This window comes from Planctomycetota bacterium, from assembly GCA_035384565.1.
Taxonomy (GTDB): Bacteria; Planctomycetota; PUPC01; order DSUN01; family DSUN01; genus DAOOIT01.
The window spans coordinates 86,528-201,870 of record DAOOIT010000002.1 but is presented as its reverse complement, the minus strand read 5'-3'; the positions used below and the strand labels follow the sequence as shown (position 1 = coordinate 201,870).

92 protein-coding genes (1 of these 92 cut by a window edge) are annotated in these 115,343 nt (G+C 69.0%); 16 read left to right on the top strand and 76 right to left on the bottom strand.

Annotated features, from left to right (window positions below):
* The 15 genes from PLE19_01560 to PLE19_01490 all read right to left on the bottom strand — a co-directional run.
* Nucleotides 1-782, bottom strand: the 5' portion of a protein-coding gene (locus PLE19_01560; GenBank protein HPD13606.1) for a polysaccharide deacetylase family protein. The gene continues 7 nt to the left of window position 1, outside the view; only the first 782 of its 789 coding nucleotides appear in the window; the start codon lies at nucleotides 780-782; its stop codon lies off the left edge, out of view.
* 58 nt (nucleotides 783-840) lie between these two features.
* Complete coding sequence (locus tag PLE19_01555; protein HPD13605.1) at nucleotides 841-2,019, bottom strand: glycosyltransferase; 1,179 nt, start codon at nucleotides 2,017-2,019, stop codon at nucleotides 841-843.
* Between the two features lie 32 nt (nucleotides 2,020-2,051).
* Entirely contained in the window at nucleotides 2,052-3,023 is a 972-nt protein-coding gene (locus tag PLE19_01550) for a GDP-mannose 4,6-dehydratase (protein ID HPD13604.1), read from the bottom strand.
* A gap of 13 nt (nucleotides 3,024-3,036) precedes the next feature.
* Nucleotides 3,037-4,536, bottom strand: coding sequence for an O-antigen ligase family protein (locus PLE19_01545; GenBank protein ID HPD13603.1), 1,500 nt, complete (start codon nucleotides 4,534-4,536; stop codon nucleotides 3,037-3,039).
* Nucleotides 4,537-4,542: 6 nt separating this feature from the next.
* Entirely contained in the window at nucleotides 4,543-5,295 is a 753-nt protein-coding gene (locus tag PLE19_01540) for a glycosyltransferase family 2 protein (GenBank protein HPD13602.1), read from the bottom strand.
* A gap of 6 nt (nucleotides 5,296-5,301) precedes the next feature.
* Nucleotides 5,302-6,840: a DUF2723 domain-containing protein gene (locus tag PLE19_01535; protein HPD13601.1), complete on the bottom strand. Its 1,539-nt coding sequence runs from the start codon at nucleotides 6,838-6,840 to the stop codon at nucleotides 5,302-5,304.
* On the bottom strand, nucleotides 6,827-7,906 hold the full coding sequence (locus PLE19_01530; protein ID HPD13600.1) for a DUF362 domain-containing protein: 1,080 nt from the start codon (nucleotides 7,904-7,906) through the stop codon (nucleotides 6,827-6,829). Before PLE19_01530 ends, PLE19_01535 begins: the two co-directional genes overlap by 14 nt.
* Nucleotides 7,903-8,838: a decaprenyl-phosphate phosphoribosyltransferase gene (locus PLE19_01525; GenBank protein HPD13599.1), complete on the bottom strand. Its 936-nt coding sequence runs from the start codon at nucleotides 8,836-8,838 to the stop codon at nucleotides 7,903-7,905. The genes PLE19_01530 and PLE19_01525 overlap by 4 nt, the downstream gene beginning before the upstream one ends.
* Nucleotides 8,839-9,124: 286 nt before the next feature.
* Complete coding sequence (locus tag PLE19_01520; protein ID HPD13598.1) at nucleotides 9,125-10,111, bottom strand: class I SAM-dependent methyltransferase; 987 nt, start codon at nucleotides 10,109-10,111, stop codon at nucleotides 9,125-9,127.
* Nucleotides 10,095-11,585, bottom strand: a complete 1,491-nt coding sequence (locus PLE19_01515; GenBank protein ID HPD13597.1) for an oligosaccharide flippase family protein — start codon at nucleotides 11,583-11,585, stop codon at nucleotides 10,095-10,097. Before PLE19_01515 ends, PLE19_01520 begins: the two co-directional genes overlap by 17 nt.
* A gap of 12 nt (nucleotides 11,586-11,597) precedes the next feature.
* A complete protein-coding gene (locus tag PLE19_01510; protein ID HPD13596.1) occupies nucleotides 11,598-12,542 on the bottom strand; it encodes a DUF2334 domain-containing protein in 945 nt (314 codons plus the stop codon).
* Entirely contained in the window at nucleotides 12,535-13,662 is a 1,128-nt protein-coding gene (locus PLE19_01505) for a glycosyltransferase family 4 protein (protein ID HPD13595.1), read from the bottom strand. Before PLE19_01505 ends, PLE19_01510 begins: the two co-directional genes overlap by 8 nt.
* Before the next feature lie 102 nt (nucleotides 13,663-13,764).
* Complete coding sequence (locus tag PLE19_01500) at nucleotides 13,765-14,952, bottom strand: GNAT family N-acetyltransferase (protein HPD13594.1); 1,188 nt, start codon at nucleotides 14,950-14,952, stop codon at nucleotides 13,765-13,767.
* Between the two features lie 16 nt (nucleotides 14,953-14,968).
* A complete protein-coding gene (locus tag PLE19_01495) occupies nucleotides 14,969-16,540 on the bottom strand; it encodes a glycosyltransferase family 39 protein (GenBank protein ID HPD13593.1) in 1,572 nt (523 codons plus the stop codon).
* Between the two features lie 31 nt (nucleotides 16,541-16,571).
* On the bottom strand, nucleotides 16,572-17,237 hold the full coding sequence (locus PLE19_01490) for a methyltransferase domain-containing protein (protein ID HPD13592.1): 666 nt from the start codon (nucleotides 17,235-17,237) through the stop codon (nucleotides 16,572-16,574).
* Between the two features lie 383 nt (nucleotides 17,238-17,620).
* On the opposite strand from PLE19_01490, the gene PLE19_01485 reads away from it, so the two are divergent.
* From PLE19_01485 to PLE19_01470, 4 genes are read left to right on the top strand one after another with little or no spacing between them, the layout of a single operon-like run.
* Nucleotides 17,621-18,607, top strand: a complete 987-nt coding sequence (locus PLE19_01485; GenBank protein ID HPD13591.1) for a methyltransferase domain-containing protein — start codon at nucleotides 17,621-17,623, stop codon at nucleotides 18,605-18,607.
* On the top strand, nucleotides 18,608-20,161 hold the full coding sequence (locus tag PLE19_01480; protein ID HPD13590.1) for a hypothetical protein: 1,554 nt from the start codon (nucleotides 18,608-18,610) through the stop codon (nucleotides 20,159-20,161).
* Nucleotides 20,158-20,916: a methyltransferase domain-containing protein gene (locus tag PLE19_01475; GenBank protein ID HPD13589.1), complete on the top strand. Its 759-nt coding sequence runs from the start codon at nucleotides 20,158-20,160 to the stop codon at nucleotides 20,914-20,916. Before PLE19_01480 ends, PLE19_01475 begins: the two co-directional genes overlap by 4 nt.
* Nucleotides 20,913-21,674, top strand: a complete 762-nt coding sequence (locus tag PLE19_01470; protein ID HPD13588.1) for a glycosyltransferase — start codon at nucleotides 20,913-20,915, stop codon at nucleotides 21,672-21,674. Before PLE19_01475 ends, PLE19_01470 begins: the two co-directional genes overlap by 4 nt.
* A 12-nt stretch (nucleotides 21,675-21,686) precedes the next feature.
* Here the strand turns inward: PLE19_01470 and PLE19_01465 are convergent, their stop codons facing one another.
* The 28 genes from PLE19_01465 to PLE19_01330 all read right to left on the bottom strand — a co-directional run bounded on the left by PLE19_01465 (nucleotide 21,687) and on the right by PLE19_01330 (nucleotide 55,987).
* Nucleotides 21,687-23,360, bottom strand: a complete 1,674-nt coding sequence (locus tag PLE19_01465) for a hypothetical protein (protein ID HPD13587.1) — start codon at nucleotides 23,358-23,360, stop codon at nucleotides 21,687-21,689.
* Complete coding sequence (locus tag PLE19_01460) at nucleotides 23,360-24,247, bottom strand: DUF3473 domain-containing protein (GenBank protein HPD13586.1); 888 nt, start codon at nucleotides 24,245-24,247, stop codon at nucleotides 23,360-23,362. Before PLE19_01460 ends, PLE19_01465 begins: the two co-directional genes overlap by 1 nt.
* The gene (locus PLE19_01455) at nucleotides 24,244-25,011 is read right to left on the bottom strand and encodes a glycosyltransferase family 2 protein (GenBank protein HPD13585.1); all 768 of its coding nucleotides are present in this window, start codon (nucleotides 25,009-25,011) and stop codon (nucleotides 24,244-24,246) included. The genes PLE19_01460 and PLE19_01455 overlap by 4 nt, the downstream gene beginning before the upstream one ends.
* Nucleotides 25,008-26,345, bottom strand: coding sequence for an FAD-dependent oxidoreductase (locus PLE19_01450; protein ID HPD13584.1), 1,338 nt, complete (start codon nucleotides 26,343-26,345; stop codon nucleotides 25,008-25,010). The genes PLE19_01455 and PLE19_01450 overlap by 4 nt, the downstream gene beginning before the upstream one ends.
* 4 nt (nucleotides 26,346-26,349) lie before the next feature.
* Nucleotides 26,350-27,105, bottom strand: coding sequence for a glycosyltransferase family 2 protein (locus PLE19_01445; protein ID HPD13583.1), 756 nt, complete (start codon nucleotides 27,103-27,105; stop codon nucleotides 26,350-26,352).
* Nucleotides 27,098-28,288 carry a glycosyltransferase gene (locus PLE19_01440; protein HPD13582.1) on the bottom strand — a complete coding sequence of 397 codons (1,191 nt, stop codon included), beginning with the start codon at nucleotides 28,286-28,288 and terminating at the stop codon, nucleotides 27,098-27,100. The genes PLE19_01445 and PLE19_01440 overlap by 8 nt, the downstream gene beginning before the upstream one ends.
* Nucleotides 28,289-28,294: 6 nt before the next feature.
* Nucleotides 28,295-30,247 (bottom strand): glycosyltransferase family 39 protein, encoded by a 1,953-nt coding sequence (locus tag PLE19_01435; protein ID HPD13581.1) that lies wholly within the window; start codon nucleotides 30,245-30,247, stop codon nucleotides 28,295-28,297.
* A gap of 17 nt (nucleotides 30,248-30,264) precedes the next feature.
* The gene (locus PLE19_01430; protein HPD13580.1) at nucleotides 30,265-30,993 is read right to left on the bottom strand and encodes a glycosyltransferase family 2 protein; all 729 of its coding nucleotides are present in this window, start codon (nucleotides 30,991-30,993) and stop codon (nucleotides 30,265-30,267) included.
* Nucleotides 30,994-31,029: 36 nt separating this feature from the next.
* Nucleotides 31,030-33,147, bottom strand: a complete 2,118-nt coding sequence (locus PLE19_01425; GenBank protein HPD13579.1) for a glycosyltransferase family 39 protein — start codon at nucleotides 33,145-33,147, stop codon at nucleotides 31,030-31,032.
* A gap of 128 nt (nucleotides 33,148-33,275) precedes the next feature.
* The gene (locus tag PLE19_01420; GenBank protein ID HPD13578.1) at nucleotides 33,276-34,307 is read right to left on the bottom strand and encodes a lysylphosphatidylglycerol synthase transmembrane domain-containing protein; all 1,032 of its coding nucleotides are present in this window, start codon (nucleotides 34,305-34,307) and stop codon (nucleotides 33,276-33,278) included.
* Nucleotides 34,308-34,337: 30 nt separating this feature from the next.
* On the bottom strand, nucleotides 34,338-34,928 hold the full coding sequence (locus PLE19_01415; protein ID HPD13577.1) for a methyltransferase domain-containing protein: 591 nt from the start codon (nucleotides 34,926-34,928) through the stop codon (nucleotides 34,338-34,340).
* Nucleotides 34,929-35,079: 151 nt separating this feature from the next.
* The gene (asnB, locus tag PLE19_01410; protein HPD13576.1) at nucleotides 35,080-37,035 is read right to left on the bottom strand and encodes an asparagine synthase (glutamine-hydrolyzing); all 1,956 of its coding nucleotides are present in this window, start codon (nucleotides 37,033-37,035) and stop codon (nucleotides 35,080-35,082) included.
* A gap of 52 nt (nucleotides 37,036-37,087) precedes the next feature.
* Nucleotides 37,088-38,191 carry a methyltransferase domain-containing protein gene (locus PLE19_01405; protein ID HPD13575.1) on the bottom strand — a complete coding sequence of 368 codons (1,104 nt, stop codon included), beginning with the start codon at nucleotides 38,189-38,191 and terminating at the stop codon, nucleotides 37,088-37,090.
* Nucleotides 38,172-38,786 carry a hypothetical protein gene (locus tag PLE19_01400; GenBank protein HPD13574.1) on the bottom strand — a complete coding sequence of 205 codons (615 nt, stop codon included), beginning with the start codon at nucleotides 38,784-38,786 and terminating at the stop codon, nucleotides 38,172-38,174. Before PLE19_01400 ends, PLE19_01405 begins: the two co-directional genes overlap by 20 nt.
* An 18-nt stretch (nucleotides 38,787-38,804) precedes the next feature.
* Complete coding sequence (gene wecB / locus PLE19_01395) at nucleotides 38,805-39,956, bottom strand: UDP-N-acetylglucosamine 2-epimerase (non-hydrolyzing) (GenBank protein ID HPD13573.1); 1,152 nt, start codon at nucleotides 39,954-39,956, stop codon at nucleotides 38,805-38,807.
* Nucleotides 39,953-41,017 carry a hypothetical protein gene (locus PLE19_01390; protein ID HPD13572.1) on the bottom strand — a complete coding sequence of 355 codons (1,065 nt, stop codon included), beginning with the start codon at nucleotides 41,015-41,017 and terminating at the stop codon, nucleotides 39,953-39,955. The genes wecB and PLE19_01390 overlap by 4 nt, the downstream gene beginning before the upstream one ends.
* Before the next feature lie 7 nt (nucleotides 41,018-41,024).
* Nucleotides 41,025-42,038 (bottom strand): glycosyltransferase family 2 protein, encoded by a 1,014-nt coding sequence (locus PLE19_01385; protein ID HPD13571.1) that lies wholly within the window; start codon nucleotides 42,036-42,038, stop codon nucleotides 41,025-41,027.
* A 37-nt stretch (nucleotides 42,039-42,075) separates the two neighbouring features.
* A complete protein-coding gene (locus PLE19_01380; protein HPD13570.1) occupies nucleotides 42,076-42,282 on the bottom strand; it encodes a hypothetical protein in 207 nt (68 codons plus the stop codon).
* A gap of 15 nt (nucleotides 42,283-42,297) precedes the next feature.
* Nucleotides 42,298-44,172 (bottom strand): PQQ-binding-like beta-propeller repeat protein, encoded by a 1,875-nt coding sequence (locus PLE19_01375; GenBank protein ID HPD13569.1) that lies wholly within the window; start codon nucleotides 44,170-44,172, stop codon nucleotides 42,298-42,300.
* Nucleotides 44,173-44,267: 95 nt separating this feature from the next.
* Entirely contained in the window at nucleotides 44,268-46,898 is a 2,631-nt protein-coding gene (locus tag PLE19_01370; protein HPD13568.1) for a hypothetical protein, read from the bottom strand.
* Between the two features lie 60 nt (nucleotides 46,899-46,958).
* Nucleotides 46,959-48,275: a nucleotide sugar dehydrogenase gene (locus PLE19_01365; protein HPD13567.1), complete on the bottom strand. Its 1,317-nt coding sequence runs from the start codon at nucleotides 48,273-48,275 to the stop codon at nucleotides 46,959-46,961.
* A gap of 36 nt (nucleotides 48,276-48,311) precedes the next feature.
* The gene (locus PLE19_01360) at nucleotides 48,312-49,106 is read right to left on the bottom strand and encodes a CpsD/CapB family tyrosine-protein kinase (GenBank protein HPD13566.1); all 795 of its coding nucleotides are present in this window, start codon (nucleotides 49,104-49,106) and stop codon (nucleotides 48,312-48,314) included.
* Nucleotides 49,107-49,137: 31 nt separating this feature from the next.
* Entirely contained in the window at nucleotides 49,138-50,151 is a 1,014-nt protein-coding gene (locus PLE19_01355) for an AAA family ATPase (GenBank protein ID HPD13565.1), read from the bottom strand.
* 30 nt (nucleotides 50,152-50,181) lie between these two features.
* Nucleotides 50,182-51,819: a Wzz/FepE/Etk N-terminal domain-containing protein gene (locus PLE19_01350; protein ID HPD13564.1), complete on the bottom strand. Its 1,638-nt coding sequence runs from the start codon at nucleotides 51,817-51,819 to the stop codon at nucleotides 50,182-50,184.
* Between the two features lie 74 nt (nucleotides 51,820-51,893).
* Nucleotides 51,894-52,685: a polysaccharide biosynthesis/export family protein gene (locus PLE19_01345; protein HPD13563.1), complete on the bottom strand. Its 792-nt coding sequence runs from the start codon at nucleotides 52,683-52,685 to the stop codon at nucleotides 51,894-51,896.
* A gap of 72 nt (nucleotides 52,686-52,757) precedes the next feature.
* Complete coding sequence (locus PLE19_01340) at nucleotides 52,758-52,958, bottom strand: MerR family DNA-binding transcriptional regulator (GenBank protein HPD13562.1); 201 nt, start codon at nucleotides 52,956-52,958, stop codon at nucleotides 52,758-52,760.
* A 1,753-nt stretch (nucleotides 52,959-54,711) separates the two neighbouring features.
* On the bottom strand, nucleotides 54,712-55,665 hold the full coding sequence (locus PLE19_01335) for a helix-turn-helix domain-containing protein (GenBank protein HPD13561.1): 954 nt from the start codon (nucleotides 55,663-55,665) through the stop codon (nucleotides 54,712-54,714).
* 94 nt (nucleotides 55,666-55,759) lie between these two features.
* Nucleotides 55,760-55,987 (bottom strand): MerR family transcriptional regulator, encoded by a 228-nt coding sequence (locus PLE19_01330; GenBank protein HPD13560.1) that lies wholly within the window; start codon nucleotides 55,985-55,987, stop codon nucleotides 55,760-55,762.
* Nucleotides 55,988-56,953: 966 nt separating this feature from the next.
* Between PLE19_01330 and PLE19_01325 the strand changes: the two genes are divergently transcribed.
* Both PLE19_01325 and PLE19_01320 read left to right on the top strand, forming a co-directional pair.
* Nucleotides 56,954-57,397, top strand: a complete 444-nt coding sequence (locus PLE19_01325) for a hypothetical protein (GenBank protein HPD13559.1) — start codon at nucleotides 56,954-56,956, stop codon at nucleotides 57,395-57,397.
* A 12-nt stretch (nucleotides 57,398-57,409) separates the two neighbouring features.
* A complete protein-coding gene (locus PLE19_01320) occupies nucleotides 57,410-58,783 on the top strand; it encodes a sigma-54 dependent transcriptional regulator (protein HPD13558.1) in 1,374 nt (457 codons plus the stop codon).
* 82 nt (nucleotides 58,784-58,865) lie between these two features.
* Here PLE19_01320 and PLE19_01315 read toward each other — a convergent pair whose 3' ends face one another.
* From PLE19_01315 to PLE19_01275, 9 genes are all read right to left on the bottom strand, one after another.
* Nucleotides 58,866-60,443 (bottom strand): PEP-CTERM sorting domain-containing protein, encoded by a 1,578-nt coding sequence (locus PLE19_01315; GenBank protein ID HPD13557.1) that lies wholly within the window; start codon nucleotides 60,441-60,443, stop codon nucleotides 58,866-58,868.
* A 340-nt stretch (nucleotides 60,444-60,783) separates the two neighbouring features.
* A complete protein-coding gene (locus tag PLE19_01310; protein ID HPD13556.1) occupies nucleotides 60,784-61,755 on the bottom strand; it encodes an ABC transporter permease in 972 nt (323 codons plus the stop codon).
* A gap of 298 nt (nucleotides 61,756-62,053) precedes the next feature.
* Nucleotides 62,054-63,595, bottom strand: coding sequence for a sugar ABC transporter ATP-binding protein (locus PLE19_01305; protein ID HPD13555.1), 1,542 nt, complete (start codon nucleotides 63,593-63,595; stop codon nucleotides 62,054-62,056).
* Between the two features lie 229 nt (nucleotides 63,596-63,824).
* Entirely contained in the window at nucleotides 63,825-64,832 is a 1,008-nt protein-coding gene (locus PLE19_01300) for a substrate-binding domain-containing protein (GenBank protein ID HPD13554.1), read from the bottom strand.
* 75 nt (nucleotides 64,833-64,907) lie between these two features.
* Nucleotides 64,908-65,669, bottom strand: a complete 762-nt coding sequence (locus PLE19_01295) for a sugar phosphate isomerase/epimerase family protein (GenBank protein ID HPD13553.1) — start codon at nucleotides 65,667-65,669, stop codon at nucleotides 64,908-64,910.
* Nucleotides 65,670-65,763: 94 nt separating this feature from the next.
* Nucleotides 65,764-66,339, bottom strand: a complete 576-nt coding sequence (locus tag PLE19_01290) for a hypothetical protein (protein ID HPD13552.1) — start codon at nucleotides 66,337-66,339, stop codon at nucleotides 65,764-65,766.
* Between the two features lie 66 nt (nucleotides 66,340-66,405).
* Nucleotides 66,406-66,714 (bottom strand): hypothetical protein, encoded by a 309-nt coding sequence (locus PLE19_01285; GenBank protein HPD13551.1) that lies wholly within the window; start codon nucleotides 66,712-66,714, stop codon nucleotides 66,406-66,408.
* A 28-nt stretch (nucleotides 66,715-66,742) separates the two neighbouring features.
* Nucleotides 66,743-67,795, bottom strand: coding sequence for a diguanylate cyclase (locus PLE19_01280; protein ID HPD13550.1), 1,053 nt, complete (start codon nucleotides 67,793-67,795; stop codon nucleotides 66,743-66,745).
* Nucleotides 67,796-68,027: 232 nt separating this feature from the next.
* Nucleotides 68,028-71,207, bottom strand: coding sequence for a beta-galactosidase trimerization domain-containing protein (locus PLE19_01275; GenBank protein HPD13549.1), 3,180 nt, complete (start codon nucleotides 71,205-71,207; stop codon nucleotides 68,028-68,030).
* Nucleotides 71,208-71,366: 159 nt separating this feature from the next.
* Here PLE19_01275 and PLE19_01270 point away from each other — a divergent pair, with 159 nt between their 5' ends.
* The 3 genes from PLE19_01270 to PLE19_01260 all read left to right on the top strand — a co-directional run bounded on the left by PLE19_01270 (nucleotide 71,367) and on the right by PLE19_01260 (nucleotide 74,638).
* Nucleotides 71,367-71,561, top strand: a complete 195-nt coding sequence (locus PLE19_01270) for a hypothetical protein (protein ID HPD13548.1) — start codon at nucleotides 71,367-71,369, stop codon at nucleotides 71,559-71,561.
* Between the two features lie 9 nt (nucleotides 71,562-71,570).
* Nucleotides 71,571-73,844, top strand: coding sequence for a glycoside hydrolase family 127 protein (locus PLE19_01265; GenBank protein ID HPD13547.1), 2,274 nt, complete (start codon nucleotides 71,571-71,573; stop codon nucleotides 73,842-73,844).
* Between the two features lie 386 nt (nucleotides 73,845-74,230).
* The gene (locus tag PLE19_01260) at nucleotides 74,231-74,638 is read left to right on the top strand and encodes a PIN domain-containing protein (GenBank protein ID HPD13546.1); all 408 of its coding nucleotides are present in this window, start codon (nucleotides 74,231-74,233) and stop codon (nucleotides 74,636-74,638) included.
* 93 nt (nucleotides 74,639-74,731) lie between these two features.
* On the opposite strand, the gene PLE19_01255 is transcribed toward PLE19_01260, so the two are convergent.
* Nucleotides 74,732-74,884, bottom strand: a complete 153-nt coding sequence (locus PLE19_01255; protein HPD13545.1) for a hypothetical protein — start codon at nucleotides 74,882-74,884, stop codon at nucleotides 74,732-74,734.
* Between the two features lie 267 nt (nucleotides 74,885-75,151).
* Between PLE19_01255 and PLE19_01250 the strand changes: the two genes are divergently transcribed.
* The gene (locus PLE19_01250) at nucleotides 75,152-76,213 is read left to right on the top strand and encodes a hypothetical protein (GenBank protein HPD13544.1); all 1,062 of its coding nucleotides are present in this window, start codon (nucleotides 75,152-75,154) and stop codon (nucleotides 76,211-76,213) included.
* 107 nt (nucleotides 76,214-76,320) lie between these two features.
* Here the strand turns inward: PLE19_01250 and PLE19_01245 are convergent, their stop codons facing one another.
* The 6 genes from PLE19_01245 to PLE19_01220 form a co-directional block, all read right to left on the bottom strand.
* Nucleotides 76,321-77,268, bottom strand: coding sequence for a ChaN family lipoprotein (locus PLE19_01245; GenBank protein HPD13543.1), 948 nt, complete (start codon nucleotides 77,266-77,268; stop codon nucleotides 76,321-76,323).
* A 113-nt stretch (nucleotides 77,269-77,381) separates the two neighbouring features.
* Nucleotides 77,382-77,807 (bottom strand): PIN domain-containing protein, encoded by a 426-nt coding sequence (locus PLE19_01240; GenBank protein ID HPD13542.1) that lies wholly within the window; start codon nucleotides 77,805-77,807, stop codon nucleotides 77,382-77,384.
* Nucleotides 77,804-78,034 (bottom strand): DUF6364 family protein, encoded by a 231-nt coding sequence (locus PLE19_01235; protein ID HPD13541.1) that lies wholly within the window; start codon nucleotides 78,032-78,034, stop codon nucleotides 77,804-77,806. Before PLE19_01235 ends, PLE19_01240 begins: the two co-directional genes overlap by 4 nt.
* Nucleotides 78,035-78,098: 64 nt before the next feature.
* Nucleotides 78,099-79,052: a sugar phosphate isomerase/epimerase family protein gene (locus tag PLE19_01230; protein ID HPD13540.1), complete on the bottom strand. Its 954-nt coding sequence runs from the start codon at nucleotides 79,050-79,052 to the stop codon at nucleotides 78,099-78,101.
* 103 nt (nucleotides 79,053-79,155) lie between these two features.
* Nucleotides 79,156-80,136, bottom strand: a complete 981-nt coding sequence (locus PLE19_01225; GenBank protein HPD13539.1) for a TIM barrel protein — start codon at nucleotides 80,134-80,136, stop codon at nucleotides 79,156-79,158.
* Nucleotides 80,137-80,366: 230 nt separating this feature from the next.
* Entirely contained in the window at nucleotides 80,367-81,629 is a 1,263-nt protein-coding gene (locus tag PLE19_01220; protein HPD13538.1) for a DUF1189 family protein, read from the bottom strand.
* Nucleotides 81,630-81,793: 164 nt separating this feature from the next.
* Here PLE19_01220 and PLE19_01215 point away from each other — a divergent pair, with 164 nt between their 5' ends.
* Nucleotides 81,794-82,075 carry a nucleotidyltransferase domain-containing protein gene (locus PLE19_01215; protein ID HPD13537.1) on the top strand — a complete coding sequence of 94 codons (282 nt, stop codon included), beginning with the start codon at nucleotides 81,794-81,796 and terminating at the stop codon, nucleotides 82,073-82,075.
* Nucleotides 82,065-82,523, top strand: a complete 459-nt coding sequence (locus tag PLE19_01210; GenBank protein ID HPD13536.1) for a hypothetical protein — start codon at nucleotides 82,065-82,067, stop codon at nucleotides 82,521-82,523. The genes PLE19_01215 and PLE19_01210 overlap by 11 nt, the downstream gene beginning before the upstream one ends.
* A gap of 28 nt (nucleotides 82,524-82,551) precedes the next feature.
* Here PLE19_01210 and PLE19_01205 read toward each other — a convergent pair whose 3' ends face one another.
* From PLE19_01205 to PLE19_01180, 6 genes are all read right to left on the bottom strand, one after another.
* Nucleotides 82,552-83,109, bottom strand: coding sequence for a hypothetical protein (locus PLE19_01205; GenBank protein HPD13535.1), 558 nt, complete (start codon nucleotides 83,107-83,109; stop codon nucleotides 82,552-82,554).
* A gap of 72 nt (nucleotides 83,110-83,181) precedes the next feature.
* Nucleotides 83,182-84,786, bottom strand: coding sequence for a hypothetical protein (locus PLE19_01200; GenBank protein ID HPD13534.1), 1,605 nt, complete (start codon nucleotides 84,784-84,786; stop codon nucleotides 83,182-83,184).
* A 16-nt stretch (nucleotides 84,787-84,802) separates the two neighbouring features.
* Nucleotides 84,803-86,101 carry a helicase gene (locus tag PLE19_01195; GenBank protein HPD13533.1) on the bottom strand — a complete coding sequence of 433 codons (1,299 nt, stop codon included), beginning with the start codon at nucleotides 86,099-86,101 and terminating at the stop codon, nucleotides 84,803-84,805.
* Nucleotides 86,098-86,712 carry a four helix bundle suffix domain-containing protein gene (locus tag PLE19_01190; GenBank protein HPD13532.1) on the bottom strand — a complete coding sequence of 205 codons (615 nt, stop codon included), beginning with the start codon at nucleotides 86,710-86,712 and terminating at the stop codon, nucleotides 86,098-86,100. The genes PLE19_01195 and PLE19_01190 overlap by 4 nt, the downstream gene beginning before the upstream one ends.
* A 98-nt stretch (nucleotides 86,713-86,810) precedes the next feature.
* Nucleotides 86,811-88,661 carry an N-6 DNA methylase gene (locus tag PLE19_01185; protein HPD13531.1) on the bottom strand — a complete coding sequence of 617 codons (1,851 nt, stop codon included), beginning with the start codon at nucleotides 88,659-88,661 and terminating at the stop codon, nucleotides 86,811-86,813.
* 33 nt (nucleotides 88,662-88,694) lie between these two features.
* The gene (locus tag PLE19_01180) at nucleotides 88,695-90,188 is read right to left on the bottom strand and encodes a hypothetical protein (protein HPD13530.1); all 1,494 of its coding nucleotides are present in this window, start codon (nucleotides 90,186-90,188) and stop codon (nucleotides 88,695-88,697) included.
* Between the two features lie 173 nt (nucleotides 90,189-90,361).
* On the opposite strand from PLE19_01180, the gene PLE19_01175 reads away from it, so the two are divergent.
* Together PLE19_01175 and PLE19_01170 are read left to right on the top strand one after the other, a co-directional pair.
* On the top strand, nucleotides 90,362-90,982 hold the full coding sequence (locus PLE19_01175; protein HPD13529.1) for a hypothetical protein: 621 nt from the start codon (nucleotides 90,362-90,364) through the stop codon (nucleotides 90,980-90,982).
* A 17-nt stretch (nucleotides 90,983-90,999) separates the two neighbouring features.
* Entirely contained in the window at nucleotides 91,000-92,517 is a 1,518-nt protein-coding gene (locus tag PLE19_01170; protein HPD13528.1) for a hypothetical protein, read from the top strand.
* Nucleotides 92,518-92,553: 36 nt separating this feature from the next.
* On the opposite strand, the gene PLE19_01165 is transcribed toward PLE19_01170, so the two are convergent.
* Entirely contained in the window at nucleotides 92,554-92,988 is a 435-nt protein-coding gene (locus tag PLE19_01165; protein ID HPD13527.1) for a cytochrome c3 family protein, read from the bottom strand.
* 406 nt (nucleotides 92,989-93,394) lie between these two features.
* On the opposite strand from PLE19_01165, the gene PLE19_01160 reads away from it, so the two are divergent.
* Nucleotides 93,395-94,237, top strand: a complete 843-nt coding sequence (locus PLE19_01160; protein HPD13526.1) for a prolyl oligopeptidase family serine peptidase — start codon at nucleotides 93,395-93,397, stop codon at nucleotides 94,235-94,237.
* A 212-nt stretch (nucleotides 94,238-94,449) separates the two neighbouring features.
* Here the strand turns inward: PLE19_01160 and PLE19_01155 are convergent, their stop codons facing one another.
* Both PLE19_01155 and PLE19_01150 read right to left on the bottom strand, forming a co-directional pair.
* On the bottom strand, nucleotides 94,450-97,056 hold the full coding sequence (locus PLE19_01155) for a hypothetical protein (GenBank protein ID HPD13525.1): 2,607 nt from the start codon (nucleotides 97,054-97,056) through the stop codon (nucleotides 94,450-94,452).
* 11 nt (nucleotides 97,057-97,067) lie between these two features.
* A complete protein-coding gene (locus PLE19_01150; protein HPD13524.1) occupies nucleotides 97,068-98,381 on the bottom strand; it encodes an MFS transporter in 1,314 nt (437 codons plus the stop codon).
* A 154-nt stretch (nucleotides 98,382-98,535) separates the two neighbouring features.
* Between PLE19_01150 and PLE19_01145 the strand changes: the two genes are divergently transcribed.
* Nucleotides 98,536-100,098: a DoxX family protein gene (locus tag PLE19_01145; GenBank protein ID HPD13523.1), complete on the top strand. Its 1,563-nt coding sequence runs from the start codon at nucleotides 98,536-98,538 to the stop codon at nucleotides 100,096-100,098.
* A gap of 1,380 nt (nucleotides 100,099-101,478) precedes the next feature.
* Here PLE19_01145 and PLE19_01140 read toward each other — a convergent pair.
* The 8 genes from PLE19_01140 to PLE19_01105 all read right to left on the bottom strand — a co-directional run.
* Nucleotides 101,479-102,888, bottom strand: a complete 1,410-nt coding sequence (locus PLE19_01140; GenBank protein ID HPD13522.1) for a DUF6298 domain-containing protein — start codon at nucleotides 102,886-102,888, stop codon at nucleotides 101,479-101,481.
* Nucleotides 102,889-103,005: 117 nt separating this feature from the next.
* The gene (locus tag PLE19_01135; GenBank protein ID HPD13521.1) at nucleotides 103,006-105,315 is read right to left on the bottom strand and encodes an LEPR-XLL domain-containing protein; all 2,310 of its coding nucleotides are present in this window, start codon (nucleotides 105,313-105,315) and stop codon (nucleotides 103,006-103,008) included.
* A gap of 14 nt (nucleotides 105,316-105,329) precedes the next feature.
* Nucleotides 105,330-108,254: a PQQ-binding-like beta-propeller repeat protein gene (locus PLE19_01130; GenBank protein ID HPD13520.1), complete on the bottom strand. Its 2,925-nt coding sequence runs from the start codon at nucleotides 108,252-108,254 to the stop codon at nucleotides 105,330-105,332.
* Nucleotides 108,255-108,427: 173 nt separating this feature from the next.
* Nucleotides 108,428-109,468, bottom strand: a complete 1,041-nt coding sequence (locus PLE19_01125; GenBank protein HPD13519.1) for a glycosidase — start codon at nucleotides 109,466-109,468, stop codon at nucleotides 108,428-108,430.
* A gap of 5 nt (nucleotides 109,469-109,473) precedes the next feature.
* Entirely contained in the window at nucleotides 109,474-110,748 is a 1,275-nt protein-coding gene (locus PLE19_01120) for an SGNH/GDSL hydrolase family protein (protein ID HPD13518.1), read from the bottom strand.
* 205 nt (nucleotides 110,749-110,953) lie between these two features.
* Nucleotides 110,954-111,478, bottom strand: a complete 525-nt coding sequence (locus PLE19_01115; protein ID HPD13517.1) for a DUF1854 domain-containing protein — start codon at nucleotides 111,476-111,478, stop codon at nucleotides 110,954-110,956.
* A gap of 47 nt (nucleotides 111,479-111,525) precedes the next feature.
* Nucleotides 111,526-113,904, bottom strand: coding sequence for an ABC transporter ATP-binding protein (locus tag PLE19_01110; protein HPD13516.1), 2,379 nt, complete (start codon nucleotides 113,902-113,904; stop codon nucleotides 111,526-111,528).
* Nucleotides 113,905-114,051: 147 nt separating this feature from the next.
* Nucleotides 114,052-115,343 (bottom strand): PKD domain-containing protein (locus tag PLE19_01105; GenBank protein HPD13515.1); only part of this gene is annotated, 1,292 nt, incomplete at its 5' end.

Sequence of the window (115,343 nt, the reverse complement as noted above, 5' to 3'; positions counted from 1 at the left end):
CTCCCCAGGACCAAGCGGCGCATGGCCTCGTAAGCTCGCAGGCCGAGCACTCGACGGACGGCATTGCGCATTGCCTGACTCGCGCGGAGACGTCGCCAGGCGTGGCTCGCTGGATTGACGAGTTGGCAGAAGAGGCCGAAGCCACAGGAGCGCTTGAGGACGATGCGCCGCAGGGCGAAGAGGTCGGTCGAGCGGCGGTTGCGCCCGATGACGCCCTGGAGCGCGGCGCGATAGCCGACTTCGCGGGCCAACGGCCCGAAGTGCCGGCTGTCGTAGCCGGTAGGCGATGCCACGAAGTCCACGGCTCGGCCCAGGCCCGCCTCGAGCACGCGCTTGGACTCCGCCAGCTCGTGGCGCAGGGCCTCGCGCGTGAGGGCCGACGGGTTGGGGTGGGTGAGCGAGTGCGAACCGGCCTCCATGCCGGCGTCGCACAAGGCGCGCAGTTGCGCCCAGGCGAGCCACTCGCCCGTACCCACGCGGCCCGCGGTGACGAAGAAGGCGGCCTGCTGCCGGCGCTCGACGAGCGCGGGCAGGGCCAGCTCGGCGTTGCTGCGGTGGCCGTCGTCGAAGGTGAGCACGACGGGCCGCTCGGGCAGGCCGCTTTCGCCCCCGTGCCAGCGCACGAGGTCGGCCATCGAGAGCGTGCTGAAACCCTCGGCGGCCAGGTGGTCGAGCTGGCGGCGGAACTCCTCGAGGGTGAAGACGTAGAGCCGAGCGGGCGGCGGCCAGCGGTGCAGTTCCTCGGCCCGCTCGACCAGGGCATGCCAGGTGAGAACGGTCACCTCATCGCGGACTGCGGATTGCGGATCGCGGATTGAGGACTGGGCTCCGCTATCGCGCTCAGGGATGCCGGATGAGTTCTTCGTAGATGGCCTCATAGGCGTTCACCATGCGGTCGAGCGAGAATTCGGCCTCGACGCGGCGGCGGGCGGCCTGGCCCCAGGCGCGGCGGCGCGCGGGGTCGGCGAGCAGGCTCGCCAGCGCCCCGCCCATTGCTTCGGGGTCGCCGACGGGCACGAGGCAGGCCGTTTCGCCCTCGACCGCGACCTCGGGGTTGCCGCCCGTGTCGGTGACCACGGCGGGCAGGCCCGTGGCCATGGCCTCGAGCAGGGCCACGGAGATGCCCTCGGTCCGCGACGAGAGAGCGAAGACGTCGAAGAGGCGCAGCAGCCGCGGCACATCGGTGCGCGCGCCGGCGAAGCGCACGGAGCCCGCGATGCCCAGTTCGTGCGTCAGAGCCTCCAGGGCTGGCCGCTCCGGCCCGTCGCCGACGAGGATGAGCATGACGGCGGCTGTTGTGGGCGGCGTGTCCTCGCGCCGCGTATCGCGGGATGGGGACATCCCGCCCACCACGCGCCGAGCAGACGCAACCGCGCGGAGGAGGCACGGATAGTCTTTCACCGGGCGCAGATTGCCCACCGAGCCGACGACGAGGGCGCCCTCGGGCACGCCCAACTCGGCGCGCCGCGCCGGCTCGGGCGGGCCGGGGCTGAAGGCTGCCATGTCTACGCCGTTGTGCACGACCCGCGGATGGCGGGGGCACAGGCCGAACCCTTCGGCCGCGGCGCGCTGGAGCCAGTGGCCGACGAAGACCACGCGGTCGAGCCATCGCCCCAGACGCGGGAGGAGCGTGGCCGAGCGCTTCTGGCGGAAGATGCCCAGCCCGTGCACGGTGAGAATCGCCGGCACGCGGGCCAGGCGGCCCGCCAGCAGGCCGTAGGTGGCCGACTGAAGGTCGTGGGCGTGTACGAGGGCGATCCCCTCGCGCCGCAAGAGTCGCCGCAGGCGGAGGAGGAGGCCGAGGTCGAAGGCCCGCCGCTTGGGCACGATGTGGACCGCGCGCCGTGCGGCGCTGAGTTCCTCGGCGAATGCCTCCTGGCGGAAGCAGGCCACGGCGGGGTCGAAGCGGCCGCGGTCGAGCCGCACGGCCAGCTCGACGAGCAGCCGCTCGGCGCCGCCGCGGAGCAGCGCGTCGGCGAATTGCAGCACGGGACGGGCACGCGGTTGCGCTCTGGCCATTCTGCGATCCGCACTCCGCAGTCCGCACGCCCTCACCGGTCACCGTGAGCCGCGATGTGGTCGCGCACGCTGGCGATGATGCGTTCGATGGACAGCGAGGGCTCGAACCCCAGGAACTCGCGGAGCTTGCTGATGTCGGGCACGCGCCGCAGCATGTCGCGGAAGCCCGGGGCATAGGCCTCGTCGTAGGGCACGTGGGCGATGGCGGCCCGAGGGTTGACCACGCGCTGCACGCGCTCCGCGAGCTCGTTGATGGTGAGCTCCGCGTCGCTGCCGACGTTGAAGACCTGCCCCACGGCGCGCTCGTCGGCCGCGAGGCCCATCAGGGCGCGCACCGTGTCGCTCACGTGGCAGAAGGCGCGCGTCTGCGTGCCGTCGCCGTAGACCGTGATCGGCCCTCCGGCCAGGGCCTGGGAGACGAAGCGGGGGATGACCATGCCATAACGCCCCGTTTGCCGCGGCCCCACGGTGTTGAACAGGCGGGCGATGACGACGGGCAGCCCGCGCTCGCGGTGGTAGGCGAGCGCGAGGAATTCGTCGAGCGCCTTCGAGCAGGCGTAGCTCCACCGCCCCTGGGTGGGCGGGCCGAGCACGAGGTCGTCGTCCTCGCGGAAACGGGCGCTCATGGTGCTGCCGTAGACCTCGGAGGTGGAGGCGAGGAGCACCTTGCGCTTCTTCTTGGCCGCATGGTGCAACACGGTCTCGGTGCCGCGGACATTGGTCTCGATGGTGCGCACGGGGCTTTCGACGACGAGGAACACGCCTACGGCCGCGGCGAGGTGGAACACCACGTCGGCCTCGTCCACCAGCTCGGCCACCAGCGGGCCGTTCATCACAGAGTCGATGCAGTAGTGGAAGCGGGATTCGGCCTTCAGCGGCTCGATGTTGGCCGCGCGGCCGGTCGAGAGGTCGTCCACCACGTAGACCTCGCCGCCGGCGGCCAGGAGCGCCTCGGCCAGGTGGGAGCCGATGAAGCCGGCGCCGCCTGTCACCAGGTACCGCACGCGGAGACCTCCTCTAGGGGAAGAGCACCTCGGTGGCGGCCGGGCGGAGGGCGAGCCCCGGGGCTTCCACCTCGGCGGGCGCCGGCACGTCGTCGAAGATGACAGACGTTGCCTCGGTGACCCGGCGGGCCGCCGAGATGAGCGCCACGGTGCCGTAGATGTTGATGGTCCACATCGCCGGCTGCCCCAGGCTGAAGGCGGCCCAGGCCAGGAAGCCCATGAACGCGCCGGCGCCCACCACCGCCACATCGGTGAGCTCGGGCGCCTCGCGCGCCAGGGCCACCGCGCGTCGGGCATCGCGCAGCGCGCCGAGCACGATGAAGCCATAGAACATGATGAAGCCGAGCGCCCCCTCCTCGGTGAGGATCAGCAGGGGCACGCTGTGCATGGTGTAGGACCAGCCCCGGAAGTCCTCATCGCTCACCCACTCGCGGTACCGCAGGAAGAACTGCCGCGGCCCGATGCCGAAGATCGGGTTCGCCCCCAGAATGCGCATGGCCGTGCGCATCTGCTCCTTGCGCATGTCGATGGACGTGTCTACCTCGCCGGTCGGCAGCTTGTGGGTCCACACGCTCTCGAGGCGCGCCGAGACCCGCTCGGTCTGGTGGTAGACGGCGAAGAGCACCAGCGGCGCGGCCAGCACGAGGACAACCACCTTGCGCCGGTAGTACCAGGCCAGCATCGCCAGCCCCAGGCCCGCGCCCAGATAGGCCGAGCGCGACATGCAACGCAGAGACACGAGAACGAAGAACGGGATCAGGACGAACAGGGCGAGGCGAACCACCGAACGGAACTGCCCGGTGGCGACGGCAGCGGCCAGAAGCGTGCAGACGAGGACGCCGATGAGCGCCGGGCGATAGGAAGCCAGAGAGACCGAATCCCAGGTGAAGGCGAAGAACACCAGTAGCAGGGCCGCCGCCGCGACGCGAACCTGCTCCTCGAGGCGAGCAGCAATCAGCGCGCCGACGAGCGGCAGGGTGATGACGAGCTGAAGGCCGAAGTCGTGCTGGGCCGAGAACCAGTAGGGCCGCGCATACACCAGCGAGCCCACGTGCACCTTCTCCCACGCCAGGAACATCAGATGGCTCGTGGCCGCGACCAGGGCCACTGCCGTGATGACCATGCGCTGCGGCGTGTCGGTGAGCCGCGAGAGCAGGAAGTACAGCACCATCGCCTTGAAGTACAGGTCAATGTACTTGTGGTCCCATACACTCACGCCGTTGACGCCCGCCGACAGCAGCATGGCCAGGAAGAAGCCCACGATTCCCCAGTCCACCCATCCCCGAGGGGCGAACTCGCCGAGGCGGTCGCCGCGCGTCGCCAAGACGCCGACGACCGTGGTGATGTACAGCACCTCGTAGAAGTGCACGTCGTTGAAGAACCCGTATGTCTCGACGATGAGCACGTCCTTGAGGATGGCGTGGATCATGATGGCCACGGCGCCGAAGAACGGGCGGCGCAGGGTGAGGAACACGCACACCACCAGCCAGAGGATGAGTGCAACCGAACGCATCGCCCGTCAACTCCTCGGGGCCTCGGCGTACGCGCCGCGCCACGCCCGCAGCCGGATGCGCAAGAGGTCCAGGAACATCCGCACGGGGTCGCGCAGCGGGCGCACCCGCGAGTCGTGCGAGTCGAGCCAGCGGACCGGCACCTCGACAATATGATAGCCTAACTTGCGTGCGATGAAAAGCACCTCGACGTCAAAGGCGAAGCCCTCGAGCGTCTGGCGGGGGAACACCTCGCGGGCCGCGGCGGCCCGGAAGGCCTTGAATCCGCACTGGGTGTCGCGGATGCCGCGCATCACGAGCAGCCGCACCAGGTTGCGGAACACCCAGCCCATGACCCGCCGCATCCAGGGCTGCGGCAGCTCGAGCCGCGACTCGCGCAGGGCGCGGGAGCCGATCGCCACGTCGGCGGCCCCTGCGGCGATCGGCGCGAGCAGCTTGGGCGCTTCGCTGAACGGGGTGGATTCGTCGGCGTCGCTGAAGAGGATCACCTCGCCGCGCGCCTCGAGCACGCCGCGGCGCACGGAGTAGCCCTTGCCGCGGTTGCGGCCGTTGCGCAGCAGCCGCACCGCGGGTTGCGACGCTGCGTAACGGGCCGTGAGGGCCGCCGTGTCGTCCGTGCTACCGTCGTCCACCACAATCACCTCGCCCGGCGTGCGGCTCTGCGCCAGGAATGCCGTGGCGGCCTCGATCGCGGCCTCGATGTCCGCGCTCTCGTTGTAGGCGGGGATGACGATGGATAGCTGCGGCCGGATGGGCTCCACGCCTCGCTACTCCTTCCCAACGCGGCGCGAGAGCACCCGCTCGAGCGTGTGGAGTGCGCCGGGCAGTGTCTCGCGCATCTCGAAGCGCCTGGTCAGGCCCTCGCGCGCGGCGGTCTCGTCGCGCCGCAGATAGGCATACACGGGGGCGCCGCCCGCGAGCAGCGCCCGCAAGCGCTCGCCGCCGGGGCCGAAGCCGGCCTCCAGGCGCACCCCGACGCCCGCGCCCTCGACCTCTCGGAGAAAGCGAAGAGTCCCATAGGGGCCGTAGTTCGCCACAACTGTCGCTCCCTGCTCTGCGCAACCCAGCGCGCCCAGGCCGTCGAGATGGCCGAGGCGCGCAAACTCGCCCCGCCAGGGGCTCCGCGGGGTCACGTGCCGCAGCGGGCCCGCGGGGGACAACGCCAATGCGGCATAGGGCGGGCCGAGCACGAGCGCCGCGGCCGCGGCCAGGGCCACCGCGCGCCATCGAGCCACACTCACGCGCGCCCACGCGAGGTCCAGCCCCACCCCCATCAGCAGAGCCTCAACCGCGTGGCACGGCAGGCGGTAGACATCGTAGTGGTGCCAGTGCCGCAGCGTGGCGGCGAAGTTCATCTGCGCCAGATAGCCCAGGCCCACGAGGAGCAGGACGTCCCAGCGCCGGCGCCCCAGGGCGATCGCCCCCGCGAACGCCAGCAGGGCGCCCACCGGCGACAGCTCGGCAATGGCCCGCGTCGCGTGCAGCGCTAGTTGCGCCGGGTAATCGGCTGCGGCCACGCCGGTGAAGAACTGCCGCCAGTCGGACGGCGAACCCGACGCGGTCAGCAGCGCCGCCAGCCGCGTGCCCAGGCTCTCGCCTCCCGAGGCGGGAGCCGTGGTGACCAGGTAGTAGAGGTCGTACGTCAGCCATATCGCGCACCCTGCCGCCGCAGCGGCCACGCCCACCAGGCCCCCCACGAGCGCGCGGCGCCAGCCTTGGCGGCGCAGGTGGAGCACCGCGAAGAGGCCCACGGCGGGCAGGTAGAGGGCCAGGCTCGGGTGGCCGCCCATGCCTAGCCCGTACACGAATGCCGCGGCGCCCAGGAGCCGCAGCCCGCCACGCTGAGCCCACAGGTCGAGCAGCAGCATCACCCCGAGCGCCGCCGCCACCGCGACGATGTAGGGGTTGGCGTGCAGCGCCTGGCTCCAGAACAGCGGCGAAAAGCCCAGCAGCCAGGCCGCCAGCACGGCCACGGCGCGCGCGACGCCCCACCGCCGCAGGAGGGCGTAGCCGAGGGCCAGGCTCCCGGCCGCGGCCAGCGCGGCCACCGCGTGGGCCCGCCACGCCAGCGTGCCGAGCGGCAGGCACGTAGTCACCGCTTTGCCCAGCAGGGCCATCAGCGGATAGCCCGGCGGCTGAGCCAGCCCCAGACGGTACGCCTGGGTCGCGAGGACGGCCGAGTCGCCATCGAGCACGTGCCGTGCCGCGGTCGCCAGATACACGGCCAGCGGCACCCCGCCGGCGGCCAGGGGGCCGAGCCAATCGCGAGCGGGGCCGTTGCGCCGAGGGCGGTCAGTATCGCTCAAAGAGCTGCCCCCATTCGGTCTTGAGGGCCTCGCGCACACGCCGCCGCCCCACGAAGGGATACCAGTAGAAGTCGTGGTACAGGATCGAGGCGGCATAGGACCAGGGGACGAGGAATGTGCGGAGCAAGAGCCTTTCAAGGAACTTCAGCGGCCCCCAGTAGATGAGCTTCTGCCCGCGGCTGGCGAAGGTGTTCTGGTTGCCGTGGAAGCCGAAGTTCACGCCCGAGATGTCCTCGCCCGCGACCTCGATCTCGCGCGGGTCGCCGCAGCCGAGGCCGTCCTCGTGCGCCAGGCGGATGAAGTCCAGCTTCAGCGGGTCGAAGCCCATCATCTTCGCCGCAATCGCGTCAATGGCGACCTGGTCGGCGCTCGCGAGGATGTAGCCCTTTACGTGCGGCACCATGCAGCGGGGGCCGGGGCCGTCGCCAGCGAACGTGCCGTCCATCACGGCGAAGAGGCCCGAATGGATCTCCTTCTGAATCAGCAAGAGGTCCACCAGCGTCTCGTGGATGCGGCTATGGGTCCAGTGGCGGCGCTCGCTCAGCAGGCCGCCGAAGGCGTTCTTCATCGCGCCCGTCATCGTGGTGAAGACGTGCGTCTTCAGGGTCGGCAGGTGCACGATGTTGCTGCCGATGAAGCGCTGGGGGATTCTCACGCCGTCGGGAAAGATCTCGTGGAGCACGCGCAGCCGGCCCCTCGGCTCGTAGCGGACCCATTTCTCGCCCCTCTCGTAGAGGTGGACGTTGCGGACGCCATACCTCTCGAGCACGGGCTTGTGCCTGTTGGCCACCTCGCCCTTTCGCGCGCTGACGACCACCGTGCGGTTGTGGGCGCCGTAGAGGCTCTCGGCGGGATACCCCGAGGCCACGAGCCCGCGAATCACCCCCTCGAGCTGCCACGGCGTAGTCGAGCAGGCGGGGTAGAAGCGGTGCCACGAGATGTTGATCTTGAGCGCCGTCTCGCGGCCCTTGGGCAGATGGGCCTCGAGGTCCGCCAGCCGCATCAGGCGCGCATAGTCGTCGAGCACGGACTCGGGCGTGGTTTTGAGGACGGCGACCTTGCTCATGGCATGCCCCCCTGCCCTCCCCAGCGCCAGATGATCCAGGCGCTGGCAACGGCGTAGAGGAAGACCGTGAGGAGCAGCGGCTTGTCGGTGAGCAGGTGGCGTGCCGGGCTGCCGCCCTCGCGCTTCGAGTAGACGAGATAGAGATAGCGGAAAATGCCGTAGAGAACGAAGGGGAGCGTGTACTTGAGGTTGTCGGTGCCGAACTTCGCCACGGTTTCCCGATCGATCGTGTAGAGGGCGTAGGCCATCAGCGTCGAGGCGGTGACGACCGCGATCATCTGGTCCAGCATCTGCGGGCTGTAGCCGGCCAGGCTCAGGCGGTGGTTCACGGCGTCGGCCACCTCGACCAGCTCGTGCCGCCGCTTCGCGAGGGCCAGGAACAGCGCGAGCAGCGCCGCGCAGATCAGCAGCCAGTGCGAGAACTCGACCTCGATTGCCAGCGCCCCCGCTCCCGCGCGCAGCACGAAGCTCGCCGCGATGCACAACACGTCGAGGATCACCACGTGCTTCAGCGCCAGCGAGTAGGCGACCTGGAGCGCGAGATAGGCCGCCACCGCCAGCCCGAACCCCACGCCGAGGGCGAAGCCCCCGGCGACGGCGCCCGCGGCCAGGAGCCCCGACGCCAACAGCGCCACCCGCGCCGGCAGCGCACCGCTCGCCACGGGGCGCCGCCGCTTCAGCGGGTGCGCCCGGTCGCGCTCCGCGTCGCACACGTCGTTCAGCAGGTAGCTCGCGCTCGACGCGGCACAGAAGAGCGCGAACGCCGCCACGCTCAGCAGAATGAACCGCTCGGCCCCTGGGCCCAGGAACCTCTTGGCAAACAACAGCGCCGCGAAGACCAGCAGATTCTTCGTCCACTGATGCGGCCGCAGCGCCGCCGCCAGCGCCAGCCACAGCCCACCCCGCGCAGCCACCAATGCCTCAGTGCTCATGCCCTGATTCTACCACAAGTGCCCATGGCTTTCACGGCCCGTCTGTGCTGCGAGCCCGAGCCTCGTCTGTATCACCGCCCCGCGTGATACAGCTAGGCGCTTCGGCGATCCGGCTGCGTCCGGGGCCGTTCCCGCCTTGCTGTATCACTTTCCCCCACACGGGGGTGATACAGCTAGGCGGCATGTTGCCCAAGCTCAACATGGCGTGCCAGGCGTCCAAGCCCATTCCAACGGAAGTGTCGCTCCGATATACACTTACGGTTGAGTCCTTCGGCGCCGGAACCCTTCACTCCCTGGCCCTCCCGATCACCCAAACGGAGTCGCCCCATCCCACGGCCCGCGCTGTCAGCCCCGTCAGGCCGACGACCAGCCACGACACCGCGCGCGCCCCGCACCGCGGCAGGCCCCGGAGGAATGATGTCCGTCGGCCGCCGGCCGCCGGCCGACGACCCGCTGCGGACGGCCCCCCGCCGACGGCCCCCTGCCGGTGCCGCCCCGCAAGCACATCCATGATCGAGTTCTCCAGCTTCCCCGCGGCATAGGCCACGGGGATGTGCTCGGAGCGCTCGCGGACAACCTCGAAGCCCGCCTCGGCCAGCGCCCGCCGCAGCGTGCGCCGCGAGAACTCGACCAGGTGCCCGGGAGGCGTCGGGTGCCCCCAGGCGCCCAGCGTGAGGGCGAAGAGGCCGTAGGTCACCCGCGGCACCAGGCCGCCCACATCGGGCGTCGTCACCACCAGCAGCCCGCCCGGCCGCAGCAGCCGGCGACACTCGGCCAACAGCGCTCGCGGGTCGCCCACGTGCTCCAGCACGTCGAAGAGCGTCACCGCATCGAAGCTTGCGTCGCCGAACCCTTGCCCCGACAGGTCGCCGGGGCGGACGTCGAGTCCCCTCGCCCGGGCCTCCTCGACGGCTCGGCGGTTCACCTCCACGCCCGTCGCCTGCCAGCCGCTCGCCCGCGCCGCCTCGATGAAATAGCCCTTCGAGCAGCCGACATCGAGCAGGCGCCCGCGCGCCGGCGCCAGCGCCTCGATCTCGCGCAGCCGCCGCGCGAAGGTGCGGCGGCGCTCGGCCTCGTTCACCTCCGTGTGGTACTCGCCCGAGGAATAGAGGGCCTCGAGCGCCTCGCGCGGCGGCTGGGGCCACACGTGCACGAGGCCGCAGCCGCGGCAGCGCACCACATCGCAGCCGTTCTTCGTCACCAGGAGCCGCCGCTCCGAGCCCGCGCACAACGGGCAGCCGGCAGCCTTCGCATGCTCACGGGGCCAGGCCATCGGGTCGTGCCCTTCTGCCGCGGAGCGCGTCCCGCAGGAGGCCGATCATCTCCCGAAACAGCGCCCGCTCCCAGAGGAAGATTGTCGCGCCATAGCTCAGCGCGCCCAGGCCCGCCACGGCGAGCAGCGGCGCCCAGCCCACCAGCCCCCAGGCCCGATGGGCGCCCAAGAGCCCCGCGCTCACCACCGTGGCCATCACCAGGGCCGCCTTCAGCGCGGGCATCACCACCCCCGCCAGATCCGCCAGCGAACACTGCAACACCCGCCGGAGCACGAGGGCGTTGCAGCCCAGCGTCACGAGGCGCGCGAGCAGCAGCGAAAACGCCGCTCCCACTGCGCCCCTCCACACCACGAACGGCACCACCGTGGCCATCACCACCCCCAGGTTCACCACGCCGAGCCACAGGTTGTAGCGGGGCTTTCCCACGGCGACGTAGAGCTGCCCGGTCGTCGTGTCAATCGCCCGCACGATGTAGAAGAGCCCGAGCACGTGGAAGATCGGCACGCTCGGCAGCCAGCGCAGCGGAAACGCCAGCGGCACGGCCTCGCTCGCCACCAGCACCAGCCCGGCCAGCAGCGCCGTGGAGAAGAGGGCCGAGAGCCGCACGATGCGGCAGTAGCTCTCGCGCAGCCGCGGCACATCGTCCTGCACCTTCGCGTAGACCGAGATCGCCACGCTGCCGAAAATCGTCTCGCTGATCTCGCCCAGCCGCGACACCCAGGTGGAGGCGAAGTGGTAGAGGCCCAGCGCGCCCACCGACAGCAGTTCCACAAGCGTCTGCCGCCCGACGGTCTCGTACAGCACCATCACCACGGTGGCGGCCCAGAGGTACTTGTTGAAGTGCAGCAGCTCCCGGGCCACCGTGCGGTCGAACCGCAGCCGCGGGCGCAGCGGGCTGATGGCCCACCCCAGGAGCGCGCGCAGGCCCTCGCGCGCCAGGCCGGCGATCGCCAGCGCCCAGTGGCGCTGCCCGTGCGGAATCGCCCAGGCCAGCCCGATGGCCAGCCCCGTGCCCATCACGGCGCTCGCCGTCTCCACCACGAACAGCCGCCGGAAGTGGAAGCCCCGGTAGAAGGCGCCCTCGGTAACGGTCGCCGCGGGGCGCAGGAAGAACAGCAGGCCCAACGCCCACAGCAACGCGGGGTCGAGCGCATAGACCTTCGTGAACGGCGCCACCACGGCCAGAACCAGGTAGCTCAGCGCCGCGGCGCCCAGGAGCAGGATGAACCCCGTGTCCACCGCCTCCTGCACGCGGTCGCGGCGCTGGATGATCGCGTAGTGCATGCCCAGGCTGGTGGCCGCGCGGATGAGGCTGATCACCACCATCGCCGCGTCGAGCAGGCCGTAGTCGTTCTTGTCCAGCAGCCAGGCCAGCGCGAACGCGCCCACCACCTGCACCGCCTGGGTGGTGTAGATGGTGAAGACGCGCCACTTCGCGCCGCTGATCGCCGCTTGTCGCAGATTGTCGGCCATGGCGCCCAAGCCTCAGGAGGTCCCAAACCATCGGGCCAGCCGCGCCGCGCCCCGCGCCCCGCGCGCGTGCCAGCCGGGCCGGGCCAGGGCCAGCGGCGTCCAGCGTCCTCGCGCCCATCGGCCCGCCACGGGCACGCGCCGGAGGCCCAGGAGCAGTCGCCACACCTCCCGCGCCTCGTCCACCCGTCCGTCCAGCAGCGGCTCCCGGTACGTGCGCGCGGCCTGAGTCATTGTCAGGAACCCGACGCCCGGCCGCCCCTGGCACCACGCGAGCAGGGCCTCGAATTGCGCCAGGCTCAGCTTGCCATAGGTCCGGGCCAGCGGGTGCGCGCTCTCGGCGAAGCTGAACTCGTGGCACGTGCAGACCACGATGGCCGGCCCGGGGTGTCGCGCCAGCCCGCGAATCGCGCGGCGCACCTGCGGCAGGCCGCACGTGTGGGGCAAGGCGACGACGGCGGGCTCGACCCGCGGCTCGACGAGGCTGGCCGAGAGCACCTCGAAGCCCGCCTCGGCCAGCGCCGCGCCCGTGGCCGCGTCCGCCGCGTTCCAGGGCGGGATGAAGCTGGTCGCCGGCACGCCCAGCCACTCGTCGAGCCGCGCCTTGCCGGCCCGCAACCGCTCGGCCTGCTGCGCCGCCGGAAGGCCCGCAAACTCCGAGTCCCGATTGCCCACGCGCGCGAGGGCCTCGTGCGTGTAGCCGTGCAGCGCCGCCTCCGCGCAGCCAGTCCGCACGCCCTCGCGAAGGGCGCCGAGCTTCGCCGCATCGTCGCCCAGCGCCCAGCGGCCCTCCAGGAGCGGCACCACGCCCAGCGTCAGCGGCACGCCCCGCCGAACGGCCGCGTCGAGCAGCCGGCGCTCGATGTCGTCCTTGCTCCTGTCGCGCTCGCCGCGGCTCGCGCTGTAGTCGTCGTAGCGGAGCACGACGACGATTCGGCTGTCGGCCATCGCATCACGCACGGGCCGCCCCTCCGGCGACGAGGGCCTCGAACTCCGCGATTCGCTTCGGCCAGGCGTACCGCTCGACGGACGGTTGCGCGGCCCGGCTCAGGCGGTCGAGCAGCGCCTCGTCGCCGAGCACGCGGCAGATGGCCTCGGCCAGCGCCGCGGGGTCGCGTGGCGGCACCAGCGCGCCGTTCACCCCATCGGCCACCGTCTCGTTCAGGCCGGGGATGTCGCTGCCGACGACGGGCGTGCCGCAGGCCAGGGCCTCCACCGGCGCCAGCGGGTGCCCCTCGGCGAGCGAGGGCACGACCAACAGGTCGGCCTCCGCGTAGAGGCCCGGGAGCGCCTCGCGCGGCACCTGCCCGGCGAACTCCACGTGCCCCGCCACGCCGAGCCGCCGGGCCAGCTCGTGGAATTCGCCCCCCTCCCCTTCCACGCCGCCGACGAGGCGTGCGCACACGCCGGGGAAGCGCTCGACGACCCGCGGCAGGGCCTCCAGGAAGTATCGCAGGCCCTTCTCGGGCGAGAAGCGCCCGACGTAGAGGAGCTGCCGCCCGGCGCGCCGATGCGCGCCACGCTTCCCGGTGTCCCACGCGGCCAGGTCCACGCAGTTCGGCGCAAGCCACAGGCGCTCGGGCGGCACGCCCCGCGCGCGCAGGCCGTCGTAGATCTCGCGGCTGATGCAGGCGATCCGCGGGGCGTGCCGCGCGCAGAAGTGCACGGCGTACTGGTAGACCCACGTCACGGTGCGCGGGTAGAGGCCCCGCTTGCCCGGGCTGTAGACCCAGCCCTGGAAGGCCATGAGGGCGGGAACGCCCAGGCGGCGGCAGGCGTGCCACGCGCCGAAGTAGGCCGTCGAATCGGTCGAGAGCAGCACGTCGGGCCGCGGCTCGTGACGCGCGAGCGCGCGCCGCAGGCGCCAGGCGAAGGCCAAGCCGCCCTCGTCGAAGGCCCTCCAGCGCCCGAGCCGCACGGGCACATAGGCTCGAGTGGGGGTGCTGGCCGCCGCATCAACGTCCCCCGCGAACACGGCCACCGCGTGCCCAGCCGCCTCGAGGTGATGGGCCCACTCGCGCACCACGGTAGGCACGGCGCCCGCACGATGGAAGAAGCGGTTCACGAGGGCCACTCTCATGCGATGCACCCCGGTGCCACTGCGCGGCGGATGGCTGGATGAGCGGGAAGACGGATGGGTGTCAGGCCGCCTCGTGTTTCGCCCAGACATCCATTCATCCGATTATCCTCCCTCATCCGGTGGCAAACGCCTCTCTCGCAACCACTCCTGCGCCTTGCGCTTGAGCTTGAGGACGGGAGCGGGGGTGAGGGCGCGGCCGCGGTTGCGCGCGCGCTCGGCCAGCCGCCGCAGGCCCAGGTGCAGCCGCGCGCGGGCCGCGGGCCGCCCGAACGTGAGCTGCACGCACTCGCTCGCCGCGGCGCCCCACCTCTGCTTGTACGGCGCGGCGCCGGCCAGGAAGTCGTAGGCCCGCGCGCCGCCCGCGATGCTCTGGCGAATGACGTGCGCCTTGAGCGCCGTGCCCACGTTCTGGTCCGAGCACGCGAGGTCGTAGGCCTGCTGGAGGAAGTAGACGCGGCCCAAGTGCTCGAAGCTGAACTCGTGCGCGACAAAGCGCCCGCCCAGCCGCAGCGACCAGAGGCGCAGCCAGCCGCGACGCAGGAACGCCTCGCCCATGTCGCGGTAGAAGCCGCGGCGGGCGGCGTCGGCGAAGGCGCCCGGCTTGCCCGCGGCCCGCCAGCGGCGTTGGTGCAGGGCGAAGAGCGACTCCAGCCGCTCGGGCAGCGCCGCCGCGTCCGCGCACATTTCGAAGGCCGCGGCATCATCCGCCCCGAATCGGCGCTCCAGCGAGCGCAGCTTGCTGCGGAAGCGGGGCTGAAGCGTGGCGAGGTACTGCTCCCAGGCGCCCGGCAGGCGAATGGCGAGGCAGGGCACGCTCTTCGATTCCACGAGCCAGCCGCGCTCCGCGGCGAGACGGCGCAGCGGCGCCAGGTTCGGCGAGGCCGCGGGCATCAGGTGGAGGTGCAACAGGTCCCAGCCGCGCTCGTCGCGTTCGATTGCGTCGAGGAACGCGGGCAGCACGTCGGCCTCGCGGCCCGGTGCGATGGCGAAGTCGAGGTACTCGGAGTCGCCCGAGCGGTCGCCGACGACGCCGAGGCGCCGCAGCGAGCCGAGGCGGTGCGCGGCCGCCACGCGGCTGCGGTAGAGCGGGGCCAGGCCCACGAGCGTGTCGCCCTCGCGGGCCGCGAGGATGGCCAACTCGTCGCCCTTGGCGGCGAAGTGCCGCCACCAGGGCACCAGCCACTCCCAGGTGAGGAAGACGGTGGCGCTCGCCGCTCGCTCGACCAGCGGGTCCCACTCGGGCTCGAGCCGCTGCCAGTCTGCCTCGGTGGTGATGGCCCGCACGCGCATGAGAGCCCCGCCCGTGTCAGGGTGCCGTCTTGCGGCGGAAGACTCGAAGCACGTAGGTATGCGGCTCGTCCACCTTCGCGCGCCATTCGGGCTGCTCGGTGAAGTGCGCCGCCAGGTGATCGGCCAGTTCGGGGAAGCCCTCGAGCTCGCGCTTCTCGGTAATCGCCACAATCACGAAACGCGGCGGATGCTGCTGGAGGCCGGCCATGATCTCGGCGCGCACCGCGTCCTGAAAGAGAAACGCCTTCGCCAGTGGAACCTGGTAGCTGAAGTTGAAGAGGTACTTCGTGGACGCCGGCCGCCCGGCCAGCGCGTAGATCTGCGGGCGGCCGCCGAAGAGGAAAATGTGGTCGGACGGCGCGGTCTTCGCAGCCAGATCGCGCGCCAGGCGCGCGACAACCTGGTTCGGCTGTTTGGGGTCCACTGCGAGCCGGTACTCGCCGGCGCCGCGCTTGGCCGCGAACGCCAGGAGCGCGAGCAGGGCCATCCCCAGCCCCGCCGCCACGAGACGGCGGAGCCCCGGCGCGCGCCCCAACTGCCCGAGGGCGGCGAGCGCGACGGCCGACGCCGCCGCCAGCGGCGCCAGGGTGGGCAGGTAGTAGTAGTGCGCGAACTGCCCCGGCAGGAACAGCCCGAGGAACGCGGCCAGCACCCAGGCGAGCACGACCAGCCCGCCCCGCCGCTCGGCGGGCCGCCGCACGGCGAGGAGAATGCCGCCGGCCGCGGTGAGCCACAGGAAGGCGTGGTCGAAGAGCTTCGTCGTCACGAGCCGCCGCAACTGGTCGAGCAGCGCGCCCTTGCGGTGCTCGGTGGCGTAGAGCACGTTGTAGGTGTAGGTGCACTCCCAGAAGTCGGCGAACGCGCCGCGCAGGGCGAAGTAGCCGGCGAAGAGGGCCCACGGCAGCGCGGCCCCGGCCGCCATCAGGCCCGAGTGGGCGGCCACGCGCCCCCAGGCCTGCCGCCCGTGCGCGCGCAGGGCCTCCGCGGTCGCCCACGCCCAGGCGAGGAGGCCGATGGGGGCCGCAATCTGCTTGGCCGCCACCCCGAGGCCGAGCCACAGCCCGGCCAGCGCCGCGTGCCGATAGCGCCACGAGCGCACGTAGCTCGACGTCGCCAGGAGCCCGAGAGCGGCGAAGAGCGTGGTCAGGCGCTCGGGCTGGAACGCCTCGAGTTGCATGCCGGGCATGCCGGAGAAGAGCCCGAAGGCCGTCGCGGCAGCCACCCCTTGCCATGCGCCGAAGAGCCGCCGCACGAGGGCGAACAGGGCTAGGGCCGTCGCCGCGTCGCAGAGCATCGCGCCCACTCGCAGCGCGGGCGCCACGATGGCGGGGCCCGAGCCCGCCACGGCGAAGATGCCCCGATAGACCAGGTAGATCAGCGGCGGCTTGTGGTCCCACACGTCCCGGTAGGGCAGGCCCCCCGCGGCCCAACGCATCGCGCAGTAGGAGTACTCGCCGCAGTCCTGGTCCAGCGGAAACTGGAAGGCGGGAATTCGCAGCAGGAGGGTCAGGACGATGCCCGCGGCGAGCGCGAAGTAGACCCGCCGGCTGGGGGCCGAGGCTTCCTCGGGTGGTCGTGGCTCGGTCATCGCTGGCTTCCTGGAGCACGAGGCCTTGTTTTCACGAGGCCGCCTGGGCCTTCAACATCAGCGCGGCGTAGTGGCAGCCCCACACGTTCCGCAGGCGCCGGATGGCGAAGAGCCCGCGGGTGACGTCGCGGAGCATCTGCTTGGAGAAGCAATGAAGATGTCCCTCGCTGAAGCCCGGCTCGATGCCTGGGAACAGCAGCCGCATGAGGCCGACGGCCCTCAACGCTTTCTTGACGAGGAGCTTCGGGCGCTCGATGGGCACGGTCACGACGACCCGCGTGGCGGGCGTGGCGATGGTGTGGATGCCCTCGACCAGCCGCCGCGGTTCGGGCACGTGCTCGAGCACCTCGGCGCACACGATCACGTCGAACTCCCCGGGTCTGTACGGCAGCGGGTCATTGCCGTCGAAGTGGCCGAACTCGATGCCGGCCTCCCCGTGCTCGGCCGCGCGGGCGCGGGCGTCCGCGAGCGAGCGCTCTGAAATGTCCAGTCCCACCTTGCGCCGGCACCGGGGCAATGCCACCAGCACGTGGCCTGCCCCGCACCCGAGCTCGAGCACGGCGTCTCCCGGCGCCACCCCGGCCAGCCGCACGATGGCGGCGACGCGCGCATGCTCGATCCGCCCCGCGAGGCCGTGATATGGCGTCGGGTGCTTCAGGTACATCTCGTCGTTCCACCGCGCCATCTGCTCGTCCACGGCCGGGGCCTCCAACGCCGGCAATAGAATACCATCGCCGGCGCGCTCGCGCAAGGCAGCCGCTACGAGGGGGATGGCCCCCGGGCCTGGCCACCCGCGCCACGGAGGTCTCCGGTGGCTGCCCGTTCATCCCCTGTATCACCCTGTGAGAGCCGGAGCGAGCACGTATGGGCGGAAGGGCCGCAAAGCCGCCCGTATTGCCAAAGCGCCATACTTGCTCAACTGCGAGGGGGAGGGAATTGAGCAAGTATGGGGGGAAAGGCCGCGGTGCCCGGCGGGGGCGCAGGGGCGAGGAGCAGGGGCCATGCTCCTTGACAGGCACGCGCAGCATGTGGATGATTGGGCCATCGGCCTTCACGTGGAACCCGTTGCGAAGCCGACACATGGAATTCCTGGACCTCTTGCGCTGTCCGGCTTGCCGGGGCGCGCTGCGCGCCGGGCCCCAGGCGCTAGACTGCCCCGCCTGCTCGCGGCGGTTCGAGGTCGTTCACGGCATCCCCGACTTTCGGCCCGACTCGCCCGGCGCTCCGCGCCACGGCGAGTTCTGCCGAGAGGTCATCGCCCGCTGGCCCCGCACCTCGTACCGCGACCTGTGGCAGTTCTACCACGGGGACGAGTGCGACGCGCTGGGGCGTCTGTGGGACCGGCACGAGGCCGAGGCGCCGCGGCGCGGCGAGCGGCGGTGGGACACGATTGTCCGCCACGCGGCCGCGGCGGGCCGCGCAGTGGGCGCGGGCGGCACGGCCCTGGACATCGGCTGCGGCGTGGGCAGCGCGCTGTTCGGCCTGGCGCGGCGCTGTGCGCTGGCGGTGGGCATCGACATTCTGCTCACCGACCTCCTGCTGGCGAAGAAGCGGTTCGCCGAGGCCGGCACCGGCAACGTGGCCTTCGTGTGCGGCTCCGCTCTCGAGCTGCCGCTGGCCGATTCCTGCTTCGACCTGCTCAACGCCACCGACGTGATCGAGCACGTGCAGGAACCGGCGCGGCTGCTGGCCGAGGCCCGCCGGGTGATGCGGCCGGGCGCGGTGCTCTTCTTCAATTCGCCGAACCGCTTCTCGCTGCTGACGCGCGAGCCTCACGTGAAGCTCTGGGGCGTGGGCTGGTTGCCGCGCCGCTGGATGGAGCCCTACGTGCGGTGGCGGCGGGGCAGAAGCTACCGCGGCAAGCACCTGCTGTCGCTCGCCGAATTGCGAGCCCTGATGCGCGCGGCGTTCGGGCGCTCGTTCGCCATTCGGGCGCTGCTCCCCCGGAGCAGGGCGGCGCGCGCGCTGTGCTGGCCGATGGAGGTCCTCGCCCGGCCCCTCCTGCCCCAGCACAATGTGACAGCCTGGGCAGTGGATGAAGCAGGAGAGAAGCGGGAGGGTGCTTAGGTGGCGCTGCGCGTGTTCTCCAAGGGTTTTCTGAGTCTCGAGCGGCTCTCTCGCGTCCCCGAGGGACCAAGGGCGCGCGTGGCTCTCCTCGTGCTCGGCTGCGTCCTCATCCCCGCGTGGCAGGGCGGGTTTTGGGCTGCACGCGATCGCCTCAGCGACCGCTATCGCCTCCAGGCCTCCACCGGGCTGCTCGCCCAGGACAAGTTTGTGTACTTCCTCTACTACCTCGGGCTTTTCCCCGTGGCAACAGAGAGGGAGGACCTGGCCTACAGCCGCGACGGTGCCCGGGAACTGATCGCTCGGCATGGCGACACGCTGCTGATGGAGTGGAAGAACAGCTACCGCTCGGGCAGCCTGGGCACCACGCTGCTCTACCTGCCCGATGCCCTCCTCAAGGGCGCGCCGCGCGAGCCCAGCGTGCGGCCCTGTAACGCCATGGCCTTGACGGCGGGGCTGGTCGCTCTCTTCGTGTCCTTCTGGTATGTGCGCCAGCCGATCCTCGGCCTCGTGCTGGCCGTGCTGCTGGGCTCGAACCCGTTTCAGTTGCACGAGGTCTATGCGCGGGAGAACACGTTCGGCTGGCCGATCACGGCGGCTGTGTGGCTCCTGGCGCTTCACGTGCCTCTTCTCGGCGAGCGCAGGGCGGCGCGTGGCTACCTGTGGGCCGTGCCGGTGGCGGCTGGGCTGCTGCTGGCCTCCGTCAAGCAGGTGCGCCCCGAGCCGCTCGTGCTCATCCTGTCGCCGCTCGGGTGTTATCTGCTGCTCGCGCAGGCGAGTTGGCTCGTGAGGGTGGGGCTGGTGCTCGTGCTGGTGGCCGCGTACGGCGTCGGCACGTGGGCCTGGGCGCATTTCTTCGATGCGAAGTTTGCCCAGGCTCAGCGCGTGGTCGCGGCAGCGGGCGGGCACCCCTATGTCGGGCCGCGCTCGCACAACCACCTGTTCTGGCACCCGATCTGGTGCGGCCTGGGCGACTTCGACTCGACCCACGGCTACAAGTGGGATGATCAGGCGGCGGCCGACTATGCCTTGCCCATCCTCGAGCGCGATTACGGCGTGAAGGTGCCCGCCACCGCAAGGACGCGCGTGCTCTTCGAGAATACGTACTGGGACAAGGCGGGACGCTACTACGTCATGCCCTACGAACTGCCGCACTATGAGGACGTGGTCCGCGACAAGGTTCTGGGCGACATCGCGCGCGACCCGCTGTGGTATCTGGGCATCCTCGCGCAGCGGGCCTGGCGAATCGTACGACAGACCACCCCGCCGCGGATCGCCATCGGAACTCTCGGCTTCGAGGTCCCGATGCATGGCCTCCTTACCGTGCCCGTACTCGCCTTGTTGGCGGCGCGGCGGTGTTGGATGATGCTCAAGCTCGTGGGCTTCGTGCTCCCGCTATCGCTTCCTGCGCTCCTGATTTTCTCGGGGCTGGGCCTGTGCCACTACTCGTGTTACCATCTCATCGTCACCGCGCTGATCGCGGCCTGGCTGATCGAGGCCGCCTTGCGGCGGCCGGCGCGCTCCCCTGCGCCGGCGCGGGAAGGGGCCGCGACATGAGCGGCAAGGCCACCCCCGAAGGCTGGCGGCGCGGCGACCCGGTGGCCATTCCCGGCAGCTATCAGTATGACGCGCTGGTCGCGGGGCCGGCCGTGCAGCGCTTCTGGCACCGGCGCAAGCTCGAGCTCGTGAGTGCCCTGGTCCTGCTGCGCGCCGGGATGCGCGCGCTCGATGTCGGCTGCGGCTCGGGCGTGGTGGCCCACTTCCTGGCCGGCCAGGGCGCGGAGGTGGACGCTGTGGACGCCAACGAGGGTGCCATTCGCTTCGCCCGCGCGCGGTTCGAGAGAGGCAACCTGCGGTTCCACCTGACCGCGGCGAACGAAATGGCCTTCGCCGACGGGAGCTTCGATCTGATCGTGTGCCTGGAGGTGATCGAGCACCTGCCAGCGGCCCAGGTGGCGGCCCTCCTGGGCCTTCTCGGCCGACTGCTGGCCGCCGAGGGGGCGCTGCTCGTCTCCACGCCCAACGGCGCGAGTCTGTGGCCGGTGATCGAGCGGCTGATGGACCTCTTCGGCCTGTCGCCGCCCATGCGTGGGGAGCAGCACATTACCCGGTTCACTCGCGGGCGGCTGGTGCAGGCCCTGGGGGCCGCGGGACTCGACGTGCGGCGTTCCGGGCGGTTCTGCGGTGTGGCGCCCTTCCTCGCGGGAGTCTCCTGGCGCCTCGCCGAGCGACTTGATACACTGGAACATCGTGTGGGACAGCCCCTCGGCAACCTCCTCTACGCCTTGGCAGGAAAGACTCCTCGACCGTGAGACTCTCGGTCGTCATCCCGGTCTTCAATGCTGCGCCGTTTCTGGAGGAGAGCCTGCGCGGGCTCCAGACCTATCTGGAGCAGCGCTGCCCCGACCACGAGATCGTCGCGGCCAATGACGGCAGCACTGACGGCTCGCTCGAGCTGCTCACGAGGCTCCAAGGCGGGCGGCTTCGGGTGGTATCTTGCCCCACGAACCGGGGCAAGTTCGCCGCCCTTCGGGACGGCATGGCCGCGGCGGCGGGGTCCTGCAAGGTCTTCACGGACGCCGATGTGCCGTTCGACCATTCGGCCCTGCCGTACATCGAGCGGCTCATCAATGATCGGGGGTTTCACCTCGTGGTGGGTGATCGGACGCTGCCCGACAGCGCGTACCACGAGAGCCAGCCCTGGACGCGGAGGCTCTCGACGAGCCTTTTCCGCCACGCGGTGCGGTTGCTGGTGACGGGCGGCATTCCCGACTCGCAGGCGGGCCTGAAGGGCTTTCGCGCAGAGGTGGCGGACGCGCTGTTCCCGCTGCTTGTCGAGACCTCGTTCGCCGGCGACATCGAGTTGCTCTACATCGCCCTCAAGTACAACCTGGCGATCCGGCGCATCCCGGTGCGCCTCCAGCGCCAGGGGCCCTCCACGGTGCGGCCATCGCGGCACGCCTGGGCCATGTTGCGCGCGCTCACGCGGCTGCGCGGCCGCTGGCGCCGCGGGCTCTACCACAGCGATGCGCTCGCGGCCCTGGCGGCCCAACGCTACTGGGAGGCGTGAGCCGCGCGCGGCTCAGGGCATCAGGGAGCGGTCCTTGCGCACGTAGAGCAGGTAGGGCCGAGTCTCCTCCATCCGCCACGGCTTCCCCTCGTAGCGCTCGCGCCCCTCGACGCGTTCGCGCATGAAGCGGAACCAGAGGCTCAGGGGCCCCTCCAGGTCAGGGGCCTCGGGCAGCGCATCCTCGGTGGTGACGAAGAAGACCGGCTCCGCGCGGATCAAGGCCCGGCAGATGTCCTCGAACACCCCCAGCCCGAAGTACTCCTTGACCACCCGCGAGGCGTTCAGGGGACGGTTGTAGAAGATCCGATGCGCGGCGGGACGGTCGGCGAGGACGTAGATCTGCGGCCCCGCGCCCCACACATAGATCGGGTGGCCGGGCATCGTGCGATCGCGGATCATGTCCGCCACGGTCGCAGCGGCACGCTCGGCGCGGTCCTCGGCCCGCGAGGCGTACGTGTGGTAGGCGCGCCATTCCGTGTACACGAAGCCGGCCGCCATGCCCGCAGCCAGCAGGGCGAGCATGATGCTGCGCGTCTCGAGGCGCCCGCGCGCGTCCCGAGTCATGAAGCGCTCCGACGGGTTCGTCGCGGCCAGGGCGGCGCCGATGGCCAACGGGGGCACCACCTGAAGGAAGTCTGCCGGAACAACCTGACGGGTGGTCAGCGCCGCCGCCAGAGCTGCCACGCCCCAGTAGGCCACCAGTCGGGTCTGAGGGCTGAACCCCACCGAGAAGGCATGCAGCGCCCAGCCGCCCGCGAATAGCCACAGGGCGCCCTGCTCCGGCGCCAGCGACCGGACCACCTGCCAGTGGTATCCCGGCGTGCGGAGGGCGACCGGCAGCCAGCGGTAGAGCATGTTGTAGACCACCGCGCTGCGCCAGAGTTCGTGGAGCGCGCCGCGCGACCAGAAATAGACGGCGAAGCCGGCCAGAGGCACCGCGGCCGCCCCCAGCACCAGAGCCGGCCGGAGCACCCACCGCCGGCCCCATCCATCCACGCCCCACCGCGTCGCCGCGGCCCACGCCACGATGGCCAGCGCGTAGAACAGCGCAAGCAGTTCAAAGCACGCCGCCAGCCCGGCAAGCAGCCCGCTCGCAAGGAGCCAGCGCGCATCCCGGCCCTCGGACCGCAGGGCGGCCAGCATCGCGGTGATCACCAGGCAGTTCACCGCAGGCCACGGCCCCAGGCAGTCGCCCTGCACCAGGAGCGCGCCGCCGAAGAAGCCGCAGACGCCGGCGGCCACGACCGCCTCGGTATGCCCACACCAGGCGCGCACGAACGCGTAGACGAGCAGCACGCCGATCAGGTCGAGGGCCATCATCACGACCCGGCACGTCTCGGGCATGGCTTCGCCCGGCGTCACGCGCGGCGAGGCCCCGGGCTGGCCGACCAGCAGGTTGGCCAGCGCCTGCTCGAGCCGGGCGCCGGCCGGGGCGAGGTACCGCACCGTGACCCCCGACAGCAGGTACAACCCGGGGGCCTCGTGGTCCCAGGCATCGCGGTAGGGCACCGCGCCCTCGAGCCAGCGTTGGCCGACGTACCCGATGGTGCCCGCCGACGGCCCCATCGGGAACTGCGTGAGCGGCAGGCGGATCGCCACGGCCAGCGCGAGGACGACGAGCATCTGGCGCACCATGCGACGCCGCGGCGGGGGCACTCGAACGGGGTTGTTGGTCTGAGCGGACATCAGGCCCGCCAACCCTCCAACGACCATACGGGGAGCTTCGGATCGGCGGCGCAGCGGTCGTACAGCGCGCCGAGGGTAGTGAACGCGAAGTCGGCCAGCAGCCGCGGCACCTTCACTCGCAAGGCGTCCAGGCGAGCATAGTGCAGCACACGCCGGGCCAGCGGCAGCGCCAGGCGCGGCTTGCCGGGGTCGAATTCCGGCGGGTGGATGTAGACCAAGGCCGGCCGTCCCCCCCTGCGGAAGCGGCGCATCGCCCATCGCACGAACCAGTAGGGCAGCAGGCGCAGGTAAATGCCGCCGGCGAAGGGCAGGTTCCGCACGGGCAAGCGGAGCACCGACGGCGGGAACTCCAGGAGCGCCCGCCCGCCGGGCGCGCGCAGGCGATACGGCCCTCGCGGCGCGTCGGGCACCCCGTACAGGCTCGTCCGCGTGGGGTAGATGCTGGAGTCGTAGGCCAGCCCCTCGTCGGCCAGAACATCGAGCGCCCAGGGGCAGGCGCGAGTGATGGACCAGTAGGCCGCCCGGAAGCCGCGGACCGGGGCCTTCGCCTGCGAGCGCAGCAGGTGGAGCGAGCGGCGCAGGTCGTCCCGGAAGTCGTTGGGCGAGAGAGTGTAGACGAGGCGGTGCTCGTAGCCATGGCAGGCGATCTCGTGGCCCGCCGCCTCGATGGCCGGCACCAGGTCGGGGTGTCGCTCGGCCACGTGGCCGAGGACGAAGAAGGTGGCTCTCGCCCCCCGCTCGGCCAGGCACGCCAGCAGGCGCTCGGTGGCCGCGGCCACGCGGTCCTCGTGGCGCAGCCAGTTTGCCGGGTCCACCTCCAGGACGGAGTGATACCAGTCCTCCAGGTCCACTGTCAGGGCGTTGGGAAGGTCGTTGTAGATCGTCACTTCTCCACCTGCTTCGTGGAGGCGGACTCCATCGGGTGCGCCGGCCGCTGGATGCCGCGGGTGGCCTTCCAGAGGCGCCAGAGGCCCTTGAGGGCGTTGGGCACGCGGCGGAGGATGTTGACGGGCGCGGGGCGTTTCTCTGTGATCTCCAGGGGGATTTCGCACAGGCGCAGGTCGGCGCGTTCCATGCGGATGACCAGCTCGGTCGTGAAGATGTCCTTGTCGGTCTTGCAGGCGTCTACCAGCGGGCGCACGGGCGCAGCGCGGAAGGCCTTGATGCCGTGCGTGTCGGTGCCGGTGAAGCCGAAGACGATGCGGAGAAAGGTGTTGAAGCCCCAGGTGATGAAGCGGCGGATGAGCGGGCGGCGGTCGCGGGCGCCGCGGGCGCGCTTCGAGCCGATCACCGCGTCGTACTTCTTGAGCAGCACGTGGGCGATCTCGACGAAGGGGATGTCGTAGAAGTCGATCTCGAAGCACACGATGTTGTCGCCGCGCGCCTCGCGGATGCCCATGGCCAGGGCCGCGCCGTAGTTGGGGATGGGACATCGCAGCAACCGCACTGTGGGGAACTCGCGGCACAGGCGTTCCCCGATCTCCACCGTGCGATCTCTGCTGCCGTTCTCGCACAGCACGAGTTCGTAGGGCAGGCCGTACGTGGCCAGGCCGCCGGTCAACTCGCGCACGGAGGCTTCGAGGATTGACTCCTCGTTGTAGATCGGGATGAGGATCGAAATGGCCGGGCGGGTGTCAGTCTCGGTGGTCAAGTCTCATGCCTCTCCAGCAGCCGCTGCGCGGTCTCGCGGCCTTGCAGCAGCGCGTCTTCCATCGAGGAGTACTCCCAGCGCCCGTAGCGGCCGATGGAGTAGATGTCGCGCTTCGCGAGATGGCGGAGGATCGTCTCGGTCGCACGGCGACGGTGCGCGTCATAGATCACGTAGGCGAACGGGATATCGAGCTGCCATTCGATGGCGATGTCGCGGCGGCGGCGCAGCCAGCCCATCTCCCGGAGGCCGTCGAGAATCTGCCGCCGGACGCGCGAGCGGTCGAGCGGGCGGGCGGGGGGGTAGGAGACCTCAGTCCACACGGCGGCGCCACCGCGGGGGGCCATCGAGGCCGCGACGTTCGAGAAGCAGCCCACGCGGTAGAAGGGGAAGCGCCGCTCGGGCACATAGACCCACTGCCGCCCGTCGGTGGCATCGCGCCCCAGGCCGAGATTCACCGAGTAGAGCGAGGCCCAGCGGAGCCTCGCCGCCGCGTCGCGCACGCGGTCGGGCACGGGGCGCAGGCGCGCCACCAGCTCGGGCAGCGGCAGGGTGCTCACGAGGGCCGCGTAGTCGGCGCGCGAGCCGTCGGCGAACTCCACGCGGCGGCGCCGCGGGTCAATCGCCACGGCCTCGGAGCCGACGCGGATGGGGCCGGCCCGTGCGGCGAGCGCGCGGACGAGCGTTTCGATGCCCCCGGCGCGCGGGTAGCGAAACGTGGCGTTGTAGCCCTCGCCGGAGGCCTTGTCGGTGAGCGCGCCTTCGATCACCTGCTCGATCGGAGCGGGCGGCACGTAGCGCCCCATCCACTCGGTGCTGAGGAACCGTGGGTGAATACCCCACAGCTTCTCGTTGTAGGGGATCATGAAGTGCTTGGCGATGCCTGCTCCGAAGGTCTCGTGAATCCACTGCTCGAAGCTTTGGGGCTTCGATCTCATACGCGTGGCGTTCATTCGCGCCGATTCGCGTGATTCGCGGTCGAGCATCGCCTGGATGTAGCCCAGGAGCACTTCCTTCACGGTCTCGATGGGCAGGCCGAAGGTGTTTGTCTGAAACGGATAGCGGGTGTAGACCCCCTGCGACCAGACCCAGGAGCTGCGGACGACCGTCGCCAACTCGCGTCCGAGCAGGCGGCCGGCCAGCCGCGCCATCTCGGGCGTGCGCAGGTGGAGGAAGTGGCCGGTGCAGTCGAAGGTGAAGCCGCCGCGCGCCTCAGAGCGGCACAGGCCCCCGGGGCGCTCCTCGCGCTCGTGGAGAGCAAGAGCCCGGCATCCCGCTCGGCGCAGATGATACGCTGTGCTCAGGCCGGCCAAGCCAGCCCCAAGGATGATGATCATCGGCCTATTCCCGGCGTTCGGGGCGGTCGGGGGATCCGGGCCGCAGCCGCGGCCGCGTGAGCGAGAAGCGCAGGATGTGCCAGAGGGCCGCCAGGCCGTCGCGCCAGGTGATCTTCTTGCCGTGTGCGTAGTCGCGGCCGAAGTAGGCGACGGGCACCTCGTAGATGCGGCAGCCGAGCTGGGCCACGCGCGCGATCAGCTCGGGCTCGATGCCGAACCGCTCGCTGCGGAGCACCAGGCGGCGCAGGAGCTCGGCGCGGAAGACCTTGTAGCAGCACTCCATGTCGGTGAGGTTCAGGTTCGTGAGCACGTTCGAGAGCGTGGTGAGCAGGCGGTTGCCCTGGTAGTGCCAGAAGTAGAGCACGCGGTGCGGCCCGCCGAGAAACCGCGAGCCCACCACCACGTCGGCCACGCCGTCCACGATCGGCTTCAACAGCGCGGGGTAGTCGGCGGGGTCGTACTCGAGGTCCGCGTCCTGGATGAGGATGATGTCGCCCGTGGCGGCCTCGATGCCGGTGCGCACGGCGCGGCCCTTGCCGCGGTTGGCGTCGTGGCACAGGAGCCGCACGCGCCCCGGCGGCAGGCTCTCCAGCACGCCGCGCGTGCCGTCGGTCGAGGCGTCGTCCACCGCGATGATCTCGTGGGCCAGGCCCGTGGCCTCGACGCGGCGGAGGATTTCCTCGATGGTCGCGCGCTCATTGTAGACGGGCATGACGACCGAGAGCTTGAGGCCACGGAGGCCGAAGGGCGCGTCAGGCATTGGGTTCCCCTGCCTTGGGGGCGACTCCGATGGCGGCGTAGAGGTCGAGCAGGGCGCGTTCGGCAGCCGCCCAGTGGTAGCGGCCGCGGCCTGCCGCGCGGGCCCGGGCCTGGCATGCGGCCAGGCGGCCGGGCTCGAGCAGCTCGCGGAACGCGCCTTCGAGCGCGCGCGGCGCGAGCTCCGGCACTACGATGCCGCAGCCCTCCTCGCGCACGATGCGCCCGAGCTCGCCGCAATCGTTGCACACCACGGCCCGGCCCGCGGCGAGGGCCTCGAAAAGCTTGTTGGGCGCGCTGAACCGCGCGTTCCGGTTCGCCGCATCCAGGCCGTGATAGACCGCATCGGCCATCGAAGTATACAGCGGAACCAGCACGGGGTCAACAAAGCCCAGGTAGCGGATGCGGGGGCACCGGGCGGCGGCCGCGCGCACGTCGCCAGCCGCCGGCCCGTCGCCGCCCACGAGCAGGACCACGCCGTCCACGGCCTCCACGGCCTCGAGCAGGGGCGCGATGCCGCGGTCCACATTCAGCCAGCCGATGTAGGCCACGAGCAGGCGGCCCTCGGGGGCGGCCTCGCGGCGCCGGGCCGCCAGGGCCGCGGGGTCGAAGGCGAATTCGTCGAGGCGCTTCCAGTTGCCGACCACCCAGGCGCGTCGCGCCCCGCGCTGGCGGAGGTCCGCCGCCAGCAACTCGCCCACGGTGAGCACGGCGTCGGCGCGGCCGATCAGCAGCCGTTCGGCCCAGGTGACCGTTCGCTTGATCCACGGCGCCACATTCGCGCCGAGCATATCGGCATAGCTCTCGTGCGCGTCGTAGACCAGGCGGCAGCCCTTCACCGCGGCCGCCAGCCAGCCGAGCGGCAGGGTGTCGAAGTCGTGGCAGTGAATCGCGTCGGCCCGCAGCTCCAGGAGGCGCCAGAAGGCGCGCCACCAGAAGGCCAGCAGGTAGAGGGCCTGAAGGGAACCCAAGTGGTGGCGGCTGCGCGGGCCGAAGCGCTCGAGGCGCACCCCGTGCCACCGCTCGATGGGCGGGCGCTCATTCTCGCGGTCCCAGGCCAGGATCGTCACCCGATAGCCGGCCGCGGCCAGGCTCCGCGCCTCGTTTGCTACCCGGGGATCGGGCAGGAAGGCGTTGTCGAGGAGCATCACTATCGAGGGTTGTGAGTGGTGGGTAACGATGGCCATCTCCGGTCAGGGGACTTCCAGCTCGACCCGGCCGAGCGGGCGTACGGCGGGCTTCGGGTTGCCCAACAGGCGGCACGTGAGGAGGCGAAGCGCAAAGCGCGCCAGCCGCGTCCCTCGGCCCACCGACGCGGCATCGGTCGTGCAGTGCCTCAGCGCCAGCTCGGCCCGGCCGCCACGGGCCCGCCATCGCTTCGGCGCGACGAGGAAGTAGCTGGCCGAGGCCTGGGCCGGCATGGACGCTGTACCGAGTACCTTGCCCCCGTCGTCGAGAAACCGCACCTGCCACTCCAGCGTGTCCCCAGGCAGAACCCTCGGCGTCCCCGAGAGCTCGGCGCCGAGCAGGAGCAGCGACGAGCCGTCGCGCGCCGGCACCACCTTGCAGGCGAGTTTCTCCAGCGTGACCCCGGCACCCAACTCCTGCTTCGCCAGGCGTCGGAGGATGCCATCCGCCCACGACCCGCCTCCCTCCGGGTCCGGGCCAAAGGCGACCAGAGAGCCGCAGAGCGTCGCGGGGCCTCGCCCCTGCAACGCTCCGAAGAGGTCCGCGTCGCCGCACGGGTGGGCGAGGGGCGCAAAGACCCTCGTGGTCGGGCCCAGCGCCGCCAACTTCGCCGGCGTGTCTGCGTACTCGACTACTGCGCGGTCGGCAACGAAGCGCATCTGCTGCGCATAGTGGAGGACGAATCCGCTCTTCTCCTCGAACGGCGTGTGCTTTGCGAGGTCGGCCGCCCAGCGCACCTGTTTGTGGCGCAGCGGCTCCCAGCGGTCCGTCTCGGTCACGACGTAGAAGGAGCTGAGGAACAGCACCGCGGCGCCCCCAATGCTTGCGGCTCCGCGCCAGCGCCCTCCCCCACGTGCCCAAGCCTCGACCACCAGCGCCACCGTCACCACCACGGCGGGCAGAAACAGCAGATGGTAGTAGGGATGGGCGTAGAAGATCGTTGGGAACGCGGCCACGTAGGGCAGCGGCCAGAGCCAGAGCAGCAGCACATGCTGGTCGCGGCGGTTCTCGCGCGCCCGCACGGCGGGCCAGGCGCGGCGTGCCAGCCACACGAGCGCAAGGAGCGAGAGCGGCGAAAGCTGCAAGACGAACTTGCCCAGGAAGTCGGCCAGGAGGGTCGTCGCCGGGATGTGGCCGACCTCGGGCGCGCTGCCGCCGACGGCCCAGCTCCGATAGGCTTCGCCGACGGGCTGAAGCAGGTTGCCCTCCTGCGGAATCGCGCGCGCGTAGGCCATCAGGCCCACGAAGCAGGCGAGAGCTGCCGCCGGCAGAGCCAGCATCGCGCCGCGCCGCGCTCGCGAGCGGTACACCAGCGCGTGCCCCGCCAGCGCGAAGCAGAGGACGTAGGCCGGCCAGTCCGACAGAAGGCCGACCACGCAGGCCGCGAAGAGCAGCCCGAAGTCGCGTCCGCGTCCCGACTCACAGTACCGAAGGTAGAACAGCGACGCCAACGAGGTGGACAGCGCGAGCGGCGTGCCCACAACGTCCACGAATGCCCCGCCATAGCGCACGGCGATCGGCACCGCGCCGGCCAGGGCAGCGGCCCAAGCCCACGCCGGCGTGGGCGGCCCGTCGCTCTCCCGCGACATCCGCTCGGCCAGCACGGCCAGCACGGCCACGAGCGCGAGGCCACAGACCAGGTGCGGCAGCCGCACGGCCCAGGTTTGCGGTCCGAAGAGCGCCACACCCGCCGAGCTCAGGAGGGGCGCCAGCGGCGGGTGATTCTGGTAGTACACGCGTTCGGGCCGCGGCACCACGGGGCCGGGCGTCGCGATTTGCGCCAGTCCCATATCGGGGTACCCGTACTTCAGGTAGTTCCGCGCGATCATCCCGTACACGCCATCCTGGTGGCGGGGAATATCCACCAGCACCCACCAGCGGCCGACCAGACCATAGATACCGGCAAGGACAACGAGGGCGAGGATGAGTCGCCGCCCCGGATGGTGGATGCCTGGCATTTCCCGTCTCCCAGCAATCAGCGCCGCTTGCCGAAGCGGTGGCGGATGAGGATCCAGATGGCGCGCAGGCCATCCGTCCAGCGGATCTTCTTGCCTTCCTCCAGCGACCGCGGCTGGTAGCGGATGGGCACCTCGACGATGCGGTGGCCGCGGCGGCACACCAGCGCGGTCGCCTCGGCGCAGAAGCCGAAGCCCTCCTCGCGCAGCGGCAGGCTCTGGAGAAGCTCGGTCTTGAACAGCTTGTAACAGGTCGGCTCGTCGGTGATGCGCTGACAGTAGAGCACGCTGGCCACCAGGCTCACGAGCCGCCCGCCCCAGTAGAAGCTGCGGTAGGAAAACGGCATGCCGCCGCGGATCCGCGAGCCGTAGACTACGCTGGCCTTCTCGCGCTCGGCGGCCTCGACGAGCCTCACCAGGTCGTTTGGGTCATATTCCAGGTCGGCGTCCTGGATGATCGTATAGGCGCCGCGGGCGCGCGCGATGCCGGTGCGCACGGCGGCGCCCTTGCCGCGGTTGGCCTCGTGGCAGACCAGTTCCACCGCGGGGTGGGCCTGAGCGAAGCGGGCGACGATGTCGCGCGAGCCGTCGGTCGAACCGTCGTCCACGACCACGATCTGCATGCGCAGCGGCACCGCAATGAGGCGCTCGAGCAGCTCGGCCACTGTGGCCGCCTCATTGAACATGGGCACGATCACGGCGAGTTGGGCATCGCTCGGCGAGCCCTGCGCGGCGGGTGCGTCGGTCATCGGGAGTGCCTATCGCCTCCGGTCAGGAACAAGAGGTCAGGGCCTGCCGGTCGGAGCGGCCGCTGAGACACCGTCGGGGCCGAGCGGCACGAGCGAGAAGCTCGCTTCGTCCCACCGGTACAGGTGCCGCCCAGGCCGGGCCGCGATCAACCTGTGGTTCTGCTCGCCAAGGTCACGGACGTAGAGGATGGGGCCGGCAATGGCCGGGTCGTTGCGCGCCACGGCGGCCACAAGCCTCGAACTGCCGGCCGTGGTGTGCGGCACGGGGAGGAATACGATGGCCGGCCGCTCCGCTTGAGCTTCCACGGTGTCGAATACCCGTAGGTCCACGCCGTGGAGGTTGCGGTACTGCGGCAACTCACGGACGAGCGTGACCGCCGTGCCATAGAGAAAGCAACCGGCGAGGGCCAGCGTCAGCGTCGCCCGCACGCGGTCAGGAGGGAAGCCCCTCGCGATGAGGCGGTCGTGCAGGGCCGCCAGCCCGGCTGCCGCCAGAATGGCCGCCAGCGGGAGAGCCTCGAAAACGTAGCGTGGGCCGCTCATGCCGATGGACACGTTGCTCCACCGCGTGTAGACGAGGGCGAGCGTGAGCCCGGCCGCCCCGAGCAACAAGGGCGATGCGCGCCCTTCCTGGCGCCTTGCCCCCGCGAACAGCACGAGCCCCACGAGGGCTCCCAGCGCCGGGATCGGCCAGTGGTAGGTGGCGGCGTCGAAGCGGAACGCCATCTCCAGGAAGTTCGCCACGCCTACGACCGGGCGCCATCTCCAGCCCGGAACCAGGATGGGGTCGGCTCCCAGCTTGTGATTGCGCAGCACCACTTGATAGCCGGAGAGCAGGGGGTTCCCCGTTGTCGCCGCGTTATACGCGAGCAGTCCGGCCAGCGGCACGGCCAGCGCCACGGCGAAGGCGATGGCAGGCATCCAGGCCTGGCGTGGGCGCCGAATGAGCCAGGCCACCCACACGGCGGCAAACGGCAGGCAAAGACCGAGCGCCGTCCCCGGCCTCGCCAGCGCGCCCAGGCCGAGCAGCAACCCGGCAGCCGCGCCCCAACCCCACGACCCGCAGCGGATCGTTCGCAACGCCGCCGTCATGAAGAGCAACATGAGCAGCAGGCACGGCACGTGACTCAGATACTCGGCCGCGTTGAACACAAGCCAGCCCGAGAGCGCCGTGAGCGCCATCGCGAGCAGCGCCGCCCTGGGGCACAGCACCTCGCGCGCCAGAGAATAGGTCGCGGCCACCACCGCTCCGCCCATCAGCGGGGCCATCAACCATGGCATGCCCATCAGAAAGCCGGCGGCATAGATCAGCGCCGCCACCGGCGGCGCCACGAAGAACCACCTGTCCCCGAGAAAGCAGAACACGACGCCCGTGCGAGCGGGACCTACTCGGGGGTCGAAGAACTCCTGGCCACCCGGCAGCGGCGACCAGAGTCGCCCCGCGGCGAACGTCTTGGCCTGGAAATAGTAGCCCTGCGCATCGTTGTAGTGGGCCTCGCCGCGTAGCATGCCCAGCGATACCCCCAGCGCCAGGCCCGCGACAAGGGCGCTCGCGGCCAGCACAAGCACAGGACGCGGCATCCGCTGCACACCGTCCAGCAGCTTCGAAATGGCCCGGCCCTTCCACGGTCGCGCCAGGGCGCACGCTGCCAGCGCCAGCCCGCCTGCCAGCCAGAAGAGCCGCGCGGTCGTCACCAGGCCGAGTTCCCGGAAGAACATCTGGCGGTACCACCGCGAATCGTAGTACGCAAAGTAATGCAGCCTCCCGCTCGCCCAGCCGATCAGCATGTACGTCGGCACCGCACAGATCACCAGCACGCCCAGGGCAACCGCCACGCGCCAAGGCGAGTTGCGCTCTCCCTGGCGGTCCGTTCCCCACAACGCGCGCCGTGCAAGGACAAAGCCGGCGATCACGCTCGCGAACGCAACCGCGGCGGCAACCGCGGCGAAGACTTCATAGCGCGCCGCCGACAGCGTGACCGTCAGCCCCGCCCTGCGGATGGCGAAGACCATGCCCTGGTCGCTCGGCCTGCGGGCGTACCACAGGAACTCGAAAAACAGGGCCGCGGCGACGCAGAGAACACCGAGCCCCAGCAGGCAGGTTCGGGCCGGGGCCGGGCAACGAGGCTCTGGATGTTCTGGGCTCGCATTCATCTCGCTATCTCAGAGACCTCATTGTACATTTTCCAGGCTCCCAAGTGAACTCGCCGCCGGCCCCCTGCAATCGCCGTCCGGCGGGGGGTGCTGTGGCGGCGCACCTGCCGCGGGACGGATCGCGCGGTTCAACTCTGGCACGGTGGGCCTCCCGGCGGCGGCTCGACGCGCCCGGCCGGCGACAGAACCGGAGAGAGAAGGAACACGGCGCCGACATTGAGCAGTTCGCCGACGCTCAGAAACACGCGCAGCGCCAGCGCGATCGCCGCCGCGAGGGCAAGCGGCATGCTCAGCGACAGCACCCCCGTGAGCACGCCTTCGCGTACCCCGAGCCCGGCGGGCGCGAGGACCACGAGCAGTCCGATGCACAACGAGAGGGCCATCATCCCCGCGCAGTCTGCAACGTACAGAGGGGGCACATCGCAGAAGGCCCGCACGAACAGCCAGAATGCGGCGCCCTGCATCGCCCACACGTTCAGGTAGCCCGCGATCAACCGCAGCATGGTCGGGTAGGAGAGGCCGGCGACCTCGATCGGCCGCCCTAACAGCAGGCCGCCCAGCCTCACCACGCGGCTCACCAGTGCCGGGTGGAGCAGGCACAGCCCAAGCGCCGCCACGCCCGCGCTGACCCATCGGTAGTGGCCTGGCACCCCGGAGCCCGACACCGCGAGCCACAAAGGCACCACGAGAGCCGCACTGATGAGGTTGAGGGCGATGTCGTACAGCACGCTCAGCATGGCCACGCGGAGCGGCACCCCCTCGCGCGCGCTGAGGTACGAGCGCGCGGCCACCATCGCCACCTTGCCCGGCACGTAGAGCCCGAGCGCGGCATAGGCGAGGATTCGGTACGCCTGCCAGGCCGAGAGACGCCCCCCCAGCGCGCGCAGCACCGCCCGCCAACGCAGGCTCACGGCGACTATCGAGACGCGGAAGGCCACGAAGGACGCCGCCACCAGCCACCAGTTGGGCACGAGGGCCCCCGGCGGCAGGCGACGCCACTGGCGCAGGATCACCCAGGCAAGCCCGCCGAGGATGCCGAGCGCCAGGGCGAAGCCGCCGACGCGACGCCAGCGGCGCGGTGCCATGTTTCCCGGCGCACGGACCTCCACGAGGCCGCCCTCTGCGGCACCCTCGCTCCCTGGCTCCCTCACGCCACCCACGCGTGTCCCCTTGGCCCCCCTGCCCGGCAGTCACTCACCGCGGCGCTTCCCCCGCTGGCGGGCCACGTAGACGAGTTGGTGGCTCAGAAATCGGGGGCATGGAGGTGCCAGATAGACCAGTTGCAGGCCCACCGAGCGCACCGCCACAACCTCAAACCCCGTGGCTTCGAGCATGCGCACCATCCAGCGTCGGGGGAACGAGTAGTAGTGCTCCGTCGTGTAGTAGAAGCGCCGGATGTTGAGCATCTCGCAGATCACCTGGGGAAAGCCCAGCGGGTTTGGCGTTGAGAGCACGATCCGGCCGCCCTCGGCCAGAAACGGGTGGAGGCCGCGCAGAAACTGGTAGGGAGCCTCCAAGTGCTCGATCAGCTCGCCGAAGACGATCGTATTGAACTGCCGGCCGCCCACACACGCCGCCAGGTTCATCGCGTCGCCTTGGATCTCCTCCGCATACCCCGAGGGGCTGAGCGGCTTCATCAGGTCTACGCCCACCGTGTGGAACCGAAGCAAGTGCGGATTCGGAAGCTGCGCATACCCGATGGCAAGCACGTCAGGGCCGACCACCTCGCGGGCGAGCGTCCGCAAGCGGCGGTTGTCATAGGCACGGGACCCGATTGGCACAATAGCTCTCCGACTGGTCCTGAGCCTGCGCGCGGGGCGCGCGCAGGCCTCCACCTCCACCGACCCATTCCAGCATTCCCCGCCAGGAAATGGCGCTCTGAACGTGGCAATGCGCGTTGCCGGACAGAGCGCTCGCAGAGTCCCTATCATTCTACCCTCCGCCGCCGTTAAAACACGCCAAAAATCGTTCGCGCCAGAGCATCAGGTTCGCCACGCGCCAGATTGAGCCCGCGGAACTCGCTTGCCCCTCGCGGAAACGTCTCCATAGCCGGCTCAAGCGGCGCGGATCCCACCAGCCGAAATCGCGCGCGATGGCTCGCTCCACCAGATCGGCGAGCGGCCCCGCCGAGGCGGAGCGGATCCAGGCCCTCTCGGGCGTGGCGAAGCCGATCTTGTCGTGCCTCGCCAGAATCGCGGCCGGCACGGTGCCTGCCATGGCCTGCCGAAGGATCCATTTCGTGGTCCCGTCGCGGATCTTGAACGAGGCCGGCAGCGAGAACAGGAATACCACGAGCCGCCAGTCCATGAAGGGCAGCCTCGACTCCACCGAGTGCGCCATGGAGTTGCGGTCCTCGTACCGCAGCAGGGCCGGCAAGCCGTCCCAGGCGAAGACCTCATAGAGGCGCTGGTTGAGCCGGCCGCCGAAGACGGATGGGCGTTCGGCGGCGATTCCGGCGGCGAGGTGGCGCAATGGTGGGGAGACCCAGGAGGCCTTGTCCTCATGACTGAACCGGTTGGCCAGGCGGATCATGCGGCGGTGCGAGGCAAAGCCGGCCAGGGTGCTCAACCAGGCGTAGGGCAGACTCCGGCGATGGTTCCGCGCGTAGGCGGCCGCCTCGTGCCACCACGCGACGAGCCGGCCGGATGCAAGCAGGCCGGCGAAATGCACGGGAAAGAAGTACGGGTAGCCCGCCAGCGTTTCGTCGGCGCCCTGGCCGTCGAGCGTCACCGGCGTGCCTTCGCGCCGCGCCAGCTCGAAGACCTTGAATTGGGCGTACATGCTGGTCGTGCGCACCGGCTCCTCCTGGTGCCACACGAACCGCTCGAGGTCGCTCAGCAGGCTCTCGGCTGTGGGGCGCGTGACATGGCTTTCAACCCCGGTATGCTCCACCACGAGGTCAATGTAGCGCTTCTCGTCCAGCTCGAACCCCTCGTAGCAGGCCGAGAACGCCTTCTGGTTCCCGGCGCGGAGGAAAGGCCGCGCGGTGCAGACGACCGACGAAGAGTCGAGCCCGCCCGAGAGGGCGGTGCCCACGGGCACATCGCTCCGCAGGCGCACCCGGACCGCATCGCGGAAAAGCCTTCGGAACTCCTCGAAGCACGCCGCCTCGCTGTGCGGGGGTTCCTTGAGATGCTCGCGAATGTCCCACCACTTGGCCAAGCGCAGCTGTGGGACAGGCGAGGGAAGCTCCAGCCGCAGGAAGTGTCCGGCCGGCAGCGACCAGATGCCTCGAAAGAACGTGTGTTCGGTGCAGTTGACGCGGCGGTGCACCAGGTAGTCGGCGATCGCGGTGTCGTCGGGCTCGCGGCGCACCCACGGGGCCTCGAGCAGGGCCTTGATCTCCGAGGCGAACACCAGGCGCGTGCCATCGAAATGATAGTGCAGCGGCTTCACCCCGAAGCGGTCGCGGCACAGGATCAGGGCGCCCTGGCGGGCGTCCCAGAGCCCGATGCCCCACATGCCGTTGAACCGCGCGAAGCAGTCCACACCCCAGGCCTCGTACGCCCTGAGCACGACCTCGGTGTCGCCCGTCGAGCGGAAGCGGCAGCCGCGGGCCTCCAGCTCGGCCCGCAGCTCGACGTAGTTGTACACCTCGCCGTTGAAGACCAGCCACACCGAGCCGTCGTCGTTGCTCATCGGCTGCGCCGCGGCGTCCGTGAGGTCCAGAATCGCGAGCCGGCGGAAGGCGAACCCCCCGACCGGCCGCGGCACGGCCGGCGGGGGAGCGTTCCGCGAGAAACCTCGTGAACCATGCGGATCGAGCGAGAGCAGGGCGAAGCCTTCGCCGTCCGGGCCGCGGTGTCGTTGCGCGTCGGCCATGCGGAGCAACAGCTCCACCGGCGGCGCTTCGCCGCTGCACCAGATCAGGCCCGCGATGCCGCACACAGTCGTCCCCCCAGGTTGGCGCCCGTCGCCGCAACGAGACGGTGTGAGGAGTCTACGACCCTTTCGATGCCAGGACACCGGTGATGCCAAAGCCGTTGTGATTGGCGAATGTCTTCCGCATTCCCTCGAAACCGAGCGTGCGGAACCAGCCTGTCACTTCGTCGGTCGTGTGGTGCCAGGCATATCGCGGCGACAGCGCGTCGAAAAGCGAGAGCTGCATCTCGCGCACCGTGCGCCGCGTGTACCGTTCGCGCCCGGCCAGTGCATTGTAGACCCTCACGAAAGCCCAGAGCGGCAGGGCGCCGCTCCAGCACACGCCGTGCAACAGCCAGTGGGGCAGGCGGCTCGTCACGGGACGCGCGGCGCGGAACGCGAGGTAGACTGAGTAGTCGAACCAGTTCTTCAGCTCGGTGGAGTAGACCTCGATGAAGCAGGCGCCGCCGGTCTTGGCCCGCGCCGCCACGCTGCGAAACCCTGCGGCAGTGTCGGGAGTGTGGTGCAGTACGCCGGCGCTGTGGACCAAGTCGAACGCGTGCTTTTTGAACGGCACATGGTGCGCGTTGGCCTGCACAATGTGCACGTTCGCCGCGTGCTCCCGTGCCACGGCACGGAGCCTGGCTCGCACGTAATCCACTGAGAACGACAGATCCATGGCAAAGACCTCTGCGCCGGAGTCGCACAGCGCCAGTTCCACTTCGCCATGGCCGCATCCCACGTCGAGCACCGTCTTGCCCCGCAATGCGTCCGCGGCGAGCCCGAACGAGTCGAGAAAGAGCTGCCTGCGAGCGGCCACGCTGCGCCCCCAGGCGCTCCCCGCTGCTCCTAACGCGGCCCATTCCGACGTGAAGCTCCGCTGGGTGTGAGCGAACTGCCTCTCGAACGCATGGTCGCGGGCCCCGGCTTCGCGGAGGGCGATCTCGCGCACTGGCGGGGGAAGCGCCTGGACCTGATCTCCCATCACAGGAAGGAATCTGCCCATCGCTGCCGGGAGTAGCCGCGGGATCCCGACCACGACTGGATACACGTGACCTCGTTCGCACTGGAGCACGCCGGTTTCCACCTCGCTCGCGGAGCGCTCTCCGGGCTCCCCCGCCCAGAGACGGAAGCCGCTCTCGCACTGCGGGCAGGCCAGAAGCTCAAGCAGGCGTTGTCTCATTGCCGGACCTCTCCTTGCCGTTCTGCCTGGGCTCGGCGACATAGACCACGTCGTAGCTCATGAATGTCGGGCACCAGGGGACGAAGAGCAGCAGATTCAGGCCCACGGGGCGGGTCTTCGCCAGCCGAAAGCCTGTCACTTGCAGCATGTGGGCCACCCAGCGCGGCAGGAAGCTGAACATGTGCTCCTCCGTGTAGTAGAATCGGCGGCTGCCCAGGAACTCGAAGAGCGCTTGAGGGAAGCCCAGCGGATTGGGCGTGGAGAGCACGAGCCGGCCGCCGCCGGCGAGGAAGGGATGCAGGCTCCGCAGGAATGCGTATGGGGCCTCGAGGTGCTCGATGATGTCGCCGCAGACGATGCTGTGGAACTGGCGCGCGCCGAGGGCAGCGGCCAGGTTCATCGCATCCCCCACGATTTCCTCGGCATAGCCGGAGGGCTGCTTCGGCCTGGCGAGGTCGAGGCCCACCGTGCGGAACTGCCGCAGATGCGGGTTCGGCAATTGCGCGTAGCCGATGTCGAGCACGTCGGGGCCGAGCACCTCGCGGGCGAGCAGCCGAAGCCTGCGTCGGTCGTAGGCAGGGGACCCGATGGGCACGGTGGCTCTCCCGGCGCCTCAGAGGGTGGTCGCAAGGACGTCCACAATACGTTCGGCGGCCCGCCCGTCCCACAGCGGCGGAGCGGCCGGAGGCCCGGGCGGTCGGGCAAGCGCCCGGCGGCTTTCGGCGATGATTCGGGCCGGATCGCGGCCGACGAGCACGTTGGTGCCGTGCTCGATCGTGGCGGGCCGCTCGGTGTTGTCGCGCAGCGTGAGGCACGGCACGCCCAGGATCGTCGTCTCCTCCTGGATGCCGCCAGAATCAGTCAGCACCAGCCGCGCGTTCGACATCAGCTTCAGGAAGTCCAGGTACCCCAGGGGCGGCACGGCGTGCAGCCCAACCGGGCCGGCCGCCTGGCCTGGGGCGAGCGGGAGGAGCCGCGCGCCGAGCCCGGCGGCCCCGAGCTGCCGGGCGGTGCGCGGGTGGATGGGGAAGATGATGGGGAGTGTGCGCGCCACCTCGTGCAGGGCGTCGAGCACGGCCTCGAGCATCCGCGGCTCGTCCACGGTGCTGGGACGATGCAGGGTGAGCACGGCGTAGGGGCGCGGGTCGGCGCCGAGGCCCAGCCGCTCAAGGATGGGCGAGCGTTCGGCCCGCGCACGGCAGCGGAGCAGGGTGTCAATCATCGTGTTGCCGACGAAGTGGATGGCCCCGGCCGGCCGCCCCTCGCGCAGCAGGTTCGCGCGGGCGCCCGCCTCGGTGGTGAACAGCAGGTCCGAGACGGCGTCGGTGACGATGCGGTTGAGTTCCTCGGGCATCGAGCGGTCGCCGCTGCGCAATCCGGCCTCGACGTGGCCCACCTTGATTCCGAGCTTCACCGCCACGAGCGAACAGGCCACGGTGGAGTTCACGTCGCCGACGACCAGCACGATATCGGGCCGCGACTCGGCGAGCACGGGCTCGAAGCGTATCATGATCTCGGCGGTCTGAGCCCCGTGGCTGCCCGAGCCGACGCCGAGATTGACGTCGGGAGCGGGCATCTCGAGCTCGCGGAAGAACACGTCGCTCATCCGCTCGTCGTAGTGCTGGCCGGTGTGGACGAGCCGGGGGCGGAAGCCGCCGCGCGCTGCCATGGCGTGCAGGATCGGCGCGGCCTTCATGAAGTTCGGGCGCGCCCCCACCACGATCACGGCACGGATTCCAGGCGAGTTCTCCCCGTGGTGCGTCACGCGGTTCTCCGGGGCCGTTGGCCGTGGGCGAGGCCGTCTATGAAGCGGACCATCCAGTCCGTGAGGTCGCATTTGTCGGCGAGCATGCGCTGGCGGCGCTCGGCGAAGGCCGCGCGCCGCTTTGCATCGGCCGCCCATTCCGCGGCGAGGCGGAAGAGGTCGCCGGCCTGCTCGGGCCGGAAGCCGCGCGTGAGGCCGTAGCGGTGCTCGAGTTCCTCGAGGTAGCTGAGGTGGCCGACAAACGTGTTGCAGCGCAGGCTCGGCGTGCCCAGGACGGCGGCCTCGCACGCTACGGTCTGGCTGTCGCAGACGACGAGATCGGCGAAGGCGAGGACGTCGTGGAACCGGTCCGGGGGCACGGGCAGCCTGTGCGCGTCGAAGGGAGACGTGAGGGGCGCCTCGGAGCTGACGAAGACGCGCCCATAGCGCGCAAGCAGCTCGAGCAACTGGAGCTTGGTGACTGCCGGGAGGCCCCGGGCCTTGGCGTCATGGTGGGCTTCCAGGCTCACGAAGCGCAGCAGGAAGTACCGCTCGCCCTCGCCCACGCCCAGCTCGGCGCGCACCCGCGGGTCGGGTGTGAAGCGGCTGGGGTGCAGGTAGGCCAGCTTGTGATAGCTCGGGTGCTTGATGTGCTTGGGGCCATAGTCCTCTTGGATCGCGTCCGGCGTGCAGATCCAGTGTGCGAAGGGGTGAGCCAGCGCCGAGACGAGCGGCACAGCCTTGCGGTCGTCGTCGTTGAAGAAAATGGACGTGCCATGGACGAGGCGCGAGACGTGGGCGGCCGAGGGCGACGTTCCGATGAGGAACTGCGGGCGAAAACGCCGCGCTCGGCGCCAGAGGCGCCAGTCGCGCTGGATCAGTTCCAGGCCCAGGCCAAAAAGCCCGCGCCGCTGGCGCGTGAGGGTCTCGAAGGGGATGCCGTAACGGGCCAACAACGCGGTGACGACCTCCTTCTCTCTGGCCGTGGTGAGCACCTGGTCGCCGCGGTCCCGCCAGATGCGAATCGCGTTGCGGAAGAGGTGCACGTGGGCCGGATGGCTGATGTCCACCAGGATGCGCATGTGGGCCTCACGAGCCGCGCGGGGGCGGCGCGGCGGAGCCATCGCGGCGCGTGCCGGGGGCCGCTGTCGGACGGTTCAGCGGCTTGTTGTGGTCCATGTCGAACCACATGGCGAACAGCAGGAACTGGATGCCGGAGATAAAGAGCGTCATGGCGGCCAAGGCATTGGTCTTGGGGATGACGCCGTAGGTGCTCCAGTGGACGAGGAGCCGCGCGCCGAGCGCCAGGCAAGCGGCGAGAAGCAGGGCTCCCACAGCGTAGAAGAAGATCAGCGGATGGAAGTCGCGGATGATGTACTTCTCCTTCATCCGCCACAGGAAGCACTTGAGCAGGAGCCACGACATGCGCGGGATGACGCTGCGAAGGCGGATGCCGCTCTTCTCACCGATGTTGTAAACAGGCGTGACCGGCACATCGGCCACGCGAAAGTTGTAGACGTTGAGCATGACCAGCAGGTGGTTGGGGTAGCCGTAGCGGCGATAGAGCTTGTCCAGCGGCAGGGCGGTGAGGACCTGTCGGCTGACGGCCGTGTAGCCGGTCTGGCTGTCGGCCACGTTCCAGTAGCCCGATGCGACTTTGGTCAAGAGGGAGAGGAACGCATTGCCGAGGTAGCGGGTGCGGGGGATCTTCTTCCAGGCCTCGCCGGTGAAGAGGCGGTTGCCCTTCACGTAGTCGGCCGCTCCGTCCACCAGGGGGTCGAGCATGGCGGGCAGGTCGGCGGGGGCCATCTGCGCGTCACCAGCCATCACGGCAGCGATCTCGATCCCGTCCTCGACGGCTCGGCGGTAGCCGGTGACAATGGCCGCGCCGACGCCCTGATTGCTTTCATGGCGGAGGAGCACGATGCGGCCTGGCTCCCGCGCAGCGTACTCGGCTACGCGAGAGGCGGTCTGGTCGTGGCTCGCGTCGTCCACCACGTAGATACGGTCCACGAAGGCCGGCATCGTCTCGAGCACGCGGCCGATCAGGGTCTCTTCGTTGTAGGCGGGCACCACCACGCCAATCTGCCGTCCGCGATACATGCGACTCTCCGCAGGTTGCGTGTGCCGGGGGGACCTCTCAGCCGCCGATACACCACATGTGTCTGACCGTGCGTAGGAGCAATCGGCCGTCCACGGGAGCCGGCGTGGCGTAAATCTGCTCCTTCAGGTCGTTCTCAGAGACGATCTGGAATGTGCGACCGGCGCGCAGCACATGGGTGACCCCCGAGACGTGCGGGACGTAGATGTTGTCGCCGATCGCGATGAGCGATGCCAGGCTATTCACTGCCGGCAGCTTCTCCTACCAGACGAGGGCGCCGGTCTTCGCATCCAGACAGGTCACGTGGCCCTTGGTGTCGGAGACCATGAACAACAGGCCCTTCGCCAGCACGGGCGACGAGGTGTTGGGGCCTCTGCCATTCAGATCGGCGGTCCACACGAGGGGGTCTTCCCCCTTGAGGAGCTTGGTGAGGCTCAGGGCTCGGAACGTGAAAACCTGGGGGAGGTAGAGCGTGTCGCCGTCCACCAGCAGGCTGGCGACAATCTCGCACCCCGCTTTGCGCTCGATGGGGTAGCAGCAGAGCTCCTTGCCCGAGTCGAAGTCGTAGGCGCGCAATTCATACCAGCCCCAGATGATGATCACTTTCCGGCCGTCCACCGACGCAAGGGTCGGGGGCCGGTGCTCGCCGTGGTTAGGCGCGACACTGGGTCGTGGCGTTTTCCACAACGTCTTCCCGCTCGCAGAATCCACTGCTGCCAAATAAGGGGCGTTGGGTTGCCCCGAGTCGATCACGATCCGGCCCTCGGCCAGGATCGGGGAGGCCCCGACGCCATGAATGTCGCCCTCGAAGGGCAGTTCCTTGTTTGTCCACAGGATCTTGCCTGAGAAGTCGGCGCACACGAGGCCGTGCGAGCCAAAGTAGGCATACACTCGCTCATCGTCCACCGCAGGGGTGGGCGTGGCCTGGGAGTTCATCGGGTGCGTGCCGAACTCAGGGCCGGGTGCGCACGGGCGCACCCACTTCATCCTGCCGCTGGCCCGATCCAGGCACACGATAGCTCGGGTGAACTCGCGGCGAGTCCCCAGCCAGTTCCGCTCGATCAGCAGAAGCGCCGCCGCACACAGGATACCAGCCGCGAAGAGCCTGCCCAGACGCACCCGCCTGGGCCAGAGGCCCGCCACCTCGGCCACAAGCCACAGGGCGCCTGCCACAAGAGGAATCGGGAGCACGATGTTCGGCCACGCAAAGGCCGACATGGTGCCCGGGGTCGTCACGGCCATGTGGCGCGCTATCTTCATGGCCACCTGCGGCACGTGCAGCCTGAGTCCCGCGAGAGCCACGAGCGACACCGCGCCCACCAGGCCAAGACGCACCAGGGCGAGAGGCACGGACACTGTTCTCCCCTGCGGCGGCGGTGACGACTCCGTGCTCGGCCGCGCCAGGAGGGCGCGAAGCAGAAGAGTCACCCCTACGGCCAGGACCAGGGCGGGGACGGCGGCGATCAGCCCCCCGAATTCGCTCCCGCCCATCGGCCGGTAGTAGTCCTGGTCGGGCCGGCCCATCAAGGCCAGGACCGCGAAGAGGAGAGCCCCTGCGCCGAGGGCAACCCGCGGCCGCGACCGGGGCGAGAAGCGCGACGCCGCGATCATCAGGCCGAGACAGACGACGACGGAGGAGAGCTGCCATCGAGCCTGGCGGAAGCTATGGCCCGTCTCGCCCGCCGGCAGGAACACATAGCTTACGAACACGAAGTGCGCCACTACCCCCAACAGCACGCACAGGACCAGAGTGCCCAGGAACTCCCGCCAGGAGGGGGATGACCCGGGCCAGCAGCTTCGCACCAGGAACGCCACTGCCAAAGCGGCCAGAGCCGCGAAGGCGGCGAGAACGAGGCCGATCCCCGCCCGCTTCACGAGCGGCACGGCTTCCGCCGGGTACCCCGTGGTGGCGAACACGCTGTCGCGGGTGACCACTGGCGATGAGTGTCCGCGGCCCGGGATGGGAGTCTTCCACACAACGTTCTGGTCGGGGGACCAGGCCGTGGGGCCGTTGTCGGACCGGCTCTTGCCTTGCGCCTCCAGCCCGCGCCAGCCGCGCCACTCGTCGGCCCACACGCGCCCGCCCAGGCCGAGCAAGGCAGCCACTGTCAGACACCAGACCCCCTTCGCGCGCATGATCACCCTCCTATCCCGGACCTCGACGGGGTGGATGGAGTTTGAGCTTGTGCCGGGGAGGTAACCAGTGCAACAGCCTTCCGAGCGTGATTATCTCATTTTTGCTCGCGGGGGGCAAGCGCTCGTAGCCTCACAGGCCCCAGGAATGCGTTCAGCTCGAATCTTCGTACCCCCCTCCGATTCACCACGCGGAACCGCAGATCGAGGCGCTCCCCTGCCCTCGCGGTGTCCGTGATGTCCAACGAGAGCCAACCCGTGTGCGGTTCGGCTGCGTCTTGTTCCCATAGCAGGCGATCGCCTGCCCACAGTTGGAGGAGGCGGACACGCGGGGCCGGCTCACCTATCGCCCTGGAGCTGACGAAGGCGTCGAGGAAGAGGCGTCCCTGGAACGTCGGCACAGGCAGGCTGATGGATGCCTCGAAGCGGTGGTACACCTCGCCGGGCGCGCCAAAGGGATAGACGATGGCCAGGGCCTCCGCGCCTTCCGACGCCACCAGCCCCATCGGCCACGGCCCGCACCAGCGCTGCGTCCCCCGCAACCAGTCGGCAGCGGCGCGTTCGGACAGGGCAGGGCCGCCGGGCGGCTGCCCCAGGCCGCCGAGCAGCGCAGCGTAATCCCTGAGCCCCGACGCCTTGAGGGCCTCCTCAGCCTTCTTGCGTGTGGCGTCGTCCCCCTCGGTCACGTCGCCGGAGCCCGAAAGCTTCTTCTGCCAGAAGGAGGAGAACGAGTTCTCGCCCTGGATGTAGAGCAGGCCCGTGAGGGCCTGCGCGGCGCGAGCGGTTACGACGGCGAGCTTTTCGGCCCCCGCGCGGAACGTTTGCTCGGCTTCCGCCGTCTTGTCGGCCACCAGCAGCTCGCCGACGCGGCGCTCGAGCTCGGCGTAGCCGCCGTCGGGTAGTTCCAGCGTGGCTGCAAGGCGGGCAGTCTGGACGGTGGCGCGCATGGGCTCGAGGTAGCACTCGTGGAGACGCGCGGGCGGGATGAGCGTGGCGTCGGGGGCGCCGGCCTCCAGCCTGGCCAGGAGCGCGTCGAGCTGGCCGAGCAACCGAAGGGCCTGGGGGCGCGTAGTGGGGTCCTTGAGCCGCGGCGGCCAGTCAATCCCCGGCAACATGGCCCGGGGAAGGATGAAGTACGGCTTGAGCTCGGCCAGTGCGTCGTCGAATTCCTTGGCCGCCTCGGCCATGGAGGGGCCGAAGACGTAGCGGTAGACGGCTTCGCGGGTGCGCCCCCAGTCGTGTTTCTCGGGGTGCCAGGCCCAGATGCCCATGACTCCCGCGGCGTATTCTTCGGCGAAGTAGCGCCAGAACATGACGGTATTGGTGTACTGGGCGGCGTCGCGCAGGTCGTCGTAGCTCGGGCTGTGCCAGCCGGCGCTGAGCGGGCGCAGTTCCATGTAGGCCGGCCGATCGTCGGTGCGCAGATAGGGATAGCCTTCGTCTTTGGAGAGGAATCCCTGGTCCCACGAGGGCCAATTGTGCCACCATCCGGGGCACTTGAGGCCGACTTCGCGTGCGGCATCGGCCATGGGCCTGTTGGGCACGCAGGTGAAGAACCAGGTGGCCGCGTCGAAGCCGGGCACTTTGGCCATCCGTCGCGCATAGTCGGTGGCGGGGCGTTCGTACGCGCCAATGGGCGGCGTGGTGGCGATGCAGCGGCCCTCGATGCCCAGTCCTCGCGCGAACCTGAGGATGCGCTCGACGAGAGTGGGCGCGCCGGCCGGAGCTCCGAGGTCATTGAAGTCGAGCCAGAAGCCGTCGGCGCCCAGTTCGCGCAGCTCGGCGAAGGTCCGTTCCGCCTTCTCGGGCTCCTGGTCGGCCTGGGAGCAGGAGACGGTGCCATAGACGAAGATGCCGCGGCGGTGGGCCTGCGTGATGACGTCGCTGATCTCCTGGCGGTTGAGCGCCGCGCCCGGCGCAAAGCCGAACTGGCCCCGAGGCCGGGGAGCGTCGCGCAGATCAATGAAGTTGAAGCGGGCGCGCGCATAGGCGTCGAAGACGCCGGGGAGCGCGTGGCGACGCAGGTCGGGGTAGGGCCGGCCCCGCCAGGCGATGCTGGGCCAGTCGCGGACCGAGACGATGGGGAAGACGACCCGCTGGCCCTCGGCGGGGCGCAGGAGATCGCAGAAGGCGTCCTGCCCGTAGAGCACGCCCCGCGGGTCGCTGCCGCCGATGAGGAGGATCTGCCGGCCCGGTTCGTCGAGGACCTCGAGGATGAAGCCGTCGTGCCCGGGTGATGAGGGGCCGAGGTCGAGGTTCTTCTCGCGGCAGAGGCGATCGAGCCAGGCGTTGGTGGCGCGCTGGCCGAGGAGGAGGATCTGGCGGGCCTGGGTGTCGCCCTCGGACACGATGGGCAGCGTGCGTTGGAAGCGGCGCAGGATGAGGGCCTGAAGGCGTTCGGCAGCGTAGCGCTCGGGTTCTGTGGCCGCGGCGCCCACGACGATGGCGGCGCCGTCGGAACCCAACAACTCGCCCATCTGGCCGCGTTCGGTGTAGACCTTGGGCACGGGGATGATGGGGCACGACCGCCATGCTTCCACCGTGGGCACGGGGGTGGGGTCCGGGGAGCGCGGGGCTTGGGGCGAGGGCTTGGGCGCCGCGGGAGATGCAGGCCGGGGCACATAGGGCTCGGGCCCGCGGGAGCGTTCGATGGCCTGGTAGAGGCGCGTGCCCGCGAGGATGACGATGACGAGGAGGGCCGCTCCCAGGGCGGCTGCAACCAGGCGCATCGCTGCCTCACTTTCAGGTCGGCCTGCCGCCCGGCAGCGGCGGCGCCGCGCGAGACCGGCTCACAGCTTGACCACGCGGGCGCGGCCCACGCAGCCCCTGGCCGCATTGCGAGTGTCGAGCACCAGGGGCGCGTGAGCCACCACTGCGCGGTAGTCGAACGCCGTGTGGTTGGCGACGATGACGACGCAGTGCTGGGCTGCGAGGATTTCGGGCGTGAGTTCCACGGAGGCGAGGTCGAGGCCGCCGTACTGGAGCCGAGGCACGTGGGGGTCGCTGTAGGCCACGTGGGCGCCCAGGGCGATCAGGTGCTTGAGGATGTCGAGGGCGGGGGACTCGCGGATGTCGGCCACGTCGCGCTTGTAGGCCACGCCGAGGACGAGGATGCGCGAGCCGCGTACGGGTTTCGCCTCGTCGTTGAGGGCCGCGGTGATCTTTTCGACGACGTGGCGCGGCATGGCCGCGTTGACCCGGGCCGCCAGGTCAATGAAGTTGGCCTCGACGTCCAGGAGCTTGGCCTTCCACGACAGGTAAATGGGGTCAATGGGCAGGCAGTGGCCGCCGAGGCCGGGCCCCGGGTAGAAGGGCATGAAGCCGAAGGGCTTGGTGGCCGCGGCCTCGATGACCTCCCAGACGTCCACCCCCATCCGGTCGCAGATGATGGCCAGCTCGTTGATGAGGCCGATGTTGACGCTGCGGAAGGTGTTCTCGAGCAGCTTGACCATCTCGGCAGTCTTGGTGGACGAGACGGGATGGATGCGCTCGATGACGGCGCCGTAGAGGGCAGCCGCCACGCGCGTGGAGGCCTCGTTGATGCCGCCGACGACTTTGGGGATGTTGCGCGTGGTGAATTTCTTGTTGCCGGGGTCCACGCGCTCAGGGCTGAAGGCGAGGAAGAGGTCGCCGCCGACCTCGAGCCCCGTTTCGGCGAGCATGGGAGCCACCAGTTCCTCGCAGGTGCCAGGATAGGTGGTGCTCTCGAGCACGATGAGCTGCCCGGCGTGAGCGTGGGCGCGCACCCTCGACACCGCGTCCACGATGAAGGACACGTCGGGGTCCTTGGTCTTGCGCAGCGGGGTGGGCACGCAGATGATTGCGGCGTCGCAGTGGGCCGTCACGGCGGCGTCGGTGGAGGCGCGCAGGAGGCCGCGGGCGACCACGGTGCCGAGGGTTTCGGAGGGGACATCGCCGATGTAGGATTCGCCGCGGCTCACGCCCGCGACACGAGCGGCGTCCACGTCAATGCCCCATACGTGGAAGCCTGCGAGGGCGAACTCGACGGCGAGCGGCAGCCCGACATAGCCGAGGCCGACCACGGCCACGGCGGCCTCGCGGGCGGCGATCTTGTGGAGCAGCGCGGATTCGTGAGTCTGGGTCACGGTGCTGGGCTCCCCGGATGGCCGGACGGCGGCGTCTCAGTAGTAGTAGCCGCGGTCGTAGTAGCGGTAGCCATAGTGGGAGAGGACCATGTCGCCGCGGTTGAGGATGAAGCCGAGGATCCGCGAGTTGTGGAGGAGTTCGACGGCGCGCTCGACGGGGCGCTTGCGCACCTTGCCCGCCTGGATGACCAGGATGACGCCGTCGGTCATGGGCCCCAGCACGATGGCGTCGGCCACGGTGAGCACGGGCGGGGTGTCGAAGAGCACGAAGTCGAAGCGGCTCTTGAGCTCCTCGATGAGCTGGCGCATGCGCGGCGAGCCGAGCATTTCGGAGGGGGTGCGCGACGAGCGGCCGCCCGGCAGCACCGTGAGGCGCGGCACGGTGTCGGCGATCAGCACGTCCTCGGGCAGGGCGTCGCCGTTGAGCACGTCGCTCAGCCCGCGGCGCGGCGTGAAGCCGAGCAGACGGTGCACGCGGGGGCGCCGCAGGTCGGCGTCCACCAGGCACACGCGCTGGTCGAAGTCCTGGCACATGGCGATGGCCAGGTTGAGGGCGGTGGTGCTCTTGCCCTCGCCCTTGCCGGCGCTGGTGATGGCGCAGGTGCGGAGCTTGTCGGCGCCGACGATGCCGCGGATCATGGCCTTCACGCGGCGGAAGCTCTCGGTGAGGTGCGAGTGGGGGTGGTGGTAGGCCACGATGTGCGGGTCCACCTGTCCGCCTTGCGCCGGGCGGACCACATAGGTGGGCCCCGCGGGTTCGTTGCCGGCGGGGCGCGGGGCCTGGGCTTGTTCGGCCCGGGCCTTTTCGAGGGCTTTCTGGATTCTCGACACGGCCAGCTTTCTCCTGTGCGCTGCGCGCGGGCTACTTGCGAAGGGCCGCGAACAGGCCTTTCCAGACGCCGCCCGGCGTGCCGGGCGCGGTGCGCTGGACGGCGAAGAGCGCCGCCGCGAGGGCAAGGGCGAGCGCGACGGCCGCCGCCGCCACGAGGGGCCACCGGCGCGTCGGCCGCGGCGCGGGGGCTGGGGCCTCGGCCGCGCCGCCGGGCTCGGCGAGCAGCTCGGGGCGATCGTCGGCCAGCTCGCGGAGCGCGCTGCGCACGAAGGCTTCGTTGAACACGCGCCGCTCCTCGACGAAGCCGGCGACGAGCGTGGCGTCGCAGGCCACGTTGATCAGGCGCGGCACGCCGCCGGAATAGCGGTGGATGAGCCGGCAGGCGGCGGCGGTGAAGCGCACGCTGCCGTTCGAGCCGGCCACTTTGAGGCGGTGGCGGATGTAGCTGCGGGCCTCGTCTTCGTTGAGCGGGCAGAGGTGGAAGCGCACGGTGATGCGCTGGCGGAGCTGCTCGAGCTCGGGCCGGCGCAGCAGGTCGCGCAACTCGGGCTGGCCCACGAGCACGATCTGGAGGAGCTTGGCCTTTTCGGTCTCGAAGTTCGAGAGCATGCGGAGCTCTTCGAGCACCTCGAGCTGGAGGTTCTGGGCCTCGTCAATGATCACGACCACGCTGTTGTGACGGCGCGCCTGCTCGACCAGGTAGTCGCGGAATCGGCTGAGGAGCGCCTCCTTCGTCAGTTTCTGGTCAGCCGGCACCACCTCGAGGTCCTCGAGGATCATCCGCAGGATCTGGACGAAGGTGCCCTTGGAGTGGATGACGTAGGCGACCTTGACCTCGCGGCTGAGCTGGCGCAGCAGGCACTTGATCAGGGTGGTCTTGCCCGAGCCGATCTCGCCGGTGACCTGGATGAAGCCCATGCCCGACTCGAGGCCGTAGACCAGGTAGTCCAGCGCCCGCCGGTGCACGGAGCTCAGGAAGAAGTAGTCGGGGTCCGGAGTCAGGTTAAAGGGCTTCTCGGCGAAGCCGTAGAACTTCTCGTACATCGATCCCTTCCTGGCAGGCCGAGAGCCGGCTTACCAGCCGCCCTCGACGAACCAATCCTGGAACGTCTGCCAGCCCGTGTTGAGGTACTCCTTCGCGGCGGGCACGGTGAGCCAGATCGCCACAGCCACGCCCACGACGAAGACGGCAGAGCTGATCGCGAGGACTCGGAACCAGAGCTTCCTGCGATGGTCGCGCGGGGTGAAGATGGCGGGAATCACCCCGAGGGCCGGCAGGCCCAGGTAGTCGCGGGCATCGTCAATGCTCTTGAAGGTCTGGTCGAGGTACTCGACGAGGCCGATGAGCGCCGCGCCGGTGAGCAGGCCGAGGACGAGCCCCAGGACGATGATCTTGGCCTGTGCGCTGCGGACGGGCCGCCAGTCGTCGCGCGCGTACTCGAGGACCACAAACCGCGCGCTGTAGGCTTCGCTGAGGAGACGCTGCATCTCTTTCTCGGCCACGCGCACGCCGCTGGCGTATTCGGCGGCGGTGCCGGCGGCGGTGGCGCGCTGCTCCTCCAGAGCGCGGCGTTCCCCGAGAAGCTCCGGCGCCTTGCGCACGCGGATGTAGAGTTCGCTGACCTTCTTGTTGGCGTCGAGCCGCTGCGCGTTGAGCCGGTCAATCTCCTTCTCCTGCGCCGCAATGCGCGCCTGGATGGCGGCGTACTTCGGGTTCGGCTCCGAGACCTCGAGCTCCTTGGGGTCGTCCATGACCAGGCCCTTCACCTGCTCGAACGCGGCGGCTTCCTTCTCGAAGACCGCGCGGGCCTCCTGGCAGCGGGGGTGGGCCATGGTGTAGCGCGAGCTGACCTGCTGATAGTACTCCTTGGCCTGGTCGAAGCGCGCCTTGGCCTGCTCGTACTTGCGCTTGTTCTCGAGCACCTCGGGTGTGGGCTCGGGGCGCACCTTGCGGGTGAGCTCCGGCTTCTCCTTGCTCAGTTCCTTGCGCAGCTCGGCCACGGTCTCCTCGACCCCTTTGATCCGCTGGCGAAGGACCAGTTCTTCCGTCTCGGCGTCCTTGTACTCTTTGTGGATCTCGGCCAGGGTCTCGGTGAGCCAGGGGTTCTGCTGGTTGAACTCGCGCAACTGGTTGTCAATTTCGGCGAGCGCGGTCTTGGCGGCGGCGAACTTGTCGCGGTAGTACTTGAGGTCGCTCTTGGCGCGCTCTTGCGCCTCCTTGCGGTCGGCGCCGACGAATTTCTTCACGATCTCGTTGACGAGGGCCGCGTTGCGCGCGGGGCTGATGCTCGTGTGGGTAATGGACAGGTGCTTGCCCCCCAGGGGCATGACCTGTGTGCGTCGCTCAATCTCGGAGTAGATCTTCTCGAACTGGCGGCGATCGTCCGGGTCGATCTCGCGCCCGAAGTCCACCTTGCGGCTCAGCACGATCTCGCGCACGGCGCTCCAGCTCATGGCGCGGGTCTTCACGGCCATGATGGCCGAGCCGGCTGCCGTCTGCGCGGGGGTGGTGTCGCCGATGGGGCGGTTGTCCTGCAACTCCAGGATGGCGGTGGACTTGTACTCGGTAGGGTAGGCGTAGGCGGCCACGAGCGCGAGCGGCACGCAGACCGCGAGGGGGATGATCAGGAGCCACTTACGCCGCCACAGGATGCCGAGGTACCTGTGGAAGTCAAACTGCTGCTGGGGCTTTCGGGGCTGGATGGCAGGCATAGTACGTAGTTCTCCGGTGGTCGCTCAGCCCGCCGCGGGCACATCGTGCGCTGGCACGGGTGTGGCGCAAGAGACTAGTATGGGGTTGACTGCGCTCGGCTGGCGCGTTCCTCGGCATCCTTGCCCGCGTACGGGAGTTCGGTGTATGTGCGGATGCCGTTGATGGCGGAGCGCGCGGGAGCCGTCAACTCGTCGCAGAAGAACCCGACCTCGGCCCACAGCGTGGCCGGGATGTAGAGGATGTCGCGGTTCTTCACGAGCACATTGGTCTTGAAGTCGCCACGCAGGATGTCGTCGAACCGAATGCGGTAGATCTCCTTGCGGTCCGGGTTGTCGCGCATCAGGCGGATGCGGCTCGAGTAGTCCATCTTCGTGTAGCCGCCCTGGAGCGCGACGAGGTCCACCACCGTCATGTCGCCTGTGAAGCGGAAGGCTCGGAGGCTGCTCTGCGTGCGCCCCGCCAGGTAGACGGTCTTGCTGTAGAGGCCGGTCACGGTCACCAGCACGTCCACCTTCTTGACGTAGCGCTCGAGCTCCTTGGCGAGATAGTCGCTGAGCTGCATCGGGGTGAGGCCCTCGACGTACACGTCCTTCAGGAGCGGGAAGGAGATGTTGCCGTCGGGACGCACCTCGTAGGACCCGCTGAGGTCCGGGTGGTCTGGCACGTTGATGCTGAGGACGTCGGGAATGCCAATGCGGTAGGTTTCGTTGAAGCGCTCGAAGCGCTTCTCGACTTCCCGGAGCTGGTGGCGCGTCGCGGCCTTGCCAATGTCGTCGAAGTTCTTGATCCAGCAGGGCCATCCGTCGCATCCGGCGACCGCCACAGCAAGCAGCCCAAGCACCCACAGACGCGTCTTCGCAGTCATCCTGCTCTCCCTTAGCAATCTGGCTGACAGCCGGGAATTGGGAATTCGGGGACGCGCATGCCCCGCCGCTCTTCACCCTTGACACATTCGGTCGTGGAACGCCACCAACTGGCTGAGTTCCTCCTGCTCGTAGACTCGCCAGCCGCGCCAGTCGCGCTTCGGCTTTGGTGTCTTGCCCGCCTTCTCCCAACGAAGGAGGGTCTTGGGAGTCACGCCCACTCGCTCGGCCGCCTCGGTGATCGTTACGCGACCGTTGGGTCCCTTCCGATCCATCGGCTGAAGACCTCCGAAGCAAACACTGGACACCACGGAACCTGTCCCGTACTGTCCAGGACACGAGACATGTACAAGCGACTAAGCGTCTCCGGCCCAGCCGAAAGGCCGGAAACCCGTCCGAAGTTGCATGGGAGAGCAAACGCTGTGCCATGCAAGGCTCGCTCGGCGATGAGCCAGGCGTCAAGAGGCTCAAATCATTGGCAATACATATCTTACGATGTAGATTGTGCCATGTAAGCCGAAACGGGTCCGGTTTGCTCCTCAGACCGGTTTTCCGCTTTTGCCGACAACCGCTGTCATCAAGTAGTCTGCGCTATGCCGTAAGCATCGTGTTAGCAAGACTCTATGTCGAGTTGGGAAAAGGCGACAAGCCATCGGGGGTTGTCGTATCTGCAAATCTCGCAGCGGGCCGGTCCGTTGGGGTCATGTGGACCTCACGAGCAGGAGGTGTCTCTCGTTTCCGCCCGGTTTCCCGGGATGGTGCTGGGCTAGGAGCAGTGTTCTGCGGTCAATCGCGAAGCAAGTGCTATGCCGGCGCTGAGGTAGGCGGGGACGAACCATTGCCCCGAGGCAGGTAACCCACAGCAGTCTTTGGCCTTGCGACGCTGGCCGCGAGGGTGCAGCGCTGTCGAAGTAGGTGGGCGCGCGGCGCGCCGTGGGAAGACAGTGCCCGGTGGATGGAAGCTTTTTCCTGGCTCATCAGGGTTTGGCGATCCCGGCGCGGCCGCCATCAGGGAGCGTGCGACGGGTGCCGCGGCGCCCGCGGGGGCCATCCCATAACCCTCTATGCCCCACTGCCTTACGCCCTCCGGCCAGTCCCGCTCCCATAGTTGCTCATCGCGCAGATGAGCGAATATGGCCGGAGCCGCGAGAATCGCTCATTCTCGCCCATCTACCCATGCTGTATCACTCCTCGCCTCACAGGGTTGATACAGCATGGGCAGGCTGCGCCCGCCAGCCGCTCGGCAGAGCCCTCCCGAGGAACCGCCATGTCCGCGAGGAGCTGGCATGCCCGCGCCCTGCACCGGGCCAGTCACGCCAGGATCGCGAAACCCTGAAGACCCTTTTTCCTCCCGCGCGTGGGCGACAGTGGCGTCGCCAGGACCGGAGGCTGCGCCGGCGGGAGGTGAGCAACGTGCGCCGCAGGGGGGCTGCGCTATCCGAGATGCCGGTCACGGAGCCAGGCATGGTCGCGGCTGGTTGCTTGTATCGGGGCGGCCAAGTCTGCTTCTGCGGAGGCCGCGTGTTTCTCCGCCTCGGCCCCCCGGGGATGCTGTCTGCTGCCTGCGTCGTGTGGGATAGGTGAGGCGGTTGCGATGTCTGAAGTTGCGGGGTCGTTGCCCTGCCTTCTTCCGGCTTCTGTGCGCTCCAGGGGCCTCTCTCCCGAACGCATTGGAACATTCGGGGGGGTGGTTCGCAGGTCGGTTCCAGGCGCAGTGTGTGCCCCTGGCGAAGCCCACGGGTTCGCAACCCGCGGGAGGTTCCTGACTCGCGCGTCCAATCTCCCCCGAAGACGAAGAGGCCGCGGAGCGGCCAAGAGGCGCGTCCCTACGCAGAGCGTAGGGACGAGAAGAAGGAGCAGAGTGTAGGGATGAGAAGGTGAGAAATCATGCTCGCCCCTGCGCTCCGCGTGGGGGCGGAGGTCCGGACGTTCCTGGGTCCAACCCTAACCTCCCGCGGGTTCGCAACCCGCGGGAGGTTCCCCTCTGGAGGTGGCGCAGGAATGACAGGTGGCGGGGGCGGGCCGCGTTCACTCGAAGTCGAACTGCTGCACGTCGTCCCAGGTGTTGATGCAGCGTGTGCCGTGGCGCCCCTGGAGGATGATGTAGGCGAGGTCGGTGGGAACGTCTACGAGACTGATCTCCCCGGTAGATCGGTGGCGCGCGATCTTGATGGCGCGGTCGCGGATGCGGGTCATGAGTTCACGGACCTTGCTGTTCTGCGCTTGCGCCTGGTCGCGTTCGCCGGCGGTGGTGAAGCCGGGGGGCCGGCTGTAGTCTTGCGAGAGGGCGCGGCGGAGGTAGGCCGCGGGGTCGCGCACTTTGCCGCGCTCGTGGTTGTAGCGCGTGATCTCGATCTTCTCTTGGATGTAGTCGGGCGGGTATTCGTGGGCGAGCTGGCGGGCCATGGCGTCGGTGAAGAACTGCTTAAGCGAGTCAACAACAGCGGGTTTAGTGCCGTGGTCAATGTTGATGTGGACGTCGCCGTGGATTGTTGTGGTGGTTTTGGTTGGGCCGGTACCTGTTGTTCTGGATCTCTTGTTTGTGCCCTTCCGTGGGGGCAGGATGTCTTCCTGTGGGAGTAGGGGCGCGTGGGTGAAGGGGGTAGCCTTGCCCTCTGCCGGGGACAGGCCTACCCCCGCAGCGGGGCTAGCCTTGCCCTGTGGCGGGGCAAGGTCGATCTGGCAGCCTTCGTAGGAGAAGACGAACTGGTAGGTGTTGTTCCGGTTCCCGTCCTTGTGCTTGCCCGACCAGATGCGGATGAGGCCGTTCTCCTGAAGGCTCTGGAGGGCGGACGCGATGCCGCTGTTGCCCAGGCCGCTGAGGTGCTTGAGGCGCTTGAGCGATGGCCACACGGGCTTGAAATCCCGGTCCGTGTGGATCGCGAGCACGGGGTAGAGGGTGCGCGCCGAGGGCGTGAGCTTCTTCCAGGTGCGCGAGAGCACGAGGTCCTGGAAGAACTTGAAGAAGGCGTTGTTCGACATCGGGTCGCGGCCTGGGCGAGGACGGGGAACAGCCACGAGGCCTGCCATCGGACACAGAGCGCCGGCGCGCGGCCTCCCGCGGCGGCGCATCTCATCAGTTCACGGCCAGCGAGCGGCCGTCGGTGTTCCGGCCGAAGGGCGTCTCGGGCTCGATGCGCTGGTTGGCGTAGGCGCGAAGGCGCTCGATGTCGCTGAGCTCGAACACGCGGTAGCCATTGCGGTCGCGAGCGACGTCGCGGACCTTCGCGGAGCGGAACCATCGCTTGAGCGTTGCGGGAGAGACGCCGATGGCCTTGGCAGCGTCGGCAATGAAGGCGGCCATAGGTCCTCCACTAGATTGCGCGTCTCGGCCCCTGCGCGATGCTACATCTTGTGCTGCGCCAGGTTGACATAGGTTATACCGACCCGCACAAGGTCTGTCAAGCCCAAATATTCAGTCGGTACACATTCCTTTGGGAGGGCGGGTCTCGCCAGCCCCAAGCGCTCGCGGTGTGGGCCGTCGGCTCCCTGGTGTGCCCGCACGCAGGGGGGGCGGCGCGCGGCATGGGCGTTGCAGATACCCCCGCGGCCATCGGAAAAGGGCCTTTTCGTGGGAAGGAATGCGCCGCCGGGCGGCAAAGAGCGCCCGGCGCGCGGGCCTCTGACCCCGAGGGCACAGACGGCAGAACCCCGCGCCGAGGTGTCGCCCGGCGCGCAGGACTATGGGGGGAAGGACTCGCGGCACCGTTTCCGGAATCACTGGGCAAAGGCGTGTGGCTCAGGCTGGCTCGATGGCAGAACAGTGCCGGACGCTCGCGGGGCCTTCCCCCTCCTTTCCCCCGCCCGCGCGGCTACGCCGATCCCGCGGCGAGTATGGCGGCGGCTCTAGAGCAAGGGCTCCCCAACTCCCCCGCGCTGCCCGACCGCCCCGCACCGCGGCCGGGCTCGCTCGCCCGACGGCAAGCGCGTGCGCCGCGTGTGTAACTCCCGTGTGAGGACCTATTTGCCGCCGCGAAGCCCGACAGCCCGGCGCTGTCGGCGGGCAGCTTGGGGCAGCCGGCCGGAGTTCCGGCATGGGGTTTGCTCTCGTCGTTCCGCAATGTTCGGGTGTTCGACAAGAGCCACCAAGGCAAGGAGCAGGACAAGGCGCCCCAGAGGCTGCCAGCTCTCCCGCCTGCGGCGCGCTGTGTGTGCCGCACACGCCGCGCCGGCGCCGGGCCGGCACGGCTGGCTGGCGGCTGCCCTCCGCTGTCTCAACGCCCCGACACCCTTGTCCTGCTCCTGCCCCTTTTCTCGAGGAGAGCGACGGATGGCCCTCTCGACGAACTCCACCCCCCTGGTCGAGGCGCTCCTGAGCAGCTACGCCGTGGAGGCCGAGATGTACCAGGAGTTGCTCTTCCTCGCCCGGGAACAGGGCAGCCTGCTGCGTCGAGGGGAGGGGGTGGCGGAGTACGCCGCCCTGTTTCCGCGCAAGGACGAGCTCCTGCGCGCGATCGGACGGATCGAGCTGGAGCTCGAGCCGCTGAAGCAACGGTGGTGGGACCTGGGGCCGACGCCGGACGCGCGCGAGCGGCTCAACGGCCTGCTCGACCGGATCCTGGGAGCGATAGACGGCCTCCGGGCGCAGGAGATGCGCAACGAGGAACTCCTGGCGAGCCGCGGCGCGGCCGCGCGTCGGGCCCTGCGCGAGGCCCGCGGCGCGGCGGGCCGGCTGGCCGAGTTCACGCCCCATGCGGCCCCTTGCGCGGGATGAGGGAGGGGCTTGATGGGGGTGGAGCGGGTGCTGGTGGCGGGCCCCGAGGGGCCGCGCCGCGCGCTTCTCACCGAGCTGCTGGCGCGCCACGGGTGCCGGGTCGCCGTGGCCGAGAACGGCGCGGAGGCGCAACGCCTCCTGGTGCGCGAGGGGGCCGACCTCGTGTTCGCCGACGTGGCGCGGGAGGATGCCTGGGGCCCGAAGGGCCTGCCAGCGGCCGCGCGCGAGGTGACCCGGGATACTCCCCTGATCGTGCTGGGCCCCGAGGCGGACGGCGGCTGGCTGGCCGCCGCGCGGCGCGCGGGCGCCTTCGGCTGTGTGGCCGGGCCGCTCTCGCCCGAGAGCATCGCGCACTGGCTCGCGCGGGCGGGCGCCTGGCGCGAGCGGCTGGCCGCGCGGCCGGCGCGGCCTGCGCCGCCGGAGCGCGACGCCGAGCTGGTGGGCCGCCACCCGCGGCTGGTGGAGGTGGTGGCCACGGTGGGCCGGGCCGCGGCGAGCAAGGCCACGCTGCTCGTCCAGGGCGAGAGCGGCACGGGCAAGGAACTGATCGCGCAGCTCGCCCACAGGGGCGGCCCGCGCGCCCGCGGGCCCTTCGTGAAGGTCAACTGCGCCGCCCTCTCGGAGACGCTGCTCGAGAGCGAGCTGTTCGGCCACGAACGCGGCGCCTTCACGGGCGCCCTCGCGCTCCGGCGCGGCCGGTTCGAGCTGGCCCACGGCGGCACGCTGCTGCTCGACGAGGTCTCGGAGATTCCCCTCCACCTCCAGGCCAAGCTGCTGCGCGCCATCGAGGAGGAGGAGTTCGAGCGCGTGGGCGGCAATGAGACCGTTCGGGTGGACGTGCGGCTGGTGTGCACAACCAACCGCGACCTGCCCCGCGAGGTGGCCGAGGGGCGCTTCCGCGGCGACCTGTACCACCGCCTGAACGTGGTGCTCGTGGTGCTGCCGCCGCTGCGCGAAAGGCGGGAGGACATTCCGCTGCTGGTCAGCCACTTCCTGCGGCGGTTCCGCCGCGAGTGCGACTCGCCCGTCCGCGCCGTGGCGCGTGAGGCGATGGAGATTCTGAAGCGCCACCCGTGGCCGGGCAACGTGCGGGAACTCCGCAACATCATCCACCGCGCCGTGGTGCTAGGCGCGGGCGAGGTGCTGGGGCCTGGGGACCTGCCGGCCGACGTGGTGGAGGGCCGCTGCGTGGCGGCGAGCGGGGGCCTGGCAGCCGGGCGCTCGATTGACGAGGTGGAGCGCGACCTGATCCTCAGGACGCTCGCGAGCACGGGCGGCAACAAGACCGAGGCCGCCCGCCTGCTGCGCGTGACGCCGCGCACCCTGCGCAACAAGCTCGGGCGCTACGGCGCTGCGAGCGCGGACGCGGGTGTGGGAACCGCCTGAGCGCCGCACGAGCGGCGACGATGTGGACGGGGGCCTGGGCCTCGCCTCTGAGGCCCAGGCCCCCGTGTGTTCGCAGGGGCGATCAGCTCAGGCGGCGGCGCCTTCGGGCCAGCGCCATCAGGCCGCCCACGAGCAGCAGGCACGTGGCCGGCTCGGGCACGCCGGTGAACTGGGCTACGGGGCTGGACCACGTGTCGCCCTGGTACGACACCCGCAGCTGCACCAGCAGGTCCTCGCCGGGCCGGTTGCCGATGTTGTAGAAGATGCCGTTGCCGGCGGGGCCGCCGATGTTGTAGTCGCCCAGCGCCAGCAGCTCGGCGGGGGTGAGCACGCGCAGGAAGTCGGTGGGAATCGTCACGTCGGCCGCGCCGAAGAGGTTGGCTTGCGGGTCGTAGTCCCAGAGCAGCCGCGCATTGTCGCCGCCGCCGCCCTCGGCCTGGAAGAACTCGAAGTCGTGCCAGCCCGGGGTGAGCGACAGGGTGGCATACTGGCCGCCGCCGTTGGAGCCGCCGTTGAAGTCGGTCCAGTTGCCGTCGTTGATGCTCGTAAGGAGGCCGTCAATCACGAGCACGGCCCAGTCGTCGTTATGGTCGTGGAAGCGCACGGTGCGAGGCGCGCCGGGGTTGTTCGGGTCGTCGGGGATCAGCACCTGGCCATAGTGGCGGGTGCTGAAGTTGCCCATGTCGCCGGTGAAGGGGGTCTCGGGCGGATAGGTCGAGCCGCCGCCCACGTTGCTCCAGGCGATCTGCGAGATGAGATAGTCCTGGTGCGGGAGGCCGCTGGTGGCGAGGCCGAGGAGATTGGCCGTGCTGTTGGCGTTGTAGTTGAGGTACCACTCGGACATGACGCCCGGCACGTACTGCATGCGCCAGAGCTCCCAGTGGACCGGCCCCTCGACCTGTCCCGCGGGCAGCACCTGGGCGTAGGCGGCGCCGCCGATGTTGGCGTGGTCGTAGGCGAGGAGGCGGCCCTGGGGGAGGGCCGGCGCCGCGATGGTGAAATGGTCGAAGCTGCCCGTGGTGAGCTCGCCGTTGTTGTGGGCGGTGACGGCGATGCCGAGCTGCACGCTGGCGGGGAGGCCGGGGTTCACGTGCTGGTCGGTGCTGACGTTGGTCAGGCTCCAGGCGCCGGGGACGCCGGCCACGTCGGGCGCCCAGTGCGCGGTGTAGGTGTTGCCCAGGCGCTTGAGCATCATCCAGAACGGGGCCGCCCCGGCGCTGGGCGAGCCGGGCATGAAGGCGCCCGGCCAGTTGGCGCCGGCGCCGGCGCTGTCGCGCCATTGCACCGCGATCTGCTGCGGGGTGGCGGCGAGGAACTGCATGGCGCTGCCGGCCGTGGTGTCGGTGCGTGCCATGAGGCCCACCTTGCGCCAGGCATCGCCGCCGCCCACCAGGCCCGTGAAGCGCGCGATCGCCACGAAATCGCCGACCCACGTGTCGTACCAGAAGTGGCACTGGTCGGCCGTGCCCCAGATGTCGGCGCCGCTGCCCGAGATGGCCACGGGGCCGGGCGGCTGCGCGCCCACGGGCGCCACGCTGCCCGCCAAGCCAGGGCCGCCGATGTCGGTGCTGATGAACAGGGCCTGGGCCGACCCGCACCATAGGAGTGCAGCGCAAAGAGCAATGGACGACGCGTAGACCCGCCAACCGGCCCGAACCATGCCTTGGTCCTCGCTCCTCACGGGGCTTCTGCGATTGTCGCTCTGAGCGGAAGCCCGGCCACCTCCCACACTTCCGCGGGGGTTGACTGCAAATCACGTACCGCGCCCAGGCCCACAGGCCCGTGAGCGCCCGCCCTGCGTAGGGTGCACGCAAGCGCAGGATTGGCAAGGCTTTGCAGGAGTCGAGAGCAGGCTTGAACAGGGCAGAGGCGAGCGGCGACGCGCCGCAGGGACCAGTCCATAGGGCAACACTGCACGGTTTTTCTGACATGGTGTCTTGAGAAGCATACACTGCCCGTGGTCGGCTCACGGAGGCGGGATGGCGTCGCCGGTGAGAGCCTCAGGCACCGGTGCGGCGGCGCTGGAAGTTGTCGAACGCCACGGCCACGATGATGAGGAGGCTAATGACGACGAGTTGCCAGAAGAAGCTGATGTTGAGCAGGATGCAGCCGTCCTTGATGACGCCCATGATGAGGGCGCCGATGAGGGTGCCGATGATGGTGCCCTGGCCGCCGCTGAGGCTGGCCCCGCCGATGACCACGGCGGCGATGGTGCGGAGCTCGTAGGCGTCGCCTAGGGTGGAGTCGCCGGCGCCCAGCATCGAGGCTTCGATCATGCCCGCCAGGCCGCTGAGCACGCCCAGGAGCAGGTAGACATAGAGCGTGTAGCGCTCGACGCGGATGCCCGAGTAGCGGGCGGCCTCGACGTTCGAGCCGATGGCGAAGCTGTAGCGCCCGACGCGCATGTGGTTGAGCATGTAATAGCCGAGGATCACCACGGCGACCGTGGCCGCCGTGGGCACGAAGCCCTGGCCGAGGAACTTGAACTCCTGCTGGGTGATCTCGATGGTGGTGGCCCCGCCGGTGAGTGCGCGGGCGAGCAGGTGGGCGAAGCCGCGCGCCATGCCCATCGTGGCCAGGGTGGCGATGAAGGGGGGCAGCTTGACGCGCGTGATCAGCAGGCCGTTCACGAGGCCCCAGGCGGCGCCGGTGGCCATGCCCACGACAAGGCTCAGCCCCACACACAGCCCCACCGAGGGGCCGACGAGGCTCGACACCAGGGGCATCAGGCTGCGCATGCTCCAGGCGGCGACCACGCTCGAGAAGGCGAGCACGGAGCCGACCGAGAGGTCAATGCCGCCCGACACGATGACGAAGGTCATGCCCACGCCCATGATGACGAAGACGGCGGTGTAGCGCAGGACGTCGCCGATGTTGTCCACCGTGGCGAAGCCCGGCGCCTGCCACGACAGCAGCAGCACGAGCGTGGCGAGGAAGAGGAAGGGCAGGGATTTCGAGAGAAGGTGCTTCATCGGGGGCTCCCGTGGAATGCGGGGTCGGCGTCCAGGAGCCTGTCCATGAACCCACACGGGCTGCGTTGCCGGCGCCAGCGGGGTGGATGCAAGGCGGGGCGACGCAGGCGATGCCACGGAGAGCATCGTCGAGGAGCCGCAACGAAGCAGCCGCCCCGCTGGCGCCGCAACCCGAAGGGACGCCGCGACTTCTGGCCGCGGGCGGCGTCGCTCGTCGTCAATGATGCTCTCCGTTGTATCATCTCCTCCTCGCTCCTTGCCCGCGGCCAGAATCGAAGGCGTCGCAGCCCGCGTGGGTTCATGGACAGGCTCCCAAGGCCATGTGGCGGAGGACCTCCTCCTGGTTGGTCTGGCGCGGGTCGAGGCGGCCGGTCAGCTCGCCGCGGCGCATCGGGAGGATGGTGTCGCTCATCGCCAGAAGCTCGGGCAGGTCGCTCGAGATCATCAGGATGGCGGCGCCCTGGCGGGCCAGCTCGCACAGGAGCCTGTAGACTTCGACCTTGGCCCCCACGTCAATGCCCAGCGTGGGCTCGTCGAAGATGAAGATCTGGCTCTGGGCGTAGAGCCACTTGGCGAGGACGACCTTCTGCTGGTTGCCGCCCGAGAGGCGCACGGCAAGCTGGCGGAGCGACGGGGTGCGGATGTGGAGCCGCCGCACGAAATCCTCGCCCACGCGGCGCTCGGCGGCGAGCGGCAGGTGGGGGCCGCGCATCAGGCGGTCCAGGCCGGCCACCGTGATGTTGTGGCCCACGGGCAGGTTGAGGAGCAGGCCGGTGCGCTTGCGGTCCTCGGTGAGGAGGCCCAGGCCGGCGCGAATGGCGTCGTGGGGCGAGCGGAAGTGGCGCTCCACGCCGTCCACGAACACCCTGCCCTTCTCGATGGGCGCCACGCCGAAGAGGGCCTCGGCCAGCTCGGTGCGGCCCGCGCCGACGAGGCCGGCGAGGCCCACGATCTCGCCCGCGCGGACGCTGAACGAGATGTTGCGGACGCGACCGCCGCGGCAGGTGAGTCCCTCGACGCGCAGGCGCTCGGCCCCGAACGGGGCGCGCTCCTTGGGATACATGTCGGTGAGTTCGCGGCCGACCATGTGGCGGATCATCGTCGCCAGGTCGGTCGCCGCCACGTCGCCGGTGTGCACCCACTGGCCGTCGCGCAGGATAGTCACGCGGTCGCCGATTTCCTGAAGCTCTTCGAGGCGGTGCGAGATGTAGATGACGGCCACGCCTTCGGCCTTCAGGCGGCGGATGATGTCGAAGAGCTGCTTGGTCTCCTCAAGCGAGAGCGAGGAGGTCGGCTCGTCCATGACGACGATCTTGCTGGAGACGACGAGGGCTTTGACGATTTCGGCGAGCTGCTGGTGGGCGCGGCTCAGGCGGCCGACCCGGTCGTCGGGCCGCAGCGGGAAGCCGAATCGCGCGATCACCTCTTCGGTGCGACGGCGCAGGGTGCGCCAGTCCACCACCCCCAGCGGCCTCACGAGCAGCGGCTCGTCGCCGAGGAAGACGTTCTCGGCCACGCTGAGGACGGGGACGAGGTTGAGTTCCTGGAACACCATGGTGATGCCCAGGTCGAGGGCCTGGCGGGGGTGGGCGATGGCCACGGGGCGGCCCGCGAGGCGAATCTCGCCCGCGTCGGGGCGATAGACGCCCATGAGCACTTTCATGAGGGTGGACTTGCCGGCGCCGTTCTCGCCCAGCAGGCAGTGGACCTCGCCGGCGCGCACCGTGAGGTTCACGTCCTTGAGCGCCTGCACGCCTGGGAAGCTCTTGGAGATGCCGCGCATCTCGAGCAAGGCAGGAGAATCGCCGATTTCAGATTTCAGACCGCAGATTTCAGACATCGGCGAACCTTCTCAGAGAGCAGCTCCTCTCCTCCAGACTTCGTAACACTTCAGCCGAATGAAGCGGAGCTTGTAGTGCGGCCTTCAGGCCGTATCCTCGACGTCCAGAACGGGCTGAAGCCCGCACTACGAACTGCCTCGTCCTGTGAAGTGCGTGCCTGACGCGCGGCTTCATTCGGCTGAAGGGTTGCCAGACTTCAATCTGAAATCTGCAATCGGCAATCTCCAGTCACCGCGGCTTCTGCTCCTCGTAGGCCGAGAGCAGGTCCTGCACTTCTTTGCTCTCCAGGTTGTCCTTCGTCACGAGGGCGACCCGGGTGTGGACCTCCTTCTCGACCTTCTTGCCGGCGAGGTGGTCCACGATGGCCTTGACGCCCTGGTAGCCCATCGAGAAGGGGTCCTGGACGATGGTGGAGTCGAGCGAGCCGTCGCGGATGCCGGCGAGGAGGATGGGCGAGGCGTCGAAGCCCACGATCTTCACCTTGCCCACGAGGTTCTTGTTCTTCACGGCGTTGAGCGCGCCGATCGCCCCCGGCTCGTTCGCCGCGAAGATGCCGTCGAGGTCGGGGTTGGCCGTGAGGATGTTGCTCGTGACCTCGAGGCTCTTGGTGCTCTGGCTCATGCCGTACTCCTCGGCCACGAGCTGCATGTCGGGGAACTCTTTCTTGAGCGTCTCGCGGAAGCCCTCCTCGCGGGCCGTGGTGGAGGCGGAGCCGGGGATGACCTTGATGAGAGCCACCTTGCCCTTCTTGCCGAGGATCTCGGCCAGGCGCCGCGCCCCGGTCACGCCGCCGGCGTAGTTGTCGGTCGCCACGAACGACACGTAGACGTCCGTGTCAATGGCCGAATCAATGATGGACACGGGGATCTTGGCGTCCACCGCCTGCTTCACCACGTCCACCAGCGCCGTCTTGCTCGTGGGGGCCAGCACGATGCCATCCACCTTGCGGCTGATCATGGTCTTGACGATCTGCTGTTGCTCGATGTACTTCGTTTCGTCGGTGGCGCCCTGCCAGATGATCTCGACGCCCAGTTCCTTGCCGGCGGCCTGCGCGCCGCGCTCGACGGTGGGCCAGAAGGTGAAGACCTGGGCTTTGGGGATGACGGCGAAGGTGAGCTTCTTCGCGCCCTTCTTCGCCTCCGCGCCCTTGCCGGCGGGCTGGCCCTCTTCGCCGCAGCCGAGGAGAGCGAGGAGAAGGCTGGACATCGTCGCCGCCGCGAGGAGCCGACGCACCATGGTTCGACCTCCAATGGCAAACGCAGAACCGAACCGGGAACGCTGCCCTTGATTATAGGCGTGCCGGCCGGCCCGTCAAGGCACGAGGCCCAGACCCCGCAGGTGCTCGACGCAGGCGCGCACGTGCGCCTCCTGGGCCGCGGGGTCGGGCGACGTGGTCCATTCGCCCTCCAATTCCATAGTGAAGGGGCCGGTGAAGCCGACGCCGTTCAGCACCCTGAACACGCCCGCAAAGTCCACCACGCCCTTGCCGAAGTCGGGGAAGTTGCCGTCGTGGTAGCCGCCCATCGTGTCCTTGAGGTGCACGCTGACGACGTGGCGGGCTTCCTTTGCGACCTCCTCGACGGTGTTGATGCCGTGGTTGTAGTAGTAGACGTTGGCGGTGTCGTAGTTGATGCCGACCCAGGGATGGGCGACGGCGGCCATGGTGGCGGCGGCCTTGGCGCCGTTCTCGCAGAGGTCGGGGTGGGTTTCCATGCCGATCTTCACGCGGTGCTTCTGGCCGATGTCGCCGATCTTGCGCAGCCGCTCGACCACCTGCGGCAGGGGCATGCCGCCGGAGTGCACGCTCGTGAAGAGGCCCGAGCAGCCGAGCGTGGCGGCCTTGGCGCAGTAGTTCTCGAAGAGGTCGAAGAGCGTGGCATCGGCCAGCGGGCAGGGGGACGTGAGGGTGGCGGCGCGGAGGCCAGCGTCGGCCAGGAGTTTGCGGACCGCCGCCGCGTCCTCGTCGGGGCCGAGGTTGATCTCGACACACGGGATGCCGAGGGCCCTCACCCGGTCGAGCGCCAGTTGGGGCTTGGCCGGATGCCCGATCCTGTACGACAGAACGTTTGCCATGGCCTCGCTGCTCCAAGAAGAGGGAGAACCTGTGTCGCGGGCGCAGGCCCAGAGTGTAGCGTCCACGGGCCGCGTGTCAAGCGGGGGTCAGGGGTCAGCCGCCGAAGAGGCGGCGCAGGAGGCCGACGTGCTGGCGGCGGCCGCAATGGGGGCAGCGGCGGAGGCCGCCGAGCTCCGGGTGGCCGCAGTGGCGGCAGGCCCCGGCCGGCGCGTGAGACCCGGCAGCCTCCGCGCCACGGGGCGCGGGCGGGTCGGGGTGGCCGCCCAGGAGCGCGCGGAGGCGTTCCTGGGCCTCGGGCGGCAGGTCGCCGAGCGGGCCGCTGGCCAGAGTGGTGGCGATGACGCTGCTCGAGCGCGAGGTGGTGACACGCACCGCTCCGCCGAGGGGGACATCGTGCGAGACAGATGTTGCGTGGGTGTGCAGGGCGAGGGTGAGGGGGCCCTTGGCCGCGGCGAGACGGGTGACGGTGTCGAACCGCGAGCGGTCGCCCTGTGCACGGCCGAGGCTGTCGAGCAGGTGCCCGAGGGCGCCGAACACTTCCGCCGCCTGCTGCGGGTGGAGGGCCTTGCAGGCTCGGAGCAGGGCCTCGTCAATGCCCTCGCCGGGCGCCAGCTCCTGCAAGGCGCGCTGGAGAAGCTGCCGGCCGTCCACTCGGATGTCTGTGCTCACGTCTCCCCTCCCATCCAAGCTCCCGACCACGCTGCCGGCCGTCCTTCCACGAATCTCCCACAGAGGTTACCTGCCGCGCGAACGCAGGAGGGGCCAGGGCAGGAAGGGCACGCCGGTGGAGGACTCTCGCTCCTCGTAGCGGAGGCCATCGTCGGACCAGCGGCCTTTCGGCTCGGCCACGGATGCGGCGGGCATCGGGGTCTGGGGGGCCACGCGGAGGGCCTGAGGGGGTTGACTCGCGGGGGTCTGAGCCGTGGTCTGATAGACGGCGGGGTCGAGGCCCCCGCAGCCCGCGAGCGCCGCGGCCAGTCCCACGACAGCTCTCGCTCTCCAGGGCATCGCCCGCGAGCGGCGACGGCCTGCGGCGCTCCTCATCGTCCTGCCTCTCCACTGGGTGGGCGGGTCAGGCGTCCAGGTTCCTTCCGTGCGTGGGGGCTCGGAAGGGCCGGTGGCCGGGTTCGGCGCTGCGGTTGCGCAGCCGCGGTTTGGTGGTGTACATGTGCTGATCGCTCTCTTGCCGGAGCTGTTCGACGGCGGCGATCACGTCGCCTTCGAGCTTGCCCTGTGCGGCGCCGATGCTGACGGCGAAGGGCTTGCCGGCCACAGTGCACGCGCGCACGGCGGCCTGGATGCGCTGGCAGATGGCCTCCAGGCTGGCGGGCTCCACCCCGATCAGGAATGCGACGAATTCGTCGCCGCCGAGGCGGCAGGCCACGTCGGCCTCGCGGAGCGCCGAGCGCAGAATGCCGGCCACGCTCTTGAGCACCTCGTCGCCGGCCGCGTGGCCCAGCTCGTCGTTGATGTCCTTCAGCCCGTCCACGTCCAGCGTGATCACGGCCACGTTTTCGGCGCGGCGGCGCGCCAGGTGGGCGAGCGGGGCCACCGCCGTCCAGAAGCCGCGGTGATTGAGCAGGCCCGTGAGGGCATCGCTGTTGGCCGCCTTGAGCAGTTGGCGGTTGCGCAGCCAGAGCTGGCGGGTGGTCTTGGCGATCAGGTCCAGCTCGGGGGAGCCCTTGGTGTATTCGCAGAGAGCGACCAGGAAGCCGTCCAGATGCTCGCTGTAGCGGTCGGGCGCCTCGGGCTCGAGGCAGCTCAGGAACTGCATCAGCGTGTCGAAGGCGGGGTGAAGGAGGCACAGCTCCAGGCGCAGGGCCAGCAGGGCGCGGTCGCGCACGTTGCCCAACTGCGCGGCGCTGGCCTCCACCGTGCCCACGTCGCGCGCGACCGATTCGAGCTCCGCCATCACCCTGTCTGGGTCCTCGAAGAGCGGCGGAACGATGCCCTCGGCGGCCATCTTGGTGAGGCGCGACCAGTAGGTGACGTGCAGGTCCTCCTCCTCGCTCATCTGGTTCCAGCAGGCGCGGAGCTTCTCGTCCGGTTCCGTGTCGGCGAGTTTGCGGTAGATGCCGGCAGCCGCGCGGTCAATGGCCGCACACAGACCCAGAAGGTGAGGCATCGGTTCCTGCATCGCGAGTCTCACTTCACAGGAGGCCGTTCTCCGGTCTTCTCGCCGCCCCTGGTCATGTGGTTCCACGCCTCCGGGGCAAGCCTGCGCCTGGGGGCATTATGATAAACGAACTGGCGACCGAACGCAAGCGCTCGCGTTGCCGCGCGGGATTCCAGCCTCGGGGCCTCCCGAGCGGGGCATCCGCGCGCGCGAGGCGCTCGCCGAAGCGCGAGGGCGTCGCTCAGCGGTCAACCAGCAGCATGTCGGCCACCTCGAGCGGCAGCGTGACGAGCATCGCGCCCCCCTCGAACCTGGGCCGCAGCCTGCCCTGCGCCACGCTGCGCACCAGGGCGGCGGAAGCCAGCCCGTTGACCTTGACGGTGAGGGCCTTGAGCGGCCTGCCCGTGTAGTTCATCAGCGGGACGGCGAGCCGATGCGGCTGCGCCGTGTCTATCACGCTGGTCTCGACGAGTGGCTCGCTGCACGCCACGGGCCGCTCGAACCCCCGGGGCAGAAAGTCCTCCACTAAGGCTCGGCGGAGCGACACATCCATCGTCGTGGGCAGGTAATGAGCATAGGCGGCGTCTGTGGCGCCGCGGTCTACGGGTCTAAGTGGCAGTCCGCTCTTGAGATATGACAGGCCCGGCATGAAACCGAAAAGCACCGCCTTGCCCTTCCCGTGCTGCTTCTCGACCACAGCCGGCTGGCCGCCGGCGAACGAGCCGACCACCTTGCCATCGGTGGGGCTGAGGCTTTGCTTCCACGCGATGACCTCGGCAGTCGTGGCCGCCCAACGGGCGGTGTCAAGCGGGGTGGACGGCGGAAGGTCTTGTTTGGCCAGTATTTGCGGCATGGCTGGGTCCTTGGTGATGCCTGCGCTCTTCGCGCCGTAGAGGGCCTCGGCGTCGGGATTGGGCTGCCCGTACTCGTTCACGAAGCCGCCGCCGCAGAGAGCGACCGCCGTGCCGCCGGCCTTCACCCATTCGGCCAGTGCTCTGATCGCCTTGGAATGGGCATGCTGCTGCGTGATGTAGATGAGTGCGTAATCCTTTGCCAGGCCGTCAATTACGTCGTCTTCCGTGAGGAAATCCACGGGCACATTGGCGTGGCGGAGGGCGTAGTAGATGGCCTTGCGCTCCGCGTTGTGGATGCCGCCCTTGAAGTTCGTGTCGCCCGTCAGGATTTCGTCTACCGGTGACAGGAGCAAGGCGACTCTGGCGGGGCGCACGCGGCCATCGAGCACATAGTCCTCGAAGATGCCTGCCTCGTGGGTGACGTCGTGGACGGCTCGCCACATGTCCAAGCCTTCTGTGGAGATGTAGTTCTCGGTGCCGCCCGTGGCGAGAGGCGAGGCGCAGAAGTAGTTGATCTTGGTCGCCCCGTGGGCGATGCAGGTGTAGAAGGAGAGGCGGAAGTCGCGCGGTGTGTTATTGGGGAAGTGGGGCATCACGTACATCAGGATGGGCAGACCATGATACTTGGCGCCGCAGCGGAAGGCCGAGGTCAGGTAGCCAACGATCTGGACGCTCGCTTCTGGGATTTGGGAGACATAGTCTTCGCTCCATGGCATGGTCATGCCGCGCATCTTAAATGGCCGAGCCCACTGGAGATCTGTCACGAGATAGTTCGCGTGGGGCGAGTAGTTGGCCCCCGTGAGCACCGCCTTGCCGGTGCGCTCTTCGAGCCAGCGGGTGGCCTCAGCATAGTGGCGAATGCCCTCCTCGAAGGCCCACAGACGCGAATAGTAGTAGAGCGGCTGAGCGGGGTCGTCGGTGAACCTCACGTCGCCGGGGACTGCGATGCCCCTCTCCTTGAGCCAGGCAGCGAGGCGGGCGTCGTCGCCCTTGGCGGGCGGGATGTGGATCTCGTCGCCATAACTCACTATTGCCACGTGGGATAGCTTGCCATTCCGGTCGGCGTCCTCGACGGTCTTCTTGAACGCATCGAGGTTGCCGGGCGACCAGTGGGCCACGATGGCGCTTCGGCGCTTCGGCACGCCGAGCCGCTCGGCCCACGGGCCGCGAAGCGGCGTGAGCGTGTTGTCGCCCAGGGCCAGGGCAATCTCGGTCGCCAGCCGGCCAATCTCGTTGTCCTGGCTACAGGCTCCGCTGAACTCCATCAGCCCGTAGATCGGGAGCCGCTTGGGCGTGGAGCCGATGCGGGGGAAGCGGGCGATCTCCTTCCTAAGCCATTGTAAAGCTTTAACTTGCGTGCGAATCGTGCGATTCACGGTGACGTTGCCCGGCATCTCGAAGGTCACGGGAGAATAGTAGCCGCCAGCGCCCTTGACCCGCACGGTGCGGATGGTGTCGAGCCTGCCGCCGCGCGTTGGGATGGCGAACTCGATCTCGAGGTCCAGCTCTTTCTGCTTGGCATCCTTGTACTTAGCGACGGGGAACCACTGGCTGTTGTTCAGGGCGTCGAGGGCCTGGCCCATCGGCACCCAGCCCGAGCGCTCGCCGGGCTGGAGGTACTCGCTGTCGGGGATGGTCTTGAGCTGGGCGTGGTCGAGGGTCGGTGCAAGCAGGGCGGAGCGCACGGCATTGGAGCGGGGGCCGGCGATCTGATACTTCGTCTCGGACACGAGCCGCCCGCTCTTGAGCACTTGCGTGGTGGGCCAGTCGCGCACGTGGACCCAATAGGGCGAGTGCTGGCCGCCGCCGAACGGCTCGATGACGGGGATGCAGGGGCCAAGCCCGTCCTTCGGGTTGCGGAAGCGCACGAACAGGTCGCCATCCTGGACGAGCCAGCCGTCGAGTTCAAGGTAGCTGGTCTTCTTCTGGGCTTCGAGGCCCTCGGTGTCGTTGGTGAGGCACACGACGTCCACGTGCCGCTCGGCGGCCATCTTGCGGGGCAGAGCCGCCCCGCCTGCCGAGTCGAGTTGCGGCCCGGCGATCAGGCGAAGGGTGGCCGGGCCGGCGGCGAGTTTCACCGCATCCTTCACCTGCCACACGATATTGTCGGTGCCGCCCCAGCCGAAGCGCTCCATCGGCACGCGCTTGTGGCCGTTGAGCGGCCAGATCTTCGGGTCTTCCAGGCGGCCGAACATCTGACGGTAGACGGTCTTGCCCCCCTGCTCGACCTCGAGGGTGAACTCGACCGAGAAGTTGTAGGGCTGCTCGTAGCGGGCGAAGACCTGGAACTCGCCGGCGTATGGAATGGCGACCTCTTGGGTGGCCACGGCCTCCTTCCCCGCGGGCACCTGCGCCGGCGCGCTCAGGCAAGCCATGCGCGAGAGGAAGCAAATGGCGAAGGTCGAGGCGAAGTAGTTCTCGGGGAAGGGCAGCACCTTCCACTCGCCGCGGGTCACCCTGAAATCCTCCGCCTCGGCGAGCAGGCGCAGCGGCTTCTCCGCGCCCGCGAAAGCAGACAGAGCCGAGGCGGCGATCAACCACGCGGCTTTCAGGCGACGCAGGCTCATGGCGTTCTCCAATGCAGCAAGTCGCGGCTACGGGAACATCTGCCGCCCTGCACTATACGCGGCCCGCGAGCCGAGTCAAGCGCTGGCGTTTGACAGCCACGCGGGCCCGCGCTAATCTGCCGGCCAAAGGCCCCTCTGGTCCTCCTGGGAGACATCGCGATGAATCTCTGGTTGACACTGGGCGTGATGCTGGCCGTGGTGGCGCTGGCCTCGGCGGGCGAGGAGGCCAGGGTCTCGTGCGTCAAGGCCCCGCCGCTCGACAAGGCCAATGCCTTCTACGTCTCGAACAAGCCGCCGCTCGCGCCCAGCCCCTTCGTGAAGCTGCCCATCGGGGCCATCACGCCCCGCGGCTAGCTGCGCCAGATGCTGGAACTCGAGGCCGAGGGAATGACGGGCCACCTCACCGAGATCGCCCACTGGTGCAAGAAGGAAGGCAACGCCTGGCTCAGCCCCACGGGCGAAGGCCACAGCCCCTGGGAAGAAATGCCCTACTGGCTCAAGGGCTTCGGCGACCTCGGCTACGTGCTCCGCAACGAGCGCATCCTCGCCGAGGCGAAGGTCTGGCTCGAAGGCATCCTGGGCAGCCAGCGCGACGACGGCTACTTCGGCCCCCGCGCCAACCTCACCAACATCGGCGGCAAGCCCGACGTCTGGCCCCACATGCTCGCCCTCAACTGCCTCCAGTCCTTCCACGAAGCCACGGGCGACCCGCGCGTGCTGCCCTTCATGGCCAAATACTTCCGGTGGCAGCTCAGCGTGCCCGACGACGATTTCCTCCGCCCCTTCTGGCAGCAGCAGCGCGCCGGCGACAACCTCGAGAGCGTCTACTGGCTCTACAACCGCACGGGCGACGCCGAGTTGCTCAAGCTCGCCGACAAGATACACCGCCGCATGGCCCGCTGGGACCAGGGCGTGGCCAACCACCACAACGTGAACTTCGCCCAGTGCTTCCGCGCCCCCGCCATCTACTGGATGCAGGCGAACGACGCAAAGCTCCGCCTCGCCGCCTACCGCAACTACGACGAGTTCATGGGCGAGTTCGGCCAGCAGCCCGGCGGCGGCATGGGCGCCGACGAGAACGCCCGCAAGGGCTACACCGACCCCCGCCAGGCCATCGAGACCTGCGGGATCGTGGAGTTCATGCACAGCTTCCAGATGCTCACCAGGATCACCGGCGACCCGCTCTGGGCCGACCGCTGCGAAGAGATCGCCTTCAACAACTTCCCCGCCTCGCAGACGCCCGACCTCAAAGGCCTCCACTACCTCACCGCCGCCAACCAGCCGCAGCTCGACACCCGCAACCACGCCCCCGGCATCCAGAACGGCGGCAACATGTTCGGCTACGACCCCCACAGCTACCGCTGCTGCCAGCACAACGTGGCCATGGGCTGGCCCTACTACGCCGAGGAACTCTGGCTCGCCACGCCCGACAACGGCCTCGCCGCCTCCCTCTACGCCGCCTGCGAGGTCGAAGCCAAAGTGGGCGAGGGCGGCACCGTGAAGATCACCGAGGCGACAGAGTACCCCTTCGGCGAAGTCGTCACCCTCACAATCGCCGCGGCCAAGCCGGTCCGCTTCCCCCTCTACCTCCGCATCCCCCGATGGTGCGCCGCGCCGAAGCTCACCCTGAACGGCACCCCCCTCGACGCCACGGCCGAGCCGCTCCACTTCCTCACCATCGAGCGCGAATGGAAAGAAGGCGATAAGCTGGAACTGACGCTGCCCATGAAGCTCTCCGTCCGCGTCTGGGCCAAACACGGCGGCGCCGTCTCGGTGGACCGCGGCCCCCTCAGCTACTCCCTCAAGATCGGCGAAGAATGGAAGCGCTACGGCGGCACCGACAAGTGGCCCGCCCTCGCCGTCTTCCCCACCACCCCCTGGAACTATGGCCTTGAGATAGACCCCGCAGCCCCCGAAAAGTCCATCTCTGTCCATTCTGTCCGTAAGGAGCTGCCCCTCCAGCCCTTCACCCCCGACGCCGCGCCCATCACCCTCACCGCCAAGGCCCGCAAGATACCCCAGTGGACCTTCGACCGCCACGGCCTGTGCGCCACGCTCCAGCCCAGCCCCGCCTACACCACCGAGCCGATCGAGACCGTCACCCTCATCCCCATGGGCTGCGCGCGGCTCCGCATCGCCGTCTTCCCCACCGTGAGCGACAAGCCCGATGCCCACCGCTGGGCCGAGCCGCCTCAGCCCGCCTACGTGGCCACCGCCTCCCACTGCAACCACAGCGACACCACCGACGCCCTCTGCGACGGGCAACTCCCCAAGGCGTCCAACGATCAAAGCATCCCGCGCTTCACCTGGTGGGACCACAAGGGCACGGCCGAATGGGTCGCCTACAAGTTCCCCAAGCCCCGCACCCTCACGTGGAGCGATGTCTACTGGTTCGACGACACGGGCCGCGGCCAATGCCGCATCCCCGCCTCCTGGAAGCTCCTCTACAGGGACGGCAACGACTGGCGCGAGGTCAAACTCGCCGCGGACGCAAAGTACGGCGCCGCGAAGGACGCCTTCAACAAAGTCACCTTCGAACCGGTCACCGCCGCCGAACTTCGCCTCGAAGTCCAGCTCCAGCCCGACTCCTCCGGCGGCATCCTCGAGTGGCGGGTCGGCGGCGAAGAGGCGAAATGAGGCCCATCAGGGCTCAACGCTCCTGCCCCGGCGGCAACAGGGGATCGGGGGGACGGGCGTAGCGGCGCCGGCCCTTCCCCATAACCATATATGCGGCAATCTCTTACGCTCGCCAGCCACTCCCCGTCCCATACTTGCTCATCCCGCAGGTGAGCGAGTATGGCCGGAACCGCGAGAATCGCCAATCCTCGCCCATCTGTCCATACTTGCTCACTTCCCCCCACACAGGGTTGAGCAAGTATGGGCGGGGCGCGCCCGCCAGGCCCCCGGGAGAGCCCTCCCGGAAGAACCGCCATCACGCCTCCGCCGGATGAAGTGAATGTGGCACACGCTGTGCCCCCAGTTGGAACCCGCTTCATCCGGAGGTAGGAAAGGCCGAGGGACCCGTGAGGATCCTGATTGACGCGAGCGTGTTCATCGGCGTCGAGCGGCAGGAGCTGGACGTTGACGCAGTCGTGGCCGGCCTGCACGGCGAGGACGACTGCCTGATTTCGGCGATCACAGTGAGCGAACTGCTCCACGGCGCGCACCGGGCCAAATCGCCCGGTGTGCGGGCGCGGCGGGCCGCCTTCGTCGAGCGCATCCTCGAACTGTTCGCTGTCCTGCCGAGCGACCTTCCGACGGCCCGGCTCCACGCCCAGTTGTGGGCTGACCTCGAGTCGCTCGGCGCAATGATCAACCCACACGACCTGTGGCTGGCCGCGGCCTGCATCGCCCACGATCACACACTGGCCACAGGCAACGTCAGCGAACTCTCCCAGGTCCCCGGCCTCAAGCTCTGGCCGGCCAGATGAACGCCAGCCACGGCGGCGCGGAGCACGCAGGGCGATGCTCGGCGGGCGCCCCGCGTAGCCGGCGCCGCCGGCGGCGCGAGCCGGAGGGGCGCATCACAGCGCGGAGCCGACGAAGCCGGTGCGGCGGCGCAGGAAGTGCGTGCGCTTCTCGGGCGGAAGGGCGAGCAGGCGGCGAATCTGCTCCAGCTCGGCCTTCTCGGTCTCGGCCTTGAGGCGCTCAAGCCTCTTCTCTCTGCTTTCGCTCACGGGCGGTTCGCTCCAGAAGGTCGAGCACGGCGAGGTCGCGCGGCCGCCGCATTGCCCACGAGCACCGCCTCGAGCTTCACGGCCGCCAACCCCTCGGCGATCGCGGCCAGGAATGGCGCGGCATCCATCGCACGGCTCTCCGAACCCCCTGCCCGATTATAGGCGGGGGGCGCGCAAGTCAAGAACCGCTTGCGCAGCAGCACGCGGCGCGGTATCATCGGGCGCGGTTGCCCAAGCCCCGCCCCGCGTCTCTGAGGAGGACAGGCCATGGTCGAGACCAACATCCCCGCGGCGTCCGCGAAGCTCGAGGCCATCATCCGCGAAAACCTCCAGACCGTGTGCGGAAAGAAAGTCTACCGCGGCCACGCCGCCGAGTACACGCCCGCCGTATGGGCCGTGCGCCAGGCCGTGCAGCAGGGCCGGTTCAAACCCAGCGACCTGCTCCGCCGCAAGGCGCACTGGCACCCGGACTTCGAGGTGGACCTCGCGGACGACCTGGCGCAGCACAACTACAAGTTCGCCATCCGCATCTTCAGCAAGCTGGTCCAGCACACCAGCGACGGCCGCCCGGTCATCTGGGTCACGCCCGTGGGACCGATGGGCCACTACCCCATCATCGCCGAGCTGCTCAACCGCGTGGACCACACGTGCGTGGACCCGCGCCTGGTCTTCCCCTTTGCGATGGACGAGTGGGCCAGCCGCGACGGCAAGCCGGTGGACGCGCGGCAGTTCCCCTACATGACCTCGTTCAAGCAGGACATGGAGGAGCAGTTCTACAGCAAGATCAAGCCGGCGATGCGCATCCCCGAGGAGAACCGCCACTTCGCCGCCGGCGAGGGCCTGCACGCCTACGAGCACGACATGAACCTGCTCCTCGACCAGGCGGCCGGCGTGATCTTTACCGGCGGCGTGGGCAAGATCGGCCACATCATGTTCTGGGAGAGCACCTTCGGCGCACGCCTGGGCAGGGCCCTCAGCGAAAAGGTGCTCTGGGTCCGCGGCGCGCCCCTCACCTACGGCACCATTGACCAGAACGAAACCACCTCGAGCGGCTCGGCCCCTGTACCCGCCTTCGCCAACACCATCGGCCTGGGCCTCTTCGTGAAGCTGCGCCAGTACGGCGAAAAACACCCGGGGCGGGTGAACGCCTTCTTCGGGCTGGACAACGACGAGGAGCCGCTGAAGTGGCAGCGCTTCATCGCCCAGTGCATGCTGGCGATGGACGAGGCCGACCCCAGCTTCGGCGCCAGCTACGTGCCCACCATGCCGGGGGCCTACATCATCGTGCGCAGCCACGTGGAGAAGAACTTCAACGTCGCATCGAAATGAGCGATGCATTCCAGGGCATCGCCTGCGTCGCCGCGCTTCGCATCCAGCCCGCTGACGCCGGCAACGCAGCCCACGGGGGATTCTCGGACAGGCTCCTAGCCGCCCCGTCACTGCCCCCCAGTGTAGATCACCACGTCGGCCCGGCCTCGGTCCGCGCGGCGCAGGCGGCGCGAGTGGGCGGGGACCAGGCTGATCGTGAGGATGGTCAGGCCGGGGTCGCCGCGGCGCAGGCGCTGGACGAGGCCGCCGCCAAAGTCGCTGTGGAACGCGCCGACGAGGTGAATGACCTTCCCCTTCCCGTCCTTCGCCGCCCTGAGGACCGAGGCCGCCATCGTGGCGTCCCATAGCTCCTGCGCGCGGAACATGGCAAGCGCGTCGAGTGGCTTGCGCTCGGCCGGCTTCTTCTCCTCGGCGGGTCTGGGCGGAGGCTCGGGCGGCTGGGCCGGCGGCTCGGGGGGCTTGGGGCTCTCCGGAGGCTTCTGGGCATCCGGCTTCGGCGGCACGGGCGCGGCGTGGCGGCGCATCTCGGCGCGGAACCGGCGCCAGTACGAGCCGCCGACCGTCCAGGCCGGGATGCCGAAGAACCCGCGTTCGGCCTCGGGCAGGCGGCGCAGGGCCTCGTAGCCCTCCCTGCGGGCCAGCTCGGCGTGCCTGCGCGGCGTGTTGGCCGCCACCACGCGGGCCTTCGCCGCCCGGGCGGCATCCACAATCGGTTGGAACCACTTCCTCCAGGTGCCCTTGCCCGCCCAGTCGGCGATGCCGGCCTGCTTGATGAACTCCTCCTCGGTCACCTTGCCGGCGAGGTAGCCGTCCACCGTCGCCTGGTGGTCGCGCGTGAGCATCTCCATCGAGACGGCCGAGCCGGGCCACCGCGCAAGCGCGTCCTGCACGAGGGCCAGTTCGACCGCGTGGCCGGCCTCGACCGTGTGCGTCTCGCCGACCACGACCACGTCGGCCCGGCGCACGGCCTCCAGCAGATCGTCCCAGGCCAGGGCCAGGCCGTCGTCGCCGCTGAACATCGCCAGCTCGCGCGGGACGGAGAGCGATCGGGTCACGGCCTTCTCCCCTGCCAGCGTGTCGCGGAAATGGCCTTGCCAGAAGCCCGCCGGCCCGCAGCCTGAGAGGGCGGCGAGGCAACCGAGCGCCCCCAAAGTCAGGCCCCTCCGGGTCATGAGGTGCCCTTCGTGGCCCGGAATGCCCTGAGCAACTCGGCTGGCGTGATGGCCGGGATGACGGAGCGGGCATAGTGCCGCGTGTTCCGGGTAACGATGCGAGTGGCGCGGCAAGCAACCGCGGCCGCGACCTGCATCGCGTCCTCAAGATCGGGCATGTCCTGGTCCAGCGCGAATTCCATATCCACGTGCCCGACGGTGACGATGCGGGTGTGCTGAAGCAGTTCCCTGATGGCCTCCTTTGCGGCTGCCCTGCCCTCACCCGATGCGTAGTAGAAGAGCGTTGCCAACGAGTGCCAGCTCACATAGGTCGGGATAGCATGCGCCTGGCAGTAGTCCATGCAGTCCCGGCTGGTGAGCGCCCAGGGCATACGCTTGAGGACGATATCGATCAGGATATCGGTGTCCACCAGCACGATCATCCGAACTTCCTCTCCAGCGCGCGCATCCTGGGGTCATTGGGCCGGTGGGCCTTCTTGAGCTTCCCCATCCACTTGCTTGCCCACAGTGGCTGCTCGGAGCGGGTCCTCTCGTCTATCAACTCCTCGCAGAGGCGAGAGAGGGTGGTGCGCTGGCGAGCTGCGTACTCCTTCCCACGGATGATGGTGGACCGCTTCACCGATAACGTCAGCTTGGCTTTGGTTTCCATGGCGTCTCCTCTCATACGTATAGTCTAGCCCGTCCATACGTAGGTGTCAAGCGCGGGCCGGGATTCACTTCCCACTCGGCACGGGCGCCTCGCCCGCGATGATGCGGTCGAGGCGCTTGGCGAGTTCGGGCCAGCCGAGGCCGGTCTCGTCGGTCAGCCAGCCGTTGTAGCCCACGTCGTCGAGGGCCTTGCGCACCTCGGGCCAGTTCACGCTGCCCTGCCCTATCCCAGCCCAGTTGCCGGTCCTGCCGTCGGGGCTGATCGTGTAGTCCTTCACGTGAATCTTGCCGAGGCGCGGGCCGAACGTGCGAATCCACACCTCGGGCATGTAGGCGAGCTCCACCTTGTCGCCCCGCAGGATGCCCGCGTACTTCACGTGGTTGCCCACGTCGAAGTAGGCCTTCACCCACGGACTGTTGAACGAGGCGACCACCCAGTTGTACAACTCGGGCCGCACGCACCAGTTGTTCCACACGTTTTCGAGGGCGATGGCGACCTGGACCTCTTCGGCCACGGGGAGGAGCTTCTTGATGGACGCGAGGACGCCATCGGTCGAGCGGTTGTGGGCCTCGATGTAGGCCTTGAACTTCTCGTTGTCGCCCGCGACGAGCCGGGTGATGTGGCCGGTCTTCTCGTCGAACTGGATGTCGAACTCCCACGGCTCGGGCATGGGCTTGGCCCCGCAGCCGCCCACGGGGGCGAGCACGGCGTCGGCGCCGTAGGCCTGAGCGGCGCGCAGGCCGGCCTCGGACCCGCCGCGCATGACCGAGTGGATCTTCAACCCGTACTTCTCGGCCAGGTCGCGGGCCTTCTTCGCCTCGTCCACCGGCACCGTGTGCGCCTCGATGCCCTCGATGCCCGCCTCCTTGAGCCTCTTGAGCGTCTCGTCGTTCATGCTCTTCTCGCCCAGGATGACGGCCTTCTGGAGCTTGGTCTTGAACTCCGCGGCGTGGGTGCGGCCCAGGGCGGCGAGCCCGGCGCCAGCGGCGCAAGTGGCCAGAAACTCACGACGGCTCACGCGAATGCTCATAACGCGCTCCCTTCCAGGTTCCGCGTGCAGGTATGCACGCCCTACCTGTCTTGACCCCCAACACCGAACACCTGACACCGAACACCGCTCTTCACTTGTCCCTCTCACCGGGGTCCTTGCCCTGGTTGATCAGGTCGAACCGGCGGCTGAATTCGGCGAGCGAGAAGCCGCCGCTCTCGTTGGTGAGCCAGAGGTCCTTGCCGATCTTCTCGACCTCGGCGCGGACGGCCGGCCAGTTGACGCTGCCTTCGCCGATGTTGGCCCAGTTGCCGCCCTTGCCGTCGGGGTTCAGCTTGAAGTCCTTGGCGTGCAGCTTCACCGTGAGCGGCCCCAGCGCGCGCAGCCACTCCTCGGGCGGGGCGTACTTCACGTGGTTCCCGATGTCGAAGTAGGCGCCGATCCACGGGCTCTGGAACGAGGCCACGAACCACTTGAAGATGGCCGGCTTGACCCACAGGTTGTTCCACACGTTCTCGAGGGCAATGACGACCTTGGTCTGCTCGGCCACGGGGATGAGCTTCTTGAGCGCCGCAATCGAGTCGTCGGACGCCTTGTTGTGCGCCTCGATATAGGCCTTGTACTTTTCGTTGTCGCCCGCGACCACCTGGGTGATGTGGCCGGTCTTCTCGTCGAACCGGATGTCGAACTCCCAGGCCTGCGGGGCGGCGCCCCCGATGCGGCAGGGCACGAGCAGGATGGCGTCGGCGCCGTAGCCTTGAGCGGCCCTGAGCGCCGTCTCCACGCTCTTGATGTCGCCCTCTACGCTCGCGGGGTTGTTGAAGTTCACCCACGCGCGCATCACGGAGTGGATGCGCAGGCCGACCTTCTCGGCCGCCTCGCGGGCCTTCGCCGCCTCGTCGGGCGACTTGTTCCAGTCGCCGCACTCGATGCCCTCGAAGCCGGCATCCTTGATGGGCTTGAGCGACGCCTCGGTGGGATAGCCGTGGATCACGGCCTTGTGGAGCTTCGTCTTGAAGGCCGGCGCCTCGGCGGCCCGGCCGGCTGCGGCAGCCAGCCCCACACCCGCGGCGGAGGCGGCAAGGAACTCGCGGCGGCTCACAGCGATACCCATAGCAGTTCCTCTCAGCTAGAGGGTTCCGGGCGGAGAGAGGCGATGTCAAGTGTTGGGTGACAGGTGTTGGGGTACGAGGGAGAAGCCCAGGACCGTGGTCGTTTGGCTCCTCACCCCCAACACCTGACACCTGACACCGCTTTGGACGGGTAGAGCATGGCGCAGCCGGGGTGGTTTGTCAACCGCCAATAGCACCGATGGGACAGATAGGACGGGCCGCGCGCCGCCTGTTACAGCTTCGGGGCAGGGGCAACGAAGGGGCCCGTGCCGCCCAGTTCGCGGGCAGTGCGGTACACGGCCATGGCCGTGTAGCCGGCGCCGACAACGAAGGGCAGGGCCGCCACCCAATCGTCCTGGAGGCCCGCCAGCGCCACGAAGATCGGCAGGAGAAGCCGCGCCGGGGTCATGGCGTAGACGGCCATGGTGAGGATCTGGCTGTAGGGGATGCCGGCGCGCAGCACGCCGCTCACGAGAAGGCCCGCGGCCGAGCAGATGAGAGCCACCACCAGCACCTCGAAGGCCAGGTAGAAGAGCATCTTGACGGCGTTGGACGGCAGCACCTGAAGGATGAGGTCATGGCGTGCCCGACGCGCGGAGGCGGCGATCCAGCGGCTCACCGAGACTGCCGTCAGGTCGCCAAGGGCCTGGAAGTCGAGCATCCTGGGGGCCTTCTCATAGTGCGCCTTGAGCACGGCCTCCGTGGCAGTGATGAGGGCGAGGAACTCCGGCGTCTGCGTCTCGGGCCGCTCCTGGGCCAGCACCCAGCGGGCCTGGAGGGGCGAGAGGCCCTTGTCCGTCGTGTCGACCAGCACCATCAGGTCGGGCGTGTACACGATGAGGTGGACCTTGCCGGCCTCGAGGGTGAACTTCGCGGTGCCGACCTCATCGAGGGTGATCTCGGGCAGCTTGGCGCCCTTTTCCTCGAGGAGCTTGCGCAGCTCCTCGAGCTTCTCCTTGGTATAGGGCTCTGGCTTGGGCGCCTGCTCCTGCTGCGGGGTCTGGGGCTCGGCGGAGAGGATCGACTTCGGGCCGAGGAGGATGATCCGCTTCGGCTCGGGGCAGCCGGCAAAGGCCGCCAGGGCTTCGGGCGTGGTGATCTTGCCCGTGGTGTCGAGCACGACGAGCAAGGTGCGCGCCTTGCGGGTCTCGGGTGCCTTGCCCTCCTCGGTGCGCTCGGCCCGGCCGCCGAGAGTCTCATAGTCTTCGTACAGAACCATCGGCTGGGCGGCCTGCGAGGCGGCCCTGCCGCCTTGGAACGTCACGGCCGCCAGCTTCTCCTCGATGCCCTTGGCCTGGCGGGCCTCGATCTTGGGCGCCTCGCGGGCGTAGCCCAGGATGCCCAGGCCCAGGCTCAGCGCCGTCACGAGTACGGCCAGGATGCCCAGGTAGATGGCCGTGCGGCCGAAGCGCTGATCGTGCACCAGGAAGTAGTGCTTGAAGCTCACCACGCTGTTGGGGATGCTGATGAGGTGATTCGGGAACGGCTCAGGCATTCCTGCTCCTCGGGGGCGGTGAGGGCGATTTCGAGCAGTCTGCGAGGCGTTACAGTACCAGAATGGCGCTTCCATTGCAAATCGTTGACAGCGGGCCGCCGCTGGCCTATCCTATAGCGTGGGGGGAGCGGCCGCCGCGACAGCCCTCAACCAGGAGTGCGGATATGGCCAGTGAGATGGACGCGCGAATCCGGGAGGCCGCGCAGGCACTCAAAGCTGCCGGGGCGCGTGAAGTGTATCTGTTCGGCTCGATTCTCAAGGCCACCGCGGGCGAGGGCTCGGATGTTGACCTCGCAGTGAGCGGTCTGCCGCCCGAGGTGTTTTTCAAGGCGATGGGGGCCGCGCGCCGCATCCTTCGCCGCCCCCTCGACCTCGTGGATCTCGACGAGGAGAACCCGTTCACCCGCTACCTCAGGGACGAAGGGGAGCTACAGCGTGTGGGATAGCCTCAGGAAGCAGGTGGCCACGGACCTCGAGCAACTCCGGTGCCTTCTTGCTGCCCATCATGAGCTATTGTCGAACGCGCAGCGCCGGGAACCAGGTGTGGACGAGGTCCCGGCACTCGCAGCGATCCTGCACTCGTTCTACTCCGGCATCGAGCGCCTGCTCAAACGGGTAGCCGTGGAGATGGATGGCGGCGCGCCCCATGGCGAGTTCTGGCACACGGAGTTACTGGAGAGCATGACCAAGGCCAGCTCGAAACGCCCCGCAGTCCTCTCGGAGGCCCTCAACGAGACGCTCCAAGAATACATGGACTTCCGCCACGTCTTCCGGCACGCCTACACCTTCGAGTTGCGTTGGCGCAAGATGGCGCCGCTGGCTCTCGGTATGCAAGTCACGCTGCGGCGGGTCGAAGACGAACTGGGCGCATTCCTCAAGGCTATTGGCCCGTAGCGGCCGGCCGGGCTCAGGAGGCGGCGCCTCACAGATTCTCAGGCGGCTTGACGCCGGCCTCCTTGCCTGCCTTGTTGCCGCCGGGCTTCGCCGGCTTCTCCGCCTTGTCGGCCTTGCGGGTCGCCTCGATGGCGAGCGCCGTGAGAGGGGGGCCCTCCTGGTAGCTGACCGTGACCTCGGAGGGCAGCAGGAAGGTCTGCTCGGTCGCCTTCTCGCCCTCGCCGATCTTGAGGGTGATGGCAAACCTCTTGCCCTGAACCTCGCCCTTCACGAACGCGCCCTGGGCCGTGAGGAGCTTGCCCTTGCCCTCGCGCCCGGGCTTGGGAGGCGGGCCGACCCTGCGGGCGAGCATCTGGCCGTTCTTCTCGATGTACTGGACGGCGACGGGCGAGGCCATGTCGAGCACCTTCTCGCCCTCGTTGTCGAGGGCGAGCTTCCACTTGATGGTCGCGCCGTCGAGCGTGGCCGACACGAGGATGCCGTTAGCCTCCTTCGCCGGCACCTTCTCGCGCTTGCCGCCTGCCCACACGTTGCTGACCAGAGCCGCCCCGAGAACCAGGACGGCAACGAACATCTGCCTTCCCATCGCGTTGCTCCTTTCGAACTGCTTGACGTACCGCCCCTCACGATCTACATGGTGCGCGACGGCGTAGGATTGTTAGCGCGCGCCCAGGCCGACGGTATCGGTGGGGCCGGTGAAGCCCGGGCCGCCCGCGGCCACGTAGCCGTGGCTGGCCCCTGAGGCGTCGGGGCTGACCCAGAAAGCGTAGAGCCGCGCGTCCTTCAGATGGAATCGGAAGCGGACAGGCTTGCCTGCGACCGCGGCCAAGTCGTCTGCACCCTTCCAGCGGATGGGTTGGCAGGTGGAGTCGCGGGGCACAGACGCCCCGCCCACAGTGCAGGCATCGCGAGTGAAGGGGGCGATGGGTTGGCCGTCCTCGCCCAGCACCTCGGCTTGCAGCTCGCCGGCGGAGTTGACGAAGAGGTGCTTGCCCTTGAAGCGCACGAGGCGGGTGGTAAGAGTGCCCGTGCCGTCCATCGAGGCGAAGCCGTCGCGCCGCAGCGTGGCCAGGCCCGTGGTGCACACCCCCGAGGCGGTGGAGCCCTGGATGCCCGCGCGGGCGCTGAAGTAGAAGTAGAGCCTGTCGCCCACGACCAGGCAGCCGCCGCCCGCCGACTGCACGTTCCCCCAGTTCCAGTCGCCGTACTTCTCGGAAACGCCGATGAAGGGGCGGTGGTCGGGCCGGCTCCAGTGGAAGCCGTCGCGGCTGAAGCCGAGGCACACGTAGTTCGGCTTCGCGCGGTCCTTCGGCTGACCGGGCCAGATGGTGAAGAGGCCGAGCATCAGGCTCTCGTAGGCCACGGCATCGAGGTTGTAGAGTTGCGGCTGAATCTTCAGGTCGTCGCGGGGCGGGTCGTCCGTGTCGGCGCCCACCCAGGGCACGGCCTCCTCGGGCGTCCACGTGGCGCCCGCTAGCGCGTCGGGGTGTTCGCGGTAGAAGCGCGAGCGGGTGAGCATGCCGCTGCGGATGCCGTAGACCCACACCCTTCTGAACGGGTTGTAGAACACCGTCGTGCGGTCGCCCACGGGCGTGCTCCAAGCCACCCGCTCGCCCCAGTGGATGCCGTCGGGCGAGAAGTGCACCGAGAGCTTCCACTTCTTCTCGTGGGACTGGACGACGAATATCTTCCAGCGTTTCGCGGGGTCTTTCTCCTCGAGGTCGAGCCAGGTGGTCGAGGAGTCGCGCCAGCCTTCCTGCACGACGTTGGTGCCGGGTTTCACGTCGAGGGCCGGCTTCTCCCACTGGATGCCGTCCTTCGAGGTCGCGTAGCAGGTGCCCTTCACGTAGCCGCCCATGTACCACATCTTGAACAACTTGTCGGCGGGATCGAACCAGACGCCGTCGCTGAAGACCATCGCCGTCGGGTCGCGCTTCGTCGAGGTCTCCCACTCTGTGTCGGGCTTGAGCACAGGATTGGCGGGGTGCAGCTCGGCCAGGTGGAACGTGCGCTTAAGGTCCGTCTTCTCAATCAGGAAGTCGTCCACGAAGAGCTGCCGCCCGACGTCAATTGGGATGACCGCAGGTGGCGAGGTGAGGTAAGGCGGCTTCATCGGCTCATTCGTCAGCTTCTCCACCCTCGGCGGCCAGGGGCTTGGCAACATAATCCCGTTGTAAAGCGTCTCGCCCGCGTCCACACCTGTTCCCCCTAATGAAATCAGCACCGCAGCCGCGCGCACGATGATCGCGAGCCCGCTTCGCATGGCAAGTCCTCCTGGATCAGGAGCCGAGGTCGAGGGACAGCAGGCTCTCCTCGATGGCGGGATACAGCTCGTCCAGGGCCTGCTGAATCCCAATGGTCTTCCCCAGCGCTGTCACGATGCGGCAGTAGGTCCTGATTTCCTCCACGCTCAGCGTGCGCTCGCGGCGGTCCTTGAGCCACTTCTCGCACACCTGGTAGCCCCCAACGCGGTAGTCCCACACCTCCTGGGGCACGGGGGCGAAGTGTTGCGTGGCGTTGATGTAGACCCGCTGGGCTTGGGGGTCATAGCGGACGCCGGCCTTTGCGCCCTTGGCCACCTTGCTGTCGCCCTTGCCCTCAAAGCGGGCGGAGGGCGGGTGAAGTTCGGGCGAGCGCAAGAGGTGAAGCTCCACGAGGCGGCCGCCGAGGGCTGCCACTTTGCCGAGAAGCTCCGCGTCGCGCGTGAACGGCACCCGGGGGAAGTCAACCCGCAGGAACTCCGCATACCGCTCGCGGTACGTGGGCGCGTACAGCACGCCGTAGATGTAGTTGAACACCTCCTCCGGCTCCGCCTCGCGCCCAAACGCCCCGGCCAGCGCCGGCAGAAGGCCCTTGTGAAGATTCGCCTGGCGATGCGAGGGATCAGGGTGAGCGAACATGTCACGGTCCAGCGCACCAGGCCATGCGTAGAGCGGGAAATGGTAATCAATGGTCTTGAGCGAGACTGCCACATGATCTGACAAAGCTGTGCAGACGAATGTGTGTTGCCATTCCCCGATATGTTCCACCCGCCTTGGAGCGAGCAATGCCAGGTTGTTCTGGAGCATGTGGCGCATGACTTCGGGGCGGGGTCTGCAATGGAAGCCGCTGGACTTGCCGGTGTAGTAGGTGTAGCGGATGTCAAAGGGGCGGTAGAGGATTGGGACGATGTTGTCGCGGGATGGCCCGGAATCAAGGAGGTCTTTCTGCGCCCAGGCGACCTTCCAGTCGCGCACATCCTTGCCCAGCTTGTAGCCAGTGCGGGCGAGCTCGGGGTCCATGCGTGAGAAGGCGAGGACGGTGCGCCAGGCATCCTCGGGGGTCCAGTGGATGGTGAGGTGGTCGCGAGCGGTGACGATGCCGACGCTGTTCGTGGGGAAGAGCTTGGGCAGCGAGGGGAACGCTTCGTAGATGTGGGCGAGGCGCTCGTCGCGTGGGACGAAGAGATAGAGGCTTGGGCTTGGGCGGAGTTTGCGCCATTCGGTGGTGCGGATGTCGTGTGCGTTGAGCCAGGCGGCCTTGGCCTCTCGGGTGCCCCAGAAGTGGGCGTGGTGGATTGTGGAGTGCTTGGCACTCACGAGCGCGGCTCCTTGCTTCTTCGGGCTGCAAGGCGGGTGCGGTGGAGGCGCTCGGTGAAGCCGCCGGTACGAAGGAATGCTCGGGCCTGAGCGGCGAGCTGGCGCCGCAAGAGGCTTGAGGCGACGGTGATGAGGGCGAGGGCGCCATTGGCGGCGATTTCGGGGTAAGAGATGGACATAATGGACGGAATGGACTGGTGGCCGTGTTTGATGGACTTGGCCCACTGGGCCACGTGGTCGGCGGTGGTGGGGCGGAGGGCGATGAGCTGGGTGAGCCGCGGGTCGCGTGGGTTCCAGAGCGGGAGGCTGTGCTGGCGGAGGTAGTCTTCGTAGTCGCGGCGGAGCTCTTCAAGGCTGGCACGTGCGACGTTGGTGAGCTTCATCTCCATTTTGGACGATGTGGCGGAGGCCATGCTGCCTTCGGCGATGTTCTGGGCGCCTGAGCGTGCGGCCTGGACCATCTGGTCGTCGGTGCGGCTGCCCACGGGGATGTAGCGCTGGCAGAATCGAACGGTGATGTCGTAGATGAGCCGAGCCACCTGGAAGCTCTTGAGGCGGCGGTAGCCGCCGTGGGGAGGGAGGATGAGGTCGGGCGAGGGGGGCGGCCTCATTGGAGGGGCCTCCGAAGAGGGATGGACAAGATGGACAGAATGGACAATATGGACGCGGGCGGGGCGATGCCGTCCATCTTGTCCATTGTGTCCATTGCTCAGCCCTTCTTGATCATGAAGGATATGGCCACGCCTTGGCGGATGTCAAAGACATTTTCGTCCCTGGAGCCATCGGGGCAGGCTTCGCGCTTGAGCGTGTTGCCGTGGAGGTCCAGGACGTAGATGTCGTCGAAGGTGCGCATGAGGCTCTGGCGCATGCCGCGGAAGGTGGGGTTGTCGAGCCAGGAGTGGTTGGTGATCATGGCCACGATGCCGCGGCCGGCCTGCTCGATCTTCCACTGGGCGAAGCGCAGGAACTTCACGTAGTCGTCCTGGAGCCATTTTGGGTTCTTCTCGCCGAGTGGCTTTCCGTCCACCTGCTTGTAGTCTTCAATGAGGCGGCGAATCCAGTCGCCCTGGTTGCAGGAGTGGCCGGAGTAGGGGGGATTGCCCAGGATCACCAGGATGGGTTGCTGTTTCTTGACCTTGGCGGCCTCGCGGGATTCGTGGGAGAGGGCGCGGTAGAAGGGCATCTCGGTCTGGGCGAGCTCTTCCATGTCCAGGGTGTTGGTAAGGTAGAACTTCACGCGCTCGTCGTCGGCGAGGCGGTGGCCGAGCTCTTCAAGGAAGAAGCCCATCTTGAGGTGCCCGATGGCGTAGGGCGCCATCATCAGCTCGAAGGCGTAGAAGCTCCGGAGGATGTGGTCGCGGATGAAGTCCTCGCGTTTTCCCGTGCCGTATTTCGCGACGAACTCGTTGACGGCGACCTCCGCGGCCTTGGCGACGAAGCTCATGGTGCCGGCGGCGGGGTCAAGGAGAGTGACACGCGGGTCGGCCAGGCCGTCGGGCAGGCGGAACTCGTCCTTGAGAAGCTGGTTGACGGAGCGGACGATGTAGGAGACGACCTCTGGCGGGGTGTAGTAGACGCCGCGGCGCTCGCGCTCCTCGGGGTTGTACTGGGCGAGGAAGGGCTCGTAGAAGTAGACGATCGGGTCGGCGCCCTGGTGCTCGCGGTAGTAGCGGTTCAGGACGCCGGAGGCATCGGCGCGGGCCAGGACCTCGGCGATGTCGTCAACAATCCACTCTATGTGTGGCGGAAGCTCCTCAAGGGAGATGAAGCGGAAGACGTCGCGCAGGACGCCAATGGTGTGTGGGATGTGGTCGTAGGCGCTGCGGCGGGAGAAGGCAGCGGTGGTGCGGGTGCGGGCGGCGAAGAGGCCATAGGTGATCGTCTGGGCGTAGAGGTCGGCGAACTGGTCGTGGGTGAGGTCGGCGATGAGGAACTTCTTGAAAGCCTCATAGAAGCCTGCAAGCCCGCCGTCGGCTGGCTCATCCTTCTGGGCGAGCTGCTGCGCGAGGACCTGACGCAGGAAGCGGGTGCGCCTGGCGAGCTGGGTGGCGAGCTCGTCGGCGGTGGTTGCTTTGGGGAGGGTGAAGTCAAGGAATTGGTCAAGCAGCGCCCAGAGCTCGTCGGGCCGCTCGATGGGAGGCGCGGCGTGCAGGTCGTTGAGGATGTTCGGGCTGGCGGCATGGACGGTTTGGATGTGCTGGCCGTTGCGGTAAAGGCGGAACTCGGTGAAGTTGGTCAGTAGGAGGTTGGGAAAGGTGTCGCGGTAGCGGCGGAGTTGCTCAGAGTTCTCGATGTCATAGAGATTGGTCTGGGTGGGCGCCTTGGCCTCGACGTAGCCCGTGATGGCGTCGGCGCCGTTCCACACGCGGAAGTCTGGGTTCCCCGCGTTGGTGGGCCGGGGCTGAACGGTGACGTGGACGTGAGAGCGGCCGGTGGCGTTGGCCACGTTCTTCAGCATGTCACGCAGTGCGGGGTAGAAGCTCTCCTCGCGGGCGTCGCCTGTCGCGGCGACGGCGCCGAGGGCCTCCACATACTGTTTGAAGATGGCTGCTCTGGTCATTGCCACGCAGCATAGCCGCTAGCCGCCCGGGAGTCAAGGTGTCGCAGGGGCACCGATTGCGAAGCGGCACGGCTGGCCCGCGGGGGCGGGCGGCAGGGTGATGGCGGCGAACTCGCCTTGTCGTGCGACAGGCGCGGGACGGCCGTCAATCTCGGCGTGGGGAGGGGATTGTGACGCTTTCGCGCGAAACCGCACTGACACGCGCTGCGGGCCGTCGCCGCGGTACTCGCCTGTGATGCCGTCGCACTGCATGCGGTAAGAGAGGATGCGGCCACGAAATGTCAGGGTCTGGCCGAAGCCGGCCGCCCAGAATGCCTCGGGCACGGTGGGCGCGACGACGAGGGCGCCGTCGAGGCGGTGCTCGACGCCAAGGAGGTAGCGCTGGACGATGCGGATGAGGTTGGCAGGGTATTCGCAGTACTTCTCGGCGCCGAAGCCGCCCTGGGCGTTGTAACGCTCGCGCCAGAAGTAGCCGTGCTTCTCGCCCTCGGTGCAGACCTTGCGGAGGCTGGCGAGGAGGCCATCGGCGTCGCCCATCCGCGCACGGGCCTGGCACTCGAGATACCAGACGCGCCCCATCGCCGCGAGGTCCTGGCGGTCGGGGTGGGTGAACTCCCACGGCTCATAGGCTTCGGGCCGGGTGGCGATGCCCGCGGGCATGCCGCCGTAGTCGAACCCCTTCTCGTCCTTCAGTTGCGGCCAGAGGATGGCGGTCTGCTCCGGGCTGGCGAGGCCGAGGGCGATGGCGGCCCAGTCGGTGTCGGTCAGCCCGTGGCTGGTAATGAGGCCGCGGGCGGGGTGGATGTATTCGGCGAAGCGGTCCTTGACCCAGAAGCGGGTGCGGAAGTGCTCCGCGATGCGCTGAGCCAGCTCATCATAGCGCTTCGCCGCCTCGGGCTTGCCAACCAGGCGGTTCAGTTCGGCCACGCGCCGGAAAGCGTCGGCAGCGTGGCACTGCGCCACGCCGTCATACTCGACCCGGGTCGGGCGCTCGACGTAGTAGCCTGCTCCGCCGACCGCGCCCTCGGCGGTCACGAGCGTGGCGAGGTAGTCCGCAGCCAGATTCACCGAGGGGAGTTGTGCGGCCAGCCACTCGCGGTCCTGGGTGAAGCGGAAGATCACATCGGCGTTTTGGATGTAAGTCGGCCCGGCCAGCGCGCGCAGCGGGTCGCCGGGCACCCAGTGCCGATACAGGCCGCCGTTGGGGTCCACGGGCGTGTTGTTGCCGATGCACTTGCCCGCGAGGCCCGGCAGAATGGCCAGGGGTAATTGGCCGTTGGGCCGCTGGAACGAGCGCACGTAGGCGCAGTTGGCCTTCACGGTGTCGGCCTGACCGAGCCACAAGAGCGCATCGGTCATCTGGTGGCCGTCGAGCGACGGATACGTGTTGCCATAGCCGAAGCCCTGCCCGTCGGCGCACACCGACCAGTAGCCGGGGAAGACGTCGGGATTGACCGCCGCCAGGACGTTCTGGTGGGCGGCCCGCTCACAGGCGCGCGCAAGACCCGCCTCCGGGAGGTCGAGCATGGGCGGCTTCCCCGTGCCGGCGGCTGCGGCGAGGGAGAACAAGGCAGAGAGCGTCAGGGCCATGCCGTGAGTATACAGGGACAGGCCGCGAATGCAATGCGCGCCCCCGGCTTGACGGCGCGCGGCCCGTGGTGTACCATCCGCAGCGGCACGCAACTCAGGAGGAGCCGGCCGTGGCGCGAAGGTACTCGTGGCTCGTCATCGTGGCGTTGATGGTGCTGGGCGTGTTCGTGGTGCTGCGGGTGCTGCGCGGGGGCGGCGGGGTGCCGCCCGCGGGCCAAGGCACGCCGCAGGCGCTGCTCCAGAAGGCCCAACGCGCGCTGGCCGAAGGCGACAAGGCCAGGTTCCTCGAGTGTCTCGCGGTTCACAGCAGCGACTCCAGGGCGGCCGGCGAGGCGCTGTTCGGCTATGTCCAGGCCGCCCAGGCCCTCCGCGACGCGCTCCGCAAGCACTACGGGAAGAACGCCTGGGACACGTTTGTGAGCCTCCAGGCGGCCCCCGCGCAGTTCGCGGCCTTCGTGTGGCCGCGGGACGACGAGGTCGCCGCCACGGCGCAGATCACCGTCCAGGGCAACGAGGCCCGCGTGCAGCTCTCGCCCGACGCCGAGCCGCTGATGCTGCGGCTCGAAGGCGTGTGGCGGATGGACGTGTTCCCCCGCGGCAGCGGCGTGCGGGCGCGGCGCGACGCCCTCATCCGCGCGACCGAGGCCCTGGCCAAGGCGCGCGACGGCGTCGGCACGGCGGAGCTGGAGACCCTCGCGCAAGCGGTCAAACAGGCCATCGGAGAGCCGTAACGGGAAAGGAGACCCGCATGACCCCGACCGACGGAGCCGCCCTGCTGTGGTGTCTGGGGATGCTCGCCTGTGTGGCCGCAGCCGCCGAACCTGCCGCGCGGCCTCGGGCGGGCAAACTCGCGCTCGGCTGGGCCAGCGCCGACATCACGCCGCCCGAGCCCGTGGCGCTCTGCGGGCAGTTCAACACCCGCATCTCGAAGCGGGTGAACGACCCGCTCTCGGCCACCGCGCTCGCCCTCGAGGCGCGCGACGACGCCGGCGTGCTCGACCAGGCCGTGCTCGTCTCGGCCGACGTCGTGTGCATCCGCCGCCTGGACCTCGAGCGGGTGCGCGCCCTGGTGAAGCCGCGTGTGCCCGATCTGGACCCGAACAAGATCCTCCTCAACACCACGCACACCCACACGGCCCCCGTGCTGGCGGACGCGCGGGAGGAGAACACGCATCCGCACGACTTGATGGCCACCTTCGTCTACCGCGTGCCCGAGAAGGGCGTGATGCAGCCGCGCGACTACAGCGAGCTGTTCGCCGCGCGCGTGGCCGACGCCGTGGCCGCGGCCTGGCAGGCCCGCCAGCCCGGGGGCGTGAGCTGGTCGCTCGCCTACGCCGTCGTGGGCCACAACCGCCGCGCCCACTACTCCACCGGCCGCTCGCTCATGTACGGGCCGACCGACAGGCCCGACTTCGACACCTTCGAGAGCACGTTCGACCCGGGCGTGGAGCTGCTCTTCACGTGGAACGCCGAGGGGAAGCTCACGGGCGTGGTGGTGAACCTGGCCTGCACGTCGCAGGAAGTGGAGAACGCCGACTATGTGTCGGCCGACTTCTGGCACGACGCGCGGGTCGAACTGCGCAAGAAGCATGGCGAGGGGCTGTTCATCCTGCCCCAGAGCAGCGCCGCGGGCGACCAGTCGCCCCATCTCCTCTTCCGCAAGCAGGCCGAGGCCACGATGCGGAAACGAAGGGGGAACCTCACCCCACGCCAGGAGATCGGCCGGCGCATCGCAGCGGCCGTTGCCGACGGGTTGGAGCTGGCCAAGACCGACATCCGCACCGAGCTGCCCTTCACCCACAAGATGCAGATGATCCCGCTCCCCGTCCGCAAGGTCACGCAGCAGGAATACGAGGCGGCGAAGAAGGGCTACGAGGAGTTGGAGGCCAAGGGCGGCGCCAGGCTCGACGGCCCCGACTACATCTGGTGGCGGATCCGGAAGAACATCATTGCCCGATTCGAGATCCAGGAGGAGCAGAACGTCTATCAGACCGAAATCCACACGATGCGCCTCGGCGACATCGCGTTCGCCACGAACCCGTTCGAGCTCTACATTGACTACGGCTTGCGCATGAAGGCCCGCAGCCCGGCCGAGCAGACGTTCGTCGTGCAGACGGCCTGCGACAGCGTGGGCTATCTGCCCACCGAGCGCGGCGTAGCGGGGGGCCACTACAGCGCCGAGATCATGAGCAACATCGTCGGCCCCGAGGGCGGCCGCCTCCTCGTCGAGCGCACGGTCGAGGCGCTCAAGGGAATGTGGCCGTAGCGCGAGGGCTGGGCGACGGCCCGCCGAGGGCAGCGCCTACAGGTTGTGGCACGTGCGGCACAGGGCGCTGCCGTCGTTGCGTATCCTCAGGAGCTTCGGGTTCCCGTAGCGGTTGTGCACGTCGTGGCACGAGGCGCACTCGAGGTTCCCGGTGCCGAAGAGCATCCCTCGCGTGATCGTCTCGCCCGTGGCGAGGCGCCGCGAATCAGGGTCGAAAAGGCCGCCGTCGGCGCGCGCCAGAGCGGCGTCATAGACGATCCCGATGGGGTGAGTCGCGCGCAGATCAATGCCGAGGCGGGCCCTGCCGCTGACGAACGGGGAGCCGGCCTGTCCCCCAAAGGTGTCGAGCGCGGTGACCCCATCGTGGCAGCTCAGGCAGAGCTTCGAGCCATAGTGCGTCGGCTGCGTCGGCACCGCGTTCATCGTAGGGCTGGTGTAGAGCGTATAGATCATGTTGCCGCGACGGCTCATCCAGGCGGGCGCTCCTGCGTGCTCGCCCGCGCTGTGCGAAACGTGGCAGACCGCGCAGCCGCCTCCCCCCGCGCGGCCGTTGGCCGCGAAATCGTGTGCGGTACCCGAGACCCCGCCATGCACACCAACGCCGGCCGGCAAGCCGATCAGCAATGCCAGGCAGAGAGTCGCTCGACTGGGCATGGGGCATGCCTTCCTGCCCCGCTGGGGGCGTGAGCATCTGGCACGCGCCCGTTCACCCAAGGCCCCCAGTTGCCAAGAGTAAGACTAGCCCAGGGTCCGCACGATGTCAAAGAAGCGACCGAATGATCCCATAGCCCCTCACGGGCGCCGCGCCAGGCGCCCGGCCGCTGGCCCTTGACGTGACCCGCGTGATCCGCATAATGCCGCGAGAGGAGAACCCACAATGCACTCGGAAACGTGGCTTGTCGCTCTGGCCCTCCTAGCGGTGGCCCTGTGCACGGCGGAGACCTTGCCCTCGGCGCGCGGAGAGCAGGCTCCTGCGGCTCCTCTGCCGGGGCGGCGATCCGAGTATCGCGGCTATGCCCGCTACGACTTCCAGGTGGACGGCTGCCCGGCCATTGTGGTCGCGCCCAAGCAGGCGGCCGCGGGCAAGCCGTGGGTGTGGAGGGCGGAGTTCTTCGACGCCTTCCCGCAGATTGACCTGGCGCTCCTGGCCCAGGGCTTCCACCTGGTCTACATCGGCGTAGGCAACACCTTCGGCTGCCCCGACGCCTTGAAGCACTGGGACGTGCTTTACCGCGAGATGACTGAGAAGTACGGCCTCTCGCGCAAGCCCGTGCTCGAGGGGCTAAGCCGCGGGGGACTTTACTGCTTCAACTGGGCGGCGGACAACACCGACAAGGTGGGCGCCATCCTCGCCGACAACGCCGTGCTCGACTTCAAGAGCTGGCCCGGCGGCAAAGGGCGCGGCAAAGGCAGCCCCGGCGACTGGAAGAAGCTGCTCGCCGACTACCACTTCGCGTCCGAGGCGGAGGCCCTGGCCTACCAGAAGAACCCGATTGACAACCTGGAACCGCTCGCCAAGGCCAAGGTGCCGCTCTATCTCCTCTGCGGCGATGCCGACGACGTGGTGCCCTTCGAGGAGAACGGCGCTATCGTCTACGAGCGTTATCAGAAGCTCGGCGGCCCGGTCGTCCTCCACATCAAGAAGGGCCTGGGCCACCACCCGCATGGCCTCGACGACCCGACGCCCGCCGTCGAGTTCATCCTCAAGCACTTGCGATAGCCCGCGTTTCTCGTCAGGCGCGAGACCCCGAACATGTCATCCTGAGCGGAGTGCAACGGAGCGAAGGATCTCTCAGTGTGGCCAGCCCTGGGAGGTGTCGCGCGTTGGGATCGGTCTCTCCCCTGAGAGATGCTTCGACTTCGCCCGCCAGGAGGCGGGCTCCGCTCAGCATGACACGGTATGCAGCGGCACGGGGCGACGCCTGGCCGCGGCTACCAGGGCCAGGGGGCGGCGCACTCGAGGTCGTAGACGAAGGACTCGCCGTCGAGGAAGCTGGTCTGCGGGATGGGGGCGTCGGGCTGGTCCCACCACAGGTAGGCTCGAAGGGCGAAGCGGGCGCGACGGCCGGGAGCGATGCCGATCTCGGGCCGCGCGGGCACGGCGCACTCGATCACGTGCCAGCCGTCCTGTTCCCCCACGGCTGCCCGGATGTCGCCGGGCTTGTAGGCCTCGCGATACCAGTGCTGGCCGTTGTGGATGTTGATCTTGTTGCCGAGGAAGTCCCAGATGGCGCCGCTGGCCTCGAGCGGGCGCCCGGCCATCGGCGGGCGCACCGAGAAACGCAGGTTGTCGCGGCCGTGGAACCAGCCGTCGTTGGCGCCGTCGAGGTCGAAGCCGGCGATCACCGGCTTGTCGCTCTGGATGGCGAAGTAGTAGTGGGCGGCATCCCACGCCACGAAGAGGCGGGCCTTCAGGCCGCGGTGCGCGGGGGGCGTCGTGAGGTTGGGGAGCGAGTAGAGCTCCCGCCACTCGCCCTTCGCCAGCTTGCCGTCGAGGGTGATGTTGCCCCGGGGAATGCGGCGGTTGATCCAGTGCAACTCCCCCTCGTTGAGCTTGTGGATTCTGCCGTCGAAATCGGAGTCGGTGCCGCCCGGATAGCCGGGGGTGCGAATGCCCGCCATGAGGCGCGTGAGGCAGTCGCCGCCCATCGCGGGGGTCCAGCCGAAACGCTTCTCGTCGAGGGGCACACGGAGATCGTCGTCGGGCACGCCGTTGCCGTTGGCATCGGCGCTGGTCTGGATGACGGTTGTGCGGAGCGTGAGCCACGAGCGCGGAGCCTGCCGGCGGTAGTTGGCGGCCATGAAGCTGAAGTCCTCGCCGAACTGCCCGGGCATCGTCCAGGGTGCGTCGGGGAAGGCAAAGGTCTCGATCTCGCTGTTCATGAAGATCGAGTGGATGAGGTGGCCGTGCTCGTGGACGGGGAACCACCACCAGCCGGGCTTCTGGCCGTGGCCGAAGCCGCAGAAGCAGGCGCCCAGCTCGTACTCCGTTCCGGCCACGGGGCCGTCGAGGTAGTGGGCGTACCAGCCGTGCGTGCCGACGACGAGCACGTTCCAGAAGGCGCGAAGGTCCTTGCCCTGCGCGGTCACGCCCTTGAGGGCGTCGTCGAGGACGACTCGCGATCTGTCGCCGAGGGCCGCGTGGTCGCGTTCGGCGTCCACCACCACGTAGGTGAAGTCGAGGTTAAGCTTGCAGCCGCTCTGGCGCCAGGCCCACACGCGATACGTCTCCATCTCGCTCTTGAGGGTGGCGATATCCGCCTCGTCAATCACGCGGTTCGGCGGCTGCTTGCCGTCCTTGTCGGCGGGGAACTTCACGTTCTTGTAGACCAGCACGAGCGTGGGGAGCGCCGCCCAATCGGTCTTGCCCGCCTGGGGCAGAGCGGCGAAGGTGTAGTTGCGCGAGACATTGCCCTCGAAGAGCCGCTGGTGGTGCTTCTTCTGGTGGCGGAGCGAGAAGCCGGGCACGGGCTTCGAGGCTTCGGGCACCATTTCGAAGGGCTTGCGGATGCGGTAGCAGTAGCGCGTAGAGGGCTCGAGGCCGCGCAGCACGGCGCGGTGGCGGGTCGTCGGCGTCGGGTCGCTGAACTGGAGGCCGTAGTCATCGCTCTGCCCGTAGTCCACCAGCGTGGGCTGAGGCGAGGGGCTCTGCCACTCGAGGACCGCCGTCGTGGGGTCGCGGGGGTCGAGGCGCAGCTCGGGCGAAGGCGTGAGCAGGTCGCGGTTCGTGACGAACACGCGCGCGGTGTGCTGGTCCACGACGGCCACGTTGCCCCCTGCGTCGAGCGCGAGGCCGCCGGGCGTGAAGACCACGCTGATGGTCACGCGGATGAGGCCGGCGGTGAAGGAGCCGAACTGCCGGCCGCGAGGGTCGTAGCCGCGCACCTCCTGGCCGCAGACGACGTAGAGCCGCCCCCCTCGCCCGAAGGTGAGGGCGCGGGGCGCGGCGCCCTCGACGGGAATGACCGTGGGCCTGGCGACCTCCGCCGGCCCGTCGAGGAGCGGCAGGAGGAGGATGCGGCTGTTCGCTGTGTCGGCCAGGGCGAGGGTCCCGCCCGCGGCGGCGACGCCGGCGGGGCCCTTGAGCTTCGCGGCGGGCTCGCCGGCCTCGGTGATCCCGAAGGCCACGGCCTCGAGCTTCCCGTCGAGCACCGCGATGCGCGAGTTCCCCGTGTCGGCCACGTAGAGGCGGCCGTTCGGCCCGGCGGCCACGTCCTCGGGCGCGGCCAGGCCGCCGATCGCCCGCAGGAACGCACCGTTGGCGTCGAAGAGGGCCAGCTCGTTCTTCCCCGTGTTGGCCACGGCGACCCGGCCGTCGGGCAACACGCACAGGCCGCCGGGGTTGGCCAGCCGGTCGCCGCCGAACTCGCGCACCTTCTCCCCAGCCCGCGACATCACGACCACCGAGTTGCTGCCGCGGCAGGTGACGAGCAGGTTGCCCGCGGCGTCGAACGCCAGGCCGTACGGGCGGTCGAGCGAGGCCGTCGCGCCAGGCGCGAGGCCGGCCAGGAGTGTCCACAAAATCGCCATCATTCGCATCGGGCGAGTCCTTACGAGGTGGTCTGCTCCTCCTGGGGCGATTCGTCGCGGAAGCAGGCGACGAAGAACAGCGTGGCCGCGAGGCTGAGGGCGGCGAGGGTGTACCAGTAGGGCGAGAAGTTCAGCTTGCCCCCCTCCGGCGTGCACAGGCCCGCCAGTTTGCCGCTGAACAAGCCGCCGAGGATCGGCCCCAGGCCCAGCACGAGTCCGATGAGGCTCTGGGCCGACGTGCGGATGTCCTTGTCGGCCAGGTGGTCAACGTAGATGAAGGCCGCGGCGATGAAACACCCGAAGCACACGCCGTGGAGCGACTGGCTGGCGACGATCACGCCCAGCGGGAGCCACGTGGCGCCGAAGATGGCGAACCGCAGGGCGTAGGCGAAGGCGCCGATGGCCAGCACCCAGCGGAAGCCCAGCCGCTTGAGCATCCAGCCGAGCACCGCCATGACCAGGATTTCGGCGAACTGCCCCGTGCTCATGGCGGGCAGGATGTCGGCCTGCCGCAGCCCCAGCGTGGGCAGGAACTTCGAGGTCTGCATGAAATAGATGTTGTGCACCGCCGCCAGCACGAACCCCGTGGCCATGAGCACGGTGAACGACCGATGGCGGAACAGCCCGAACGCCTTGCGGAAGGCCAGCGGGTCCACGCCCGCCCGCCTCGGCGGCGTGTGCGGCAACGTGAGGGCGTAGAGGCCGAACACCACCGAGAGCACCGCCCCCGCGCGAATGGCGTCGAAGAGGCGGCAGGTGACGTCGGGCGCCTCGACCCCCTTGAAGAACGGCGGCAGCCATTGCGGCTGGATGCCGGTCTGAAGCCAGATCATCGCGAAGCCCCAACCCGCCACGATCCAGCCGATCGTGCCCCAGAGGCGCGCTCGGGCATACTGCGCCTTCGGGTCCCGCAGGTGCGCGAACGCCAGGGCGTTCGCCAGCGACACGGTGGGGGCCGACATCAGACTCACCATCAGCGTGAGCACGAGCCACGACGAGAACAGCTTCTGCGTCGGCAGAGTCCACAGGGTCGCGCCGATCGCGATCTGGAACACGCCCAGGAGCCGTTCGGCAGAGAAATAGCGGTCGGAGAGCTGCCCGCCGATGAAGGGCGCGAGCAACGCCCCAAGCGTGCCCGGGAGGCCGAAGAGCAGGCCGATCTGCCACTCGCTGAAGCCCAGGCCCCCCTCGGCCACCGATGCGCCATAGCACCGTCCCATCAGCGGCGCATACACGCCCCACGTGGCCCACTGGAGGAAGAACATCGCCGACAGGCGGGCCGGCACCGCCTTGTGGCGGCAGGGCACGTCGGCCGATGAGGCGGGCTCGCTCACGGGCAGGCTCCTCGGAGGGTGGTTCCCATACCGTATGCGCCAGGCGGGCGGTTGTCAAACGGCTTGACTGCGCGCGCCAACTCAGCTTACAATTGGGGAAGCGGACCTTATCCCTGCCCCGCACGCGCCGCGTGTAAGAGTGGAGATTTGCCTCGTGCAAAGCGTGATGTTCACCCTGCTGCGCATCGCCATCGGCTGGCACTTCCTGTATGAGGGCCTCGTGAAACTCGCCGACCCCGCGTGGAGCGCGGCCGGCTACCTCCAGAACGCGCAAGGCCCGCTCGCCGGCGCCTTCCAGGCCATCGCAGCCAGCCCCGCGGCGCTCAAGGCGGTGAACGCGGCGAACGTGTGGGGCCTGACGCTCGTGGGCGCGGCTCTCATGCTCGGCGCCTTCACGCGCCTCGCGGCTGCGGGCGGCATGCTGCTGCTCGCGCTCTACTACGCCGCCTACCCGCCCTTCTTCGGGGCGCAGGCCGGCCCCGTAGAGGGCCACTACCTGTTCATCAACAAGAACCTCGTCGAACTCCTCGCCCTGGCCGCCGTGGCCGCGACGCCGAGGAGCCTGCTCCTCGGCCTCGACCAGCTCGCCGCGGCCCTCTGGCGGCGGCGGCGCGAGGCCGCCCCTGAGCCGCGCCCCGAGGCCCCTCGCCATGAGGGGCCGACCGACCGCGAGCTGGCGAAGGCCGTGAACCCCGACCCCCTCGGCCGCCGGGCCGTGCTGGCCAACCTCATCGGCGTGCCCGCCGTGGGCGCGCTGGTGCTGGCTTTTCTCAGGAAGCTCGGCTGGCGCAGCCGCGAGGCCGAAACCCTCGCCGCCCACCTCGCCGGCAAGGCCCCCGCGCAGCCCAAGGTGGATGCCGTGACCTCGGCGACCATCAAGTCCTTCCAGTTCCCCACGCTTGCCGATCTCAAGGGCCAGGTGCCGCACGCGAAGCTCGGCACGCTCGACCTCAGCCGCGTGATCCTCGGCGGCAACCACATCGGCGGCTGGGCGCACGCCCGCGACCTGATCTACGTGGACGCCCTGGTGAAACAGTACCACCACAAGTGGAAGGTCTTCGAGACCTTCGCGCTCGCCGAGAAGTGCGGCGTCAACGCCTTCCTCACCAACCCCGTCCTCTGCGAGATCATCAAGGAGTACTGGGACCGCGGCCTGGGCAAGATTCAGTTCATCTCCGACTGCGGCGGCAGCGACCTGGTGACGATGGCGAAGAAGTCGGTGGACTTCGGCGCCGCGGCCTGCTACGTGCACGGCGGCATGGCCGACGCCATGGCCGCCCGCAAGCAGTTCGACCAGATCGGCAAGGTGCTCGACGCCATCCGCGCCCTGGGCGTGCCCGCGGGCGTCGGCGGCCACAAGCTGGCCACCGTGAAGGGCTGCGTCGAGGCGGGCCTCAAGCCCGACTTCTGGATGAAGACCCTCCACCACCACCGCTACTGGTCAGGCCGCGACGGCAAGGACGAGTGCGACAACCTCTGGTGCGACAAGCCCGACGAGACCATCGCCTTCATGCGCGAGCGGCCCGAGCCCTGGATCGCCTTCAAGACCCTCGCCGCCGGCGCCATACGCCCGCAGGACGCCTTCCGCTACGCCCTCAAGAACGGCGCCGACTTCCTGTGCGTGGGCATGTACGACTTCCAGATCGTGGGCGACATCAACATCGCCCTCGAAGCCCTCGCCGAGAACCAGCAGCGCGAGCGGCCCTGGAGGGCGTGAGGCGCACACACGACCAGTTGTGGTCTCATCGGTATCCGACCACAACATGTCAGAATTGCCCAGACTTCCCAGAGTCGACCGCTTCTGCGCGCCCCGGGGTCGGGTCTTCGCCATCTCCTTTCTCGCCTGCCACAGTGGCAGGGACTTGACGACAGCGTCGTCACTTGGCATGATAAGTGCAGTTGCCATTGTCATGGGCGTGTGCGGAATGCTGCGCAAGGCGCGCTGGGGTGGGTTCCTCACCGTTGTCGGCATGCTGCTCGGAGCAAATGGCGTCGCCCTGCTCACTATCAGCCGGGGTCGCAGGCAAGAGTCAGCTCAGGGCTCTGCCGTGATGGCTCCTCCCCGACCGCCTGGCGTCAAGGTCGTTGAGCCGACGCGCGCGGTCACAAGCGAACGCTGAGTCCTGCGGGTAGACTCGCACTCCCCATCGTCGCGGGCGCGGGCGGCTTGGCAGCCCACGAAGTGGGCGACCGGGCCGTAGCCCAGGGCGATCTCTGGGAGCCCTGGGTAGAGCGGCCCACCCATGCGAGAGCCCCCGAAGGGGGCGATTCAGAAAGGCATGAATCGCCCCTTTCTGGGGCTCATGAAGGGGGTACCCGGTTCCCAGGGCTCCCTTCGGTCGCCCCGGGCTACGGCCCAAACGCCCCCGTTCGGGGGCTAAGACGGCGAACGCCAGAGCGCACCCAGCTTCTCGGCAATCCACCCCTCCACGAGTTCCGCCTTCGAACGGACCCCGTGTTCTGCGATATGCTCCACCCAATCGTTCGGCCAGGCAAACCGGCGGATCCTCACTTATTCCGTATACCCCCGCGCGCCGAGGCGCGCAAGCAGTGCACTGAGGATCACACCCGAATGGCGTGAAGACAAGCCCGAAAGGGCGATAGGAGGTGGATCGCAGTGCCACCCGCGGCCAAGCCCTCGCCGGGGGCGACAGAGACTCTGAGGAGACGTGCGTAACCTAAGATTCTGCCGCCCCTAGCGTGGTTGGGCCGCCCCGTTCCACGGGCTCACGCCCGTGGCTACCACCTGCCGCCCGCCGTGTGGCGGACTGAAACGCCCTTGGCACCTTAACTTCACGCCATTCGTCTTCGGCGCCAAACGCAGGGCATCTCGTTCCGTCCCTTCCGGGAAATGGGGCGCAGATTGGCCAGGGTTTCTCGCCGTGGAAGTCCTTGTTGAGTCTATAGTTGCGACATGAGGGCAGGATTTTGAGAATTCCGGGCCGTCAAGATCAGGGGGCATTGCCATTTTGCAGATGGGGGGAGAAGGGAGCAGGGGGCGAACGGCAAGCGTGTGCGGCCCTGCGGGCGGAGCCTCGGCGCCGCGTTCTGCCGTCCCTCGGGTCGCGGGGCAGGGACGCCCCGCCCACCCTCGCGTTCATGGGCCTGTGGCGGTGAGGAGGAGAATGGCTTCGCCCTGGAACGGTGCGGTGAGTTCGCGCGATGCGCCGCCCCGGACGCTGCCCGCCTTCTCCGTGTTGCCGGTCTTGACATCGAGCCATTCGACGCTCAGGCTGCCCTTCGCGGCCGAGAGGTCCGCAGTCACCTTGCCCTCGGGCGCGTAGGCGAGGTACGCCTTGCCGGCGTTGGCGAGGCAGTACTTCGATGAGGCGAGCGCGCCCTGCGGCGTCAGGGCCGCGAGGTCGAGGCGGCGGGCAAGCTTCAGGGCATAGCCCATGCTGCGGCGGACCGGCTCATACTTGGCCTCGAAGCGCCCGCCGAGGATCCGCCCGTCGTAGGGGTCCATGAAGAGCGGGTTGTGGCCGCGCAGGAAGCTCTTCCACACCCAGGCCTGATTGCCGCCGATGCCCCAGAGGTGGTCGGTGTCATTGAGCACCACCTTCTTGCCGTCGGCGGGCGGCGGGTCGTCGCGGTAGCCGCCGTCGGGGTTGGGCGACACCCAGTCGGCCGGGCTGTCGAAGAGCGTCTGGTTGCTCCCGCCCCGGTACTGGAAGGTCATGCCCACGGGGTGCTGCTTCGGCTTGGCCCTCTCGTAGTCCTTGATGAAGCGGATCAGGTGGTGCTGCCACTCGGTGGAGGGCGGGTGATTCTCGTTGGAGATTTCGTAGAGGACGTTATCGAGGTCGTTCACGGTGTCAATGACTTTGCGGACGTATGCCTCCTGGACGGCGGTGACCGCCTTGACGCTCAACTCGTGGACCTCGAGCCCCTTGCCGTCGCCATTGGGGTCGCCGTTGACGCCGTTAACGTTGTTCGCGGGGTTGAACGGGTGGTTGGCCCAGGCGTCGGCGATGAACTGCATGCACCAGCCTTCGAAGAGCATGATGGAGACATAGAAGCCGCGCTGGCCCGCGGCCTCGACACGCGCGCGGAGCCGCTCGAAGTAGTCGGGGTTGAACTTGTCGAGGTCGAACTTCGGCTTGCCGTCGCGCGCGTGGCCCGGCCCAGTGCGGAGCCACGGCTGGGGCGCGGCGAAGTAGCGCTTGCGCTGGCTCCACGATTGGTTATTGGCGCTGGGGTCCCAGGACGGCAACTCCCAGGCCCAGAGGCGGATGAAGTTGTGGTCGAGCTTCACCATCCAGTCGAGGTAGGCGTTGAAGTCGAACTGGGGCGGCGGGTCGGTGACGCCCATGTCGAGCAGGTTGTTCCAGGTGTGGGACCCGACGAGGAGGACGGCCTTGCCGCTGGCGTCGGCGAAGTAGCGCGGGTTGGCGGGGTGGATGCGGAGCGGCCCGCTGGCGGGCGGCCGCTCCCCGGCGGCACCGGCCTCGCCCGCTGTGAGCGCGGCCAGGACCCCGAGTCCGCAAGCCCACAGCGTTGCCGACATGGCATGTCTCCCGAGGCGCGCTGGCTCGCAGCAGCGAACCGCGAATCGCACGAAGCACGCGAATCACAATCGCCAGGTTCGCCCAATTCGCGGATTGCCTATTCGGCGCCTGGCGGCTTACGGCGCGGGGGCGATGTGCAGTTCCTCGATGTTCAGCACGGGAACTCCGTTGACGACCCAGCCGATGTCGAAGTTGGGGCCGCCGTCCACCAGCAGATTGGTGGTGAGGGCAGGCAACTGGCCCTGGAGGCCCCACATCAGGAACGAGAGGTTGTCGTTGTTGAGGCCGCCGTAGAGTTCGGCCTGGAGCGTGCCCACGCTGCCGACCGTGGGGATGATGTAGGCCTGGATCGTGTCGTTGCCGTCGGCGCCGTCCACGAGCAGCTTCACGTCGCCGTTGATCTGGCCGCGGTATTGCAGGTTGCAGTCGTCGGTGCTGGCGCCCAGGCCCACCGCCACGTCCACGAGGCCGGTGGGGTTGACGTCGGCAACGACGAGGCCATTGAACAGGTCGAAGCCGGCGCCCAGGTCGGCGGCGAGGCGCACCGAGCCGTCGCAGAAGATGGAGCGCGAGATGAGGCTGAGGAGGTCGTTGCCGGCGCCGGTGAAGACGGTGACCGCAATGTCCTGGCCCAGGGCCACGTCGCCGCCGACGGTGAGGTTGACGGTGTTAGGGCCGCCGCCGGCGTCGAGGAAGGCGGCGAGGGAGCCGAGCGCGGCCACGGCGCCGGCCGTGCCGGCGGGCGAGCCGAGGGTGAGGTTGAACAGGTCGCTGCTCACGCCGCCCGTCACGAAGAGCGTGTTGGCCCCGAGGACTCCGGCGCCGCCGTTGGCCAGGCTCACGGGCGCGTCGAGCCGGATGTTCGCGCTGTTCGGGCCGTCGCCCAGGTTGGCCGTGACATCGGTCCAGACGTCGAAGAAGGACATCGAGGCGATGTCGGAACCGAAGCCGCCCGTGAGGTTGAGCGACAGGCCGCCGCGCGCGCCCAGCGGCGGACCGGCGGGCGGATCGCCCTTGGCGAGAATCTGGAAGACGTTCTTGCCGTTGGCCATGGCGACGTTGATCGGCGCCGTGAACCCGACGGGCAGGCCGTCAATCGTGATGTAGGTGCCGTCGTTGCCCTCCCCCACGTCCACCAGGATGCTGGGGAAGACGTGGTAGAAGGACAGGCTCGCCGTGTTGGACACGTTGCCGCCGAGCACCTGGACATCGAGGGCGCCGGGCGCGATCCCCGGCAGGTCGAGGGGGTTGGCGCGAGCGTCGAGGGTGAACGAGTTCTTGCCCTCGCCCAGGTCGGCGATGACGAAGCTGTTGTCGGGCACGCCTCGGTACCGCAGCGCGACCTTGTCGCTGCCGAGGTCGCCGTTGATGAGCACCTGGCTCGCCACGTCGGTGAATGACAGCGAGGCGGAGAGGCTGGTCTGGCTGTCGAGGCTCACAAACAGCCCCGTGCCCGGCGGCACGAGCGGCAGCGGCGACGAGGCCGTCAGGGTGAACTTGTCTTTGCCCTCGCCCAGGTCGGCCAGCACGCTGGAGAAGCCGCTGCCCGCGAGCCCGTTGTAGGAGATCGCCACGGAGTCGTTGCCCAGGCCCATGTCGAGCAGAACGCTCGCGAAGATGTCGAAGAAGGACATCGAGCACGAGTCGCTGCCGCCCAGGCCGTCGAAGGCGATGAGAAGCCCGTCGGAGGCGGGGTCGCCGGGGATGGGCGACGAGGCCGAGAGGCGGAATACATCCTTGCCCTCGCTCATGCGCACCGTGAGGGGCGACGGCATGCCCACGGGCACGCCGCTGTAGTCCATCAGCAGGCTGTCCTTGCCGCCCACGCCGAGGGTGTCAATGGTCACGTTGGTGTAGAGGTCTGAGAAGCTCAGGTTCGCGCTGTCCTTGCTGATGCCGCCCAGGAGGTTCAGGTTCACCAGCCCGGCGAACTCGCCCACGCCGGGCAAGGCGCCGTCGGCCCAGAACTGGAGGATGTTCTTCCCCCCCACCAGGTCCACGGCCAGGTCCACCGCCTGCCCGAGAACGTTCTGGACGGCGGGGAGGAACAGGTTGATGTAGAGGGTATCCTTGCCCAGGCCGGCCTGAATGGTGGCATTGGCGGGGGCGAAGAGGCCCGAGGGCACGGCCGCGGCGTCGAGGCGGTAGTCCACGCGGTTGTTGCCGTCGCCGGTCTGGATCAGGATGTCGGTGACGCCGACGTAGAGGACCGGCGCCGCGTTGGCGGGGTCGCTGGGCACGGCGACGATGGCGGAGCCGTCGCCGTTGTCGGTCACCTGAATCCAGTCGCTGGCGGCATCGCCGACGACCGAGAGCAGGCCGGCCGCGAAGGTGATGTTCGCACTCAGGAGGCAGCGGGGCTCGAGAGCCTCGAGCGCCAGGCGGCGGGGCTGGCGCGGGCGGGCGGAGGGAGACGGGTGCGACATGGCGGTTTCCTCTCTCAGGGTTTGCCGAAGCACACGAGCGAGCCGTCCTGTAGGGCGACGAAGAGGCGGTCGCCTGCGACGGCGATGCCCTCAAACGTTGGCGGGGCCGCGAGGGCGAACTCGGCCCGCTTCCTGCCATCGGCCGCCGAGAGCACGAGGAGGAAGCCGGCCGCCCGACCCTCGGCGCCGCTCCGGAGGCGTCCCGCGTAGATGGCGGCGTTGGCCGCGAGGCCCAGGGCCTCGACCTGCGCGTTGGCCGGCAGCGCCGCGTTCCAGCCCTTCGCCGGGGCAGGCTTCTCTTCGAGTTCGCTGGCCGGCTTCTGCGCCTCCTGCGGAATCGCGGCCTGGGGGGTGGCCACGAGCGCGTCGTTCCAGGCCAACAGGTCGGCCCGCACGTTGCCCGTGGCGAAGGCGTTGCCCGCGCGGCGCTTGCCGAGGACGGTCCAAGTGCCGTCCATCAGGCCGCCCTGGCTGGCCCCCTTGGGCACGGGGGCCTTGAGGTCGGCCGCGCCGGTCCTCGGGTCAATGGGCACGTGCTGCCAGAGGAGCTTGCCGTCGCTCACGCGCAGCAGGTCGTTCTGGCGCAGCGGCCCGGGGGCCACGGCCCCGCCCCATAGCGGATTGCCCGTGGCGGGGTCGAGGGCGACGAGGGCGATGCCGCCGTCGGACTCCGACGTGCGGCCCGCGTTGGCGAAGAGCACGCCATCGTGGACGAGGACCGTGCCAACCGCCGGCCACACCGACTCGATCTGGCCGTGGACCACCATCCGCCGCTCCCACGGGGCGACGCGCGTGCGCCAGGCGAGCGCGCCGTCCTGCGCGCGGAGGGCGTATACGTAGCCGTCGTGGCAGCCGAAGAGGGCCAGGCCGCGGTGCAGGGTGGGCGGGGTGTCTATGCGGCCGCCGGCCCAGAAGCGCCAGGCCGGCTTGCCCGTGGCCGCGTCAAGGGCGACCACCTGGCCCGCGTCGGTCTTCGCCACGAAGACCATGCCGTAGGCCGCCGTGGGCGCGCTCAGCGGCGACTCGAGCCGCGAGCGCCATGTGGTGCCGAGCAACCCGTCGCCGGGCGAGGCGACCTGGGTCCTCCACGCCTCCTTGAGGCTCTCGGGCAGTTGCGCGGCCGAGGCGCTGCTGCGCGCGGCGTTGCCCAGGAACAACGGCCAGTCGGCCACGCCGACCGAGGTCTCCTCGACGGCGCCGAAGGCAGGGCCTTTCTCGACCGGGCGCGCCTTGGCAAAGTCGTCGGCCTTCGGCCACGCGCCCGAAGGCCCCATGGCCAGGAAGCCGTACACGTGGCCCGGCGCGCAGCCGCAGTTGTTCTGCGCGGTGTAGAACATGCCGTTGGCGGGCACCATGCCCTCCATGCAGCCGCCGCGGGCGCCGTCGTAGCGCAGGCCCTCGGCTCTGCCTCTGGCGGGATCGTTGTCGGGCGGGAGCTGCACGTAGGAACAGCCGCGGCTCTGGGTGAGCACGTCGTTGACGATGGCCGAGGGCGTGCAGCCCTGGCCGCCGACGCCGTGGGCGAGGTTGCCCCGGGTTTCGCCCGTGAGCGGGTCGAGCTTCCTGTTGCCCACCCACACCAGGCCGTCCACCACAGGCGTCCAGTGCGCGCCCGACGGGGTCTGCCACAGCAACGTGCCGTCCTTGGCCGAGAAGGCCAGGATCGCGTTGGCCTTGCGGCGGGCGACAATCACGTAGCCGGGGCCGGCGACGTTGAGCTGGAAGTCGGCCTCGGGGCCGAGCTTGGCGCTCGACGTGCGCCAGCGTTCCTTGCCATCCTTGAGGCCAATGGCCACAAGCTGGTGCTCGGAGGGCGGGTTGCCGATCTGCACGATGCCGTAGAGCACGCCGTCGGCCGCGACCATTGTGTCGGCGGCGAAGGGCAGCGACCACCGGGCCGCGCCCGTGGCCGCGTCGTAGGCCTCGAGCGCGCCCGCGCCGCTCTTGGCGATCCAGGTGGACCACAGGGAGGGCCGCGGCGGCTTGGCGATCTCCTTCGTGGGGTCGTTCGGGTCCTTCTCCTTCGGCTTGTCGAAGCTGTGCCAGGGCGCCTGCGAGAAGTCGCGCTCCTGCCAGCACGAGCACACAAGCAGGCCCTCGGCGACCAGGAGGCGGCAGGGCGGGAACCGGTTGGGGCAGGTGTAGGCGATCTCGCCCGTGGCCGCGTGGACGGCGATGGCCTTGTCCCGCTTCACGGCGTAGACACGGGCGTCGTCGGCCGCGAGCGGCCCGGCGTTCGTCCAGGTGAGGTACGAGCCGTCGTCGGTCGTCTCGCAGTTGATCTTCCAGAGCGGCAGGCCGTTCCAGGCGTCGCGCGCGACCAGGTAGTGGGGCTTCTCGCGGAGGCCGACGTTTTCGAGCTGGGTCGAGCTGAGGGTGAAGCAGCGGCCGTTGGCCACCACCCAGCCGCGCACGCCTGCCCAGCGCACGAGGTTCATCGGCACGCCGTCAATCCAGCGGAAGCCGATGGGGAACCTGAACGCCTTGTCGGCCGACACCATGTTGCCGTCGGGGCCGTGCTGCGGGTGGCTCCAGTCGTCCATCTCCTGCGGCCGGGGCTTCATGGTTGCCGCCCACTTGCCGGCTTCGAGAATGCACAGCTTGCCGCCTGGGGCGAGGACGCGGAGCAGTTCGTCGCGGGTCACGCCTGCGGCGGCAAGGGCCGCCAGGTCCTCGACCACCACGAGGTTCGCCAGGTCGTTGAGATAGGGCAGCGGCTTGGGGGCCACGCACTCGACCATCGCGCGGCCGGCCAGGTTCTTCGCCTCGATGGCCTTGCGCGCGCGGGCGGCGGCCGCCTCGTCGAGGGCCAGGCCGTGCACCACCAGGCCCTGCTCAGCCAGCGCCGCCGTGAGGCCGGGCGACTCTGCCCGCCCGCAGCCGATGTGGAAGGCCAGGCCCGTCTTCAGCATCGCAGCCTGAAGGACCTCCTTCGCCATCGCAGCTTCGTCGGCCCCACGGACAAGGCCGCCGGTTAACGTGAGCGCCAGGCACACGCCGAACGAGGTAATTCGGTGAACTCTTGTAATTCCAGAGCCTCCTTCTACGGGCATTTGCGCGCACCTTAACTCCCTATGAGCCTACGAAACGGCGCCCGCGCCGTCAAGTGGCGTTAGCGCCGCTTGGCCAGCAGGTGCTCGACCAGCTCATCGAGCGGCACGGTGGCCAGGGCAATGGCGGTGTCGCACACGCCGTAGTAGAGCCACAGCAAGCCGTCCTTCACGACGTTGCCGGTGGGGAAGATGACGTTGGGGATGTAGAGTCCGAACTTCTCGTAGTAGGCCTCGGGCTCCATGAGAGGGCGACGGGTGCGGGCGAGGACTCTGCGGGGGTCGGCCAGGTCCAGAAGCATGGCCCCCACCCGATAGCACACGCGGCGCGTGGTGGGATACAGGTCCTCGACGCCATGGTAGAGCACAAGCCAGCCCGCCTCCGTGCGGATCGGGGGCGTGGAGCCGCCGATGCGGTTGCCCTCCCACGCCTGCTCGGGCAGGGCGATGACCTCAGGCGGGGTCCAGCTCAGCAGGTCGTCGGAGAAGCTGATGCGGATGGCGGGCAGGTCGCCGCCGTGCCCCGTGTCGGTGCCGACGAAGCGGAGCGGACGGCGGAGGATGGCGAAGCGGCCGCCGATCTTCTCGGGAAACAGGATCACATCGCGGTCGTCCAGCTCGGGCGGGGTGGCCCAAGCCAGGTGCTCCCAGTGCACGCGGTCGCGCGAGACGGCGATGCCGCTGCGGGTCTGGTTCTCCTCGGGCGTGAAGCGCACGCCGGCGATCTCGGGCTGGTGCGACTCGGGCACGCCCAGGCCGGTCGGGTAGCAGTGCCAGGCGTAGGGGCGGAAGGCATAGGTCATGTAGTACGTGTCGCCGAGCTTCACCACGCGCGGGTCCTGCACGCTGCCGTGGCGGCTGCCGGCCATTTCGGGTGTGAAGACGGGCTGATCGCTGGCGTGACGGAAGCGCACGCCGTCGGCGCTCTCCAGCAGGCCAATCGAACAGATGAAGGGCCGCAGGCTGCCCGCCGCGCGCTCGTAGAGGAAGAACCGCCCGTCCTCATAGAGCACCCCGGGGTTGAACACCGTAGCCATCCGCCAGGGAAAGAGGCCGGGCGTGACGATGGGATTCGCCGGGCAGCGGGCAAACGTGGGGGCCATGCGGGCTACTCCTCGCGCCAGACCTTCGCCTTGCCGCCGGCCACGCAGATGCTCTCGAGCCGCAGCTCCTGCTCGGCGTCGGCGTCGAAGATCGGCTCGATGGCGAGCGTGTGCTCGGCCGCGGGGTCCAGCCCCTCGGCGATGACCTGTGTGAGGTGGGTGTTGCCTCCGAACTGCCTGGCCGAGGCGTCGAACTCGGTGAGCGTCTTCTTCGTCGCCCAGTCCTTGTGTTCGACCACCTTGCCGTCGAGGGTGCAGCGGAACTTGCCCGACTTGAGGGTCTTCTCGCCGAAGAGCATCACCATCGAGCCGCTGAACTTCACCTTGAGCGGCGCGGCCTGTTGAGGCACGGCCTTATCCTTCTTCGTCTCAGGGTCGGGCGCCGTCGTGCGGTTTGAGGCGATGGCCAGGTCGTCGAGCCAGCGCGACATCAGGGCGTCGTACCAGGCCGACGTAAGGTGGGGTGCGCCCACTCGCCACCCCGCGGGCAGCTTGCCGAGGGAGGAGATGCGCACGCGGGCACTGGCCATGTACGTGTCGGCGTAAAGCATCTTGGACGGCGCCTCGCACGCCAGCTTGCCCTCGACGCCCTGGAGGAAGCCCTGCCACGCGGCGTCGGCGAACATCCGATAGCCCACATCGCCCGGGTGAACGCCGTCCACGGGCCAGATTTGCGGAATCGTGAGCTTGCCCTCCCTGACGAGCCGCTGGCCGAGCGCGATGGCGTCGCCGACCGGCACGTTGTAGGCCTTGGCGAGGGCGAGATGCACGTCGCGGCGCTTCATGCCGTCGGTCGTTCCCGCCGCCACGTTCCACTGGAACGGGAAGAGGACGATGACGAGGGGGCACTTGGCCTCGGTGATGATGCGGCGGACGATGGCCTCGTAGCTCGCCAGGGTCTCGGGCGAGTCGCTGTAGATATCGTCGTTCGCCGAGAAGTCCAGGAACACCAGGTCGGGCCTGTGGCGCAGCACGTCGCGGTCGAGGCGGAAGACGCCCAGTTGCGACCCCGTGCCGCCGATGGCGGCGTCGTGGAACTTCCACCGTGCCTGGGGATAGCGCTCTTCGAGGAGATCGGCCATGCGGCCACGGTACGACGTGAGGTTCGGCTCGGTGGCGTTGGCCCCCCAGGTGAGCGAGGCGCCGAAGAAGACCACGTGCAGGCGCTCGCCGGCTCTGGCCCGGGCGTCGAAGTCGGAGAAGCTCGGCGTGGCGGCGGCCGACGCCCATTGGGCGGCCAGGGCCAGCACGGATGCAATGGAGGCGAACTGTGCGGTCATCGGAGGTTTCGCGCCTTTCCGAAGAGGGTGAGGGGTGTGCTCACATCGTTGAGGCGGCCCTATTGTACGCGGCGGCCTTGCCACAGCAAACCTCCCGCAAGTTCCGTAACCTGCGGGAGGTTCCCGTCCGATGAGCGGAGAAGCCTGGATGCCGAGCGACAGTTGTGACGTCCGTCGCCGCGCGGCCCGGCGGACGGGGCGCGGCTTACCAGTAGATGTAGCGGCGGAACCGCGCGCGGCTCTCGGGGTCGAGCTTCTCGATGTCGGCGATCTGATAGCGGTTGCCGTCCACGTCGGTGATGATGTGGCAGCCGTTGCCGGCGTGGACGCATTTGCTCTGGTCCCACCGCGCCGTGGGGAATTGGCGGCGGCCCTTGTCGGTCTCGCAGTCCCAGTAGAGGTAGCCGAACTCCTCGGTGAGGGAGTGGATCTCGGAGATGAGGTGGATGAAGTAGCGGCGGTCGAGGGCCTCCTTGAGCAGGCGGCGCTGGTCGGGGCCGAGGGCGGCCAGGGTGCGGATGAGGCCGATCTCGCGCTGCTCGGTGGCCGTGGCGCCCACGCGGATCGAGATGTAGCGGTCGGGGTCCGAGATGGGGCGGGTGCGGTAGACGAGTACCTCGTCGAGTTCCGTGCCGTCGGCCAGGGTGGCGCGGAGCTGGCCGAGGTCGTTGTAGTGGAACCGGATGTCGGCCGGCCCCAAGATGCGGATGCCTTCGTACTTGTCAGCCATCGGCCTCGTCCTTCTCGTCGCCCGCGACGCCCACCCGGGGGCGCGTCTCAGGGCCTCTTCTCGTCGGCCTTGCCGGCGCCCTGGCCCTTGGACTTGGCGTCGGACTCCTCGGCGGCCAGGGCGCGAACGTCGTCCACCGATTCCTTGTCCTTCGTGAGCTGGGTCTGAATCTTGACCATCTTGGCGTAGAGGCCGTCGCGCGCGAGGAGTTCCTCGTGGGTGCCGACCTCGACGACCTTGCCCTCCTCGAAGACGAAGATGCGGTCGGCGTTGCGCAGGGTGGACAGGCGGTGGGCGATGGCGATGGTAGTGCGGCCCTTGGTCAAGGCGTCGAGGGCCTTCTGGATCTCGCGTTCGGTCACCGTGTCTACGTTGGACGTGGCCTCGTCGAGGATGAGCACCTTGGGATTGAAGAGGAGCGCCCGGGCGATGGAGATGCGCTGGCGCTCGCCGCCCGACAGCCCGGCGCCGCGCTCGCCGAGGCGGGTGTCGTAGGCGTCGGGCATGCGCACGATGAAGTCGTGCGCGTTGGCCGCCTTGGCCGCGTCGAAGATCTCGGCCAGGCTGGCGTCGGGGCGGCCGTAGGCGATGTTCTCCTGAATCGTGCCCGTGAAGAGCTGCGCCTCCTGGAGCACGAGACCGATCTGGCTGCGCACGGAGCTGAGCTTGATCTTCCGCAGGTCCACGCCGTCAATCAGAATCCGCCCCTCGGTGGGGTCGTAGAAGCGGCACAGGAGGTTGACGAACGAGGTCTTGCCCGAGCCGCTCTGGCCCACGATGCCGATCATCTCGCCGGGGTGGATTTCGACGTCGATCCCCTTGAGCACCGGCACGTAGGGGTCGTAGCCGAAGACCACGCCTTCGAACTTGATCGCGCCCCGCACGTCCAGCGGCACGGCATCGGGCGCCTCCTGGATCTCGGGCTCGGTGTCGAGCACCTCGAACACGCGGTTGGCCTGGGTGGTGAACGACGTGAGCCACTGGGAGAGCGACATGAGGGTGTTGAGCGGGCCGTAGAACATGCCCAGGTAGCCGAAGAAGGCCATGAGCGTGCCGAGGCTGAAGCCCTCCACCTTGTCGAGAATGTCGCGCCCGCCCACGTACCACACGATCAGCCCGCCCAGGCTGAACACGAAGCCCACAATGGGGTAGAAGGTGGTGGACGCGATGTCCACCCCCAGCCGCGCGCCGCGCAGGCGGTCGCAGTAGCTGCGCACGCGCTCGAACTCGCGTTGCTCCTGGGCGAAGGCCTTCACCACCCGCACCCCGCCCAGGGCCGCGAACAGCACGTTGGCGATCTTCGAGCGGCTGTCCCAGTAGCGGTAGTGCTTGGGGAGGATGTAGTGCCAGAAGACGTAAGTGGAGCCGAGCACGAAGGGCACGGGGATGAGCACGAGAAAGGCCAGGTGGGTGTTCATCGTGAAGAGCACGATGAGCACGCCCACGATGATGAGGATGTTGAACAGGAAGCCGCTGGTCATCTGCCAGATGAAGCCCTGGAGGTCCTCGACGTCGTGCGCGACGCGGGTCATGAGCGAGCCGACCTGGTTCTTGTCGTAGTAGCGCACCGAGAGGGCCTGGAGGTGCTCGTAGACCTTGAGGCGCAGGTCGTAGCTCACGCGGTTGCCGATGATGGTGGAGAGGCGCCCCTTGAGGATGCCCACGAGAATCTGGAGCACCTGGGTGAAGACGAGGATCACGACAAGCAACAGCAGCCAGTCAATCGGCGCGCGGGCGTCGAAGGCCCGCGTCACCAGGGCGAACCACCGGGGCAGCGGGCGCTCGGCGGCCTGCTCGTGGAGCACGTTGTCCACGAGCGTCTTGGTGAGGATGGGCGGCACGAGGTTGAGGCCGATGCTGATGATCACCAGCACGATAGCCGTGGCGGCATAGGGCCAATAGGGCATCATCAGCCGGGCGAACCGGCCGAACACGTGGCGCTTCGAGATGCAACGGGGGCAGGCGCTCGTGCCCTCGGGCAGCATGCGCTTGCACTTCAGGCAGCGGCGGATGTCCGCATCGTCGGCCGGCGTGCACACCAGCGGCACGCCGCGCAGCATCAGACGCAGCTTGCTGGCTGCCTTGGTGAACTTGTTGGCCTGGGCATTCGAGAAGCGGATGACGTAAAGCCAGCCCGCGGCCGTCTTCACGCGCACGAAGCCGCTGCCCACGCGCGCGTCTGCCTCGGCCTTCTCTAGGTCCTTCACCTCAAAGCGCGGCCCCGCGTGCGCCCCGTCGGCGTCGAGGGCGAACGTGAGCACCGACTCCGCGGTGATGACCAGCCAATGCTCCGCGTAGTTGCCGTTGAAGTCGAGGTCCGAATCCGTCGCCAGCAGCACCTGGCTTTCGGAGATGCCCTGCCGCGCAAGCTCCGCCCGCAGCGGCTCCGGCATCACCCGGAGGAGACTGCAAACGTCTTCTGTCATCTCTCCCTGTCCAAGATCGGAAAACACCCCCTCCGCGGGGGCGAGTCGCGTCAGCGAAGCACCCGGCCACACCCGCCGGCCCGTCCACTAGATTACATGGGATTCCCCTCGCTGTCAACGCCGGGACACGGACGAGAGAGAGCTCCGCTACCTTGCCGCCGGCGGCGCCTCTGTCACGACCACGATTGCCTGGACAGCCTGGCCCGCTGCCTTGAGGGTCACCACATATGTGCCCGGCGATTCGTAGGTGTGCACCGCCAACGAGCCCTTTGCCGTCGAGCCATCGCCGAAGTCCCACGCGTACTCCGCCCCGGCCGGAGCGCCCATTCCCAACCCCGTCACCTCCAGAGGGGCTGCGCCCCGCTCTGGCAGAACGACCAGCGACAGGGGCTCCGCCGCTGGCGCCAGCCCGGGCGCTACCACAGCCGTGGCGATCCTCAGAGCATTCAACACCACGGAGCCATCGCTGCCCCCAAGGTCCGTGAGGCGCAACGTCAACTGCCCGTCGCTCACCGCCACCCGGTAGGTCTGGGTGAGGAACTGGTTCTTGGCTGTGGTCAGTGTGTCAACCTGGGTGCCCTCGAGGAACACGCCCATCTGATCGTGCGCGTAGCTGGTGTCACCGACCGTCACGGTCACGTCGTACGTGCCCGGCGGCACGTCCACCCCGAAGGTCATCGTGGTGCCGTGCACGAAGTCGCGCCGGAGCGCGTCGGGCGCCCCGCGGTCCGCACTCCCCACGGTGCCGCTGAGCCACCCGTAGCCGAGGCTGGGTGCGTAGGCGGTCCCCTCGGTCACCCGCACGTAGCCGGCTTCCACCGGGGAGGCCGCCGTGCCGAAGTCGAAGGCGTACTTCACCCCGTCGTTGTCCTCGTTCGTCACCGCGACGTCGGGCGCGTCCAGCCCGTTGTAGGCCGGGTCCGCACTCGCGGCGGGCGCCGTGACGATGGTGTACGCCACGTCGCCGTCCGTCTCCGCGTCGTCCACGCCGGTGACGGTCACCGTCTGCGGCTGGCTCCAGTTGGCCGGCGTGAAGGTCAGGCTCGTGGGCGAGACCGTCCCCTCGCTCGGGTCGCTCGAGGAGAGCCCGATCGTGACGTTGGCCGTCGGCGGCGTGGCCAGCACCACGGTGAACTGTGCGCTGCCGCCCGCCTCCGTGGTCACCAGCCCCGAGGTCGCACTGAGCAGAATGCCCGCCTGGCCCGGCACCCGCTCGACCCGCAGGGCGTTGAGCACCACCGAGCCGTCGGCCCCGCCCAGGTCGGTCAACCGCAGCGTGAGCTGGCCGTCCAGCACCACGGCCGTGTAGCTCGGGGTGAGGAACTGCCCCTTGGCCGTCGTGAGGCTGTCCACCGGGCTCCCCTCCAGGTACACGCCCATCTGGTCGTGCGCGTAGCTGGTGTCACCGACCGTCACGGTCACGTCGTACGTGCCCGGCG

Bases quoted from the DNA above. Each gene is read 5' to 3' on its own strand.
- PLE19_01555 (HPD13605.1), bottom strand. From the start codon at position 2,019: ATGGCCAGAGCGCAACCGCGTGCCCGTCCCGTGCTGCAATTCGCCGAC.
- PLE19_01545 (HPD13603.1), bottom strand. From the start codon at position 4,536: ATGCGTTCGGTTGCACTCATCCTCTGGCTGGTGGTGTGCGTGTTCCTC.
- PLE19_01530 (HPD13600.1), bottom strand. From the start codon at position 7,906: ATGAGCAAGGTCGCCGTCCTCAAAACCACGCCCGAGTCCGTGCTCGAC.
- PLE19_01525 (HPD13599.1), bottom strand. From the start codon at position 8,838: ATGAGCACTGAGGCATTGGTGGCTGCGCGGGGTGGGCTGTGGCTGGCG.
- PLE19_01520 (HPD13598.1), bottom strand. From the start codon at position 10,111: ATGGCCTGGCCCCGTGAGCATGCGAAGGCTGCCGGCTGCCCGTTGTGC.
- PLE19_01515 (HPD13597.1), bottom strand. From the start codon at position 11,585: ATGGCCGACAATCTGCGACAAGCGGCGATCAGCGGCGCGAAGTGGCGC.
- PLE19_01505 (HPD13595.1), bottom strand. From the start codon at position 13,662: ATGAGAGTGGCCCTCGTGAACCGCTTCTTCCATCGTGCGGGCGCCGTG.
- PLE19_01500 (HPD13594.1), bottom strand. From the start codon at position 14,952: ATGCGCGTGCGGGCCATCACCACCGAGGCAGACTGGCAGCGGCTCGAG.
- PLE19_01495 (HPD13593.1), bottom strand. From the start codon at position 16,540: ATGACCGAGCCACGACCACCCGAGGAAGCCTCGGCCCCCAGCCGGCGG.
- PLE19_01485 (HPD13591.1), top strand. From the start codon at position 17,621: ATGGAATTCCTGGACCTCTTGCGCTGTCCGGCTTGCCGGGGCGCGCTG.
- PLE19_01475 (HPD13589.1), top strand. From the start codon at position 20,158: ATGAGCGGCAAGGCCACCCCCGAAGGCTGGCGGCGCGGCGACCCGGTG.
- PLE19_01465 (HPD13587.1), bottom strand. From the start codon at position 23,360: ATGTCCGCTCAGACCAACAACCCCGTTCGAGTGCCCCCGCCGCGGCGT.
- PLE19_01450 (HPD13584.1), bottom strand. From the start codon at position 26,345: ATGATCATCATCCTTGGGGCTGGCTTGGCCGGCCTGAGCACAGCGTAT.
- PLE19_01445 (HPD13583.1), bottom strand. From the start codon at position 27,105: ATGCCTGACGCGCCCTTCGGCCTCCGTGGCCTCAAGCTCTCGGTCGTC.
- PLE19_01440 (HPD13582.1), bottom strand. From the start codon at position 28,288: ATGGCCATCGTTACCCACCACTCACAACCCTCGATAGTGATGCTCCTC.
- PLE19_01435 (HPD13581.1), bottom strand. From the start codon at position 30,247: ATGCCAGGCATCCACCATCCGGGGCGGCGACTCATCCTCGCCCTCGTT.
- PLE19_01430 (HPD13580.1), bottom strand. From the start codon at position 30,993: ATGACCGACGCACCCGCCGCGCAGGGCTCGCCGAGCGATGCCCAACTC.
- PLE19_01425 (HPD13579.1), bottom strand. From the start codon at position 33,147: ATGAATGCGAGCCCAGAACATCCAGAGCCTCGTTGCCCGGCCCCGGCC.
- PLE19_01405 (HPD13575.1), bottom strand. From the start codon at position 38,191: ATGAGACAACGCCTGCTTGAGCTTCTGGCCTGCCCGCAGTGCGAGAGC.
- PLE19_01390 (HPD13572.1), bottom strand. From the start codon at position 41,017: ATGCGCATCCTGGTGGACATCAGCCATCCGGCCCACGTGCACCTCTTC.
- PLE19_01385 (HPD13571.1), bottom strand. From the start codon at position 42,038: ATGTATCGCGGACGGCAGATTGGCGTGGTGGTGCCCGCCTACAACGAA.
- PLE19_01375 (HPD13569.1), bottom strand. From the start codon at position 44,172: ATGCGCGCGAAGGGGGTCTGGTGTCTGACAGTGGCTGCCTTGCTCGGC.
- PLE19_01370 (HPD13568.1), bottom strand. From the start codon at position 46,898: ATGCGCCTGGTTGCAGCCGCCCTGGGAGCGGCCCTCCTCGTCATCGTC.
- PLE19_01355 (HPD13565.1), bottom strand. From the start codon at position 50,151: ATGTACGAGAAGTTCTACGGCTTCGCCGAGAAGCCCTTTAACCTGACT.
- PLE19_01350 (HPD13564.1), bottom strand. From the start codon at position 51,819: ATGCCTGCCATCCAGCCCCGAAAGCCCCAGCAGCAGTTTGACTTCCAC.
- PLE19_01345 (HPD13563.1), bottom strand. From the start codon at position 52,685: ATGACTGCGAAGACGCGTCTGTGGGTGCTTGGGCTGCTTGCTGTGGCG.
- PLE19_01340 (HPD13562.1), bottom strand. From the start codon at position 52,958: ATGGATCGGAAGGGACCCAACGGTCGCGTAACGATCACCGAGGCGGCC.
- PLE19_01335 (HPD13561.1), bottom strand. From the start codon at position 55,665: ATGTCGAACAACGCCTTCTTCAAGTTCTTCCAGGACCTCGTGCTCTCG.
- PLE19_01330 (HPD13560.1), bottom strand. From the start codon at position 55,987: ATGGCCGCCTTCATTGCCGACGCTGCCAAGGCCATCGGCGTCTCTCCC.
- PLE19_01325 (HPD13559.1), top strand. From the start codon at position 56,954: ATGGCCCTCTCGACGAACTCCACCCCCCTGGTCGAGGCGCTCCTGAGC.
- PLE19_01320 (HPD13558.1), top strand. From the start codon at position 57,410: ATGGGGGTGGAGCGGGTGCTGGTGGCGGGCCCCGAGGGGCCGCGCCGC.
- PLE19_01315 (HPD13557.1), bottom strand. From the start codon at position 60,443: ATGGTTCGGGCCGGTTGGCGGGTCTACGCGTCGTCCATTGCTCTTTGC.
- PLE19_01310 (HPD13556.1), bottom strand. From the start codon at position 61,755: ATGAAGCACCTTCTCTCGAAATCCCTGCCCTTCCTCTTCCTCGCCACG.
- PLE19_01305 (HPD13555.1), bottom strand. From the start codon at position 63,595: ATGTCTGAAATCTGCGGTCTGAAATCTGAAATCGGCGATTCTCCTGCC.
- PLE19_01300 (HPD13554.1), bottom strand. From the start codon at position 64,832: ATGGTGCGTCGGCTCCTCGCGGCGGCGACGATGTCCAGCCTTCTCCTC.
- PLE19_01295 (HPD13553.1), bottom strand. From the start codon at position 65,669: ATGGCAAACGTTCTGTCGTACAGGATCGGGCATCCGGCCAAGCCCCAA.
- PLE19_01285 (HPD13551.1), bottom strand. From the start codon at position 66,714: ATGAGGAGCGCCGCAGGCCGTCGCCGCTCGCGGGCGATGCCCTGGAGA.
- PLE19_01280 (HPD13550.1), bottom strand. From the start codon at position 67,795: ATGCCTCACCTTCTGGGTCTGTGTGCGGCCATTGACCGCGCGGCTGCC.
- PLE19_01275 (HPD13549.1), bottom strand. From the start codon at position 71,207: ATGAGCCTGCGTCGCCTGAAAGCCGCGTGGTTGATCGCCGCCTCGGCT.
- PLE19_01270 (HPD13548.1), top strand. From the start codon at position 71,367: ATGAATCTCTGGTTGACACTGGGCGTGATGCTGGCCGTGGTGGCGCTG.
- PLE19_01265 (HPD13547.1), top strand. From the start codon at position 71,571: ATGCTGGAACTCGAGGCCGAGGGAATGACGGGCCACCTCACCGAGATC.
- PLE19_01250 (HPD13544.1), top strand. From the start codon at position 75,152: ATGGTCGAGACCAACATCCCCGCGGCGTCCGCGAAGCTCGAGGCCATC.
- PLE19_01240 (HPD13542.1), bottom strand. From the start codon at position 77,807: ATGATCGTGCTGGTGGACACCGATATCCTGATCGATATCGTCCTCAAG.
- PLE19_01235 (HPD13541.1), bottom strand. From the start codon at position 78,034: ATGGAAACCAAAGCCAAGCTGACGTTATCGGTGAAGCGGTCCACCATC.
- PLE19_01225 (HPD13539.1), bottom strand. From the start codon at position 80,136: ATGGGTATCGCTGTGAGCCGCCGCGAGTTCCTTGCCGCCTCCGCCGCG.
- PLE19_01220 (HPD13538.1), bottom strand. From the start codon at position 81,629: ATGCCTGAGCCGTTCCCGAATCACCTCATCAGCATCCCCAACAGCGTG.
- PLE19_01215 (HPD13537.1), top strand. From the start codon at position 81,794: ATGGCCAGTGAGATGGACGCGCGAATCCGGGAGGCCGCGCAGGCACTC.
- PLE19_01205 (HPD13535.1), bottom strand. From the start codon at position 83,109: ATGGGAAGGCAGATGTTCGTTGCCGTCCTGGTTCTCGGGGCGGCTCTG.
- PLE19_01200 (HPD13534.1), bottom strand. From the start codon at position 84,786: ATGCGAAGCGGGCTCGCGATCATCGTGCGCGCGGCTGCGGTGCTGATT.
- PLE19_01190 (HPD13532.1), bottom strand. From the start codon at position 86,712: ATGAGGCCGCCCCCCTCGCCCGACCTCATCCTCCCTCCCCACGGCGGC.
- PLE19_01185 (HPD13531.1), bottom strand. From the start codon at position 88,661: ATGACCAGAGCAGCCATCTTCAAACAGTATGTGGAGGCCCTCGGCGCC.
- PLE19_01180 (HPD13530.1), bottom strand. From the start codon at position 90,188: ATGCTCGACCTCCCGGAGGCGGGTCTTGCGCGCGCCTGTGAGCGGGCC.
- PLE19_01170 (HPD13528.1), top strand. From the start codon at position 91,000: ATGACCCCGACCGACGGAGCCGCCCTGCTGTGGTGTCTGGGGATGCTC.
- PLE19_01165 (HPD13527.1), bottom strand. From the start codon at position 92,988: ATGAGCCGTCGCGGCAACATGATCTATACGCTCTACACCAGCCCTACG.
- PLE19_01160 (HPD13526.1), top strand. From the start codon at position 93,395: ATGCACTCGGAAACGTGGCTTGTCGCTCTGGCCCTCCTAGCGGTGGCC.
- PLE19_01155 (HPD13525.1), bottom strand. From the start codon at position 97,056: ATGCGAATGATGGCGATTTTGTGGACACTCCTGGCCGGCCTCGCGCCT.
- PLE19_01140 (HPD13522.1), bottom strand. From the start codon at position 102,888: ATGTCGGCAACGCTGTGGGCTTGCGGACTCGGGGTCCTGGCCGCGCTC.
- PLE19_01135 (HPD13521.1), bottom strand. From the start codon at position 105,315: ATGTCGCACCCGTCTCCCTCCGCCCGCCCGCGCCAGCCCCGCCGCCTG.
- PLE19_01130 (HPD13520.1), bottom strand. From the start codon at position 108,254: ATGGCGAAGGAGGTCCTTCAGGCTGCGATGCTGAAGACGGGCCTGGCC.
- PLE19_01125 (HPD13519.1), bottom strand. From the start codon at position 109,468: ATGGCCCCCACGTTTGCCCGCTGCCCGGCGAATCCCATCGTCACGCCC.
- PLE19_01120 (HPD13518.1), bottom strand. From the start codon at position 110,748: ATGACCGCACAGTTCGCCTCCATTGCATCCGTGCTGGCCCTGGCCGCC.
- PLE19_01115 (HPD13517.1), bottom strand. From the start codon at position 111,478: ATGGCTGACAAGTACGAAGGCATCCGCATCTTGGGGCCGGCCGACATC.
- PLE19_01110 (HPD13516.1), bottom strand. From the start codon at position 113,904: ATGACAGAAGACGTTTGCAGTCTCCTCCGGGTGATGCCGGAGCCGCTG.